Here is a 115,343-nt window from a genome sequence, read left to right on the forward strand (position 1 = left end):
AGCTTTTGTTTAACAATTCGTGTCATAATCCGAATTTTCCGCTTCCATAGTGGGGGATCCAGGAAAATGATCTTGTCCGCCAGCTCATACAGACTTTGATAGGAATCCCGGTCCGTTCCTTCAAATATCCATGTTCCATTAGCGTCAATTTCCCGGATCACCTCCATTTGTTCTTCTGGCGTACGTTTAGATCTGCCTGCAGGAGTCAGGTGATGGACAATAGAGTCCAGTTCATACCAAGGTATATTCAGTTGCTGGGATAAGTTATTGGCTAAAGTAGTCTTACCACTCGCGACAATTCCGATGATAAGAATTTTACTTCCGCCGATTTCGGCTTTGGTAGGAATGGAATTCTTACTGTTCATAGAATCATCCCTATATATCCTATCAATAGCATGCTGATGAGATACTTCATTGATTAGTATGGGCCTCGAATGAAATCAATGACTTTCTCCTGGTAGAAGAGCTGTATCTTGTGTTGCTCCTCTTCTGTAAAAGACTTGGTATCCAGTGCCGTGAGATTATCCTTCACCTGCTGGACATTCTTAAATCCTGGGATAATGGAAGTGATCTCCTTGTGATCTAGAATCCAGCGCAGTGCTGCACTAGCCATTGATGGCCGATCCTCTGCAATCCATTGTAACTGATCTGCAAGCTCCACTCCTTTCTTAAATCCCAGTCCGGCGAAGGTCTCCCCTACATTAAATGCATCTCCGTTCTCATTGAAACGGCGGTGATCATCTGCTTCAAACGTATAATCCGCAGTAAACTTACCTGTCAGCAGACCACTTGCCAGCGGCAGCCTTACGAGAAGTCCCACACCTTCCTCATAAGCTTTAGGAATGAGTTGATCCAACGGCTTCTGGCGGAACATGTTGAATATGATTTGCAGACTCTTAACATTCGGATGCTTTAGGCAGATGAGTCCCTCTTCTACCGATTCCACGCTGACGCCATAATGCCGGATTTTTCCTTGATCCTTGAGACGATCGAGCACTTCAAATACTGCCCCATCCTGCAAAATGTCCGTTGCCGGGCAATGAATTTGAAATAGATCGATAACTTCTCTATTCAGTCTGCGAAGACTATCCTCACAATAAGCAGATACTTGATCATAAGTATAATTATCTGGATCCGCAATATCTCCTTGGCGGCCGAATTTGGTTGCAATATAGATATGGTCTTCTTTGCCTTTGGTTGCCTTGGCTAATAGTTGCTCACTGTGACCATCTCCGTATACATCGGCTGTATCAAAGAAATTCACTCCTTGCTCCATTGCGTATTCCAGAGATCTCAAGGCTTCTGCATCACTGGTCTTTCCCCAAGAACCGCCAATGGCCCATGTTCCAAAGCTCACTTCACTGATCTTCATCCCGGTATTTCCTAATTCCCGATATTTCATAGCTGACAAACCCCTCTCAGAAAGAATTATAATTGGTGTATTCGAATCGGCACCGTTTCATAGAAGAAGTCTAAGCAGAATGATATAGCGCTTACATTCATCAAAAAAGATGTCCTTACAACACCTTAATGTTTTAGAAGATGTCTGTCAATGAGGCACCTCCTTTTCAGCGGAAGATACTCCCGAGAACTCATCCCATTTCTATGAAATTGTGCTCATTCCTTTCTACATTTGAATTGCATAACGGATCACAACTATTCTGTGTTACTAGTTAAACATGTCATCTGTCAGCAATTCAGTTAAACCATTAGGATACAATACCCTTTTTCCATGTTCAAATTCCGATACAGGTATCCACTTTGCTATGGTAATCTTATCTTGCTCGGTGACTTGAAACTGCTCCACCTCATAAAGATTCGGATCAACAAATTGAACGGCGTATACTTGTGTAATTTCATGACCGATATTCCCATCGATCGAGAATATATTTTCTACACATTTCAGATATTGCTTCACTTCGATCTCAACACCGATTTCTTCATAAAACTCTCTAACCAGTGTGTCTTGGGAATATTCCCCTAATTCAATTGTTCCACCGATAGGGCGGTAGTAAGTGCCTGTTCCTTTTGAATGACTTCCCGATTGCTCCTCAACAAGGATTTGCTTATTACGAATTACAATACCAAGAGCATTGGCACGCGGATACAAGGCATTCACCTCTTCGATTTGATTGATTTCCTATGTACTTCATAGCTCCACCCGGTATAGATCCCAAATTTTTTGCCGTACAAGCTCATGAGATGTGTTTGATAATCAATATGGGCTAACGCTTCTATTTTACTAACCTCAAACGTGACCGTCTCATTACCAGCCGAAATTTCTCGAACCGTAAACCCCGTCAGCGAAATTTCTTCTGCAAACCTACTCCCATTATCAAAAGGTATTTCAAAATAATGAGATAATCGGCAGGTGTTATCTTTACTAAGATCTATTTTGGAATCTGCTACTTTCTTGTCATTCACATTCTGTCGAAGCTCTCTCTCTTCCTCTGTTTCCATAATACCTGCCAGTCCTTCATTAAAAAGCTGATCGATGTCGTATCGGTCATAATCCAAGATCCATTTGCGATGCAAGTGATAGAGCTGTAACAAGACATCTTGATTTAGACTACAAACATCACATCCACGATCATCATACATATGAAACAAAATGCCGTTTCTCTTATTAAAGAGATAGATCTGACCATCAGAAGTCGGTTTACGGGCGAAATTCAGCACGATATTCCTCATCCTTAAAATACGGCAATCCAAGTTCATATCGAATACTTGTACCCTGGGCGATCATTTCTTCTACATTCATCATTCTGTTTCTTCACCTTCATTAAAGGAATAACATCGTTTTTTAGGTAAAACGAATACATTATTGTAAAAAAGGTGGATCAGATACCAAATCGGTAGTCCGCTCCACCTTTTTATTAAATTCTAGTTCCAGCTTCTCTTCTCTACTTCCCCGTAGAATGAATAAATCTTTCTAAGGAAGAACGATTTGTAATATTATGGTTGCAAGCTTCCCCATCCATACAAACGTACTGGCCTGTCGATGAGAAATTGTCTGGTGATCCGCCTTTTCTTGTCTTGACATTGAAGAATCCAAGCTCATGCTGCCTGTTACAGAACATACAGTATCCCTTCTTGTTTATCGGTGTGATTGAACCCTCGAGACCGACTAGCTGTCCTTCATACGGATACACGATAAACAAGCGGTTCGTGGCAATGTCAATCCATCTCAAGTAGGTTGTATGCTTGTAATCAATTGTTTTTAGATCCGGCACTTTGAGCTTCTTGACTTTCGGAAACAATTTCTGAATTTGCTTTAATGTTACGTTCGGAAAGGGCACGACATAGGCTTCCAGGCTGTCCAGATAATTTTGCAGCTCATGTGCCGCCTCGTACTTGGACAACTGCTCCAACAGATCACGCTCTTCAACCGTTAACTTGTCAAAAGCCTCGATCGCGTTGTTCACTGTCGTACTTCTGACCGTATCCAGCACCTTCCGATCCGCAATAGTACGCATCGTTTTCAATAGGAAGTTCGCTTGTTTCTTAATTTCATTGTATTGATGATTCTGAATAAATGGTGTTTGCATCTCTTTCAGCCCCTTATATAGTAATGAAAATGTATAAGGTGCAAAGCTGAACGCCGGCAAACGATATGTTAATAAGGGCGATCTAGCAAAGTTTCTGATCGCGCCCTACACAAAGCTCGCCCCATTCAGGCTTTGCGTAAGGCGTTCTAGCGAACGAGCAATCCAGCACTGCTGCCAACATTGCCACGGTATGACCCCCAATTCAAATAGTGTAAGGAAATTATAACTCCTAGGGTGCATGGAAGCAACGAATTTGGTCAAGACAAGAAGTATAGATTGAACTAAGAAACAATAATAAATAGTTGTACTGGACCTCGGCCCAGGCTCATTAACCAGCTAAGGTCTATTCCACTAAAGCGAAGTATCCATTAGAATATAGTCATGACTTTTAGAGGAGCGATCACGAATGAATTATGAGCTTAAACTTAAGAAGGAAGTGAAAGATTGGGAACAACAACTCTTTAAACCACCGGGATGGCTCGAAAAAACATCGAAAACGATCGGCACTCGAATTAATCACATCATTCCCCCGAAGGTGCACACCGTCATAACGACCACCATTAAATCCATTGTTCGTACGGCATTATTTGGCGCAGAGTATACACCGAGACGTTCGGTTCAGCATGGTTTGGATCTAGAGACTGCGGATGAGGAGGCCAAGGAATTGTTTAACCTCTACCAAAAAATCGCGGTTGCTGAAGGCGCTGGAACCGGTGCTGGTGGTATTATGTTTAGTATGGTGGACTTCCCTGCACTAATCGGCATCAAGATGAAGTACTTGTTCGAAACAGCCCATGTGTACGGTTATGACACCAAGCAGTTCTCCGAAAGAATATTTATTCTCAAGCTATTTCAGATGACCTATTCGGGTGCTGAGAACCGTGCCAGACTGCTCGATTCCATTAAGCATTGGCATATCGAGAAGGAGCAATGGATCTCTGATGCTGACTATTCTAAGAACATGGATTGGGACTCCTTTCAGAAGGAGTACCGAGATGCGATTGATTTTCGAAAAATGCTGCAAATGGTACCTGGGATCGGTGCTATCGCAGGGGCCTGGGCGAACTATACGATCCTTGAGGAGCTCCGTGAATTCGCTATGAATGCTTACCGACTGCGCAGATTACATGATGATGCTAAGGATGGGATTATTCCAGACCATGGTCAACCAATATAAGTAGAAACGAAAAACAGCTCGAATCTGTTAACCTACTCCAAGCAGTAGTTAGCAGGATTGAGCTGTTTTGTGTAAAATCTTAGACTCCTGATTATTCACTACGAACCACACGAAAGCCCTGATCAGGTCCGAATCCATTCGCATCGAATTTTCCTCGAAAGGTGATTTCATTATTACTAACGTCGCCGATCCAGCCTCCACCCTTGACCACTCGCAGCATTCCGCTCTTGAAATCCTGGCCTTCATACCAGTCCCAGCACCACTCTCTAACATTTCCTGACATATCATAAATCCCTAGTTCATTTGGCTTTTGTTTACCAATTGGTTTGGGTGTATTCTTATTGCTCTCTATAATAGGCCAGTTCCAGTCTCCGGATAAGTATTTGTCACCGGCATTTCTCCAGTACCATGCGACTTCGTCCGCATTGCTGCTTCCACTGTATGTGTACCCTTTACTTGCCTCTCCTCCGCTTGCAGCATACTCCCATTCGGCTTCAGTTGGCAGCCGGTAACCATCAGCACCTTCATTCACCGTTACTGTCCATTTTACATTATCGTGATCATTTATATTGGCTGTATCTTTGTGTTCTTTATCAATGTCGTAATACGGCGTTAAGCCTTCTTTGATACTCCTCTGATTACAATATTCTACGGCATCATACCAGCTCACCATCTGGACAGGTAACTGATCTCCCGTAAATGCAGACGGATTGCTTCCCATCACTTCCACCCATTCCTGCTGAGTTACCTCATATTTGCCAATGTAGAAGCTTGAAACCGATTCATCTTTATTCTTCAGACTCCCGCCTTCAACAAAAACAAGGTTATCGTTGTCTGACTTCTGCTCGGCGCTATTAGCGGTCTGATCCGGCGTACAACCACTGATCAAGATCATCGCTGCGCTTAAGAGAAATATGAATAGCTTAGTCATGGATCAGATCTCCTTTGATTCGATCGAGAGAATGTGGTTGCGATAGAGAAAAAGATTGACAACAAGCATCTGTATCCAGGCATGTTAGGCCGTTAAAACGAATGCGATTAACGGCCTAACATAGGCCGGGCCTATTCGAATGTTCATTGACATACTAGTATGAATTACAAGCTTAAGACTGGACCTCTATGGATTACCACACCGTTACATTAGAACTACCGCTGCTCTGATATCCCTCTGTTGCTAATACTTGATACGACCAGCTGCTTCCCAGGTTCATTCCTTTGCTCGCCCATGCATTCACATGGTTGCTGAAAGTAATTGCGGAATTGACGCCAGTTGGTCTCTTCGACTGTCTAACACTCCAATATTGGGTAAACGTTTGTGTACCGTCAATTGAAGGTGCATTGTAGCGCATTGTTTGATAAATGTCATATGTGCCCCCATCACTGGTCACCGTACCTTTATGAGTTCCTGTAGGCCGATAAGTACCCCAACTGTCAACCACATAATATTCAATGAGGGAATTTCTCGTCCAACCATACAGTGTTAAATAGCCGTTGCCCGATGGTGCCCATACGCCAGCATTGTAATTGACTGTTCGGTTAGGTGATCCCGTATTCCAGCCTTTACCTACAACAAAGTTGCCTGTGTTCTGCCATGTCACACTGTAATTTCCTCCTGAGCCATTCACAGCATTGACCGTACCTCCGCCATCCGTCCAATTTTGCCAGTAGTCTGTAGCAGCGCTCGAGGTTGCTGCAAATAAACCAAAACTCATGGATGCGGCCAATACGGCCGTTAACAATTTCTTTCTCAGTTTAAACATACTCTTCCTCCTCATAATTTTCATTTTTTACACAAGATCTGTTGTCTTGCAGTAATGTTGTAGAATTATGCTGGTCCTAGGATGATAAATATCTGTAAACTTTTTCCATCCCTCCTTTCCTGAAGATTATAAAATGGAAGCGCATACATAACAACATGTCAAAGTATAGATTAAACTGTAATATGTTTAGTTCAAGAATCAATTTTAACTCATTAAAATCCAATTCCTGTTCCAGAAATGACTCAATTGTTCCGTATTTATTCTTAATATTTGCAAAAACAGCCTCCATGAATTTCTGACGAAGGTCAAGATTGGCAATGACCTCTACGACTTCTACGACTTCTTCTGGAGTTAGAATTAAGGTAAGCTGTTCTTACGTCATCAGATTTATATAGGATTCATTATTAATCACCATCTGTATATACATTCTGTGGCTATTGTAATAGTTAAAAAAACCACTTACCTAATTTAACGTAAAACGAGAAACAGCTCAGACCCGTTCCTCTGCATTGAAGCAGACTTTGAGCTGAGCTGTCCCAGTAATATCTAATATTCTCCTTTTATCACAAAGAAAGATCCCCGAATGGTCCCTGCCAGTTTCGATTTTTGCCTCGCGAACTTAAATTTCCCTTCTAGCTCCTCCGGCACTTCGATCCCTTCAGACAGCTTAAATCCAACCGCACGCTTCTTGGGATCATCTACTGTATACATGACGTTGACCGAAAGACCGTTTTCGTAAAAAACATAAGCAAACTTAATATTCTCCACTTGGAAACGCGAAGTTTCTAAAGGCTTCGCTGCAAACTTAATATCGCGTTCTTCTCTCAATATACGGTTCACATAATCCAGAGTCTCTTGACTCTCGCTAGCAGGGATTACCGTAAACACATGCTTATATTTGTTCATAAAATAACGAGCTTCATTGGCTCGTAAACCGGCGAGCGCTTCAGCTGCAGCTGAAGACTCCAAGCCATTTGCAGACACATTGATATAATCTACAATATAGGTCATCTATTCCACCTCACCATTCTATTTTCTAACGACAGGAATCCACATCTCACCATAATAGACGCCCTCTCGCTCTCCCATCTCCACAGTGGCATTCGGTCCACCGACATAAGCAATATGATTCGCTTCCGGCAGTACTTGACCGAAGGCAATACCTGTGAGCATGTTGCTGAGTTCACCCGGCGTATTTGCTTCTCCTCTGACAATCAAGTATTCTCCTTCAGGAAATTGGATCACTCTGGTTTGTTCTGGCAGCGTTGCCTCTGTCATGACACCTGCATAGTACATCATCTTGTTATTTACTGCTTCGTTTACAGCGAATACATAGTCATTTTCAGCCACCGACTTTAAACGTTCAAATCTGCCATCTTGCTCAATGGTACGCCAGAAATCTGACTTTTCCTTATTAATACCAGCGTAGTCCGTGTAGTCGCTCGTTAGCTCTGTCCCTATCCCTAATACGATGAAGCTTTCTTTTTCCTCGATTACATAATTACTCATGATAAACACCCTTCCCTCTTCATTTCATTTTTCAGTATAATTTAAGTTTTCACTTGATGGGTTTATAATAACCTTAAATCATGTCAAAAAATGATACTGTTTAGAGGTGCCGGATGAAAAAAGTGGAACGAATTAATCTCATCATGCGATATATCAACAACCGTGCCCAATTTACAATTTCTGAAATCATGCGGGAATTTAATATCTCACGTTCAACAGCAATTCGAGACATTAGAGAGATTGAAGCCATGGGTATGCCGCTTGTGGCGGAAGTTGGAAGAGACGGGGGTTATTTTGTTATGAATAACTCTGTGCTTCCTACGATCCGCTTTACCGATAATGAGATCAAAGCTCTATTTATTGCGTTTATGGCAACAAGGAACCAACAACTCCCTTATCTAAAGAGTCGCCACTCTTTAACTGAAAAATTACTGGCTCTCCTCTCCGAGAACCTGCAGGAGGATCTTGTTGTGCTGAATCAAATACTACAATTTGAAGGTACGAATCCTCACAATCCTGACCTGCTTGATCTGTCCGATCTGCCGCATCCTATGTTAGAACAGCTGATTCAAATCCTGCTATTGGATAGTTATTTACTGGTCACCGTTAAGGAAGGGAGGGGAATAAGATCATATCCTATATACCTCTTGCATTTGTATCGTGAAAAAAGCGTGTGGCATATTGAAGCCTTTAATATGGAGGAGGAACAGAGGCAGACTATCCCTGTCGACCAACTGCTCGACGTGATCACCTACCCTGTGAAGAAAAGAGAAAGTAAGAAAAAAATCCTTCAGAGATTAAATAAGCAGGAAGAAGCCTTTAACCTTGTTCTCGAACTGGGTCCTAAGGCGATTGCTCAGTATAAAAAATATCATCCGTTCAAAGTCTCTCTATCCTATACGAATCCTTATCAAACAACGGCCTTGCTTAAGATGTTCGTAAATATAAATCGTGGGGAAGAGCTCACTGAAATAACGAATTGGCTGCTCTTCTTAGGCACGGATATTAAGCTGCGAGAAGTACCATGTGCAATTTCGAACGAGATAAAAGAGAGATTAGGACTATACCATGCATAGGCCATGTCATTAAATTCACTGCTCCAGATTTATACCCAGACTCACTATCCATCCATATGAGTCATGTATTCAAATGCGGTTAGTCCGTATACACTTTTGAAATGTCTGTTCAGATGCGTAAGATCAACGAAGCCGCATGCAGCTACGGCGAGATAAATATCCTTATTGATTTCAATAATATGCTTGGCGCGCTCTACTTTACAGTTCAGAAAATATTGATACGGGGATATTCCCGTATGCGCTTTGAACATGCGAATAAGCTGAAATTTGGAACAACCCAGCTCTTTACAAATATCATCAAGCATAAGTACTTGATCTAAATTCGCACGAATCATTTCTTTTGCTGTTGTGATGAGCTTGGTGTCTTTTTTGGCATTTGCAATTGAATCCACTTGAAATAGACGGTCGGTAAGCGATAGGAACAACTCATTGCTCTGCGCTTCATCCTTCTCGTTTAACACGTTATAAGATAGGTTCAATATTTGCTGTTTCAGCATGCGATCATACATGATCGGTGTTGAAAATCGCACAATGTCTTTTCTTTGAGCAGCTTGTAAGAAAAGACTTGGCTCCACATACAGCATTACATATTCCAGCCCTGAATGATCATGTGCCATTCCGTCATGGGCTTGTTCTGGATTAAAGAACATTACTCCATTTGGATGCGATAATTGCAAGGTTCCGTCCAGGTGATAATGCTGGATTCCTCGTAAGGTTACGCCAATGGCATACTCCTCATGTGCATGTTTCTTATATTTAAACTCCGTCATATTCGCGGATAGTACGGTTAAACCTGCCGATTTTTTATAAATAAATTGTTCCACAGCCTATACCTCCTCACTATCTTATATCCATATCATTAATGCTGCATAGATAAGACCGATCCCCATGACTAGGTTAACGATCTTCTGATGTTTCTGTAGAAATGTTTTGAATATCGCGCCGAAAATAAGCCATGTCATAAATGCCGCAAATCCAATGATCGTAATCACCATGATACTTAATGTCATGGCCGTTCCCGAGTTATAGTAAGGCATAATAAACGTAGGTATTACCGTTAGTGTAAACAGAACTACCTTTGGATTAAGAAATTGCATTATAAATCCAGACCAAAAGGTTGCCAGATGCTTGGAGTCGGACTCCGATGACTTCTTGATACAGATCAGATAGGTAAGATATAGCATATACAGGCTTCCAATGACTTGCATGATAATCATTACTCTAGGAAGCACCGTAATCAGCACTGAATTTAATATAGCAGAAATGAACAGCAATAAGGCAAATCCAAATGTCGCTCCGTATGTATATTGGATCGCTTTTTTAGTACCAAAATGATGTACCGTCGATAAGATGACAATATTCGTTGGCCCCGGAGTAAATGTCGCGATGATGCAATAGAGCAGAAAAGATGTCATATTCATAAGAACCTCTCTTTTAATATGTGGTCCTCAAATCATACATCTCGAGTTACAGGGTCTATAGTACATTATTGCAGAATTTTATGTTGACACATAGTAAATGTTATGTAAACTTTCCGCATTTGCTAAAACAAATTTGCATTTTATGATGTCTTCGTGTAGTGCTTTTTTTCTATGAAAGGGTGTAGATTCGATGTTAGGATGCTAAGGGAGAATGAGCTGAGTACATTAGGCTTTATTATTATGAATTTTTCATATATTGAAATTATAATATATTGATTCCGTTTCAAGCCCTTATATTACAAAAAGAAAGCGGCCATTATGGCCGCTTCAAGCTATTCATTTAATTTATTGTTAGCTGACCAGCTTCAAACCGACTGCAGATCCCAGCACCATGGCAATGAACACCATTCTTAATATATTTCTCGGTTCACCGTAAAAGATCATACCTAGTATGGCACCACCCGATGCCCCTATTCCTGTCCACACGGCATAGGCTGTCCCCATCGGCAGAGTTTTCATATCAAATAGCGTGATAATGCTTTAGGAATGAACGACAGCATGCCTCCAGCCGCCGGAAGACGTTATATTCAGCGCTTCTTGAACCGCAGCAGCTTCACAGACAAATCCGGACACCCATCTCCCATCCTCTAGCTCAATCTTACTAATGCCAAGAGGGGATGGAATGGAAGCGGTAAATGCTCCAAATGAAGCGACGGGCATTTTCCACAGCTCAAGCTGAATTGCCGCACCGTTATGATTTACTCGAACAAGCCCCGGTTTAGGCGGCATTGTATCAAGCTTAAACAGCTGATAATGGGAAGCGGTATGGATCTCTTCAACAAAAACGGCTCGCAGTGCGGTCATTTGCTTCTCAAACGGCATGCCTTTCATATGAAGACCACACACTGCAACAGTTACATGCTCATCATTCTTCTGATACCATTTCGCCGCTTCTACCATCCTCGATTCTTCTTCAGGCAGTGAGAACAATGTGATCCCAAACGGTAAGTTATCAGCCGCATTCCCTGCAGGTATAGCCACTGCACTTAAGTCGAGTAAGTTGCAGTGATTTGTATATAAGCCCATTTGACTATTGGTATGAACAGGATCGACGCGAACCTGCTCACGTGTCCACGTGCCTCCGCATGTAGGAAGAACCAAGACCCCATTAGTCATCATTCCTCGAGTTGTTTCTTTGATTTCGGCTAACCTATGCTGTGCACGGAACAAAGCGGCTGCAGTATAATCTTCCCTGGCTCCAGATCTGAGAATCTGCTCTGTTACAGGGAAGGCAGAGCCTGGTTTTTCTTCAATAAATGACTCAAGATCAGACCATCTCTCTGCTACCAACGGTCCTTCGTAGAGCAGTGCTGCAGCTTCCTGAAATAAGGAAATATCTACTTCCTCTACGAGGAGGCCAGAAGAAGTTATGCTGTGTCTTACTTCTTCCCAAGCTTTCTTATATTCTGCAGCAAAGGGACCGTAGAAGCTAACCTCCCCTTGAGGAAGCAGCCATTTCTCAGGCATTACGGAATTTCCAAGTGGAATGTCTCTTGAATAGGCGTCACCTTGTTTTTTTCCGCGAACCAATTGATCTATCATCCCGGCATCTTCCACGCTGTGCGCAAACACTGTAATGCAATCAATACTACGGCAAGCCGGAATCAAACCTGTTGACGGCCAAGCACCTACAGCTGGCTTATAGCCTACTAATCCATTCAATGCTGCTGGAACTCTACCCGAGCCGGCCGTATCTGTACCGAGCGAAAAAGCACATTGCCCAAGAGCAAGCGCAACAGCCGATCCTGAGCTTGAGCCACCACTAATCAGTTCATCCCGCAGCGCATTATGTGTTTCACCATAGGGACTTCTAGTACCGACCAGGCCTGTCGCAAACTGATCCAGATTGCTCTTGCCGACTGGAATAGCTCCTGCTGCAATCAATCTCGTAACCACTTCACTGTGCTCAGCAGGAATATAGGAATAGTCCGGACACCCGGCCGTCACCGGCCAGCCGGCAACCTCTATATTGTCCTTTATTGCAAAGGGGATTCCCCATAATGGGTGGTCCGCCATATCCATATCCTGTAGATGCCGTATATATGATGATATGCGCTCAATGGATGGTGGCATTATCCAAATATTTTTGTCTTTATCCTCTTCGGCTCTCTGAATAATGGCTTCGATAACATCAAGAGGTGTAAACTGCTGTTTCAAATACCCTGTTCTCAAGGAATCCAATGTCATATTATACGGTACGGCATTGATCGTCATGATGCTGTCGCCTCCTCTTCGATCGGTGTAATCGCAGCAATACAATCGCCGGAGCGTACCTGGTCACCGGAGGTAACATAAATAGATGCGATGATTCCGTCCAATGGAGCCGTCTGCGGAAACTCCATTTTCATACTTTCCTCTATTATAATAGTATCGCCTTTCTTAACCTGCTGCCCTTCTTCCACTAATACCTTCCATACACTGCCCGACATCGAGCTGTTAACTCCGAGACTTCCTTCTGGCAGATCCTCTTCTCCTAATGAGGCATTCACCTCAGGCTCAGCTACATACTCAGCAATACCAAGCTTTTTCCAATAAGCTCTTTCAGCCTGAAAGGCCGATTGCTGCTGATGACGGAATTTACTTGACTCGTTCTCAATGCTCTCCAGCCCGTGTAAATATTCCCCCAATTTAAAGGTTGTCTCCTCAACTTCTACTTTGAATTCGCCTCTCGGAAAATCCTCTCTCATTTGTAGCAGCTCTTCTTCGGATACAGGATAGAAGCGAAGCTGGTCAAAGAAGCGAAGCAACCATGGCTTGCCTTGTTCGAAATTGACTGTTTCCCGGAATTTATTCCACATTTGAACGGTTCGCCCGACAAATTGATATCCTCCAGGGCCTTCCATACCATATACACAGAGGTAAGCTCCCCCAATTCCGACCGCATTTTCCGGGGTCCAGGTTCTGGCCGGATTATATTTTGTTGTGACAAGCCGGTGTCTTGGATCAAGCGGTACGGCAACAGGTGCTCCTAAGTAAACATCGCCAAGTCCCATCACCAGATACGAAGCGTTAAATACAATCTCTGCAACCTCCTCCATGGAACCCAGCCCATTCATTCTGCGAATGAATTCCAGGTTGCTCGGACACCATGGCGCATCCGGTCTTACATTTTGCTGATAACGTTCAATCGCCAGCCTTATTGCTGGATCATCCCAGGATAACGGAAGCTTCACGATCCGGGAAGGTACTTCAATCGACTCTAATTCCGGGAGCTGCAGGTCAATATCCATAATTAGAGCTGCTGCTTCTTTTACCGTCATTATTGAAGCATCCAGATGAACCTGCAAAGAACGAATGCCAGGTGTCATTTCAATATATGGAATATCGCCTCGTTCTTGCAGTGCTTGCATGAGCACATATACCTGGAAGCGGTAGAGAAGATTTAGCTCACGCTCACCATATTCAATCAAGATATTCTCATCTCCGGAGCAACGGACCGTAATCGGAAAGCGTCTATGATCCTCAGCAAATGCCAAAATGGGCATGTATTCTCCTGTGGATTGCTCAGATAGCAACGGCAATACGGGACCTGCCGATAGAGAATGGAGGTACATCTCCTGCTCACTTCTTAACTGCTCCGCTTCTTCTACGGTAATCAGCTGAAACCGCACCTTATCACCTGGACTTAATTGACCGATCTTCCACAGCTCAGCTGATGCCGTTGTAACCGGGCAGACGAATCCACCGAGACTTGGGCCATCCGGTCCGAGTAATATAGGCATATCACCTGTTAGATCAAGCGCACCAACCGCATAAGCATTATCATGAATATTCGATGGATGCAGTCCTGCATCTCCTCCGTCTTCTCTCGCCCACATTGGAGCAGGGCCAATCAACCTTACGCCTGTTCTTGAACTGTTAAAATGAACCTCCCACTCCGTTCCTGTAAGCTGGTCCAAATAAGCAGGCAGCAGATATTCCGCAGTACAATGCGGTCCTGGAATAACGCCAATGGTCCATTCTTTCATATAAATCGGTCTTGAGACTTCAGCAAGCGCCGGCAGCGTTATTCCATCTGTCTGTCTGACTACACGAACCACGGCGCCGGATCTCAGAGCACTCCCCGTATGTCCTCCGAATCCACCGAGTGTAAAAGTAGATGCACTTCCTAGTGTGAGCGGCATATCAAGCCCACCTGCTACTAGCAGATAAGTTCGCATTCCCTTTTTAGCTTCACCAAATTTAAGGATGGCACCTGCAGGTGCTACCGTCGGTGAATACATTTCTACAGGCTTACCATTTAATTGAGCCTCCATATCCGCTCCAGTGATACAGAAGGTAATCTTATCTCTGAACAGATATTCTCCGCCTCGAAGAGTCAATTCGAGACCTGGGGCCTCTTCCCCGTTACCTAAGAGCTTGTTGCCGATCCGAAATGCAAGACGATCCATCGGTCCTGATGGCGGTACACCGATATCCCAATATCCAGTTCTTCCCGGATAATCCTGTACCGTCGTCTGTACGCCGCCGTCCAGCACTTCGATCGCATGTTCTTCAGGCATAAATCCACCGAGCATGCGAGTGTATACTTCGCCTTTTTGGAAGAGCTCGGTTTGGAGGAACGCTTCAATATAAGATTGATTTGTAGTTATTCCATATATACGAAGACGATGTAAAGCCTCTGTCATCTTGGCAATAGCTTCGGATCTTGTATTCGCATGCACGATAATTTTGGCCAGCATCGGATCATATAGCGTTGTGATCTCCACACCTTTTTGAATCCAGGATTCTACACGTACACCTTCCGGCCAGCATATAGCGTCGATCCGACCGTCACTTGGACGAAAATCATGAACGCAATCCTCGGCATATAGACGCACCTGAAGGCTGTGACCCTCGGACTGCGGGAGATCAGTATTCAATAAATTGAACTCATTCGCAGCCTCTCTTAACATCCATTCCACCAGATCTATACCAAGCACTTCTTCTGTAACACCGTGCTCCACTTGAAGACGTGTGTTCACTTCGAGAAAATAAAATTGTTCATTCTCCGGATCGTATAAAAACTCAACCGTACCTGCATTCCGATAACCTGCGGTCTTAGCAAGCCTTCGTGAACTGTCCAGCATCTCCGCTCTCACATGATCAGGCAGCTGTGGTGCCGGTGTTTCTTCGATGATTTTTTGATTTCGTCTCTGTACTGAGCAATCTCTTTCGCCAAGGGCAACGGCTTCGCCGCTTGAACTTCCGAAGATCTGTACCTCCACGTGTCGCGCTCTGGCAATATATTTTTCGAGAAAAACACCGCCGTCATTAAAATTACTTATCGCCAGCCGAGTTACCGAATCAAAGGCTGAACGGAGCACAGACTCGTCCTCGCAGATTCGCATTCCTATGCCTCCACCACCTGCTGTCGATTTCAGCATGACAGGATAACCGATCGCTGCTGCCTCCTGAGCGGCAGCTTCGACTGTCTCAATAAGACCGGTTCCCGGGAGAAGCGGAACACCGGCTTCCTCTGCCATGGCACGGGCTGTATGCTTTAATCCAAAGAGCTCGATATGCTCTGCCGTTGGACCGATAAAGGTAATTCCATGATCAGTGCAGGCTTGTGCAAAAAACGCATTCTCACTTAAGAAGCCATATCCAGGATGAATGGCATCCGCCCCAGCAGCCAATGCTGTATTTAAGATCATTTCGGCATTCACATAGCTTTCCTTAGCCGGTCCGTCCCCGATCAGAACCGCTTCATCCGCATGCTCTACATGAAGACTGTCTCGATCTGCTTTTGTATAAACAGCGACGGACGAAATCCCCATCTTTTTCAATGTGCGAATGATTCTTACCGCAATTGCACCACGATTGGCCACCAATACTTTATTAAACATCGCGTTGTTCCCCTTTCGCTTCCCAGATCAGTACTTTTGCCGGGGTAGGATTGTAGCCGTTACAAGGATTGTTCAGCTGCGGGCAGTTGCTGATCAGCACAGTCACTGGGGCAAGAGCAACCAGCTCAACATATCGCCCTGGACCCGAGATTCCATCCGCAAAAGTCAGCTCACCTTCTGGTGTAACAGGTACGTTCATAAAGAAATTCACGTTAGGAGCTAAATCCTGCTTCGTGTACTCACTGCGCTCAGATAACATCAGCATAAAGGTGTCTCGGCAGTTATGCATGGGAAGCTTGTCGTGCGCGTAACGAACCGTATTACTCTGAGCTGAGCATGCTCCGCCGATCGTATCATGTCTGCCACAAGTATCAGCAATAATAAGGAGCAGCTCCTTACCGGATTCAGCTAATAAGGTGGACCCTGTAGTCAGGTAAATATTGCTCTGATTCGATATGGTGCGTACAGCACTGTAATGATCACTTGGATCCTCGCTCGAATAAAAAAGAGTGTCCACTGCCTGATTGCCTTCCACATCAACAATTCGCAGTACCTGCCCCTGCTTGAGGTCGTATAGCCAGCCCTCACCTGCCGGAATGGTCTGTTCGTATGCTGCATCTTCTGGCTTGAGACTGCTCAGTACCGGATTCATTGTACTCATCATCAGTTAGCTCCCTTCATCAATGCGTAAGCATTCCAAGTATTTTCAAACGCTCGTCTATTCTCATCACAATGTGTAACACATAGATCGTTTTCATTGGCAGGTGCTGTATCAGCAACATCAATTTGAACACTTGCTTCAGGATAATCTGACGAAGGATCTAATGGATTAGGCGTATTCGACAATACCAGCAGCACATCCATTTCCGTTCGAATCGTCACCGCTTTACCTGCCGTGGGTTGAGGGACATATTTCATACTTCCGTCCAGCTCACAGATGACTTTCGAGAAGAAGTTGATGGGAGAGCTCATGTCTCGCGGGGATAAATTATGTCTGTACATTTCCACAATCAAGTTCTCTTCCCCATTTCGCAGTCGCTGGTTACGATCCTCCTGATAACTTGTTACACCATATTTTTCATCCGTCATTTGCTTTGTTGTATAACCAGATAGTGGATCATGCCAACCGACCGAGTCCTCAATAATGGAGGCAAGTACTCTGCCCTGGTCACTCATTAACACATGTCCCTGTGACAATAATGCAGTATGCTGAGCTTTCAGCGTATCTGGCATGTTGTATTTTTCAGATGGATAAGGTGCATGAAACAATAATGTGGACAGATTGGCCCTGTCACTTTGGGCCGTAAATGTAATGGCTTTACCTCTGCCCACATAAGCTGACCATTTGCCGCCTGGCTCTACTGTGATTGAGAATAATGCTGTCATGATTTCATTCCTCCTGTGTCCATATAAAAATAAAAAAGCCCGGGAGAAACATCAAAGAACACTTTGATCGATTCTCCCGGGCTTTTTTCCCGCCGTGTACATCAGAACAGAATATACTGATGCGTTTTCTCTCGGACCAGCCAGCCGGTGTATACGACCCGGAACCCTAGAAAACTTTGGTATGTAATTGTTGATGTCATAAATACTAACTCTATTTATCCGATAATGCAATAAAAAATACCAAAAAACTCAAAACATTCCGAATTCATTTGTATTAAACGACTTCAATCTGTGTATTTTCCACCAAAACAGAACATTAGTTCCTATATAAAACAAAAAAAGTGCTTGATTTTTGAAAAAAGCCCTGCAACAATGTGAGAAGAAATAACATTGATGAAATCACAGAATGAATGAGTTATTAGAGGAGGGATTGTATGTCACAAACCATAACATTAAAAAGAGACCTGTCACTCACTCATGTTGTGACCATGGGACTCGCCTGGATGTCCCCTATGATTTTCTTTACTAGCTTCGGTGTGCTTCATGAAGGTTCAGGCGGAATGCTCCTGGCAGCCTATGTAATTGCATTTGCAGCTATTCTATTCACCGCAGCAAGCTATGGTCAGATGGCAAGAGCATTCCCTGTATCCGGTTCCGCGTATACCTATGTAAGCAAAGCAATGAATCCTTTCATAGGCTTTATTGTCGGCTGAGTCATTTTACTGGATTACCTGTTCTCTTGCATTGTCGCCGTACTTATGTTTGGCATTAATCTTAATGCCCAGTTCACGAATGTACCCTCCTATGCATGGATCATCCTGCTGACGCTTGTCGTTATGACGATCAATATTATCGGTATAAAAACCTCAGCTAACATAAACAAAATTTTTGTATTAATGCAAATTCTATTTATCGCAAGCTTCTGCGCACTTCTTGTTTACAAAGCGGTAAGCGAAGGGTTTACTGCTGGATTGAATCCACTGAACACCACGAAGGGTGTTTCTTTTTCCTCTATTTTGGCCGGTGCCTCTCTTGTCTGTTTTTCCTTCCTTGGATTCGATTCAATTACGACAATGGCGGAAGAAACCAAAGAGCCTAAGAAGACGATTCCTCGTGCCATTATGATCATCGTAATCGCCGCTGGTCTCATGTATTTTGTAACGGCATACTTAATACAGCAGCTATATCCATCCCTTACATTTAGTGATATCGACTCTGCCGGTTTTGAACTTATGCAGGTGATTGGCGGGGGTTTACTCGCATCCATTTTCACATTTGTTATTATCTTCTCCATACTTGCTCAAGGAATGGCCTCTATGACTACGGTCTCTCGTCTTCTCTTAGTCATGGGCAGATCTTCCTTGCTTCCGGCCAAATTCAGCTCCATTCACCCTAAATATCGGACCCCTGTCTTTAACATCGTATTAGTCAGCATCATTTCCTTGTTCGCCATATTTATCAGTCTAGAGACGGCTATTATGTTTGTCAGCTTCGGAGCACTGACCGCCTTCCTGTTCGTGAACTTATCCGTAATATTTCATTACATTATTCGTAATAAGCAGCGAGAACCTAAAGATATCCTGTTCCGACTTGCATTCCCAATTATTGGCGCTGGATTCGTATTCTATCTGATTACGCTGCTTGAGATTTCTTCTCTGCTTCTCGGAATGGGATGGATCGTATTAGGACTCATTATGTATACAATAAACAGAGTGAAATCGGCGAAAGAAGGCGTAGTCTTAGGCGAGATTGAAGAAGCAGTATAGCTCAATATTATTAAGATAGAGATTACACATAAATCCTGAAATATAAAAAAACACACAAAAAAACATCTAAGTTCATGCCGTGAATATCGACATAAATTGAATCAATTTCATAAATCATTATTGATCTATATATACCCTTGATGTAAGCAGCTAAAGGTATTATGAAATTGATTCACTTAGATGTTTTTTCAAAACCATGTAATTTGAATCGGCAGACACCTATGAAGAGGCCTAGCACTTTCTATGGTAAGTGGCCATTTTTTAAGGTGAAATCATCTTTATTGAAGATAAAAACTTGCATATGAACTCCATCTCTAGTGATGCAACCCCGAACAACATCTGGTATTACTGTTTCGTTACATACAAATCCTCATTTAGTGATGGGATGAACGGTGTCCATTCTCCTCCTGAATAGAGAAGCAGCCGATGCATCGCACGTGTACAGGCCGTATAAAACAGCTTTCGCTCACTCTCCTGATGATACAGATCTGCAGATGCATCATAGATTAGGACAGCATCAAATTCCACACCTTTCGCCAAATAGACAGGGATGACAGACACACCTGCTTCAAAGGTAAGGGTGCTCTTCGTTACAAGCTTCACACCTTGACAGCCACTCGCATTAAGCAGCTCATATGCTTCTTTACTCTCGGCTGCTGTCTTGGTAATGATACCGATCGAAGTTAGACCTTCTTCCCTAAGTTCAGCGAGGTGCTCGGCCATACGGATCATCCGGCGCTCGTTATTTTCTATCTTATATAGTTCAGGCTTCTTGCCACTTCGGTTAAAAGGTATGACCTCCTTCGCTTCTGGCAGCAATGCTTTGGTGAATGCTACAATTTCGCTCGTGGAACGATAACTGCGAACCAGATGAAATAAACTCGTGTCTGCTGCACCATATAACCGAATAAGCGGTGAGTCCACACCATAGAGCTCCGTTGCTTGCGTATAGATCGCCTGGCTGAAATCTCCTAGAATGGTCATTCGGGCACGAGGAAACATTTTTTTGAGGTACTCATACTGAAACATTGAATAGTCCTGCCCCTCGTCCACAAATACATGACGTACATCGGTATTTATCCGCACACCTTCGATGAGCTCTTTTAAATACAAGTAAGGTGTAGCATCTTCATAAAATAGTTCAAGCTTCCCAAGCTTATCCTGCGTCTGCTGACAAATTTGCGGCCATAACGATGGAACCTCTGCTTCATCCGTCCTCTGCTTAAACACAGACTCTTCCTCAAATAGACTCGAGTATATCTGGATTAGATCAATGAAGGACAGCCGCTTTACACTTTGTTTTACAGGTGTGAAATGCTTCCTCACAACCATCGCACGCAGCAGCTCTTCCTCGCGATCAGCGTAATCGAAATCCCCTTCATCGGCCCTGCGTCTGTTATTTATTCTCTCTCTGACTTCTTCATACTGCTCAGCAAAGTCAAAGACGGCTCTCTCGTTGTGCAACTCGCTATATACTTCGGCATATAGATCCTTATCAAGATAATCAAGCTCATCTCGTACCCAGGAAGCTGTATGCTCTTTTTTCTCAACTATACGAAGTTCACTCAGCATCCACTCCTTCAACAGAGTAATCCGATTTGCTAGGCGAATAGAAGCATCATAGCTGTAGAATTTCGATTTTATTTGCTCAGCTGTGAATAAATCACGATCACGAAACCGGATCGACTTGAATTGCATACCTTCCTCCATAAGCCAATCAGCATAATTCTGTATAGCGCGCAGAAAGCCCTCGGAAGCTTTGTACTTTATGCCGCTCAACCTTGCCGAGTACTCTTCTTCATTTGATTGTTGTGCTGCCAATACATATTCCATCTGATCAAAAGGGTCCTCTAAACTAAAAGTGTCGCATAGCGAATATTCTAGGTATTCCTGGAAGGTCACTTGCTGCATGTTCTCTTCACCGAGCTCAGGCAGGACAGTTGATACATAGCTGTTAAACATCGGATTCGGTGAGAATAGAACGATTTGATCTGCGGTTAATCTCTCACGGTGCTTATAAAGCAGGTAGGCAGCCCGCTGAAGTGCAGCTGAAGTTTTCCCACTGCCTGCTGCACCTTGTACGATCAGCATTTTACTGTTATCATCTCGGATTATTGCATTTTGCTCCTTCTGTATCGTGGCTATAATACTCCTCATCTGATGGTCCGCACCTTGACCCAGCACCTGCTGCAGCAATTCGTCTCCAATCGTAAGGCTCGTGTCGAACACGTTCTGCAGCTGCCCTCCCTGAATCTGATACTGCCGTTTTAGTGTCATTGCACCTGCAATGTGTCCAACAGGTGTATCATAGCCGGCCTCTCCCGGCTCATGATCGTAATACAAACTTGCTATGGGAGTACGCCAGTCATAAACCAAGAAATTCATTCCCTCCGTATCCACTAAGGAAGAAACGCCGATATAGATCTTTTCCGTGAGGCTCATACCTTTTTCCTCAAAATCAATTCTGCCAAAATAGGGCGAACCCAGCAATCGCTTCATGTTTCTCAATTGCTGCAAACGCAGCTTGTGGCTTCTCTCCCGTTCAGACAATAACACTTCTTGCTGCCTTATGCTGTAAAACGTCTCTTCAAAGTCCTCATGTGTATTTGTGTTGACCGTCACTTCCTCCCAGAAGCGTCTCCGGATACCTGTAACTTGGTCATGTAATCCCGTAACCTCCGGCTCCAATTCTATAATTCTCGCTTCTAGCTCATTTACAACCTTATTTAACCGTTCCTGCTCTTGAGTCCATTCCTTAGCATCCTTCTTCACTTGTAGATTCGCTCCTTCATTCGTAATTTGACAATCTACAAGGCATATGATAAGATTATAGTGTGAGATAAAAAATAGGTTCATTATGCCTTGTGACAAGATTTGAGACATTCGTTTCAATATCGTATCACAATGCTTTTTTGTGTGCAATTCTATTTTTTTATATATGGTCAGACTCGGTGAACCTGCCGGGTCTTTTATTATGTACACCAGCTCGTATAGCACAGTCCCTATAGATAATTTGAAGCCACCCTATAAGGTGGCTTCAAATTTAAATAATTCATCAGATTCAAGCGTAACATCCTCAGCCTTCCACGATATCTGCTCGAAGATCTGCTGCCACTTCCATCATCATAGGTACAACTTCTTCTTGAGAAATGGCCACATACACATCACCCATATAGTGCCGAAATGGAACCCTCATCCCTCCAAGCTCCCACATGAAGAAATCTCCCTTGATAGACATCGTGCTCTCCGGACCTTTGACAGTCAGTACGGCCTCATAAGTAAAATCAGGCTTCCCGGCGAAATATTCCTTGCACTCATCTAATGAAATCGCTTGAGCTTCAGCAGCATCTTGCATTGATCTAGTAATTCGAAATCGTTGATTCATTTATATATCCTCCAGATGTCATTTAATACCCAAAGAAAGCATCCTTCTTAATATTCTGCTTGGTGATCGCATTTGATTGCAAGTAAGAAGACACAGAGTCTACCATCGACTTGGGTCCTGCCGCATAGTATTTGCCGTTATTGTTATACTCACTGATAAATCGGCTGATTTCTTGATCTAAGTGCTCTCTTGAATCCAGATAATTGATCTGGATCCAAGGGAGGTGGCTAGCCATCTCATCAAGCTCGTCTTTAAACAAATAGGAGCCTTGACTGTCCAAATAGAGCAACCGAACAGGTCTCTCCTCTCCATCTTCCACTGTTTCGAGTTGCTTCAGAATCGACCGGATCGGAGTTATCCCAATCCCCCCTGCAATAATTAAAGAAGGGCTCTCCTTATCAAGGTAAAATGCCCCTACAGGACCACTTACCTTGATCTTCATTCCTTGCCTCAGCTCTAACATTGCCTGCTTGTAGTCGCTGGGAGTATCTCCAATACGTGTCGTTATTTTGACAACCTTCTCGGATGGAATGGAGGCAATGCTGAAAGGCTTAGTCGCGTTCTTGACAGCTCTATGCGTAATACTGAACAACCCGTATTGCCCTGCTCTCCATGTTAAATCTTTATCTTTCTCAAATACGAAAGTATACACGCCGTCCGATTCTTTATAGCTCTCCAGAAATGAAAGCTCTCTTTTCTTGAAAATAGAGAACATATCTTTAAAAAAACTCATGTCTCTACCTCCCCCTTACTTCAGGTATTTTCCGGTTATCGACGCTTCTGCATGAAGGATCTGTGCAGGTGTTCCCTCATACACGATTTGACCGCCCTTGCTGCCTCCATCAGGGCCCAGATCAATAATCCAATCCGCTTGGCTGATCACCTCAAGGTTATGTTCAATGACAATTACCGTATTGCCAGCATCTACAAGTCGGTTCATAATCGCAAGCAAGTGTCCGATATCGGACATATGAAGACCCGTTGTCGGCTCGTCCATTACATAGATGCTGCCCTTCTTATGCAGCTCGCTTGCCAGCTTGATACGCTGACATTCCCCGCCAGACAACGTGCTGAGCGGCTGACCCAGTGTTACGTAGTTTAGTCCTACATCGCTCATCGCCTGCAGCTTGCGGACGACTTCCTTAAGCTCAAAGAATTCCAGGGCCTGCTCTACGGTCATCGCCAGTACATCAGCAATCGATTGGCCGTTCAGCTTGTATTCCAGCACCTCTTCCTTGAAGCGCTTGCCTCCACACACATCACACGGCAGCTTCACACTGTCGAGAAATGCAAGGTCTGTATACACCACGCCCAGCCCTTGGCAATTCTCACAGGCTCCTTTGGAGTTAAAACTGAACAAGCCTTGGTTTACTTTGTTTGCGGAAGCAAACGCTTTGCGGACATCATCCATAATACCTGTGTAGGTAGCGGGATTGGAACGTGTTGACACACCAACTGCCGATTGGTCAATGACAATCGCATCTGGATGCTCACTAAGAAATATGTCGTTTATCAGCGTGCTTTTGCCCGAACCCGCAACTCCCGTAACAACAGTCAGAATGCCTGCTGGAATATCTACATTGACGTTCTTCAGATTATGCAAGGATGCATCCTTGATCGAGAGCTGGCCTGATGGACGTCTAGTGTCCTGCTTCAATTGAAGCGGGAGCTTCATATGGTTGCCTGTCAGTGTATTCGATTCCAGCAGACCTTGGTAGCTGCCCTCATATACTATATTGCCGCCACGACTCCCGGCATAAGGACCTACATCCACAATATGGTCCGCGACCTTGATGACATCGGGATCATGTTCAACCACTATCACCGTATTGCCCTTGTCGCGCAGCTTCAACAGCAATTCGTTCAGCCTATGCACGTCACGTGGATGCAGACCCACACTGGGCTCATCGAAGATATAAGTAACATCAACCAAACTTCCACTTAAATGCTTGACCATCTTGACGCGCTGAGACTCGCCACCGGACAAAGTATCTGTCTCACGATCCAGTGTCAAATAGTCAAGTCCAATATCTACAAGATGCTGAAGCCGCTCTGTCAGCGATTTAACGATGGGCGCTGCAATCGGCTCTTCAATATTTTGAATGACCTTCAGGAGTTCGCCTGCTTCCATCGAAGACATCTCCGCAATGTTGAGCCCATTAATACGGCAGCTTAATGTCGCTTGGCTTAGTCTCGCACCGTGACAGCTGGAGCAAGGGCCTTCGGAGATAAAAGGAGCAACTGCTTTTTGTGTTCGTTCGGATTTGGTCTTTACATCTTGCTTGATGTATTTGTTGGTAAACTTCTCAATGACGCCTTCCACTGTCACATTCGTTGCTTTTCCTGCAAAATCCATCTTTACTTTCCGTGCTTTGGAATAGAGCAGATGATCCAGTTCTTCTTCTGAGTAATCACTCAGCTTCTTGTCCGGATCATAGTCTCCTGATTGTATTAGCATATTCCATTCCCAACCGTTTACCGAATAGTCAGGCAGCATAATCGCTCCTTCCGAGAGCGACTTGGACATGTCGATTGCCATCTTCATGTTAACACCCAGCTTCCGCCCCAAGCCGCTGCACTCCGGGCACATCCCTTGCGGATCGTTAAAAGAGAACATATGCGCTGCTCCAACATGTGGCTGTCCAACACGAGAGAACAGAAGGCGCAGGATCGGAGAAATATCGGTAATCGTACCCATCGTGGAATGGGACCCGCCGCCCAGTCGTTTCTGATCCACGATGACGGCCATGCTTAAATTCTCAATTGCGTCTGTATCAGGCTGCGGCACACGGGGGAGAAAATTACGCACGAACATACTGAAATTTTCATTTAGCAAACGTGTGGATTCTGCTGCAATCGTATCAAAGACGATGGATGACTTGCCCGAGCCCGACACGCCGGTGAAAATGGTGATCTTCCGCTTCGGAATACGCAAGGATACATCATTCAGATTATTTTCCCTTGCCCCGGAGAGTACAATGTACTCTTGATTCCATTCCTTCATGCTTACACTCCTTTATTATCATTTGCCTTAGCAAATTATTGTTCCAACATCTGCTCAAGCTTAACGACCCAAGCATTCCAGCCATGTCTTGCCCCTTCAAGTCCATGAATATTCGTGAATCCGGACTGCTCAAGATGTAGGTTTACTTCACCGTTCCCCAAGTCCTTCAGAGACAGAGTTACAATATGCTTCTCTTCTCCGGTAGCCCAAGAATAGGACAAACGGTTCGGTTCTTCTACGACGATGACTTCACCATCAACTATGCCGTCCCACCATTCAGAAGGCTGATGACGGAATTGAAATCGGTGTCCTACGATCGGCTTGAAATCATTATCCGCAATCCATTTCGCAAGCTTATTTGAATCTGTAATTGCTGACCATAGCTTCTCAATCGTTGTTGTGAACAGATAATCCATAGACAGAATTGAACTCATTCTTCTTCCTCCTCTAATAGGTCGCTTAGTCTCATCATGTTTGCACTCCAATACTTGCTGTAGAACGCCACCCAATCTTGTACTTCTTTTAATGGCGAGGGATTGAGTCTATACCTCGTTTCTCTGCCAACCTTGCGGTCATATACCAAGTCAGCCTCTTTCAGAATGGTTAAATGCTTGGACACGGCTGTCCTGCCCATTTCAAAATGCGAAGTCAATTCATGAAGCGGTACCTCTTCTGTATCTGCTAACAGATAAATCAGCTGACGTCTCGTCGGGTCTGCAATCGCGTTAAATACATCCCTTGACGTATCGTTCTCTCTCACAACACCCTCTCCTATGTATTATTACCAAGAAATAGGAAATCTTCGATAATATACGCAAACTTTCAAAAAGGACACCGTTTGGTGACGAAACGATTATAAGACACCCCACAGTGTCGTGTCAATACAGCACACATCGCATCTATTCTTACGAAAAAAGCCGCCCAAAAGGCGACTTCAGATTAAAAACCAATGACTACACAAGCACAGCACAGGATCCTTCATAAGAACTTTTAGAGGCAAACGATCCTCTTGTGCGACATCATTGACGTTGCGATCTTACACGAATTAGGTAATACCCTCTTCGCTGCTCTATATTAGCCCGAACCGTTCATGTTTTAAATATAAGATGATTACCGAACCATATAAAATAAGGACCCCTTGGTTCCGTCATCAGCCAAAAGGAGCGTCTACACTAAGGGCTGCCGCTCCTTGCTATGCAAATGTTCTTAAACCTATCGATTAAAGTACACCCGGTTGATGCTGCTTCGTCCACGTACTCATGGCAGGAATTTTGGAATAATCAACTCGATCGGCGTACTTCCTCGCGATCTCGGTGATTTCAGACAACAATCCTTCATTAAGTGTAATCGGCATCAGTCCCTTGGATAGAAAGAGACCATTCTCAACATGGAGATCATTCTCGGCCGCCTCTTGCCTTGGATTCGAGACGTAAGCAATCTCACTGCCCGTCAGCTGACTCACCAGCTTAGCCAGATCATTGACTCGATGTGTCTCTGTCATTTGATTCATGATGAGTACTCGATCTCCTATTGCGGGAGGATGTTCTACAGCAAGCTGCAGACATTGCACGGTATCTTGAATATGAATGAAAGCTCTCGTTTGGCCACCAGTTCCGTGTACGGTAATCGGATGTCCGATCGCAGCCTGCATAAGGAAACGATTCAGAACGGTACCATAATCTCCGTCATAATCGAAACGATTAATCAGTCTTTCGTCTAATTGCGTCTCTTTGGTATGCGTTCCCCATACGATCCCCTGGTGAAGATCGGTAATCCGAAGCTTGTCATTTTTGTTATAAAAAGCAAACAACAGCTGATCCTGAGATTTGGTCATGTGATAGATGGATCCTGGATTCGTAGGGTACAAAATTTGCTGTTGCACACGTTCTCCCTCTTCAGTTACCACCTCTATATCCAAATACCCTTCAGGTATCGCAATCCCTGCCGTTCCATAACCATAGACACCCATCGTTCCTAAATGAATCAGGTGGATATCTAAGCCGCTCTCTACGATCGCACTTAGAATATTATGCGTTGCATTAATATTGTTGTTAACCGTATACCGCTTCAAACGAGAGGATTTCATAGAATATGGCGCAGATCTCTGCTCTGCAAAATGGATCATTACATCCGGTTTTTCCTCCATGATGACATTTAACAGATCATCATAATCCTCGGCGACATTGAGCAGGTAATGTTGGATGCGCTTGCCTGTTACTTCCTTCCAGGCTTCAAGGCGAACTTCCATTGACTGAATCGGAGTTAGTGAATTGGTCTGGGATTCCTCATCAATTCTTCTTCTGGAGAGGTTATCAATGATAATCACTTCATGTCCCAAGCTGGACAAGTGAAGGCTGGTCGGCCATCCACAGAATCCATCGCCGCCAAAAACGAATATTTTTTTATGTACATGCATACTTGTCATCTCAACCCATCCTTTACGCATTCAATCTGTTCTTATTCTGTGATTTAAACAAAAATCGGAAGAGCGCATCCTTCTTTTGTTCTGTTTCTCGGTATCCCTGCCAATAAAGCTGCATAAGCACCTGTTTGTTGCGTTCAGTTCTCCCCGCGATTAAGGGTTGTTCAGGCTGGATGATGAAAACTTCGTTATCCCTTTCCATGCTTAACAGTCGCTTCGTCGTTTGATTGTAATCGTTATGCCTCTTCTTCAGCTGTTGCTGGAGCTGCGGAAATTGTCTGAACAAACCATAGTACATCCAGCCGTATGGCTCAGGCTTTTTTATATAACCTTTATTTCGAGTTAGAACAACAAGATGACGTTTGTAGCCTCGGTCAATAGAAGGCTGGATCGGAATTGGATCTGCTACTCCACCGTCAATAAGCTGTCTGCCCTGGAATAATACACTCGGGGAGAGCACAGGTAGACTGCTTGAAGCACGAATCAGGGTGAACAGATTTTCCGCTGAATCGTAATGATCATGATACAATGCAGAACCTGTTGCCATATCCGTCGTAGTAATGAGAAACAATGCACCGGACTCAGAAAAGGAGGGAAAATCAAAAGGCGCCAGTTGTGCCGGAAGAATGTTGAATATCAGATCCATATGAAAGAGCTCCTGATGGGTCAACATGCGCTTAATCGATACAAGACTTCGACCATCCAGCAGTTGATTAAAAACCTCGTAAATCTTCCCTCTCTGTTTAGAAATATAGTAACTTCCAATCAGAGCGCTGGATGAGGAAGAAACCACAATCGGAAAGTCGATGCCCCATGCCCTTAAGCAATCCAATACGCCTGCCGTGTATAATCCCCTCATTCCCCCGCCTTCCAGAATAAGTCCGATATCATTTTCTGCTGGATTCAAGCCGTCATCTCCCCTTCTAATTCGAATTCAAGATTTCCTCATTTGACTTAAGCTTCCTCTCTGAAATGGTCTGTTTATAGTACCCAAGCACCTGCTCCGCTGCTTCTGACCATCCCTTGCCTATACTCTCTTGATAAGCAGCTTCAGCCATCTTTTTTCTTACAGCTTCATCTTCGAACCGACAGACAGCGGAGATAAAATCCTGATGATCGTTAGGATCATATAATAATCCAGAGTGCTCATGTCTGATCTGTTCGCTTGTTGGTCCACTTCTTGCAGCAACAACAGGAAGACCGGATGCCATGGCTTCCAAGAGGACAAGTCCAAGCGTCTCTGTCGTGGATGGAAAAACAAAAACATCAGATGAAGCAAAGGCCTGCGCCAGCTCTTGACCATATAGGAAGCCTGTAAAGAGTGTAGGTGTGCCTTTAAAGTGGTCTTCCAGCGCCTTTCGATGCGGTCCATCCCCGATAATGGCGAGAACAAATTGATCAGAAGCGTCAAACAGATCTCTGAGCTTCTCTATTTCCTTCTCTACCGCCAGTCTGCCCACGTAGAGCAGTATTTTTTTACCCTCGTGTCCTTGAGACAACCTCACACGCATAACTGAATCGTAACGCTCGGGACTGAACATTTCGGTATCAACACCGCGTTTCCAGTGCATAACATTTCGAAAATGTCGTGAGGTTAGTTCATCCTTAACAGTAAGAGAAGTACACAAATTGACAGCTGCCCGGTTATGAAGTGATCGAATATAGGACCACAAGAGACCTTTTAGATAGGGGAGCTTGTAATAATCAAGGTACTGTGACAGGTTCGTATGATACGACGCCAATAATGGATAACCATACTTTCTCGAATAATATATTCCTGCAGCTCCAAGTAATGCCGGATTGACGACATGCACGACATCAGGATCATACTCTTTCAGTAGCTTTCCGACTTTAGGGCTCGGCATTGCAAACTTTTTCGTTCTGTATAACGGAAGTGGACGTGCTGGAATTCCATAGATTCTGGCTTCACCAAAACGGGTGATTCCCAAATCCGGAGCAATAATAATCACTTCATGACCTTCGTCAAGGAAATAACGAATTGAAGCCGTTAATCTGGTAACAATCCCGTCAGTCGAAGGCAGAAATGTTTCAGTTATGATTGCAATTTTCATGGTACACTTCCTCCATAGTTGATCCAACTCTAATGATACCTAATTTTTGTTAAGGCTGAATCAATTTCATAAATCCTTGCATTTCTCAGGTATTGAAATAAATGAGGTGAATCATGGTAAAGATATATTTTGGTTCATTATGTATATTATCAAATCATCCCTACATATGGTAAGATCTCTCTAGAATAAATACAAAAAGAGCCGCGTAATACGCAGCTCTTGGTTTGGCATGTCTTGTCAGCGACAATATATAGCTATCTGCTTACAATGGCTTAATCCTATATAATATCTTCTGCTGCCTGCTTCTTGTTCGATGGAGCAAACCAGCCCCATAACGCGATTGCAACCAGCACTGCATAGAATACAAGTGTCCAGCCCGTGCTATGTGGAAAATGATGATCCAGCACTCCGATATCCTCGTGAGCGAGAGTAATTACAGCTAGCTTAACACCGACCCACGCAACGATCGCATATGCTGTCGTTTCCAGTGCCGGGCGATCAACAAGCAGCTTAACAAACCATGTTGCAGCAAACTTAATGAGTACCAGTCCAGCAATTCCGCCGAGCACGACAACGATGAACTGACCACCATCCATTCCCCCGAAATCACCAAGCGGCGAATCTGGAAGTCCGAGTGCGAGAGCAACTGCAGCCAGTATTGAGTCAATCGCAAAGGCAATATCGGCGAGTGCAATTTTACCAACCGTAGCCCAGTAACTTTTTCCCGCAGCGTTTTTCTTGACATCCTCGCGAATTTTCTCGTTTTTCTTCCCGAATTTCGTTTTAATGACATGCTTCAATCCGAGGTATAGAAGATACGCTGCACCAATAGCCTGTATTTGCCAAACGTTTGCAATAAACGAAATCGCAAATAACGCGCCAAATCGAAAAACAAAAGCCAGAATAATTCCATAATTAATTGCTTTCTTCTTCTGTTCTTCCGGCAAGTGCTTTGCAATTACCGCCAGAACAAGGGCATTATCCGCTGATAATAATCCTTCCAGTCCAATAAGAATCAGCAGCGCCCATGCATACTCCAGCCATATTGACTCCAATCGTGTTACCCTCTTTCCATTTAGAATGAATACTTACATAGTTTACCTTATTTCCTTACGACATCAAGCTCCATCTCGTTTCGTTAGTGAAACAAATTTAACAAACATCGTCATATTGAAGCTGTCTAACTTTAAATAAACTCTAAAGAAGTAACCGTACCAGCTCTGTATTTCCATAAGGATGCAAAGTTACAGAAAGATGATGGTGTGAGGAATGATATTCCCGACGCAATGGCACTATAGAGAAGTGGTATACATCTCATTTGCCTAAAGGAGGAATACTGTAATGGCCGACCAGAAGAGAAGGAAAGAAGCAGCCTGGAAGTCACGAAAGCAAGAACAGCACCCTCATGGTAAAGTAAAATCGCTCAAGGAATTATCAAGCGAGTAAGAGATGAGCTTACTACGATAATTGAAGAAGACTGCTGGCGTATAAGGCCGGCAGTCTTTTTTTCTCGGATATATGCTCTCTCATTCATGCACTGCTTAACTTTATTCAACAGCTCCAGATGCAAGGATTCGAAGGTTCACATGACGATATCGACCAGCGAGAGCTGTAATCATCTACCGTTTCGTCAAGCAAACCCTCCTAACGGAGGGTTTATTTTATATCTCTGGACCATTGAACAGACGGTTAACTTATAGGCGATTTTTTATAAATCATCGAGATTTGATTTGCTATATGTTCCGAGCTAAAGTGAATTCCTTCTCTGATCCACCACATTATGACCCCGATAATTGAAGATGTCAGAATCTCGATTGATACTAGATGATCTGGCAAACCCCTCGTGATTTGCGCTTTATTTCTTCTCGTTTCGATCAAATGTTTGAAGAGATTGAATAGTCTGGATTCATAGTTTTTGTGCTCAAACAATACAGCGAACAGCTTCCTATTCTCATATATATAGTCCAAAAATCGTGTTAGGTCCTCTTCGTTATCCAGTATTTCCGACTGTACAAGAGGCTCTAATTTTATCGACAGCTCGTCGAACATTTCATTCGTAACCTTCGTCATCAGATCGTTAATATCTACATAGTGAAGATAAAATGTTGCCCTATTTAGTTCAGCGCGATCAGCAACCTTCTGTACTGTGACCTGTGAGATCGATGGTTCCTCTACCAGAAGAGAAAGAGCGGCCTGTTTAAACATATTTTTGGAACGAATTGCTCGTGGATCTTCCTTTTTTCTTATAGACATTTCTTTCTCCTTTGTCGATTAAATCCTTGTTTGTATGCAGTTTGCCTACTCCTTGTTGTATACACGACGCATTGAAACAAATTGCAAATTGGCAGTTTATTTTCATTATGATACCATCTATTTTATTGATACGGTGTTGACAAAGCAATGCTTGGAAGGAGTACCTTAATGGAACAAGAGAAGCCCAATGTAAAAAAAGGAATACTATTATTTATTTTAATTTTAGGTTGTTTTTTATCAACCTTGAATCAAACCCTGCTCAATGTAGCACTTAATGATCTGATGAATGTGTTCAAAGTGTCGGCTTCAACCATACAATGGCTAGCAACTGGCTTTATGCTGGTCAACGGAGTATTAATTCCCGCCACAGCTTATCTCATGAAGCGTTTCACCACTAGACAATTATTTGTCAGCTCCATGCTGCTGTTGTTGATCGGCAGTGTAATTTGTGCATTATCACCTAATTTCAGTATTTTACTTACAGGAAGAATGATTCAAGCCGCAGGTACAGGGATTATTACTCCCCTTATGATGAGCGTCATCCTTATCGTCTTCCCTATTGAAAAAAGAGGCAGCGTCATGGGCTTGATCGGCTTTGCTATTATATTTGCACCTGCAATCGCCCCTACTCTGGCTGGTTTCATTATTGAATATGTATCTTGGAGATGGCTCTTTATTGGGCTGGTGCCTTTTGCGGCAATTGTCATTTTGCTATCATTAAAATACTTGGCTAACGTTTCTCAAACCGTCAAAGCCAAGCTTGATGTTGTGAGTGTTGTATTGTCTACAATCGGCTTCGGCTTTATATTATATGGATTTAGCACCGCTGGCAGCAAGGGCTGGGATTCCCTCAGTGTGATCCTGTCTTTGATCATCGGACTCTTAATTACATCTCTATTTTGTGCCCGGCAAATTAAATCCAAAGATCCTCTATTGAACCTGGATGTATTTAAGAATAAGATGTTTACGTTCACTTCCGTCATAAACATTCTCATTACGATGCTTATTTATGCGGATTTGATCCTGCTGCCTATGTACCTCCAAAGCGGTAAGGGCTTTACCGCCTTTGAAGCTGGACTATTATTACTACCTGGTGCAGTGATTAATGCTCTTTTATCTCCAGTTACAGGCAAGCTGTATGACCGATTCGGAGCAAAACCTCTGTTTATAACAGGCCTGCTCTTCATCATCCCATCCATGTGGGCCGTGACTGACTTATCCAGTGATACTTCTTATATGTATTTAATGATCCGTACGATTTGTCTGCGCATTGGCCTTAGCTTTATTACGATGCCGCTGAACACTGCTGGTTTGAATGCATTGCCAAGACATTTGGGCACGCATGGCTCCGCAGTTAACAATACGGTTCGGCAAATTGCAGGAGCGATCGGAACAGCTGTTGTAATCACGATCTATACCGCTCAAGCAGCCCGTCATTCTATTGAAGTTCAAAGCCAAAATCCAACGGCTTCCTCCGAGTTCATCGCGACCCTTTCTTCCATATTAGGCTCAAGTGACGCATACTACTTTATGATGGTTATAGGGATAATTGCACTTGTGCTGACGCTATTCATGCCTGGCAAAAGGACGCAGAAACAGGCTGCTGAACAAGCCTTAGAGAAGAAAGAGTCCGTCCAATCCAAATAGTGATTTCTTTCAGAGTTAAAATTAAAGAAGAAGACAGCCGAATCTTGATGCTCGGCTGTCTTCTTCATTTATGAATACCTCAAGGCTTTGATAATTACTAGCCTATACATCTTTCCCTGTCCATAATTTAATACGCTCTTTCAGCCATTCTGTGTATTGCTGCTCCATCTCAACCGCGCCTGCTTTATCAATCTCCGCCAGCATGCTGTCATAGATTTGATCAAATTGATCCGGGCTTGAAACGATTGCTTCTGGAATCCGTTTGCGAATAATGTCTTGGGTTTTCTGGAAAATAACGTTGTAATTCGTATCCGATGGAACCGGCATATTGTATGCAGCTCCCCACTCCTTAACAGGGAAATCCTCTTCAGTCGGGAATAAGCCTTTCCAAGTCTCTACGCCATAAGCTGCAAGTGTTTCCTTCTCGACCTCGTTATAGTTCTTGATAATTTCTTCTGGGAAGTTGGTAGTATAATAATTCCCCGTTGAATCTTTTACTCCATCACCATAACGCGCACTGAAGATGTTGTACAGACCGATTCCGGATTCCTTCGTAAAGTTTGCATTGTCATTGTTCTTCTTCTCCTGAACCTCTGCTGGGATCTTACGAACGCCGTCTTCTACAACATAGTGTTCACCTTCAATCCCCCATTGACGAAGTACCTGCCCTTCGTCAGAGGCAAGCCAGTCTAGGAATTTAATTGCACGAACAGGATCTTCACAGCTCGTTGTGATCCCGATCCCGTATGCATCCAGGCCGATGCTTTGGAAGTCGGCGCGTTTATATGTCTCATCCAGAGATACAGGATAGTGTCCGTAAGTCTGCTCATACTTTCCGGCAGATTTCAAAGCATTCTCTGCGTCGCTGTATCCCCAATCTTGGTCAAGCAAACCAAGTACACGTCCACTTGCTATCTTAGCCTTGTATTGATCATCCTTTTGAATGAAGCTCTCTTTATCGAGCAAGCCTTCATTGTATATTTTGTTCAGCCAGCGGAAAAACTCTTTCTCCTCTGGACGCTTGTAATGTAACATCGCTTCGTACGTTTCAGGATTAATGTAGTATTCGCCATCATCCGGAGCGCCTGTTACACCAAAAGCTGGATTTGTAACCGTTATCATAATTCTCCATCCATCAGCACTAAGTGAGATCGGAATGGTTGGCTGACCATCGGCTGTTGTTGGATGCTTCTCATAGTACTCCCGAATTGCATTCTCAAAATCTTCTAGGGTTTTGATCTCTGGATAACCCAGCTCCTTAACCACTTGATGCTGTATTGAGAATCCGCCTCCTGCATCAAACAATGTCTGTCCAACACCCGTATTTGTTGGCAGCCAGTATATCGATTGATCTTCATTGCTGTATTTAAGACGATTCATCTGATCTCCATAAACCTTCTTCAAATTAGGTGCATGCTCTTCAATAAGATCCGTAAGATCAATCATCGCACCTGCATCAACCAATTTGGACAAATTCCCTTTCGGATAAATGAGATCAGGATAATCACCGCTTGCTGCCATCAGAGGGATCTTCTCATCTCCGCCCCCGCTGGATACATCATATTCGGCATTGATCGTTACACCGGTCTCTTCAATGATCTTCTGACCTATAGCATCCTGCATCTTATTCCAGTTCGGACTTGCATCCGCTCCGAAAAACGTAAATGTGATCGGTTCTGTTGAATTCGATTCCGATGAAGTCCCTTCATTTCCGGTACTTGCTCCATCATTCGTATTTCCACAGGCAGCAGTAAACAACATTGTGCTTGCAAGTAGAAGCATGGCAACCGTTTTTGGCGCTTTGTGTTTCATTTGCTGTAATCCCCCTTAGATAGCTTTTTATATGTATAACAGGTATCCCTGTATATACCGAATTGAACAGCGAGGAAACAAATCATCATCAAAACCTTAATATAAAGCGCTTTAGGAACAGAATAAACTGGATGAATAGAGAATTAGTTGATCTGAAGTGCAGTTTACTTGAAATAATGAGGAAATGTATTGGGAAATAAATTGAGGTAACGTTTTCGAATATAAAATGTAAGTGCTTTCATTGCATTCAGTGTATGAAATATCATTGAATAAGTCAATCCTATTTTTTTATTTTTTGCATTGAAATTTACATATCCTGCATTACGAAGAGTCAGTTGATAGATGACTCCGTGATCATCACAATTCCAGCTTATCAGACACTTTAGAGTGAATAAAAAAGGTATGCTTCCAGGATTCTGGCAGCATACCTTTCTATAAACTACATTTATTAATTAATGCATAGGGCCTTGCTCACTCTGTTGTCCAGTTACCTGAACCCGTTTAATGAAGAAAGAAATGACTAGACCGATGACGGCCAGGATTAATGCGAATACAAAGGCATTTTGTACACCGGTTGTAAATCCAGCGAGTTGATTCTCCGGACTTTCCGGATTGGTCACTCCACTCAAGAAACGCGCCTGACCTGCACTGAGAATACTTACCGCAACAGCTGTACCAATCGCACCAGACACTTGCTGCAGAGTATTCATAATTGCCGTTCCATGCGGATAATACTCCGGCGGAAGCTGGTTCAGACCATTCGTCTGAGCAGGCATCATGACCATAGAAATACCGATCATCATGAATAAATGGAGTGTAATAATCAAGGCCAGTGGAGTCGCAGGTTCAATTCCAGTATACATAAACAGAACTGCAGCCACTACAACTAATCCAACACGAACGAGCCATTTAGGACCAAATTTATCAAACAGACGCCCCATTACTGGTGACAAGAATCCATTCAGCAGGCTGCCCGGCAATAACACTAATCCGGCTGTCAGAGCTGTAACCGCAAGACCTTTCTGCAAATACATCGGCAATATTAGCATGGACGATAACATCATCATCATACAGAAGAAGATAAGAATGAGCCCAATTGTAAACATTGGATACTTGAATGCGCGCAGATCCAGCATCGGCTGCTTCATTCTGAGCTGGCGGATGCTGAAGATGAGCAAAGACAATACGCCGACTAACAGCGTACTTATAACAATGGGGCTGCTCCAACCACTGCCTGTTTCTCCGTGTCCACCCGCACTACTAAACCCGTATACGATACCTCCAAAACCAAGTGTGGATAGGATGATAGATGGTACATCAATTTTCGGTTTCGTTAATTTCGAGATGTTCGGCAGGAACATTAAGCCGCACACAAGCGAAATGATAAAGAATGGCAATGATATCAAGAAGATCCAATGCCAGGTCAGGTTAGCCAGAATCAATCCTGAAATACTTGGACCGATCGCCGGCGCAAACATAATGACCAGCCCGATCAATCCCATCGCAGAACCCCGCTTCTCGATCGGGAAAATAATCAATATCGTGTTAAACATCAACGGCAGCAATAGTGCTGTACCCGCAGCCTGAAGCACCCTTGCAATTAATAGCATTTCAAAGGTTGGTGCAAACGCAGCTACCAAAGTACCTGCAATCGAAAAAATCAGTGAAGTTGTAAACAATTGTCTTGTAGTAAACCATTGCAACAGCAATCCAGACACGGGTACTAGAATACCCAATACAAGCAAATAACCAGTAGTCAGCCACTGAATTGTTGTAGGCCCTACTTGTAGCAGATCCATCAATGGAGTCATTGCTACATTAAGTGCTGTCTCTCCAAATAGACCGATAAATCCACTAAGCAGCATGGCGAACAAAATGGGCAGCACCTTATATTGTTTTTGTTCTTGCCCCTCTTGCACAGTATCAGCTTTCATGGTAACCTCCACGGTTCCATCCTCCTCTTAATCCTTAATATATTTTCTCTCTCTACAAGCTAGGGAAGCCTACTTCGCATTCTTTGCGAGAACCGACAAATAATTTGCAGCCGTCAGCATCGGCTGTTTGTCCTGATTGGTCAGGCTGATAATCAATGCTCCCTCCAGCAAGGAAATGACCAATAACCCCGTTTCTCGTGCTTTCTCCTCACTTATGCCATCCTTAATGAGATTCCTGGCAATCACTTGCTGCCAATCTGCAAATACTCCTTGACAAGCTTCTCTCAGCTGATGACTAATGCAAGAGGTCTCAACGGCTGCCCAGAAGCTGAATGGCAAAAAACCGGTGAATCCAGCTGCTTCAGTCTCATCAGCAAGCTTATGAACGAATAATTGTATGACATCCCCCGTATTGTCATTAGCCGCAAAGCACGCTTCGAATTTCTGCAATATATCCTCATTAGCTTTTTGAATACATTCGTGTGCAAGCTCTTCCTTACCATGCGGGAAATAATGATACAACGAGCCTTTGGGTGTATTACTTTCCTTAATGATCTGATTTAGACCGGTCGCATGATATCCCTGTGAAAAAAACAGTCTGGCTGCTGTATTAACGATGCATTCTTTAGCGTTAGACTTCTCACTCAAGCAGAGTCACATCCTTATGCATTATAACGATTGGTCTATATAATTAAAACCATATCGCTGCATACTGTCAAGCATTATTTTGAGAAATCAGCTTCACATCGTCACAGTCAGAAAAAAATGAATTATTTAATCGCCATGCACCATCATACAAAGCCTATATGTACCTAATACATGATCATAATTAAATCCGTGTTAAATCTATAGTTCAATATAAAATTTTGAGAATTTCGTAGCCTGCTAATGCTTGATTGACCTCCTATTGCGCTTACTGTAATATATAGTAAATATTATGAAAATTATGGCGAGGAGAGGAATAAATGAGTGTACATTTTCCTTACGATGAGCCTCTGGATCTGGACTCTATAGTCAATTTGATTCAATCAAACTATACAATTGAGAACTGGGAAGAGGTTCTATCCTTATCTGATCAGCTTATGCAGCTAGCCAAAGAAGTTCATCAAGAGCTTATCGAGACAGACTCCACGTCACATGTTTATAAAGACCATATCATTTATTACTTTGGATACAGTCATCTTATGAATGGTCTCTCCTATCAGAAGCTGGGTGATTTCACCAAATCAAGAGAGTACATCTCCTTCTATGCCAACCTGGATTGGCTTGATGATTCCACAGAAACGGGCAAATATCTGATCGAACACTTCAAATTCTTCTCTACTGCTAATGAATTACAGCTCGATATTCTGGATGGCAAGCAGGACAGGCTGCCTGAATATGTACAATTCTTAGACGCTAACCCCGATCAAGTACTTCAAGGCTTAATCAATATCCTTCGTTCTGCTAATCAATTTAACTATGACGTCGATTCCATCATTACTCACCTATCAAATTTCGTAGAAGGCTACACGCATTACAACGATAAAGTAAGAGCAGCACATTACTTGTCCTACCAATATCAGCTCGCCCTATACCGTAATATGAAACAGGAACAATCAACCGCAATCGATATTACCCTTCATATTCTGGATGCAGCTGATGAAATGAGGAATGACAAGTATTTCAAAAAAGCAATCTCCTTGTTTGAAATTCTTAGAAAATTTGGTACTGTTTCTCAACTCAAAACGTGTTATGATATACTCAATAAAATTCTTATGAGAGGAGATCTCCCAAATGAAAAAAGGTATTCTAGCCGCTCTGACAGTGTTGGGTCTGTTCATCTTCGTAACTTATCCTGATTTTGTACCCAATTCAATGCAGCTTCTTGACCACGGTTCTGAATTTAGACCTAAATAATCAACAATTCCCTTGCTAACTATGACCTACATATGAATTGGCTATTCACAACACATGGTTCATGTGTTGTGAATAGCCTTTTTTCATTAACATATCAAGATTTAATGTTATTCTCTTCTCTTGCTATAAATAAAAAAGATCACTTGGGATTATTTTCTCACTTCCCAAGTGATCACGTTATTCTAGGGTCTCAGCAAAATTCCGCTTATTTTCCTGGAGTAAATTTAATCTTTAGCGCTTCTGCCATTAACACAGGCAAATCGGTATTCTCATGAAGTCCGGTAAATAGATCCGCACCCGGGCCATATGCATACAACGGTATGTCTACACCCGTATGGTTCAGACTTGACCAGCCAACATTTGCTCGTGCAGAGACAATTTCATTAATCGTAATTGACGGCTGTTCGGAAGACTTAATTAACTGAGCCTCATCATCTGTAAGATCAATTGCAGTGTATTCCTTCACAACCTCTTTTATATTACTGCGAGTGGAATCAAGCTTGGTTACCATATAATCACCGGTAGCCGTTACATTTCGAATCACCTCTAGATCTACATCTCCTTGACCGCTTCCGCCAACGGACATACCTCCTGTGTCATGATCCCCTGCTACAACGACCAACGTATTCTTGTCCTTCTTAGCAAATTCCAGTACAGATTCCAGAGCCTTCTCAAATGCTTCCGAATCCTTCATTGCCCAGGCTGCATCATGATCGTGACCTGCCCAGTCAATTTGGCTTCCTTCGACCATAAGGAAGAACCCATCTTTATCCTTGTTGAGTACCTTCAATGCCGTTTCTGTCATTTCTTTCAGGCTAGGCTGATTCGTCGTTTCACGGTCCAGTTCAGGCGCCAGTCCATCTTCCGCAAATAATCCAATCAGCTTGTTCGATCTTTCAGCACGCTTCAAGTCAGCTTTGCTCGAGATGTACTGATAACCATCCTCTTTTGCTTCATTGATAAGAGAGTCGGGGAAATATTTTTTCCCACCACCCATAATGACATCTACATCATTATCGATAAGCTGTGGAGCAATAGCCGCTTCATCCGCACGGCTGGCTACATGAGAGGCGAATACAGCCGGTGTTGCATGCGTAATGGTAGAAGTTGCAACTAAACCTGAGGACTTGCCTTTTTCCTCCATCGCTTCAAGAATGGTTTTGAGCTCTTTGCCATCAGGTGAAGTGCTGATCATACCGTTGTTTGTTTTAACACCAGTTGCAAAAGCGGTGCCCGCTGCAGCTGAATCCGTAATCTCTGAATTTGCAGAGTATGTACGATGCATCCCAACTAATATAGAATCCAGTGCTGTTTCTTCTCCTTTATACCAACGGTAATTCGTGACATATGAAGCGGAGAAGCCATCTGGAACCATAAAGATGACATTTTCGACTTGTCTATTATTATTTTGATTCCCCTTTGCATCTAAGATGGGCAAGTGACTTCCAGCGGTTATTGTTCCAAGAGCGATTGCAGAAACAGCTGTAATCGTTATAGCCTTTTTTCTAAATGTGTTCATTATTATTCCTCCTTTAATTTTCAATTCTAATAGAGTATAAAACACAAATATTAACCGTATATTTTTTTATCGTTTACTCAATGTAATATTATGATTTCGATACGGAAATCATAGTTATCCAAGTCAGAATGCAGAATATGAAATGGGCAGGCGACGTTCCTGCTGAACTCCATGTCAGACTAAACTTCATTTCTTGCAATTTACAGGTACGGTGAAGAGTCTCCAGCATATACTCGGACATAGTGTGAACACTTATGTCTGGAAGAATACACAAGGTGTACGCACTTACGTTAAATCCAGCTGGATTCCTATAACAGGGGTACAATATATAGATCGTTATGAAGCTGCATAGCTCGCATCTGAAAACCCTGATTATGCAGGAAAAAATCTCTATGATACGTTAGCCGCTGGCAAAACGGAAGAGTATGGTTTGTATGTGCAGCTGATGAATCCTGCTGACAAAGCGGTGCTGCCTTTTGACCCCCTTGACGACACGAAGGTAGGGAATGAACGGCAGTATCCTGTGATACCTGTCAGCAGGATGGTATTAATCCGGAATCCAGATAATTAAATTGGATAAACTTTATTCTCCTATCAGGTGGTTCTATTCTTCGTGTTTTTCGAAGATTTCGGCAAAGATATGCCTGTAAATCCATAGAATACAGTGATTAAGGGACACAGCAAGCAGAACAGAGCAAATGGCGCATATTCAACTACGGAAACACCCAGCACAGAAGTAATAAATACACCACACACACTCCATGGAACAAGGGGATTTACTACCGTTCCCGCATCCTCTAGCACACGTGATAGATGCTTTGGTTCAAGTCCTGCCTTTCTGTAGTAATCTTTAAATGCATTGCCGGTTAATAAGACCGACAAGTACTGCTCTCCAATAATAAAATTGACAGCTATGGCCATTCCAGCGGTAGAGCAAATAAGAATGGAAACACGGTTTAAGAAGCGTTGGACCATAGACAGCAAGGCAGGGATGATTCCAAGTCTAAACAGCAAGCCTCCCATACTTAACGCAAGCAGTATAACAGATACACTGAACATCATGCTCTCTATTCCGCCTCTGGACAGCATTGTATCTACATCCTCCACTCCACTAGCCGATTGGTAACCCGAATATAGCAGATCCAGCATACTCTTAATATCAATCCCATTCCCAGTCCATATAGAGATGACCAGCGCCGATAGCGTACCTGCAAACAAGGCAGCGATAACTGGCACCTTCATAAAGGCAAGAACTGCTAGGATCACAAACGGCAAGAATGAGTATCCATTAACAAGATTCAATTGCATCAGCGTATCTTTTACCAATTCAATTTGGTCTATACTGGTACTCGTATGTTGTGGAGAGAGCACTAAGAATACGATGAATGATATCGTAAATGCAGGAATTGTGGTCCAGGCCATATTTTTAATATGATCAAATAAATCTGCACCCGCTACTGTAGCAGCAAGGTTAGTCGTATCGGACAGTGGCGACATCTTATCTCCAAAGAATGCACCTGAGACAATGGCTCCTGCGGTAATTACCGGTGACATATCCAGTGCAGTACTCGCACCTATGAATCCAACGCCTAGAGTGGCTGCTGTCGTTAGAGAACTGCCAAGACTAATACCAATGATGGCGGTCACAAGGAACACGATTGCATAGAAGAACTTTCCCGATACCAGCTCGACAGATAAATAAACAAAAGTTGGAATGGTCCCGCTCGCCATCCAGCTGCTGATCAGCATGCCAATGAAGAAGAAGATCATCACTGCACCGATTCCCGATTTAGCTCCCTCTGCCATCGCTCCTTCCAGCTCTTTGAAGCTAACCTTCTTTATAGCACCATATATTAGCAGAAGTGCTATTCCGGACATAACTGCGATATGCGGAACCACCTCAACTCCAATAATCAGGTATCCCAGCAATCCCATTAACAGAGCAGTGATGACCATTGCTTCTGCTGAATGAATCTTTAATACCTTATTTTCCTGATCCATATTTACCTCCATATCATAGTCGTCATTTCGATTTGAACTATTTCAATCATTCCCTGTAAGACATCAACAAAAAAAGTCCCTTCGCTTTAGTAACGAAAGGACTCATCAGGCTCCGCTTTTATGGTGCGGGATAATTTAAGATTCCTACTCTCTGTAAGCTCTGCTGTTACCGTCTGGGTGCGAAATATTTCTATTTATTTACGACAATTTTTATTATCAACTTTTCTACTAAAATGCTAAAATGCTTTTAAGCGTTAAATCATGTATGCAGACATCACTTTACACTACTTCGTTCTTTCTGTCAAAGAATACGAGACCATTAAATTAATATCATACAAGTCATACATATATCTGGGGGTTCTATGAGAGAAATAAAGGTTTATCATTACGATGCATTCAGCAATATTCCTGGTATGGGAAATCCAGCCGGGGTGGTACTGGACAGCGATGAGCTAACAGAGGAACAAATGAGGCAGGTGGCTGAGAAGGTAGGCTTTAATGAAACTGCGTTTCCGATGAAATCGGACTTAGCTGATTTGAGGATTCGTTATTTTACACCTGGACATGAAATCAATCTATGTGGTCATGCAACAATGGCAACCATCTATGCGCTTCATTCAAAAGGTCTGCTATTGGCTCTATTCAAGAGCTGGCGAATTCAATTGGAATTGACATTAGTGATATCGATACTGAAACACCTATAGTATATGGCAGCACGGGGACATGGACTTTATTAGTTCCGGTAAGAAACCTTGATGCTTTCAGACGGATGAAGCCTGAGAACACTCTTTTTCCTAACATATTAAAGGAGATGCCTCGTGCTTCTATCCATCCTTTTTGCTTACAGACTTATGATGAAGCTGCACATATCCACGCCAGGCATTTCTCCTCACCGTATTCAGGTACGATCGAGGATCCGGTAACGGGTACGGCTTCTGGCGTGTTGGGAGCTTACTATGCAAAATATATAAATAAAGAATTGACTTCAACGTTCGAGCTTCTCATAGAACAGGGGCAGGAAATCGGAAAGGATGGCCGAGTACAGGTAAAAGTGATCGCAGGTGACACGATCGAAATCACGGGAAATGCTGTTTACGTCAATAAATTCCATGTGTTAATCTAAGCCAGCGGCTGATTCTATCCAGCGCTACCTCCAGCTGTACGAACGAAGATGCATACGAGCACCGAATGAAGCCCTCTCCACCATTACCAAACACATGACCAGGCACTACGGCTACCTTCCCCTCGCGGAGGAGCCTTCCTGCAAACTCCTGAGAACTCATTTCTGTCACCGTAATGTCTGGAAAGGCATAAAATGCACCCTTCGGTTGTCGGCATGACAGACCCAGTTCACTTAAACTCTGAATGAACATTTTTCGTCGCTCATTGTAAGCCTGCTTCATCTCTTCCTTTTCTTCATGTCCGTTCTTAAGACATTCAATTGCCGCAATTTGCCCCATGATAGGTGCACACAGGATGGTATATTGGTGAATCTTGACCATTTCCTGCAAGAGCTGCTTAGGTCCACATAAATAACCTATTCTCCATCCCGTCATAGCGAATGCTTTGGAGAAGCCGCTGACCACAAGCGTCCGATCTCGCATGCCAGGAAGCGATGCAATACTGTCATGCTGACCATCATAAGTGAGCTCCGCATACATTTCGTCCGTAATAACGATGAGATTATGCTGTATTGCCAGACGGACTATCGGCAGCCAGTCTTCTTTTTTCATCACTGCACCTGTCGGATTACTAGGATAATTGACGATCACGGCTTTAGTTCTTGAAGTAATGGCCTGCTGTAGTAATTCTTCGGTCAGCTTAAAGTCGTGCTCGTCGGACAGCTCCAGCTCAATCGGAACTCCGCCGTTTAACCGTACAAGCGGAGAGTATGCTACGTAACCTGGCACAGGTATGACGACCTCATCACCTGGTGTTAAGAGTGCACGAAGAGCCAAATCTATTGCTTCACTACCACCGACGGTTACGAGTATCTCACCAACAGGGTCGTAGCTCATCTTAAAATATTTATTCAAATATCCAGCAATTTCTTCCCGCAGCTCCATGAGTCCTTCATTAGGTGTATACATGGTTCGCCCATCGTTCAGCGCCTTTACACATGCTTCTATTGCTCGCTTAGGTGTAACGAAATCGGGTTCTCCTACGCCTAGAGAGATCACCTCCGGATCAGCTTCGGCTGCGTTAAAAAATTGGCGAATTCCGGACGGCGGCATTGTCTGTACTACAGGTGACAGGAAGCTGTTCTTAAGATACATAACGATTCTTCTCCCTATTGCACAGATTCTCTTTGCTTCTTTCCTCTAAGGAGGCTGTAATTATTCTATCCAGCAGTCCTTCGTACTCTATCCCATCTGCTCTGGCGCTCTGCGGAAACAGACTCGTTTGAGTCATTCCCGGAAGCGTATTTACTTCTAATACATAGACCACACCGTCCTTGAGCATCAGGTCTATCCTTGCATACACACTGCACTTCAGGGACGAATAGCACTTTAAGGCAGCTTCATTCACCTGGTTTTGGAGCTCATCCGTCAGTTGAACGACCTGCTCTTCCGCTTCCCCTGCCTCATATTTGGACACATAGTCAAAAAACTCAGCTTTGGGTTTAATGGATAGGATTGGCAGAAGCTTACCGTCTAATATAGAGCAAGTTAGCTCCTCTCCCTCTATATAACGTTCAATCATAACTTGACGGTCCCATTTCAGTGCTCTACATACCCCTTGCTCAAGAAACTCTGCAGACCGAACAAGTTGAGTTCCTATGCTGGAGCCGCCGCTGTTCGGCTTGACGATGACTGGAAATTCGATCGCTTCGGTGTCTACAGTCGACAGCTCTTCCAAGCTGCTAACGTTGATCCAGTCTGGTGTGTAGACACCTGCTTGCCGAAGCAGCCTCTTGCTCATGTCTTTATCCATACAAATGCTGCTGGATAGCACACCACTTCCTATATATGGAATACCCAAAGTTTCCAGCGTGGCCTGTACGGTTCCATCCTCACCGAAGGTTCCATGAAGAGCGAGCAGAGCGAAGTCGATCCCATTTGTCTTAGTAATCAGATCACGCTTATCCTTAATATCAATGGGAATTGGACTGTATTTGGATTTATTGAGATGAACCATCATTTGCTTGCCTGTTTGTAATGAGACTTCTCTCTCGGAGGATACTCCGCCCATAATGATGCCAACTTTCACAACACTACCTCCTTAAAATAATGCTGCGCTCTGATCAGAGCAGCTTCTCCGCACAATGACCAATCATTTGAATTCCCTTCCGAATATCCGCTTCTGATACTCGTGAGAAACCAAGCCGAAGCGTATTCCGACCACGGCCGTCCGTGTAAAAAATATCACCCGGTGTAAACAAAACCCCCTGTTCTGAACACAACTTCAGCAGCTTCCTTGTATCCAAGCCGGATGCAAATTCAATAAATACATGAAGGCCTCCATCACTTGACAACTGATGCGCAGGGAGCCAATCTTTACAACCTTTGACGACCAGCTCATATTTTCGTTTGTATTCCGACTTCGCCCGCTTTAGATATTTCTCAAAATTGCCATTATAAAGATATTGATATAGCAAGGATTGATCGAGTGTAGACGTATGAATGCTTCGTGCACGCTTTACGCTCTCCAGATAATGAATCAATGCTTTATCGGCCAGCACCCAGCCGACACGCAAGCCGGGAAATAATATCTTAGAGAAGCTCCCTATATAGATCACATTGTTATTTCCACTTCCCGCACTCACGACAAGCGGTGCTATATGCGATCCCGAATAACGCAATTCTTCATTAAATCCGTCCTCGATGATGGGAACCTGATACTCATTAAACAGACGTAAAGCTTCTCTTCTTTTTTGATGGGACATCACTATTCCAGTGGGATTATGATAAGAGGGTATGAGATAAGCCAAATCATAAGCATGAGATGCGAGCTCATGGGAAAGGTCCTTCAGACGGATACCATCCCTCTCCATAGGAACTCCTGTAATCTTGTAACCATGCATTTTAAATGCTTTGATGGCCGTATGATGAGTCGGATTCTCGCACAAAATCCGGCCGCTCCCTTGCTTGAAGCTAGACAGTACCAGGCTGAGCCCCTCCGTAAAGCCACTCGTCACGAGCAGGTCCTTACCGGTTAGGTCTACGCCTTTATTCTCCATATAACTCAGCAGATATTCGATCAGCGGTTGATAGCCTTTGGCGTATCCATAATTTAGAAGCACCTCTCCCTCTAATGACATTCGGTCCATAAAAGCCCTCTTTACATTTTGCAGATCAAACAACTCTTCATCTGGAGCAATACTGGTAAAAGAAATGGCTTGTTTCTGTCCACGAATGCCATGCTTCATTAAATCATGTTCTTCGGCAAGCCTAGCATAGTCATTTAATTTCGTACTCCAATCAATCATAACGCCGTGTGACTGAAATACAGAATCCGAAGGTGCGGCAGAATCAATAACGAAATGACCCTGACCTTTAACGGTATAAATATATCCATCCGCTTCAAGCTCTGAGTAAGCGTTTATTACGGTATTACGGCTAACGTGGAGAAGTACGCATAGTTCACGGGTTGAAGGCAGCTTTTGATCTCCTTGAAGTGCTCCTGTCGTTATAAGCCGTCTCATATAATCTTTGACCTGTATATAGGCCGGTCGGTCATTCGCTAGTATAAAATCCGAATACATTCTCAGCAGCCCCCTCGCCATCATCATCGCATATAATCATTTAGACCACTAGATCCACGAAGTCACGCTTTCAAGGCAGAAGTGGTTCCCCAGATCAGGTTAACAAAAAAATACCTTCCATCGATTTCGTTCCGTCCTCAGGAGTTACCTAACATACGTATTTACTACTCCAGCACATAGTGCTAGCTTTGATATCAGAAGCATAGTTGGAATAGAGGTGAGTTATGCATTTAAATGAGTTAATTCGCAGCAATATATAGAAACCAAATTCAGTAATTATTCGCTGAATAAAAAAAGCCAAGGCAAATGCCTTGACTCTTGTAGTGAACAGTTAAGCAGCTTTCTTCCTAAGAATGTAATAGATTGCGATGACGATGATAAACCATACCGGAGTTACAAACAGAGCGACTCTCGTGTCTTCAGCCAGCCCCAAGATGACAAGTACAAAAGCAAGAAAGGCCAAAATCAAGTAGTTAGAGAATGGATAAAGCGGCAGCTTGAACTTATTGCTACGTGCCAATTCCGGTTTCATTTTACGGTATCTCAAATGACTGATGACGATCATCGCCCAGATGAAGAGAAAACACACTGTCGAAATGCTCGTAATAAGTGTAAATACACCCTCCGGCATCACGTAATTCAGTATAACTGCGATTAATATAACCGCACAAGAGAAATACAGCGCATTAGAAGGCACTCTTCTTCTGTTCAACTTGCTTAGACGTTCAGGCGCATTCTCGTCTTTGGCCAGGGAATACAGCATACGGCTTGTACTAAAAATGGCACTGTTGCAGGCCGAGGCCGCAGATGTCAGCACGACAAAATTAACGACCGCTGCCGCCGCGGTAATACCTACAGCCAGGAACACCTGAACGAAGGGACTCTCATTCGGAATAATCGCATTCCATGGATAGATGCTCATAATTACGAGCAGTGCGCCCACATAGAAGATCAAAGTTCTGATGGGAATATTATTGATGGCTTGCGGAATAACTTTTTCCGGATTCTCCGTCTCACCCGCTGTCAGACCAACAAGCTCAATACCTACAAAAGCAAATACCACCATTTGAAAGGATAATAAAAAGCCGTTCACGCCATTTGGAAACATGCCTCCATGCTCCCACAAATTTGTGAAGCTCGAAGGACCTTGATCCGTGGAGAACCCTCTTACAATCATTACGATCCCGATGACGATCAGAGCAAGAATCGCGATAATCTTAATTAAGGCGAACCAAAATTCCATCTCCCCAAACAGCTTCACGGTTGCCAGATTCATTATTAGCAATATTACAAGTGCTATAAGACCAGGCATCCATTGGGGTATCTCCGGAAACCAGAACTCTGTATATAGTCCGACGGCTGTCAAATCTGCCATTGCGATCGAAATCCAGCAGAACCAATAGGTCCAACCCGTGACAAAAGCGGCCCCATTCCCCATGTATTCTTTAACAAATTCAACGAACGAATGGTAGTTAAGATTACTTAATAACAATTCTCCCAGAGCCCGCATAATGAAAAATAAAATGATACCCGTTAGTATGTATGCCAATAGTATCGAGGGACCTGCTAAATGAATGGATTTGCCGGCGCCCAGAAACAAACCGGTACCGATCGCTCCACCTATGGCGATAAGCTGCACGTGTCTGTTTTTTAACCCTCTTGTCAAATTATCATCCTGTACCATGGGTTAGTTTCATTCACTCTCTTTCTCTGATGTCAATTCGGTTAGACAGCTCCATCTCCCGTTTTTATATCATACTTGCTTCTGCCTTCGATTACATAGGTAAATAGAACGAATATGCTGCTTATATGGTCTTAACTCCCATACCCTGCTTATTATTGCACAATACGTTTAAGCTCATCCTTTCACTCGTTCATGAGAAAATGTAGGCTTGAATGCATAAGCAGCCCTGTGTTATGGAAAACTTCCTAGGTGAGGATTAAGCATAAATCCCAATACAACAGCATTATTTAAAGGAGGTATTAGGTATGGCTAAGCCAGATAATCGCAAGGATAATGTTCAACGTTTGCAAAATGCGGTACAAAACACTATTGAAAATTACCGTGAGGCTGAGGGCTATCTCGAAGAGTTCGGAGATGAAATACCTGCTCAGGAAAAAGCTCAAATTCAAGAGAAAAATGAACGCCGCAAGCATAGTATTTCCGGATTCCGTGAGGAAATTAAGGATGAATCCGATCATCAGTCACAATCCTAATGTGATTTGCACTTTGATCGAGGAGGAGGTTTGCTTCAAATGACAAAACAGGATCCACAAGAACTCCTACAGCAAAAACACAGTCAGGATGAGCAAAAAGAACAGTTCACCAAATTTGCACGCAGCGCATCAGGTCATGCTGAATTAGAAGCAGGGCAGGAATTCAGTCATGACAGAAAGTCGGATGACCAGAACCGCATGAAATCTGTCGAAAATAAAAGAGCCTGATCATTTCAATATCCGATTAACCAAGCCGATCCCATCATGGATCGGCTTATTTATACATCACGCAAGTCTTAGATTAACCAAGGGTTACATTCTCCGTTATATCCCCAACATAACTCATGACTTGAAATTAAATGTTGCAAATTATTCAGCAATATCATATATTAATTGACATATCAATTATTGACTTATCAAATATTGACTAATCAATTAAATAGATAAAAGGAGGGTCGTAATGACTATGCGCAAATATCAACAAACCAATGATTTCAACGAGATCGTTTACGGTCGTCGTTCCATCAAAGTGTATGATCCTGCCGTTAAGATCAGCAAAGAAGAAATGACTGAGATTTTGGAAGAAGCGGTTACAGCTCCCTCCTCAATTAATATGCAGCCTTGGCGTTTTGTGGTCATTGAAAGCGATGAGGCCAAAGCTACACTCGCTCCGCTAGCAAGATTCAATAAGGATAAAGTACTCTCCGCCTCAGCTGTTATTGCAGTGTTTGGGGACATGAATAACTTTGATTATGCGGAAGAAATTTATGGAACTGCTGTAGAGCTTGGTTATATGCCTCACGAGGTTAAAGACATGCAGCTTGGTGCTTTTAAACCTATTTATGAAAATATGTCGGATGAAGTTTTGCGTGATGTCATCTTGCTGGATTCTGGTCTTGTATCTATGCAGCTTATGCTTGTGGCACGAGCCCATGGCTATGATACTAATCCAATCGGTGGATTTGAGAAGGATCAGATTGCAGAAGCTTTTGGTTTGGATAAAAACCGCTATGTACCGGTTATGCTAATTACGATAGGCAAAGCAGCAAGTAAAGGATTCACCTCTTATCGTCTACCTGTAGATACCGTTGCCATGTGGAAATAATTGGTTTCCATGATTTAGAGCATGTAGTTAGTGCTGTCTTGTACTTTATGGGAATTTGCATTATATTAATTGATAGCTCAAATAATGAGTGTGTCATGATTTGGACATGACCATAGAGCGATTGTCCACCTGACAGCACTCGGGAGGTCAATTTATGAAATGTTCATTCTCAGAACAGGAGCAAATTCTGCATCTGCTTAAGAATCTGAATAATCAGATCAGCCCCAAGTTTGAAAGATGTACAGGAATCAGCTCTTCCCGATATGACTTATTATATCAGCTCTATCTTGCAGACGAGGTCAACCAAACTCATCTGCAAAGGGCGATCAATATTGATAGTGCGGCCATTACTCGTCATCTTAAACAACTGGAAGCAGACGGAATGGTAGCAAGAAGGCGAAACCCTTCAGATCACAGAGTAACCTTTGTTCGTCTGACCGAAGACGGTCGGAAACATATCGTTAACTACAAGAAAGAAAAGATGAATTTCGTGAGTCAAATGCTGAGGGATTTCCGTAAGGAAGAAGTCGAGATTCTTAATGATATGCTGCTTCGATTGCAGAACAATATAAGCCAATACTAACTTACATTTAGGAAAAGGAAGGTCATCATCATAATTATCATTCATGCAAACTTATTGATTAAACCGGAGCAGGAAGCTGTATTTCTTGAAGAAGTCAAAGCACTTCTTGCAGCGACGAGAGCTGAAGAAGGAAACATCAGCTATGATCTCATGAAATCAACCGAGCAAGAGCATAAGTACACTATGGTTGAGCTGTGGAAGGATATGGAGGCTGCGGGAATTCACAATACAAGTGCTCACTTCACTTCCTTCACTCAGAAAGCGAAAGAGCTTCTGGCCGCACCGATGGAACTCAAAATATTCAGTGGTGAACCTCTGAAAGCTTAATTTAAATTACAAGACAACCTTGGGATTGTGAAGTATATCCCAGGGTCTTCTCTTATTGATCACTTTGATATTTTAAATGATCCCAAACAGAATGAAACCAATCGTATTGATTGCGAGATTAGCACACATATGTACCATCCAAGAGGCATAGATATTTCCGTTTCTCTCATTGAGCCAGTTGAATAAGACGCCTGCGACAAAGAGGCTGACAATCAGCAATACAAATAATGAAATCGTAAACCAGCTCGTCATCATCGCGATGTGGTAGACTGCAAATGCTCCTGAGCTGAACAAATAGGCAAATCGGCGGCTGGCAAGTTTCTTCAATGTGAGAAATGCAAATCCCCTGAAGAAAAATTCTTCAAGCAATGAATTTACTATGGAAATGTAAATGGCTACTAATACAAAATTGCCCGCGTGAACCCCCATATTATCCTGCAACGCTCCAGTGACTTGGGTAAAATCAAAGTAAGGTCCAATGAGGAAGTAACTACCCAAGATAAATATGAAGACACCTATACCCAGTAATATGGCAAATCGGATACTTTTCTTATCAAATTTGAATAAGGCCCGGAAAGAAACTCCCTTGCTGTAATAGGCATACAATGCCGGTAAGGTGAGAAAAAGTATGATTTTGATAATGGATTTTACGGCGTAATCAGGTTTAAGTACGGCATCGACATAGCCCATGACAGCGCAGCTAAATACAACAATGAGTATGATGCTGATCCAATTTTTTCTTGTGTTTACCATTTAATGTTCTCCCAATAGAATCAATTTCATAATACCTTTAGCTTAGCAGGCATTTCGACAATATTCTCCATGCACGTTGCTAATATAAAAGGAATACAGCGCCATTTTGATAGCATCGAACTATTAATCTATTATGATCCATCCTATATAATTAATGCTTTGAAATAGTATCAATTTCATCAATAGACCATAGTACATACCATCATAACTCGTATCAAGCAATACTAACAACTCTAATCTAGATCGATAAGCGAGGAATCGAAATGAAATTATATCCAGAAATTGATGCTTGAGGAGATGAACTCTGTCTTTACAAAAACGTATGAGGGGATCAAACTGAAACCAGAGGATCGAATAGAAATAGACAGGTCCTATACCTCACTGCCGATACAAACCTATCGTTTTAGTTATCATACGCAACCGTAATAAAGAAAAACGCAGTCCAATCCGGCTGCGTTTTTCCTATTTATAGCTCACCATTTACGTCGTAGTCCTGTGTTTGTATCTGTCTTCCTTCATATCTTCTGGTACAGGGTCCTGTTGAAAATGGACGATAACGATAGAGGTTAATGATAGTGGAATCCCCTTTATATGGAGTAACTCAAGCCATTGAGCAACCCCTTTGTGATAAAAATCTATAATAGTGAAAACCACAAACTATTAAACCTTTTCACCAGCAAAATTTCCTTAATATCCTATTTTTTCTTAATGGAATTGATCAAATCAAAATTCATAGGTAAATTTATCTAGAAGTTATTTCGTATCCGCCGCGGGTCAGGTATAATTTGTCTATTAAATATTGCAAGAAGGTGAACGAAGCATGTCCCATGAATCCATTCTCGTACTGGACGACGAGCTTGAGATCAGTGAACTCATCCGATTATATCTGGAGAGAGAACAGTATAACGTAACTACCGTAAGTACCGGGCAGGCAGCCATTCAAGCCGTTTACGAGCTGCGGCCTGATTTGATTATTCTTGATATTCTGCTTCCCGATATGGACGGTTTGGAAATTTGTCGACAGATTAGAGATCATACTCCTGCGCCCATTCTCTTCTTAAGCTGCAAAGGTGAAGACTGGGATAAGATCAGCGGATTGAGCGTAGGAGCTGATGATTACATGACCAAGCCGTTTAGTCCTGGAGAACTGGTTGCCAGGGTCAAGGCACATCTCCGTCGGGTTCATCGACAGCCTCAGCCTGTACTCACCAGCAATGAAGTCATAAATGATACTCATATTCTGAACTTCGGTGATTTGATAATTAATGAATCGACGCATGAAGTACATATTCGCGGAACAGCCGTGCAGCTGTCTGCTACCGAATTCAATATCCTCCATAAACTAGCTTGCCAGCCGGGACGTGTATTCCCTACTGAACAGCTGTTTGACTTTATATGGGGAGCAGATCACTATGGCGACACCAGAACAGTAATGGTACACATCAGCAATTTACGCAAAAAAATCGAAGCAAATCCATCAATGCCGCAATATATCCAGACCGTGCGCGGAGTGGGTTATAAATTCCTCGCACAGCCGGCTGCTCCTAGTTCTCAAGTAATAAAGGGAAGTTTTACATAGAAAGTACTGCCTTGACCCAGTGAACTCTCTACCCAAATCTCACCGTCATGCAATTGAACAATTTCTTTGGCTATAGCAAGTCCAAGTCCACTTCCTCCATACTTTGAATTTCGGGATTTCGAAGCTCGATAGAACCTTTCAAATACATAAGGTATATCTGCTTCCGAGATCCCTACCCCTGTATCCTTCACCTGTACAATTAAATGATGCCCCTCCTCACTCATGACTGCCGACAAAGTAATCGAACCCTCTTGAGACGTATGATTGATGGCGTTACTGATCAAATTCGTAAACACCTGTCCCATTCGCTCCCGATCCACCAAAATTTGCATGTCTTCCCTATTTGATATATCCATCACAGTAGGATCAAGACTTATAATATATTGGATTCCAGACTGCTCAATATCAAGCTCATACTTCTGTGATAACCACTGTACGAACACCCCTGTATGCATTGGGGTCTTCGTCATGGTTAATTGCTTGGCTTCCATTCGGCTCAGCTGCACCAAATCTTTAAATAATCGTTGTATGCTTAGAACTCTGGAATGAATAACCTTTAAATACTTGCGCTGCTGTTCTTCTTCCGTTACGACACGGTCCAGAATAGCTTCAACATAGCCTTGAATTGAGGTCAGCGGTGTTCCAAGATCATGCGATATGTTAGCGAGCAGCTTCCGCCGGTCATTCTCCATCTGCATCAATTCTTCTGTTCGTTCTTTAACCTTATGCTCCAGTGTCGATATCAATTTTGCATGCTCGATGGATATCGCAGCCTGACCTGCCAGCATATGTACAACCATTCTCCGTTCATCGTTAAATACATGAGAAGTAAACCGATTCTCCAAGTACACAATCGCATTTAAAGTACCCTGATGCAGTATCGGAATGCACAAGATGGAACGTACTTCATTGTTTTGTATATACGGATCTTTGACAAACAATCCTTGCCTTGAAGCATCATCAAGCACTACGTCCTCACTTGTCCTCGCTGTATATTGCACTATGGACAATGGAATTTCCTTGTAGATATGGATCTCCTCGGCCGCTGTATGTCTGGCTGTACCATCTCCAACTCTGCCCCCACCTTCCCCTTCAGCTTCTACATAGAGACCCTCAGCTTGTTTAACAACGAGTACGCCTCTCGTTGCTCCTGATATCTGAATTAGGATCGTCATAATTTTTTCAAGCAGCGTCTGAAGCACGATTTCTTGAGATAGAGCTTGAGATACCCCCATTATGGCTTCCAGATCCAGAAAATCTGTCGATATTGTGGTGGTCGTGTTATACGAGCCTGATTTAAATTCTGGATAAGCATCTCCGATTCTTCTCACTTTGTTCACGACACCCCACTGCTCATATAAATGATAAGCCTCCGCCATGGACATTCTGCCAGCCGTCATCCGGCCTTCAGCTACATAGAAGCTTGCCAGGCGTTCAGCGGCGATTGCGTTAAAATGATGAAACCCGTTAACTCGGGCCCCCTCCACCGCCAATTCAAAATTTCTCTCGGCCTGCTTTAACTTTTTCTCAACACGATACCTTTCCGCTTTGACGAGCAGATAGAGGTGCTGATAGTTCTCAGGTGCTTCTAGCGCCCAGCGATATAATTTGCGTTCACACTGACGCGCTTCCTGAAGCAGCACTTTCCTTCTATCATTGGTTCCATGCTCAATCAGGGAGTATAGGGTTAATGCTGTGTATATTTCATGCTCTACTCTGTGAAACAAACCGAACGAAGCAGCAAGCGCTCCCTTTGATCTTCGTGACATCTCATACGCGGTTTCATAGTCCCCTGATAGGTAGGACAACATCATTTTTTTCATATAAAAGACCTGGATCACGACCTGGTTCTGAATCCCCTCAAGTTCTTTGATCCATGTTTCTTCCTCTATTTCACATTCAGAGAGCATAACGTTCGGTCCGTAGCTGTCTATGAGGCGAATATGTGTCTTCCGGACCAATTCAATCATATGTACCGTCTCTGGATTTCCCGTTTGTCTCAAGAAAGGCAGATGCCTGTCCGCTTCTTCAATCCAACGCTCAGAAGGGAGGCCGAGAAAATCATGAGCAAGTAGTATATAAGTTATTGCATAACCCGCAAAGACCAGATCCCCTGCTTCCATTCCGGCATGATAAGATGTCCATAAGTCGTCAACAGAGTTGCGCAAGTGACGTTTCCAAGGAGAAATAAATACGGCAAAGGTAAAATGTGTCTTGCAACGAAGTCCTGGATGCTTAAACTGGTTGCTAAGCTCTACACCATAACAACCAAGCTCATAGCCACGGCTATATTGTCCGTATCCCGATCCTAACAACAGACCCAATGCGTTATAAGCATTAGACGATTCTGTAAAATTGCCGTGATGGATCGAATACTTGACGATCGTTAGCATCATGTTCAAATATAAAGTCGGATTGACGAAATAAGCAGATGTCGCTGTGTCCATCAGCAGTTTCATCTGACTTCTGTTTTCATCCTGAATCAAGGAAGCGCGTGAGCTTCTCTTTTCTCTGCTTCCTTTCCTAACTCGTTGGAATATAATATCCAAGAGTGACAGATGCAGTGAGCCTTGACCTGGAGCAGAATTTAACTGAAGTCCAAATATATGGTTCAGCCCTTCCATACCCATAGATATCGTTCTTTCGTGTTGTCCGCTCTGCGTATATTGATTAATCATGACGGTGTAGACGTCTGCACGGTTGATTGGATTCTTCGCCAGCTTGAGCATATCTGCAAAGCCTTGTTCCGTTTCTTCAAATCTTCCTTGCAGGGAGTTTGATTCCCATCTTCCGAGAAATAAACTGAATGCCAATTCGTAAGAATGCTTCCAATCATGCTCTTCTAGAAGCTCGATACCGCATGAATACCATTCTGCTGCCGAATCGTATGCACCAGAAGCTTTGGCTTGCTCCGCAGCTAGCTGGAAGATCTGTGCAATGTGCAGCTTCTCCCGCTCGTCCATCAGTAATGGCAAGCCCAGCCGATAATGATGTGCCGATAGAAATAGTCGCTCCTCACCTTCTCCTGTTGTACTGCGCTCAATGAGTCTCGCAGTCTGAAGATGAATTTGCTGCTTCTCCTCCATATGCAAGAGATGATAGAAGAAATTCCGAATTCGATCATGAAGGAAAGTATATTCGTGTGGTCCAGACGGAGCAATTAATCTTAAGTCAACTAACGGATTCAATTGAAGTTGAAGCTGTGCCTTCTCAATTTGCAATAGATTGGCCAGGAGCTCCGAATCAAATCTGTCAGCGATACATGAAGCATATTTCAACGTTTCCTTCTCGCATTCTGCCAATTGATCAATTCGCTGCAAGAGGAAGCCTGACATCTGGTCAGATACTTTCGTCGTTAACAGCTGTTCTTCATTCCACATCCAGGTTCTTGAATCCTCATCCAAGCTCATCAAATTCTGCTCGATAAGACCATATATAAATTGTTTCACATCAAATGGGATACCTCCGGTATATTCCATCACGATCTTCTGGAAGCGATTCGATTGCTGTATTCCTGACCCAAATGTATCTAGCAGCAGTGCTTTCAATATGTCTTCATCCATAGGAGCCAGTGTAATAAGCTCGGTTCTCTCTATAGTTGAACTAAGCTCTCCCACAAACCATCTAAGTAAATGCTCCTTCTCCCAATCCTCCACACGATACGCACCGATCAGCATCAGTGAAGGAGCGTTTGACGCCGTCATCAAAAAGTGCAAGAGCTGCAGCGAGCCAGGGTCCGCCCACTGAAGATCATCCACGAACCATACAATCGGCCTGTGCTCTGTCAAGCATTCCAGCAGTTGAAATACCGCAAAATGCAGACGATTCTTCGCTTCTGCAGCTGATAGTGCCGTAAGGGATTCCGCTGCATCTTGAGGACCAATAATCCACTCTAATTCAGGCAGCATATGAACAAGCACACGAGTGCTCTCCTTAAGCTTCTGGGTAATTCGATCCCTCCATACAGCAAGCTCATCTTCTGTTTCGGACGATAGGGAGCGTAATATTTCACGCAAGCCTTGAAGTACACCACTGTAAGGAACCTGACGCTTTAAGACATCAAATTTACCGGATACAAACAGTCCTCCGCCAAGGGTAACATCCAGCATCAGTTCTTGGACCAAGCTGGACTTGCCTGAACCAGCAAGCCCGCTTACCATCGCACATTCACTACTTCCAAACTGAAGGCGTTCGTATAGTTTTCTAAGTCTGGCTGCCTCGGTATCTCGACCATACAGGCCGCTTGGTATGTAGAAGACGTCTTTCTTATCCTGATCACCAATGACAAATTCAGTTACGTATCCATGCTCCTCCAGTTGTTTGAGGCAGCAGAATAGATCATGCTCCAAGCCTTGTGCACTTTGATATCTGTCCTCTGGGTTCTTGGACAAGCATTTCATAATGATGTCGGACAAGACTGCAGGGATTCGAGCATCCAGATGAGAAGGCGGTATCGGTGTCCGCGCCAAATGACAATACACCCATTCCATCGGCGATTCTGCCTGGAACAGTGGAACACCTGTGAGCATTTCGTAAAAGGTCGCCCCAAGTGAATATAGGTCGGTTCTATAATCCACCATACGGTTCATCCGGCCGGTCTGCTCTGGAGACATATAGGACAGGGTTCCTTCTAATTGTCCATATGCAGTCGATCTTACATACTCGGATCGAAACCGGCTCGCAATACCCAGATCTGTAATCCACACACTGTAGCTCTCCGGCTCCACAATAATGTTTCTTGGTTTAATATCCTTATGAATAATTCGATGTCTATGCAATTGTCCAACGATGGATGCAATGGAGATTGCAATCTCAAGAGTAGCTTCCAGCGTTAGAGAATTTTCTTTTATTAATTGCTGAAGGGATATGCCCCCATTATCCTCAAGTACGAGTGCATATCCACTATAGTAGGGAATCAATTCAATAGATTTGACGATCCCTTTTATAGGAAGACTGCTGATCATGTCGTATTCTTGCTTCAATCTTTGCCATTCTTCTGCAATAGGAGGTTCTGTTCTTGGTACTTTAAGTATGTATTTCTGATCATTCTTGCTGGACCGCGCTCGAAAAACGCTTGCATACTTCCCGTCATTCAATCGTTCGTAACTGGAATATTCGCCAATTCTCATCTTCTTCACCTTTTCACTTATACTTATGGCAGTGGCTTTGAGATCATTATACGTAAAAGCGTTGTCAGTGAGAAGAAGATTACTTCCATTATTCTACAAAAAAATCTGTTTACATTACCCCGAGTTCGGACCACGACATCGAAAAATAATGATTGGACTCTCCCCTGAAAATCATGGCTTGGTTCGTTGGATTCGCCATGATATCGACAATATATCTCGCTCCGAACTTATCCCAACGTTTAATCAGGTTCCCATCGGAATCATACACGACAATGGCCATCCCCATTCGATGATCTGCGTAGCTAAGCGGCCAATAGGTATAGCTATTGGATCTCAATACAGGATAGATATCCTTGAGTTCATAGGTGTCCGGTGAAGACAAACTCAGTGCCTTCAGATCAGCCGGAATTGATGGCAAGGATTGTATTGGCACTTGTTCTATATGAAATGCCCGCTGAGGCTCAGGAGAAGCAGTTGGGATAATATCGTCCTCCGTCCATGAAGCACGAGATTGATCTGCTTGATTCAATTGATGCACAGCATCAGACAGCTGAATCGAGTTTGCCTTAAGGACTGCCGGCTCTGCGAAGTTCCGAATCATGTGCTGCACCGCGGTCTCAGTAACGGCATCACCTCGGTCCTGCATTTGATCTAATTCATACTTAATGTAGGTCATAGAGCGGATGATGATATCTAGTCGATTCAAGGCCAGTAGCTTCATTGCTCGAACCTGATTCAGATGATGAATGCTTCTGCGCAGTTTATTTCCCAGAACCATCTGCTCAACCCCTTTGAGTGCAGTACGAATTCCAGCGGCCGCAAGAGATACGACAGCACTTGCAATTAAAGTGCCTGCAGCCAGACCTACGCTAATCTCCCCACCGAAGACTGAGACCGCAGTCATATCAGCCATTTCAGAATCCAGTATCTCGGATCTGATGAGGAGAGCTGTAACTTCTGGAGCAAGGAATTGGATTGAGGCCATAACTGCAGCAGCGCTCACCAATAGGTTGGATATTCTTAATGTCTCGCAGCTCATCGCTGAATCATGTTTCAGTTCAGGCACCTTGCATATTTCATGAGCCTTAGTCTCAGGATAGATGTCATGATCTGTATATACCAGGGTTAGTTTATCATGGATCTCATGGCTTAATCCTTTGAAAAGCTCATGCTTCTCCTTCATTTGGTGAAGCAAGGATTCAATATCTGTATACAGCTCGATCCATCTAGCTTTGCGTTTGTGGTTGTTAGAGAATAAATTCGGCATATCATCATCCAACTCTTTCATTATTCTGATCGTGCTCCAACTTGGATTGAGCGATACATGATAGATACGTTTCAAGCTTGTGATATTGGGTGATTCCTCGTCCAATTGCGGGATTGTTCAAGGAATTCACTGGATATCCCGATTCAGGATGAACGTATCCCAGCTCGTAACTCGGCAGCTTCGGAACGATATCGGGCACATTATAAATACGAAACGTACGAGGGACTGCCTGTTCATAGGTCTCTGTGAACACCCGATCGCCCACCATAGGTGAACCAAAAGTGTAAACTTCTGTATCTATATCGTAAAAAGCGGCTGCAAAAGCAGTAAGCATGGCTAATGCACCACCAAGACTATGGCCTGCAACAGTCAATTGAGAAGCATTCATTTCCTCAACATATGTAGTGAGCATCTGCTCCTTATTTGTAGCGGTACAGCATACCTTCAAGGAACGATACATCCTTGCGAATCCTTCCTCCACCTTGCCAATTCCTCCCGGTTCAGTATAGGACAGCAGGAAGAAATCGAAAACATCAGCCCATTCCAGCGCCTTGGCTGTCCCGCGAAATACGATCGCTTGTATTGAAGGATCGGTGATCGACTGAGCGATACAACCGATACAACCGATACAACCGATACATTGTTCCGAATGCCATTGAAATTTGGAAGGCTCAAGCGTAATATTCGCAATGATGCGCCAGTTGGATGGAGTAGAAATTTTAGGAAAAGCACTCGCATTTGACGAACCGGCATCTCCTGTATATAAAGCCTTAATCATGTTCCCCCACCGCATTGCCTCATCTCGATTAAGCAAGGGCTTAACCATAATTTACAGCTCCAATATGAGCTTCAATGACTCGTATCGTTTCGCCCATCGTTGAAGAGATCAGCTCTATACGCTCGATCCACTCCCCGGTCATCTCCTGTTCAAGCCTCAGTGCAAATACATGCAGAACGAAAGGTGCTAATAATGCATTTTCTTTAACGGGAATAGGGATATATACCTCACTTGTTACCGTTATCGGAGAACCCGGCTCAACTCTCCAGTCGTATCCGGTTGAACCCGAATCGTCTCTGACAGCAACAAACGTTTCCTCCCCTTTCGCCAATCTGACGATGACTTTTGTCACAGGAATTGATGGGGTATGCATCATAATCTTCCTTTCTATAATGGGGATCATCACTTAGTACTTATGATCTTACAAGAATCGGTTAAAGCTACGTTCAAGCCAATCTAAAGATTAGTTAAAGATCGTTCTTAAACGCTCTTTAACATAAGTTAAACCATCACTTTAAAATGATGTGCATACTTTATCACGTAAAACGGCTAATTCTGAGTATAAAAAAACACCGTCTTTTACAAGACGATGCTTCGAGAATTAAGCAATTATAATTTTCCGTCCCATGGAAGTCCCTTGTGATATCGGTGACGGTCATGTGCATGCCATGGTGCCAAATAATCAACACCAAGAAGATCAAATTCATACATCTCCCATATCTTGCATTGCTTCTGGCTAGAGCCGGCTGCATGAAGAACGGCATTCACCGCTCTTCTCCCTGCCTCATTAGCACCTTCCATCGTAGCGAGATCTGTATTGGTCTTAACATAGTCGGATGCGAGGAATAGATTTGGAATGGAGGTATATGCATTCGGGCGAAGCTCCCAAGTCCCTACTTCATTTATTAAGAGTGGCTCCAGATTAACCGTATGATGTGGATTCTCAAAATGGATATCTGTATCCAAGAACCATGAATGAAGCACTTCATCATGCAAAATGATGCTGTCCACATTTAATCCTCTTTTTAACTGCTCCCATACTTCTTCTTTGATCTCCTCCGGTGTACAATCCATAGCCGGTTTACGAATATGTATTCCTTCCGTTTCCCAATCGGATATATCTACTGATAATACGCCTCTAACTTGTCCATCCCCATAACTGCTCCAATCGAATCCATCCCAGAATTGTGCCTGCGATATTGAGGTTAACGACCATGGAGAATCAAAATACATTACATGGCCTGGGGCCACAGGGACATCTTCCTTCAAATAGAATTGAATTCCGTTCATCCAGTCAATGGACTTCGATAGCACCCGGATGTTCGCTAATTCATGATGAGCCGCTGCCATTTCATTCGTAATAAATTCCGACATAATCTCGACTGGAAATGCAGCTACATAATAATCAGCTGTAATCGTGCTGCTCTCTCCATTCTTGATCACCGAAACTCCAGAGATTTGACCGTTCTCATAATGAAACTCTGTCACTTGCGCCTCAGTTTCGTACAACGCTCCTTTGCTCTGTATATAATGAACCCACGCGTCAATCCAGCGATTATTCGTAGGACCATCCAGTATACGTACAAACGACAAGCCTGGTGTCAGAACATCCAGTGTCATCTGTGCAGCAACTGTACCGACTGTTTTGGTATTCGCCTTGGTGGACTTACAGGCTACCAGCGTCTTCGTAATATTCCCAAACACTTTGCGGAAGGCTGGAGAAAATTGATCTGCTTCAATGAAGTCCCACCAAGGGATATCCTGATATTCATTCTCCCGTCTCTCGTCACAGCTGGTCATCACCTGCCATAGCTTGGATGTATATTGCTCCAGATCGGCTTCCGTTAAGCCAAGACCATTATCAAATAGCAATTTGATTAAATCTCTTAAATCATCAAGTGAGAATTTCATTTCCGTCACGAGTGGAACGAGTGGATGTGTGTCTGTTGAGATGTCAAGACGAGGCACTTCCACCAGATTATCGTACACCATCTTCCCATTTTCATAAGGGATTTTCTTCATTGAGTCTATGACATGTCTATAAAACTTCGGGAACAACCGAAATCCGTGCTCACCCGGAAGATCAGAACGATCCCCTACACCAGAACCGGAATATGGCATGCTGCGAGCTTTCCCCCCTGGGATTGCTTTGAATTCGTACACCTCAACTTCAAACCCCCGATCGACCAGCTCATGCGCTGCTGTTAGACCTGCAACTCCTCCACCTAATACTGCCACTTTCTTGCCCATACTTCCCCTCCCCATGTTATCTGAAGTTTCATTCTTCCTCATCATAGCAAATTTCGACAAAAAAGTGTTTCAAATATTTTGATGGATAGAAGCAGTCTCATCATTCGATCAGTTGTCTAAATCATGAGATGGTTTCATATTTTTCAGTAAGACTCTATTTCATTTAATGGTTATTTTTATCCTCGAGACCCTGCTTATTCTTATCCGGTTCTTTGGTCATCTTCTCGAATACGACCCTGCCTATCAAGATTAGTGCGATAATACCTATCGCAAAAAATACACCTGCATACACTAAACGTTCCTCCCCATTCCCTCATCATCTATGAGGTTGTCTACATTGTATTATAACCTTCTTCCCACTTGAGATGATTGAACACTATGTGAAATCAAACGATATTAAAAAAAGCACTCACGACAACTTTAGATTGTAGTCGTGAGTGCTCGTAATATGTTGAATCTACTTATTGCGGTGTATTATTTCGTCTCCAGAACCTTGTCAGCGGACTCCATCCATTGGAAATGGAAGGTTCCTTCCTTGTCCACACGATTGAACGTATGGGCGCCGAAGTAATCACGCTGTGCTTGCAATAAGTTCGCCGGGAGACGCTCTGTGCGATAGCTGTCATAGTAGGCTAACGCAGAAGCAAAGGCAGGAACCGGAATGCCATATTGAACAGCAATAGAAACCACTTGTCTCCAAGCTTCCTGATAGTTGTTCACAACCCAGCCGAAGTAATCATCCAGCAGCAGATTTTTCAGCTCCGGATTCTTATCGTAAGCTTCCTTGATATTCTCGAGGAAACGGGCACGAATAATGCAGCCTCCTCTAAAGATCATGGCAATACTTCCGAAATTCAGGTTCCAATTGTACTCTTCTGATGCGGATCGAAGCTGTGCAAAACCTTGGGCGTAAGAAGCAATTTTGCTCGCATACAGAGCTTTGCGAACGGCTTCGATAAATTCTTTTGCATCCCCATCATAAGGTTTGGTATCAGGACCTTTTAGAATTTGGCTAGCCTGTACGCGCTCTTCCTTCATCGCAGACAGGAAGCGTGCAAATACAGATTCCGTAACAATGGAGAGTGGAACTCCCAGATCTAGAGAGCTTTGACTCGTCCATTTACCGGTGCCCTTCTGACCTGCCGCATCCAGAATAACATCCACCATCGGCTTGCCCGTATCAGGATCTTGTTTGGAGAAGATATCGGCTGTAATCTCAATCAGATAGCTGTCCAGTTCACCGCGATTCCACTCGGTAAAGATCTCATGCAGCTCATCCGTACCCAGATGAAGAACATCCTTCAAGAGGTGATATGCCTCACCGATCAGCTGCATATCGCCGTATTCGATACCATTGTGAACCATCTTCACATAATGGCCGGAGCCACCTTCTCCAATATAAGTCGAACAAGGATCTCCGTTTACTTTTGCAGAAATTCCGGTAAGGATGGGCTCGACGAGCTCATAAGCATCTTTTTGTCCGCCTGGCATGATGGCTGGCCCTTTAAGTGCCCCTTCTTCACCGCCGGATACACCAGCGCCGATAAACCGCAGCCCTTTGGCAGCAAGCTCTTGATATCTGCGTTCTGTGTCAGGGAAATAGGCGTTTCCGCCGTCAATTAATATATCTCCCTCTTCCAAGTGAGGTACGAGCTGCTCAATAAGCGCATCCGTCGGCTCACCTGCTTTGACCATCATCATGATCTTACGCGGTGTTTCAAGAGATGCAACAAATTCCTCGATACTGTATGTGCCTACAAAATTTTTGCCTTCGGCTTCTGCAAGCAGTTCTTTCGTCTTCTCAGACGACCGATTGTACAGTGCTACAGAGAATCCTTTGCTCTCCATATTCAAGGCCAAATTTTTACCCATGACGGCAAGGCCAGCCACTCCGATTTGTTGTTTGCTCACGAATCTCTTCTCCCCCTGTATACTTGAATTACTTCACGCTTTTTTGCCAATCTGCTGCGAACTTATCAAGACCTTGATCCGTTAATGGATGCTTCGAAATTTGCTCAATGACAGAGAAAGGTACAGTAGCGATATGGGCTCCAGCCATAGCTACACGTGTTACGTGATCCGGATGACGAACAGAAGCTGCGATAATTTGTGTGTCCAAGCTGTGCGTACGGAACAATTCAGCTACTTTGGATACCAATTGAACTCCATCTTCAGAGATATCATCCAGACGGCCAAGGAATGGTGAAACATAAGTTGCACCTGCACGAGCAGCAAGAAGTGCTTGGTTCACCGTGAAAATTAATGTAACGTTGGTTTTAACACCTTTATGAGCAAGATAACGGCATGCTTCAAGACCTGCGAGGGTCATTGGCAGCTTGATCGTTATGTTCTTATCGTTATTGTTGATCTTAATGAGCTCATTCGCTTGTTCGATCATCTCTTCAGCAGACACCGCGTCAGGAGTTACTTCCGCAGATACAGATTCCACATCAGGTACAAGTTGCAGGATTTCCTCGATCCGATCCTCGAATTTCACGCCTTCTTTGGCTACCAAGGATGGATTCGTTGTTACTCCAGATAATACTCCGATTTTATAAGCCTTTTTAATATCCTGTACATTCGCTGTGTCAATAAAGAATTTCATTTGTATAGCCTCCTGTAATGTGTATTGGGATGGATTTGGTAATACTCGATGCGCTTGGGATTAATGAACAATCCCGATTTACAAAATAATCTGCAGCTGAATGAATCTCACATCCTATAATATACTGAAGATTATGAGATTCATTCAGCCTGAACAGAACTTACCCAAAATTTATCCTACAATAACTTGTGCAACGGGAGTAGCTGCTGAAGATTCATCTTCAGCTGTTCTCGCAGTCTCATTTAAGACAAAGGTCTCATCCGGCTCATCAAACCACCAGCGATAACCGTCTTGAGCAAGCATTTCGTTCGCTGCTGCCGGACCATGTGAACCCGCAGGGTACGGATGAAGCGGCACTTCATTCTCCGCAAAAGCCTCCAGTATCGGTTGAACCCACTTCCATGAGAGCTCCACTTCATCCCAGTGGACGAAGAAGGTGGAGTCGCCAATCAAGGCATCGTTGATCAATGTCTCGTAAGCTTCAGGCGCTTCGGTCCGGTCTGGGTACAGATCAATGTTGACTGGCTTGAATCCACCTTGATGTTCATGGTCCTTCGTATTCAGCTGCAGCGTGATTCCTTCATCCGGTCCAATATCAAAGATCAACAGATTTGGCGTAATGGATTGTTGTGTGCTTCCGAGTGATTTAATCGGATCTTTAAATTCGACAACCATGCGTGTGTGCTTGGATTTCAGACGTTTGCCCGTACGGATATAGAACGGAACTCCACGCCAGTAGTAGTTGTCAATGTTCAGCTTGGCTGCGATAAACGTATCGTTCATCGAGTCTTCTGCAATACCCGGCTCAGAAGTATAACCTTGAACTGGCGTACCATGGAGTGTTCCTGCAGCGTATTGACCGCGCACGATGCGTGTGGCTACATCCTGTCTCTGCAGTGGTTCAATGGCTTCAAGCACCTTTTTCTTCTTCAATCTGACATTCTCCGCTGTGGTGCTGTTCTGAGGTACTTGGATGGCCAGCATCATGAGCAGCTGCAGCATATGATTCTGGAACATATCCCGTACAGCGCCGACATGATCATAATAGCCTGCACGTTCTTCTACCCCAACGGTTTCATCAGCTGTAATCTGAACGTTTGCGATGTAACGATTGTTCCACAAGGCCTGAATTACCGGGTTCGCCTGCTGTAATGCTTCAAGACGCTGAACCATCGGCTTGCCAAGATAATGGTCAATTCGATATATTTCCTCTTCTGCGAATGCCTCGCTAAGCTGAGCATTGAGCACCCGAGCCGAAGCCAGATCATGTCCGAAAGGCTTCTCGATCACAAGTCTCTTCCAGCCCGTAACCTCACCAAGCCCGCTGTTCTCAATTTGGGATGAGATCGTTCCGAAGAACTCAGGTCCTACAGAAAGGTAGAACAATCGATTTACAAGGCCTTCATGACCTTGTTCCCATGCTTCAACGCGTCCTTTTAATTGAACAAAGTCCTCTTGTTTATCAATATTTAAAATATTAAAGCCGAATAAGCTTAGAAATGCTTGTAAGGTTTGATCTTCCTTCACTTCAAACCGATAAAAATCATAAAGAGATTGTTTAACATGGGCCTGGAAGGTTGCATCAGATAAGCTCCTTCTCCCAAGTCCAATCAGAGAAAATGCCTCCGGCAGCTTTCCGTTCAGGAACAAATGATAAAGTGCAGGATATATTTTTCGTTTGGCCAAATCGCCTGTAGCTCCAAACAATACAAAAGTTGTAGGATTCACTTCCATTATCTCCTTCCTGCTGAGAATGCACAGTAACCGAATATTTGGTATTGCCTGTGATCATCTCTGGTATCTATTTCTTAAATACACTATAATACAAAGCACAGTTATACATGTAATTAATATATTTCAGAGGAGATATAGACCACATCTATGACAAATAATTATGAACTATACAAAGTTTTCTATTGGGCTGCGAAAACAGGGAGTTTAACCCAGGCAGCAAAAGCGTTGTACCTTACCCAACCCAGTGTAAGCCATGCCATCAAACAGCTTGAAGAGAGCTTTGGTGTGACACTCTTTCACCGTACTTCCAAGGGAGTTAATCTAACACAGGAAGGAACAATTCTATTTTCATATATTGAACAGTCTCAAATTATGATCTCACTTGCTGAGGAAAAAATGGCTGCATTAAAAAACCTGGACAGCGGGGAACTCCGAGTCGGGGGCAGCGATTCGTTATTTAAACACTACCTGCTTCCATTTCTTGAGGACTATCACGCTAAATACCCGAGCGTCAAGCTGCATCTAAACCATGGAACTACACCCGAGGTGATCTCATACCTCAAAGAAGGCCGCATCGACCTTGGTGTCGTCAGAATGCCAATCGTCGATTCTCATATTGAAGTATCCGAAAGCATCCAACTGCAGGATTGTTTCGTCGCTGGAGAGCATTATGCGGAGCTCAAAGGGGTACAGCTGTCTATGGAAGAGCTGATGGAATATCCCGTCATTTTATTCTCCCGCAACAGCCGTGCTCGAATGGCAGTCACTGAGCTGTTTGAACGATATGGATATGAGCTAAAACCTGAAATTGAAGTCGGAAGCGTGGATTTACTCATTGAATTTGCCCGAAGAGGTCTGGGTATTTCATATGTCACACGTGAATTCGTGTCTAAAGAGCTGAGAGAAGGATCCTTATTTGAAATTGAACTAGACATCAAGCTGCCTCCATCCAAGGTAGGCGTCATGATTATGCGTAATATGCCTATATCCAGTGCAGCAACAAGGTTCCTTGAAATGGTGAGGTGAGTCAAGGCGGGTATAAAAAAGTATACTCAGCGTACAGGAGGATCTGATCTGGGGATTGGCATGAAGAACACATTTTCTGAATATTAAAATACCTTTATGAAAAAGTTAATAAGAAGTTCACAATTTATTGAATGAATTATTAAATATTTAACAAACAAACATTTTTACCTTAAAAATTGGTATGCTGTATACAGTTGAACTAAAGAAGATTTAACAGCAAAAATGTAACATTCAGGCTAGACAGTAGATCAAATTTAGTTCAATCTATATAGATATACTAATTTAATCATAGAAGTGAGTGGAATTATGAGTACAATTAATAATAGTTCAGGATCAAGTGCAGCAGCGGATGTTCAATCCCTGCCACAGGTTTTCTTTGCGACCATTAAGACAGGAATCATAAAATCAAATCTCATCGCGATGTTCGCCGGACTAAGTATGGCTCTCTATGTATTCAATGTTTCGTTTATTGACCATTTGGGCGCTATTATCTTGTCGATTATTGGTTCATCGCTCGTTATCGGTTCTGCCGGTACATTTAACAATCTGTATGATCGGGATATCGATGCCATCATGCAGCGAACCAAGGACCGCCCGACAGTAACCGGCAAAGTGGATACAAAGTCAGGTTTAATTCTCGGATTCCTAATGAGTATTCTCGGTATATTACTTCTCTATTTGAGTTCACCACTAGCCGCATTTTTTGGATTTCTCGGCTTATTCCTATATGTCGTGCCTTACACGATGTGGACGAAGCGGACAACCATTTACAATACGGAAGTAGGTAGTTTCTCTGGAGCAGTTCCGCCACTCATTGGCTGGTCTGTCATCTCGAACGAGCTCGGACACTTCGAAATCTGGGCCTTGGTTACAACAATGCTCATATGGCAGATGCCTCATTTTTATGCAATTGCTATCCGTCGTTTAGACGAGTACAAAGCAGCTGAAGTACCAATGCTCCCAGTCGTAAAAGGAATTAAACGAACTTATCTCCAAACCAATTTTTATCTGATCCTGCTCACGGCTTCAAGTGCCCTATTCTGGACATTTAACCCGTACATTGCTGGAATTGCCTTTGCTCTAAGTCTTGCCTGGTTAATCTTCAGCCTGGTAAGCTACCGCAAATCAGACATTACGAGCTGGGCTAAGAAGATGTTCATCTTCTCCTTGAATCATATGACATTATTGTTCCTGATCGTGATTATCTTCTCTCTGATTGCCCAAATGCTAAGATAGTACGAAATATCAGCTAAAATTGCTCCCTTAAATAGCAAAGCCCTAAGTTTTTTCTTTAACATAGAAGAAAATACTTAGGGCTTTTACATTTGGAATTTTATGTATTGTAATAGAAGCAAATTCATTGCTCAAGTGACTCGCATCACAGCTAGCTTAAATCTCTTTTCCTCTATAATTTCCTGAGCAAGTTCATCAGGTCGCTTAATGGTATTTCATCATTAATCCCGAATTTGCGATCCATTCCATAGACTCAGGATGATCGGTATTCATTTTTGGTAGTTTCGACGATAATTCAAGCTTATACTGATCCCGTCTCCGTTTGTCTCACGCCTCCAAAGCTCGTATTACTTCCCGGACCTCAGTTTGTAGTGTATGCAATCCATCCTTTTTCAAATTCTTGTAAACTAGCTTGCATGTTCAACATCCTTTCCTGAATCATCCTATGTCTTAGATATATTCAGTGAAGGTTCGTTAGGCAACTGCCCGTATGCTTGTTATGTTCCTATGACATGTGAGGATATTTACTCTTAAAGGATGTTTAACCAGTCAAGTCATATGAGATTGCATAGAATATAGCATGATCAGCAAGGAGGTGGATTACATGAGCGGATATGAATATGTTGGCGGTGCTTACAACGGAGGTTACGGCAACAGCGTTGCTGCCATTCTTGTATTGTTCATTTTGCTAGTCATCATCGTAAAGGCTTTTAAAGGATATTAATAAGTAAAACGATTCAAAAAATACGCCCATCCGATTGTATATCGGATGGGCTTTGCTATTGAGATATTCGGTTGTGGATGAGTAGATGAAGCAGTTTCGCTACTTCCTGTCATTTTTTGATTACTACTAGTCTCGTGATTATACTTACCGGTATAACGTTCAATATCATTCTCATGTGTATTCCTCTTATACTGATCCATACCCATATTCACATCATTCTTCACCTTAACGATCGCTCCCCAGCCTGAAATGAACAACAGGAGTACCCCCATTAATGCATATGCAATCGTAAAGTATATCTAGCTCGTATTTTATGTGCTCGTGGTAATACGACCCATTTAGTTGAAAGTTCCAATATTACATAATTTAAGTGAAGAGACAAGATTTCATCAAAAAACTGCACCTCTATTGCTGGTTAGGGTACCTAGCAATACGGTGCAGTTCCATTTTTTAAATAGCTGCTAATCAAAAGGAATCGGTACAATCTTATTATAGGTTTTAATATAATGATATCCACCAAGAATCAATGATTCTGGTTGGTCCGTGGTATTAAATGAATAGGTTCGCTCCCACAGGATGTTTCCATTGTTTAAGTCCCATGGACGCTCGGAAGAAATGGACGATACGGGAACCTCAGTACCGCCTGCTTGTACAAATATATTGTCATTTTCCAGAATCGTAAATTGTTTAGTAGCCATCACGATATCATAACCTGTATCCGTTTTGCTCACACTTCGAATCCATAGTTTCTCACTTCCCATTTTAATGGATTGATCGGAAGGTGAGACAAGAGAGATTGTTTCCTGTTGATTATGATAACCGCTGGAATTTTTAAGTATTAGCTCAAGACTTCTGATCTCGTCCGTTGGTAGCGCATCAAATCCAAGTTCAAATTCGCTAAGGCCAGTAGCTGCGTCATATTGTGACTCCATGAAGTCAAAATTCATTTCAATTCCATTTACGTAGAGAAGTGTCGTTCCAAAAAACCAAGGTTGCCGCTCCTGTGCCCATTCTTCATTCATTTTAATATGTCCTTTAATGACGGTAGAGGTTAGTGAAGCTGTAATAGACTCATAATATATTTCTCCCTGATCGACAGCAACTGATTTTGAGATTTTTTCTTTAACCAAGCTCTTCATTGCTTTGCTGGTATCAAATTTAAATGAAATCGGATATGTCTCACGTTCCCCATTTTTTTGGAATTCATAAAAAGTCACGGTTAATGTTCTAGACAAAGGACTAACGGATTCAAAACGTTGTATTCCATGGAGTACGGTTTCGTCCTCACTGTAATCATTACTGCCTTCTTCGGGAGATGAATTGGTCATGAAGCCTTCTATATGGTCTACGCCGAAACGAGATGAATCCCTTCTGATTATTTCTCCTTCTGGAGCCTTAATGGTGTAGTACATAGAGAACGAGTTATCATCGGCGATTACCCTATCCACTGTAATAAGCGTACCATCATCTAGTGTTGTACTCTTATTGACCTCCTGCCCGTATCCCTCTGTGGCAGCTTCTGAGAAGCTGGAGGCATTCAGCCCCATATTGAACAACTCGTTTCCATAATAGGTCAATGCCGGATATTGATAAGTTCCAACGATAAGCACTAACGCTGCTGCGGTGAGCCCAAACCACAGGACGACTTCATTCTTCTTCTTTTTGTTCGGAACACGGTCTAGTGCATTACGAAGTCTGTCCTCCAGCTCTGACGGTGCCTGCATTCTTTCAGAGGTCTGCTTGTGTTCTTGTAATCTCTCCTCGATCGTTCTCATAACGATCACCTCCGATCGTAGATTTCAGTTTAACTAGACCCTGTGAGATTCTTGATTTGATCGTACCAATCGGTGCACCTGTCATGTCCGCAATGGTCTGATAAGGAAGGTCATGTATATAGCGAAGCTCGATCGCTTCACGCTGACGTGGATTTAGCTTGGATAGAAGCTCTTTCATATCTGTCTCAGACTCAAAGTGAAGATAAGGATCAACTTCAGTCAGATTAGCTATGAAAGACTCCTGTTTTCCTTCAATGAGAATAAGTTTATCTTTTTTTCGAAGTGCTGATTTGCAGTGGTTTACAAGTATCGTTTTACTCCAGCTGTAGAATGCCTCCCTCTTCTGCAATTGCTCAAGCTTCTCATAGAGAGTTATGATCATATCTTCCATGGCATCCATTGCATCATGCTTATTTCCCATATACTTATAGGCAAGACGATAATAAGCGTCCTGTTCTGCTAAGATGAGCTGTAGTAAAGCTTCTTTGTTCCCCCTTTGGGCTTGTCTAACAAGACGGCTTATATTCATGGTCTCCCCCCTTTTCTAAATAAGAGATATTAACAGTAAATAAAGTTCATTTTGAAACAAAAAAACAAAAATCAGCCGATCCAGATTCATTTTCTCTTTATATAAAATTCTTGCTCCCATTGCTTTTGAATTTCTTCATCTTTATCCGAATGTTCCCTGTCATTAGGGGTAAACTACGGTCGAGGTGAAAAACATATGAGAAAATGGCTAATCATGCTCCTTATCATTTTATTGATTAATGGAATTTGTATAGCTGAAATTAACGCCACTCCCGATCCACCTGAAGAATCAAACCAAATGGAACAAAACAGCACTATAGAACCGTTTAGACGAGGCGGATTTCGATCACCAAGAGGAACCTATAACCCCGGAATCCGGAATCCCAATCGTACAAATCCATCTAGACAGGATAATAACGTGAATAATCCATCCCAACCAAGAACGACACCTGCAACAAGAACGGGTTTTGGTGGTTTTGGCGGCTTATTCGGCGGTCTGGCTCTAGGCACAATTATAGGATCACTGTTTAATCCGTTTGCCGGATTCTCACTTGGTGCCCCTATACTTTCCCTACTCAGTCTGGCTTTGTGGATCGTCGTAATTATCGCCGTCGTTCGTTTGTTTCGCAGGAAGAAAGAATATTAGGAATGACGGATTGTTGCCTATAAATTCCGCCATCAGCAAATTCATTAAAGAGAAACAATTAATATAACAAATTTGTACAATTAAAAAGGATGACTTCAGATGAAAACCGAAGCCATCCTCTATTATTTGATTAAATATATCCTTTATCCAGTAACTCTTGGCTTTGTTGGATCGCAATTAGGGCTCTGAATCTCACCCAGTGCAGCCAGCTTCGATAGATAATAACATTCTTCTCGATACATATGGTCCGGCATTAACGGATTTATTCGATCCAGCACTTCCCCGCGCAGCTCAAATTCCTCAAGCTCGGCTAGAAAGTGCATGAATACCTTCATTTCAAGGTCTACATCCGCATGAAATTTCGTCAATGCCGGGAAGTCCTTTAAATGGGTACGTAAATATCCAGCCATTTCCACGGATTTGAGATAAAACCCTTTGAAATTTTTCTGAAAAGCATTACTTTTTTTAATGAGCTGCATTTCTGCAAAATCTAAATCGGCAGCGAGACTGGCTGCATGTCCATATGCATCCTGTAACCAAAGCATATCATAATGCAGCGGATGAAATAGAGGAACACCTTGCCCTTCAAGCAATGATTTTAAGATTCGCTGATATTCCTCTAATTCATTCACCATGTGGTTAATGAAGGAGGGCGTCAGAAGTATATCTACTTTGCCTTCAAGCTGACGTTTCAGTAAATTCAGTTTGAAATTTCGAAGTTCTTGAGTGGCACCATTTGCTTCATGCGTTAGATTTGAGATATTTGTCGATGCATTCGAACGTCTCGCCTCATCGAGCAGCACATCAAATCGGTTCATCAATCGTTCAGCGATGGCGATATCAGCTTTTTCTTTAGGTGAGAGTGCAGTAAAAATAAACCGACAATGATCACCAAGAATTTGCAGCCAAAACCGATGCTCATATAAAGCATCCTCCATCCATTTCATCCTCCTCTCACAGCCGTTATTCACCAAATATATGCTGCTTGAGGCTATGTAGAACGCTAGTAGAACTGTAAATTATTTTTAATAGATCGTTAAAACCTCATATCCATATGCACCGTCTGCCAAACAGGGTCATTCTCGTACAATCGTTCACTGAAGCCTTTTGCTGTCCAGAATGGAATGGCCCCTGGTAAGAAAGCATGCGTATGTAAGTATAACGTTTCATAACCAGCTTCCCGGCTAAAGGCCGTCGCAGCTTCAAATAAGGCGGTACCAATGCCTGAACGGCGGCAAGTCGAATCTGTGTAACACTTGACGACTTCGGCGGTTGTTGTTAAGTCATAGACTCCTTCAATCTGTTTCAGCCTTCCGTCGTAAGGACAAATTCCGATTGTACCAAGCACTGAACCATCCTCGGATATAGCAGCAAAAACAGCAGCATTTTTTCTAAGCACATAATACTGCTCGAATTGATCCAAGTCCTGGGGAAGCTGTTCCGTTGACAGCATAGGAAATACTTCCTTCCTTATTTTCATGACAAATGCGATAACTTGATCATAGGGCTCTGCTTCAATCTTTTGTATCGTATAAGCATGCGCTAATCTGATCTTACTCATATATGCTCCTTCTGTTTGCATGTATTATTGCAGAGTTGTTGTATGCTATAAATTACTTACAACTATATATTAAGATAAAATATTTGCAGTAAAAAGTACAACAATTAAGGCAGCTATCTTTTTCCCATAAAAAAAGAAGCCCCTCAAAATTCACACTCTCAAGGACTTCTCTTTTGATTTATTGCAGCTTAGGGAATGGATCTTTAAATTCTCTCCAATTGGAATGAAGCTCTTCCTCAGTTAATAGCGCTGTATCCAGGCTCTTTTCAATTTCCTCACGATCCATATCAATTCCAATGAACACAATCTTCGTAATCCGATCTCCCCACACCTCATCCCAATCAGGAATGTCAGGGATCTTTCCGTTAAAATGAAAATCGATTTCTTCTTGGCTTAGTGAAGCAATCCAAACTCCTGCGGGAGAGAGTTGTTTCGATGTACCCGCATGACTATACGAAATGGCCATATGATTCCGAGTGGCTAACCACATTAAGCCTTTGGATCGAACAATCGAGGATGGATATTTAGAAATCCAGCGAAGCAGCCGTTCTGGATGAAACGGAACCTTTCGCTTGTACACAAACGAGTGAATCCCGTATTCTTCTGTTTCAGGCACATGCTCTTCCTTTAACATCTCCTTAATCCAACCCGCAGACTGGCTAGCTTTATCGAAGTTGAATCGACCTGTATTTAGTATTTCTTTGGGATCAATGCGTCCTTGTACTGAATGAATGAGCTTCGCCTCTGGTTGTAAGGCAGTCAGTGCCTTCTCAAGACGAGTCAACTCCTCTTCAGAAATAAGATCTACCTTATTAAGGATTAGTACGTCGCAGAATTCGACCTGATCCGTTAATAAGTGTACAATTCCACGTTGATCTTCCTCACCGACTGCCTGACCGCGGTCCCTTAAAGATTCCTTAGAATTAAAATCGATCCAGAACTGAGCAGCATCCACCACCGTAACCATGGTATCCAGTCTTGTATACTGAGTTAGATCAATCCCATTCTCCTCATCCACATAGCTGAACGTTTGAGCAACCGGAACAGGTTCTCCAATGCCCGTTGATTCAATAAGTATGTAGTCAAATTTCTGTTCTTTAGCAAGACGTTCTACTTCTACAAGAAGGTCCTCACGCAGCGTGCAGCAGATACAGCCATTGGACATCTCGACTAATTTTTCATCCGTACGAGATAATCCACCTCCATCTCGTATCAGATCAGCATCGATATTGACCTCGCCCAGGTCATTAACGATCACTGCTACTCTAAGACCCTCTCGATTGTTTAACACGTGATTCATAATTGTTGTCTTCCCGGCTCCTAAATAACCGCATAATACGGTAACGGGAATTCTACCATCTTGTGCTGCTGAGGTTTGGAGGTTCATATTATCGCTTCCTTTCCATTCATATAGCGCAGAAATAACTACACAAGGTCTATCTGAGTAAAAATAAGGCTCCTTTACAGGTAAGGAGCCCCATCTTAGCTAACATAAACTTCTTCTGCGGTTTGGTTTACCAGCTTGATTTTTTCACACCTGGGATTTGACCCTTGTGTGCGAGTTCTCGGAATACAATTCGGGATACACCGAATTTACTAATATATCCTCTCGGTCTGCCGCTCACCGCGCAGCGATTATGAAGACGTGTAGGAGAGGAATCCCGAGGCAGCTTCTGCAGGGCTTCATAATCTCCCTTTTCTTTTAACTCCCTGCGTTTATCCGCATACTTTTGCACCATCTGCTGTCTTTTCAGCTCTTTTACTACTTTTGATTTTTTCGCCAACGCAAGTAACCTTCTTTCAACAATATTCTGTGTTTTACAACTACGTATGGTTCATTTCGCAAATTCCGTTATGGAGTTGTTCCTTTTAGCGAGTTTCACGATGTAACGTGTATCTTTTCAATCTAGGACTGTACTTTTTCATTTCCAGTCTTTCAGGGTGGTTCCGTTTATTCTTCGTTGTTGTATAATTCCGATCACCTGTTTCGGTGCAAGCCAAGGTTACGATCACTCTCACTGAATTCACATCCCTTATTTCATTTTGTTATTTTGCCAAAGACCAGATTGGCACTTAAGCTCTGTTTAGATAATGCTTAAGATTACTGCTTATATTTACTTCTTGTGCTGTAATCTCTGTTTAAACTTATCAACACGTCCGCCAATTTCCGCATTCTTTAGTTTTCCTGTGAAGAAAGGATGTGACGCTGAGCTTGAGTCTACACGAATGACGGGATAGGTATTACCATCCTCCCACTCCATTAGCTCCGATGAGGTCTTTGTAGAACCACTGAGAAATTTATAGCCTACACTTGCGTCCAAGAAAATAACGGTTTGATACTTTGGATGTATACCATTTTGCATCATAATCCTGCCTTTCTATGTGTGTATTATTGTTCATTTCATTTATTCGTAATTATTACGATTAATAAAGATTAAATTACACCATAATCTCGCTTCTGTCAACCTTAGCAACAAGAAACGAAACTCGGTATTTCTATTGTTCTAGCTTTAGTGAACCATGGTGTGTGGAAAATAGTCATGAAATGCATTCTTTATTTTGGTATAGTCCATGCTGCACTCTTCAATAATGACTTTGCGTTTGGCTTTAATAATAACCTGCTCCATATCTGCAAAGCTGCAGCCCTTTAACAACTGAGCGGCCTGTTTAATCATAGAAGATTCAATAGGTTCATTCCCCAATAGCTTGGATAGATAGCTTCTGCACTCCGTCTCCTCAGGTAAATCATAATGCATCCGGGTATCAAATCTGCGCCATATGGCATGATCCAGCTCGGCCTGAAGATTCGTTGCGGCCACAAATATGCTGTCGCCATCGAATTCATCCAGACACTGTAACAGTGTATTCACGACACGAGCCATCTCTTTCACTTCGTCGATGGAATCTCTTGCCCTGGCGATCGCGTCCACTTCATCCAAGAACAGGACACAGGAGAGCGACTTCGCATATTCGAATATTTTGCGCAAATTACTGCCTGTCTCCCCTAAATGACTGTGAATAATCGCATCCAAACGAACCATGATGAGTGGAAGATCCAATTGCTCTGCAATGTAAAAAGCGGTAAGTGTCTTCCCCGTGCCCGGCGGACCAAACATCACCATCTTATTCGGCATCGGAACATCAGCAGCTTCAAATTTATCTCGTAATTGTTGAATATGGAGAAACTCATCAACGATCTTAGAGTTAGTTTCATTAAGTACGATATGCTTTACCTTTTTGCGGCATTCTGCAGCAGTGTATACGGAAGCAGCATCAATACCTTTTGATTTAGGCAGCATTTTCGATTTATTTTTCTGTTGACCCATCTTAATTCTCCTGTCTATTGCAAAGCCGATTTATTAGTAAATATTACGATTAACAAAGTATATATTATTCTTTTTCAATGAAGTTGTCAAAGAACTATCCAATATCTCTTAATTACATTTTTGCATTTCGTTCATATAGTGAAAAAACGAGCCAGCCATAGATAGCTCTTATCTTTGGCCGGCTCGTGTATCGTCTGATTAATATTCCATTATTATACATTAATTAATTAAATTTTATAACTCTATTGATTATGACTCTCTAAGTGTAACTTCATTAATAACCAAAGTCGTTATTGAGTTTGCACCAATATTCAGTGTCAGTTGTCCATTTGCTGGTACATGCATATCATCTAACTTCTCCAGATTATGTGCTGGAGAGGTTACATACATTTGAGCCACTGCAGTATCTGGATAGTTAAAATGAGTTAACTCAACCGCCTTGTCCTCAGCTGAACGTTCATTACGAATCACGAGCACGAGCTGTCGGCTCATCTTTTCGTATGTAGCAAGTGTACGACAATCACTCGTCGGTATGATCAGCGAACCCGGACGGATAAATTTACTGAAATGGGCCATACCGTAGTATTGCTTAGTGATGTCATATTGCTCTGACCTACCAAAGTCTGCATGGATGAATCCCCAATTATTATTTGCCCCCTCATCCTCCACCGCCTGCCAATAAATCCATGCTGAAGGCTGCATAATACTCAGATCCAGCATGATACGTTCTGCCAGCTCCTGAACCGAGACCATATCCTCATGATGATGTGGCTCTGTTCCGCCTGTTCCGTATTCAGACATCCATAACCTTTTCCCATGTCCTTTGGCCAGCGTTCTCAATTCCTCCATAGAGCTGCCATGATAGGAATGCGTGTTGATCTGAGCGATCACATTCAATGTATTGTCATCATAGTTATTTAAGCTTTTCACCGTTTCATCAATGCTGTTATCGTCGGCTGCACTGATGTTCGTGCCTATCAGCCCTTTTTGAACTAGAGAGTTCGCTGTTTTTTGAATAATCTCCGCTTGCTTGTCAACTGTAAAGTGACAGCCCTCCTGAATATTTCCTTTTTTCCACCAGTTTGAAGAAGGTTCATTCAGAGGGTTAAGCGTACGGAAAATAATGCCCCATTGATCACGATAATGCAATACCACCTCGGTAAGATAATCGGCAAAAGCGTCATATTGGTCTTCTCTCAAATTGTTTCCACCTTCGACTGCGCCTGTAACTGACCCACTAATCGTCATCCAATATGGCGGGGAATTCGAGAATGCTTCGGTAATGTTAACACCACGCTTCAGCGCACCTTGCAGTACATTAAGCTGACCTGTGTCCGCTTCCCAGTCCCATACTCCAGGCTCAGGTTGAAAACCAGGGACATCACCTCCGGGTCTCAGCTTCTGCATGTTTGGATTCTCTCCACCTCCGATATTATAACGGACGATGTTTAAACCAAGCCCTTGTTCCAGGTCGAAGACGAGATCCAGAACTTCATTTAACTTGGATTGATTCCCCCATTGACCTAATTCATGCGCCCACCAAGCTAATGAAGTTCCCCAGCCCTCAAAATGTTCATATGCGTCCTGCAGCTTCAAACGGACGGCATCACTCGAAGGCGCTATCCATGTATCTGCTTCGTAATTAGATTTGTTCATTAGATCTCCCCTCCAGCAGTATAAATAAAGTCAACTTACAGCAGTTCCCCGTTACTTTATACCACTGCTTCCACCAGTTATATTTGCTTCATATACATAACGCTGACCAAATAGATAGACCAGCACCATAGGCATCGTCAAGAACAACGAGGCGACCATGACTAAATTCCACGGAGGCATCTGTCCACCACCAACGGTAGTGAGCAGCTGCACACCCAGTGCGAGCGGCATTTTCTCAGGATCATTAATATAGATGAGAGGCCCCATGAAATTGCCCCAGTTCCAAGAGAACGAAAAGATAGCGATTGCAGTAAGTATCGGATAGGTTAGCGGCATGATGATTCTAAAGTAGATTCCGGGATGCCCCATGCCATCGATCATGGCTGCTTCATCCAATGATTTTGGTATACTCATGATGAACTGCCGGATAAGGAATACATTGAAGGCTCCAGCAAAAAAGCTCGGAACAATTAAGGGATAAAACGTGTTAATCCAGTCAAGATGTCGGAAAATGATAAACTGCGGTACCATCGTAACTTCACCTGGTATCATCATGGTGCTAAGTAGAACAATGAATAAGAGGCGACTTCCCTTCGCCTTGATGCGGGCAAATCCATACGAAACAACGGATGCAGACAGGACCGAGCCAATAATCGTAAAGAATGTAATGATGATTGAATTTTTTAGATAAGTACCTAAATTGTTATTTGTGAATATCGTTAGGAAATTAGACACCTGGAACTCTCGTGGGATAAATGTAAAGGCAGATTGTACGGTTGTAGACTCGCTGGCAAGGGCAATGGAGATCATGTACATAAATGGTGAGGCCAGGAGCACACCTACGAGTATCAAGAATATGTAGGAGACCGCTTTTTCGGTGGTAGATAGATTAGCCATTATCCTTTCCCTCCTCATAGTGCACCCATAGAGCTGATGAACGGAAGACCAACAGGGTTAATGCCATGATCATGATAAACAGCACCCATGCAATCGCTGAAGCATAGCCCATTTTGTAGAATTGGAATGCATTTTGAAATAAATAAGGAACCACCATCTGACTGGCATTGTCAGGCCCCCCTGATGTAACGATGAATACTTGTGCAAAAGTTTGCAGCGCCCCGATGATACCCGTCACTAGATTAAAAAAGATGACAGGTGTCAGCATTGGAAAGGTAATGTGGAAGAAGGATTGTGCGCTCTTCGCCCCATCGATCGCGGCTGCCTCATACAACTCTTGTGGAATCCCCTTCATTCCTGCAAGGAGCAATACGACTCCGCCCCCAACTCCCCAAAGAGACATCAGTATAAGGGCCGGTTTCACCCAATTCGGATCGAGCAGCCAGGCAGGACCTTGAATACCAAAGATGGATAAGGTCTTATTAATAAGTCCTTCGGTTGGAGCCAGTAAATGGACGAATAACAGGGAGCTTGCTACAACAGGAACGACCGAAGGAAGATAAAATAGAATTCGAAAAAAAGTGATCCCTTTAATTTTTTTGTTCAGATAATAAGAGATCCATAATGAAATGGCCATACCGAGCGGTATTGAAATCAGCGCATAGAAGAAGGTATTCCCCACCGATTTCCAGAATAGAGGATCATCCGTCAGCAATGTCTTGTAATTATCCAGTCCGATAAAAGTTGGTGACTGAAACAGATCCCAATTCGTAAAGCTCATATAGATTGAGAACAGAATCGGGCCTAGAGTCAGACTAATAAATCCGATCAGCCAAGGCGAGATAAAGAGATAGAACCATTTTCCGTCCTTTTGTCTCACGTCAAACCCTCCCTATAACAAGAGATAAGACGAAATCCGCACCCGGATTTCATCTTTCTCCCATCTCTGAACTACAAATATTACCGTATAATCGAACGTCTGTTTACTGATACAGTCTATCCAATCCGCTCTGAATCTGAGTAACCGTATCATCAAGGGTCGCTTTATCATTGAAGTATACGCCCAGCTTATCGTTAATCAGCTTCATCATTTCGTTCCACTGCGGATTAAGCGGTTCTGCATAGATCTCGGAATCACTAAAAGCAGCCATGTTTATCTTCTTGCCACCGTACTCTGCATTAAGGAATGCGTCACTTTCTAGTCCTGCCTTGGTTGCAGGAGCATCCTGGCCAGCATCGATCATAGGCATTTGGGCTTCAATGGTTGTCAGCGCTTCAATGACCTTAAATGCCTCTTCCTTGTGCTTGGAATCATTCGTAATTGTAAATCCGTTAAAGAACGCATTCGTTACACCCCAGACCGGTGATATGTCCCAGTTAATGCCTTCTACTTGTGCCAGTGAACCAATATTCCAGAAACCAGTCGTTTCCATTGCAATTTTTCCTTGTGCAAATAGCGGATCTGCACCGATATTCCCCATATCTGCGATTTCGGTTGGCGTTGGGCTTACCCCATACTTAAAAGTTAGATCATTCATAAATTGCAGTGCATTTCGTACAGGCTCAGTGTTAAAAGTAGGCTTGCCGTTCTCATCGAACAGTGAACCGCCATTCTGGTAGATCAGCTGCATCCATTGCGGCCACCAGCTGCTTGGATAATAGCCCCACTGCACCGTCTTTCCGTTCTCCTTGATGGTAAGTTTTTGAGCAGCATCGAGTAAATCTTGCTGAGTCCAATCCTTTGTCGGGTATTCCACACCAGCCTGATCAAACAAGTCTTTGTTATAAAAGAGCACCATGGCACCTGCACGATCCGGCATGCCATACTGTTTACCTTCATACTTCATTAGCTTCGAAATGTCATCGGAATAGCGTTCCGTCATATTCACATTGTTCGCTGTGATTAAATCATCGAGTGGAATAATCTGATTCTTGCTTGCATACGCTTGATAATTCTCTGCTATCATCATAATATCTGGGGCTGTACCTCCAGCAATCATGGTCTGTACTTTCTGGTCGTAGTCACCTGCGACAACATTCAGTTTCACATTAATTTCGGGATACTTTCCTTTGACAATGGCGAGCCGTTCCTCATAAATTTTCTTCTCATCCTCAGAACCCCATATGGTCATGTTGAGATTAACCTGGCCGTCGGATGCAGCTCCACTATCTCCATTGCTGCAGCCACTTATGATCATGACCATGATCAACAAAAGTAATGGAATGATTCTAAAGCCTCTCTTCATACTGGACGCCCCCTCAATATAATTTGGAGAATTTATGAAACCCATTTCATGAAATGGGTTTCATAACATTGAAACTTAAAACCCATTCCAGCTAATGAAAGGGGTTTCATTTACGGACCCATTATATTCCTCACGACCATTATATGTCAACGCTTTCTTTTCTTGGCTCCTTATATCTTAGCAGGGGCAGGACCAGTGCTCTGCCTTACAATCAGCTCTGGCTGCAAAGTTGTATTCCTTCTCGGTTTCTTCTGAAGAATTAACTCATGTAATATATCAACTGCGAGCTTGCCAAGCTGATAGGTATTCTGGGATACGGTGGTCAGCTCGGGAATAACGGCTGTCGCAAGCGGTGTATCGTCATATCCAACAATGGAGACATCCTTGGGAATAGAAAGGCCATGTTCAATCGTTGCTTTGATTGCACCGATAGCTGTATAGTCGTTTACACACATGACTGCTGTTGGTCGGTTATCCTGTTCTAGCAGCTCGGACATCAACCTTTTACCATCATCAATTGAAAAACTGCCCAGAAGTAAACGATCTTTTGGAATCTCAAGGCCATGTTCCTTCAGCGTCTTCTGAACAGCCTTTACTTTAAGCATGGTCGTAGACATTTTCTGCAAACCTCCGACAAAAGCAATCTCACGATGTCCCAGATCTAATAGATGCTTAACAGCCAGTACAGCTCCTGCAGCTTCGTCTGTATAGACCCGGTGAATTCGGCTCTTGGGTAAATTTCCATTCACCAATACAATCGGCAGTCGCTCCGCGATATCGTTCAATTCCTGAGCCATATCCTCCGGGCAATTCTGCAAGTTAACCCTGCCACCGAGAAAAATGATGCCATCCACCCTTTTCTCGCGAAGAATAGATAAGTATTCACTTTCTCGATCATGATCTCCCCCTGTGTTGCATAGAAAGAAGGTATACCCTAGGCCCCGAGCCTCATTCTCAGCCCCCGAAAACACTTCTGGAAAGAACGGGTTTGTAATATCAGGCAGTATAATTGCTATTGTCCCTGTCTCTTTCTTGATCAAACTTCTAGCGAGCGCATTGGGCTGGAACTGGTGCTTTTCTATGATCGATAACACCTTCTGTCTGGTGCTGGCGCGTACAGGTGCAGTATCATTCAGCACCCTTGAAACTGTAGAAACCGATACATCAGCTTCACGTGCAATATCATATATCGTGATTGGTGTCATATGTATACCCTTCCTTTAACTCTTAATTTCCAAATTATCATATCAAATTAGCAGGAATGATGATATGGGTTTCATTAATGACATTAAACTAATCCCAATCTCCACATAAGCTATTATTAATAATAGCTTTCGTAGATGGGAAACTCCCAATGCTATTACATTATCTTTTACCACTGCATATATTTCCCTAATATAGACATGACGAATTCTGGTTAAATTGTTTGTGACACTTAAAGGCATTACAAAGAGACCACCTACATTTGTCCGTTATATTTTACTTCCCATCTACGTACAAGCGTTCTTATATTTTGACTTTGCTAACGATTGTGTCCCTTCATAAAGTTAATCTGTATTGAATGAGTTGTGTGTCGATTCCTAAATACGCTTCACTACCCATTCTACTAACTTCTTTGAAGCCTATTCTCTCAAGCATTTTTCTGGATCTAATATTTGAGTCGTGTGTTTCTGCGTTAAAGTCTGTAATTCCTAAATTGTTTAACGCGTAGTCTATCATAGATATAGCTGATAAATATCCGATGCCCTTCCCCCACAATCTACTCTCACCGATTGCAATACCTAATTCAGCAGAATTAGCTTTAATACAGGCCAAGTCAGCATATCCAATTAACTCTTCATTAAATTCGATTCCCAATCGAATAAAATCTTCAGCAGCATTATTTACACAACTCAGCCACCATTTATATAATTCTTTAGGGCTTCTATTCTTCTCCCATCCATTTACTGAACAGAAAGAATCGTCCTTACTCCAATTTAGAACTTTGCTATAGTCATCTACAGTTAAACTTCTTAGCTTTATCGATACTGAATTGTTATTTCTGTTCATTTATTTCTCCTAACTTACTCGTCTTCTTGAACTTTTCATATTATCTTCTTCAAATAGAAATAGCCCTAACTTTATTGCTAGGGCCCTGAATTTATGTCTCCTCTAGGTCCTGTACGAAAGAATGCGTACTGGGATAACTCTGTCAATTTCCATAGGCGTTTTAATACTTCACTTGAAAATGGACTTTATATTCCGAGCTCACGTAATCGCCACTTAGTTATTTGCTGCCGAGTTGTTCCGCCAAACCAATTAGAAGTCCTTCGATTCCACGAATATAGCAGAGCCGATACGAGTCCTCATACTGTACCACTTCGCCAACGATCTCAGCACCATACTTACTTAGTCTGGTTACCATTTCGTCAATGTCTTGAACTGTAAACATGACACGTAGATAGCCAAGGGAGTTTACAGGAGCAGTCCGGTGATCTGATATTGCAGGTGGAGTGAGAAATCTCGAAAGTTCGATTCGGCTATGACCATCTGGGGTAACCATCATAGCAATCTCTACGCACTGAGAACCTAGTCCGGTTACGCGGCCAGCCCACTCGCCTTCAACATTGGCTCTCCCTTCAAGGATCAAACCAATCTCCTCGAAGAAAGAGACTGCGTTATCAATAGATTCTACAACGATGCCAACATTGTCCATTCTTAGTAATTTGTTAATTGTCATATATTTATCTCCTCGTGTACAAATTTGCTACTTCATCAATTTCGGTATTGTTCAAATCAAAACTTCAATTATTCTAAAATGATGCTGCTTTGTAAACAATTGTTGACGACAATTCAATATTCATTTCTTCTTTCGCTTAATTACAAAGTTCTTATCCGAGAACGGCCCTTAGCAAGATATTATGTTAGATGATGTCAACGCCTTCTCCGAACTTTCCATCAGAATACTTTAATAATCATCCTGATTTCAAAGGTTCGAGCAACGCTGCGATATTAATAAGACAAATCATTACTTTATTTTTATATTCATTTGATTAAGAATCCTACTAAGCAAACTCTCAATTCCTGATACATAGCTTAACACATAATTGTAATGGTGATATCTCTTGTAACCACTTAATCTAGTCGAGTCTCCTCTAGATATACCATAAACATAGTTTTCTTCTTCAAGAAGCACCTTAGATACTTCCTCACCTATACCTCTCGACGTTCCTGTAATAATGAAATGTTTCATCACTTACAATACATTGGCCATAATTATTATCACCCACAGCCTTTACCGTTCCGTCAGATTTAACACCAACAGTATGACGCCTACCTGCAACTATAATATTGTTCGATGAAATGGAGTTCATGTTTATCTCCATCAAAAACAAGTTCTATTCGAAAATCTTATCGATTTCACCCATTGAATGAAACATGGGATAGGAAAGTAGAACTTTCTGCTCTTGCTTCTTCTTGTTACAGGCTTTCCCCTGATTTCTTATAACGTTCTTGTATCTACGAACCCGAGAGGCTTAAGGAGCCTAGCGACAGGGTCCGACAGACTTAGCCTTGCAGAGTTGTGAGCTGAATCCTCTTCTCTGCTTACTACTTCTTGCGAACCAAGGACGTAGCCCACAACGTAGATACAGTGTTTTATAAGATGTTGACGCCATCTGTGAATAAGCTATTCATCGTAATGCACCATGTGGAAGTACAGCATGCACACCTTTAACTCCATTTACAACTTGAGTAATTCTTAAATCAACCACTGTACTTCCTAATGCAATAGCTTCAACACGATTAAGATTAAAAAGTTTACACATAAGATTTAACATCCCATCCATAGCTTGAACCGTAGCTTCATTTAAATCTTCATGAAATCCAAAACTAACCCAGCCATTAGGGGTATTAGCTATTGGCATTGAAAGATTCATATCTTTACGTACTGTAAAAGTTAGTTCAACAAACTCCATAGGACACTCAATCGCTTGGCAACTGATTTCTCCATCCCCTTGTACAGCATGACCATCCCCAACAAAAAAATAGGCACCGTCTACTGAGATGGGAAGATATAACACACTTCCTTTGGTTAGCTCTTTACAATCTATATTTCCACCACAAAACCGAGGTGGCCAAGTAATATGGACTCCCCCTTGTTCAGGAGGCATCGCATATATACCCATGAAAGGCTTGAGACCCACTGAAAATACTTGATCATTTATTGTTGTTTTTCCAATCATAGTTCTATGATCTAGCTCCCACTGAAGAACAATCTCTTTGTAATCGGTCAATCCCAGTTTTTGATTTTGCCAATTTGGATATTGACCCGCAGCTGTAAAGCCAAAGGGACCTGGAATGATTTCATTTATCCTAACTTCCAATGTCATCCCTTTTTTTGCATCTATTATTTCTATAGGACCACAAAGAGCATGTCCAGAATCAATTTCTTTTCGTCTTTCAAATGGTTTTATTCTCTTCCCTTCATTAGACGGTGTGCCCCAACCAGCATCAAATATTGAATATTGAACGGTATCTCCGGAACTAATTGTTAATATAGGATCAAATTCAGCAGATAAAGAGCCGTATAAATTACTTCGATCTGGATTCACTTTAAATACGGTCATGAAATAACCTCCAATATTATGCTTGCGTCAATTTCTTATAACGTTGTTGTATTTACGACGTCCGACGGAGTCGGATGTGTTCGGCTGCTAAAGCTTCCACGAAATCCCTCTGCCGGACCGAGGGTGTATGCCCGATGCGTGAACACAATGTTATAAGATGCTGGCGTCTTCTTCGAGCAATCTAACCTTTATCTTACCTTTTGATGCCTTTAAAAAATATTCTGTTTTCATGTATAGAGGATGTACTGGATAACTAACATCCAAGAGTGTACCTTTGTAGTTTAATTTATTTACCACTATTGCTTGTGGGTATTTTGTAAGGATGTCTCTTTGACGTTCTATCCCTATATCTAACTTGCCCCAAGCTATAAACACAAAATTATAATTGTCCAATAATTCTCTCGATTTAAACATTAAATGGTTCATTCCGCTTATACTTTTTGCATATCTTTTAGCCTTATCACTATTTTTTTCACGAATATTAAATATATTTTCAATATGAATTGAGTATTTATCTGGAAGTGTAATTCCATCTTGATAGTAAGCCTCCTCGATCATCCGCATAACCTTCTTCATTGTATTATCGGGTACTGTCAGAACCGGCTCGTTAGTTTCATATTCAAAATTTTCGAGCCGTCTATAGAGGGTTTCATTAATTGGTCTTGCGTCTCCTGGGTTCATCATGACCACTAATCCTATTACCTCCCCAGGACCATTAGTAGAATGAAACTCCGTATGGTGTCTGAATATCTTTATCTCGTTCTCTATTTTCTTCGAAACAAAGTGAGCGTAAGTTTGCATAATATTCCTCTCTCTTTGCACCAATTTCTTATAACGATTTTGTATCTACGAACCCGAGAGGCTTAAGGGAGCGCAGGCGACCGGGTCCGACGGACTTAGACTCGCAGGGTTATGAGCTGAATCGACACCTCTGCCATCCTCATCTTGCGAACCAAGGGCAGAGCCCGCAGCGTAGATACGTTGTTATGTGATGGATCGACCTTCTCTGAAATATCTGCGTTTTCATTTATACTCCAGTTTTCCTTTCCAAGTTCAATACGTGACTTGCTTTATCTATTCCTTCTGCTCTTAAGAAACCAATATTTCTATAAAACCTATCAGCAATTGGGTTCTCAGTATATAAAGTTAATATCCTAAAATACTTTCTTGCTTCATCTTCAATAATTCTTAAAAGTTTACTCCCTACTCCTTTGCTTCTGTGTATCGGTGAAACATATAAGTGTCTCACTCGACCAACATCATTGAACTTGAGATAGGGATCAATATTCAAACCACATACCCCTATGACTTCCTTTTCAATTATTGCTACAAATAACGATTCTCCAAACTTATTAAATCTATTATCTCCTTGCATGTATTCATCAAGTAATTTCTGAACAAATTTATATCCCTCAGACATACTCTCATCCAACAACAAATAAAAATTATACTCTTCTAGACAAGTAACTCTTTCAATATGCATCGTAGTGTTCACCTCATTTATTACATGGTTTACACATCTTTCACATAACATTCTTGTATTCACGAACCCGAAAGCTTAAGCTGCAGATCAATCAAGCACAGCGATTAATTCTTGCCGGGTGGCTCAGCCACTTAGCCTTGCAGGGTTGTCCGGCTAATTCCACTTCCTCGCCTCTCAACTTTTGCCGGACCGAGGAGCGAACCTGACAAAACGTGAACATGTTGTTATAGGATGATGGTGTCTTCCCCGAATCAGCTAATAATATATTCCATCCTTCTACTTCTAGTCTTCATTCCTATATTCTTATAAAATCCAATAGCTGATTGGTTAAATTCGGCTACAGTTAAATCTATACTTTGAACTTTAAATTCCCTTCCTTTTTTTATTACGAATTCAAATAGATACTTACCAATACCTTGTCCTCGGTATTTCTCGTTCACTGTTAGTTCATTCACAAATAGGGTTTTTCGATCTTACATGATTAAGCTTCCAGCAATTGTTTCGATCTTTAGTATTGTATAAGCTATTACCTCTCTATTATTTGTTTCCTCTACAACATAAATATAATGATTATCTTTGTTTAGAAGTTCTTGATAATACTTTTCTACAAGTGGTCTATCCGTCTGCATATATAGATCATTTCGAGCATTAGAGTGTAATTCTTGTATTTGTTTTATCAGTCCTAAAAGAGAATCAAAATCTGTTATTTCTGCATTTCGAATAGCCAGCTTCATGAATACCCCCAAAGATACTTATTATGTTCATTACACCAATTTCCTATAACGTTACTGTATCCACGACGTCCCACCGACTTAAGCCACGTTAGGGGCGGCCGCGATGCGGTTAGTCGGTGCGGATGTGTCCGCCTGATTCCACTTCCCTGCCAATTCCCTTCGGGCTGACCGAGGGAGCGTCAGGACCCGAATCTTGGATATAATGTTATCTGACGTAAACCTCTACTGCGAATTAGCTATAATCTTCTTTGTTAAGTTAAACTCATGACGGCATTCGTAGTAATAACTTTTGAGTTTATATCCCCCAGCTTTAAATACAGGCTTATGTTGATACCACACTATAATTAGCGTTCCTTCAAAAAGGATTCTACGAAGGATATAAACTATTCTGTTAAAGAGAACGCTTCTATTTTGAGCAAATTTATGAAGTGTTTCGGATTGAAACTGAACATGTTTCTCCTCATCACTTAAAATCTGATTACATAAATCTATTAATACTTCTGACTTTGTAGATTTTTGCGAGGCTTTATAGTACAACTTAGCAATGATCTCAGCAGTTAATAGAACAATGACTGATTGTTCTAGACTCGCATATCGACGTAATCTTCTAAATACATTGTCCACCCAATGTCTACGAAGGAGTGGGATTCCCTGTACCTTCATAAATCTGCCTAGATCTCTAGCGTGCCTCTGTTATTCTTTAATGAATTCTATAAGTGCTTCATAGTAATCCTGATCTTGTGTCTGGTGTACATATTCTTGCGCACGTTTAATTAGATGTTTACCTTCAGAGTTTTCTCCTAATTGAAACTGTTGAATTGACTTAATGATTATTTCTCTTTCATTAGTTGTTAATTTATAGTTGTCATCCCAATGAATATATTTGAGGTTTTGATTATTTCTTCGATAATATTGCACCCATTTCGAGAAAGTGATATTCATTATTTGCTCCTAAAATGTAATAGGTTTATGTCAGATAACGTTCCCGTATTCATGAACCCGAAAGGCTTAAGGGAGCGTTTAGAGATCGGGTGGCTCTGCCAGTTAGCCTTGCAGGGTTGTCTACCTGAATCCGCTTCTTCGAAAGTGCCGCGGGCAGACCCAGGGAGCGTCAGCGACCGCGGTATGAATACATTGTTATGCGATGTTCATTGACTTCTTTGAATAATTAATCAATTCTTTTAAGTCATAAGACGACGAACCACTTCACCGTCAATTAATTCTTTACTTACTCTTTCAAATCCCAGAGATTCATATAGATTACCTGCAACTGTATTCTCGGGTCTATGTCCAATCATAATTCTTTGGCAGTTCAATGTTTCTTTCATTAATTCTATCAATTCTTTCATCGATTCTTTTCCATGCCCTTTTCCCTGGTATCTTTCATCAATCATCAGTGCTGGAATCCAATAGTTACCCTCATTATCCGGTATCTTACAATACACAATAAAACCTATAATATCCGCACTAAAATAGATCGCCATCGGTTCAAAGTCAGTGACATACTTAGATTCAGCAATCCAGTATACTATTGGGGCTGGGAATACTTTCTTTTGATCTTTTGTTACTTCCAATTGGGTGCAGTTATACCAGTTATTAACCGATACAGGCTTCAAACTAATTGCCATTTTAGATTCCTCCTAGTCAAGTTACACAGAGGAATCACTTAATCGTTCCTCTGTGTTAAATCAAAACACCTCTTAAATCACTGTTGGTTTTACTCTTATTCGTATTATTCATATTACATCACTCCTTTCATGCTATTTGATTATTCATATTTTATTAGACTATTTCAATGAATTTCGTATAACGTTCGTGTATTCACGACGTCCTACCACCTTAAGCCCGAATGGCGGCCGAGATGCGGTTAGGTGGGGGGATGTGTCCGGCCGATTCCGCTTCCTGCTACTGAAAATCCTTCTTAGAGTTCACTTCTAACTTCTTGCCGGACCGAGGGCCGAATGGCCCGAAGCGTGAATATGGTGTTATAAGATGTGGGGGCCATCTCGAATATACTTTCAAATGTTTTTCTTGTTCATTAATTCATCATCAAATATTCTCTTTAATTGACTGCTCTCAATAATATATTTCACTTCTCCTCTTGAAACATAGATATTCTCTTTATCATATTGAATTCTTACTTCTGATCTATCCTTTAATCTAATTGCAATTCCTGATACAATGCTTGGATTTGACGTATCTTTCCAACTTGTTTCTTTTGGAGATAAAGAATTAAATGTTGTAATGATTCTGTGAATCTGGTCTTTACTTAGATCTATATCAATATGTTTAAAAGTCGAGTTAATAAGAACAACTTTACTCATTCTAATACTATCAATATCCTGTTCTTCTATCTTCTGGTGCAAAGATAGTTGTTCCATAAATTTCTCTTCTGAATCGTCTGTTAAAAACGAGTAAAGAACAACAGCAGTAAATATCATGAATACAGCAAGCAAACCTATTATTGCTTTGTTATTGATTGTATTCATCACTTGCCTCCATTTCTTATAACGTTTCTGTATTCACGACGCTCGACTTTGTTGGGTGTGTCCGGTTGATTTCACTTCCTTGCTATAGCCTCTGTCGGACCAAGAGCAAAAGCGACGAAGCTTGAATATGTTGTTATACGAAGCATACTTGAATTAGCCCACACTCTATTCATTCGATAAAAAAGACATCATGAAGTACAAACTAATAAATCATGATGTCACTTATATTCTTGTTTAATTAATCGTCTTGATTGGTGTAAAAAAGTAACCAATTCGATATTGGTTTCTGTAATTCTATAAATAATTCGATAACTCTTATAAATCTTTTCTCTTACTTCGTCTCTATTTAATTCAGGTACTAGTCGTCCCTTATAAGGAAAATCAATTATTGTACTCGTTTCATAAATCAATTCATTAACAAACTCTCTGGCTTGTTCAATTGAATCTTGTTTAATGTACTCATAAATGATTTCAAGATCTTTTAATGACCTTGGTGACCATACTAATTCAGCCATGATTTTATTTTCTCCATTACTTCTGTATGAGATATCCCTCGTCCTGCATCTAATTCATTGATTCCCTCTTCAATTCTTGCTCTGGCATATAGTTTATATAAGATGTCTTCAACTGTTACATTATCAGGAAGATCTTGAATCAATTTAATTACTTCGTCCTTTACACTCACGTTAGATCACCTCTCTAGATCTTAATGTCTTTCCTTATTATAATACACAAATCATTTCGTTGTTAGACGCTTATTGATCTTATGCCCTACTTCATGTTTCGTATAACGTTCTTGTGTTTACGAACCTGAGAGGCTTAAGGCGCAACGCGCCGGGTCGAAGACTTAGCCTCGCAAGGTTATTCGCGTGTACTACTTCCAGCTTTATAACCTCGGGCGAATCAAGGGGGCTTGACCCCCGCAGCGTGAACACTATGTTAGATGATGCCTGCGCCTTCTCGATTAAACCCACCATCTTCTCTGCCTTAATAACTTTGTATTAACGTTCAATTCCCTATCAATCCAACTCTTCATTTGAGTCTTCATAACAAAAAATTCAGATGCGGCATGTGATAATCCAATTAGGGACATTTGTGTTTCCGATATGTAATCTTTCATTAATTGATATTTGTGTCTACCATAATCGTTATCAATATGACAATGGATTTCACCAGTAATGTACGCTTGTGCACCTTTACTTTCTGCAATTCTCATATCTGACACCACATCACCACACCCAGCAATAATGGCTATTCTTGTTATCTCTTCGTGTTCTAATCCTTCAAAATCAACATACGGTATTTCACATAAATTTATTAAGCTTTCAATTATTTTTTTGTATTTGTTATTTGAATATCGCATATCAGCCCAGCATACCCATTCCCATATTCACAAAACTCATCGACAACTATAGCATTCAATGCTTCTGCTAATGCATCACTTGTGCCTACTTTACGATTGTAATCTAATGGAGCATGACAAGTATAAACGGAAAGTCTCTTATTTATTAATTCATCAATTAAGTCTACTGAAATTGGAATAAATCCTCTACCCCAATTTCCTCTTGGATCACCACATTCCATAGGGATTGGATGATGCATAAATAATAGATCACCTTCAGAAGCATCTTTAATAAATTCACTAACTACATCATCCGTTGGAAAAACAGTTAGATATATTGTATTAACCTCTTGGCTTCCTTTAATCATCAGGCCATTAAATCTCTCTGTAAATGCAACTTCAAATTTGCTCTTCCAATTAAAATGTAAGGGGTCATACACCATTGGGATAAATCTACTAAATGCAGGATCTTTATTTAACTTATTAATATCAAATAAAGAATCCAATTCAGTTTTAATTTGATCAAGTAGCATCATAATATTTTTCTCCTTTCAGTTTTGCGCCGGTTTCATCTAACGTTCCCGTATTCACGACGTCCCACCGACTTAAGGGACCCGCCAGGGTCCGGCCGCGATGCGGTTAGTCGGTGCGGATGTGTCCGGCTGTATCCACTTCCCTACAGCTGAAATGCTTCATCGAATCCACATCTAACTTCTGCCGGACCGAGGGCCGAATGGCCCGATGCGTGAATATAATGTTATATGCTGTGGCTGGCTTCTTAGATAATTCCCTCAAATATCTTATTAATAGATTCCCTATCATAATTTAATATCCAGTCGTTGTACTTAATAAAAATATTCTTTAGTACTGAAGTAGAATTGGAAACTACATCACATCCACGATCGTCGTAAATATGAAAAATAATGCCTTTACCAAGATTGATGAAGAAAACATCATGTTTAATTGATGGCTTAGTTCCCAAATCCTTATTACAGATAGCTTTAATTAAATTTAGATAATCTAAATCACTTACTTTACAAGCTATTTGAAATCGATATGTTTTATTGTCCTCGTCGGGAATTTCATCTGGTTCTGCAAAGATATCCGGAATTACATTTAGCTTTAGATTCCATAGAATTTGTCTATTCTTTATGTATCTTCGGTATAGGTTTACCTTTTTAATTTGGTTTTTTAATTTATAAGCGAAATAGGCATTTGTAACGAGTAAGAGATCATCATCTTTTACAAACAATTCTTTAAACAATTCAATTGATCTACTATATACTCGATCCATGTACTGATTTTTATCTACATCGTATAAATGTGGATCGCCAAGCTCAAATCGAATACCTATATCCCAGCTATAAAATAATGGCGGTCTTAGTATCAAACTTGGAAAATGATCTTTCATATACTGATCAACTGACAATTCGATTCACCTCTTTAATTTGCTTTCCAGCCATTGCACATAACGTTTCTGTATTCACGACGCGAGCCGGCCTTAGATAGCTCTTATCTTAGGCCGGCTCGTGTGTCGTCCGAGTTATCTTCCATGATTATACATCGGACGACCAAGGGGTGTAAGCCCCGTAGCGTGAATATTATGTTATGCGATGCCTCGGTCATCTTCGGTTTACTTTCATATTAGTCCTTTTTTAATTGCAATTTATAAATCTTTAATATATATTCTTTATCTTCTGAGTCATCATTATGTCCTTCTATTGGTAACCCATTATGAAATGGGGACCCTAAAAAATCATCAAGTATTTCTCTTGGATTATTCAATATTCGTATTTCACAGCTAAATGGTAATTTCTTGTTTATGTCAGATATCAGATTGAATCTTAATTGACTTGCCATAATATCAAACCATAAATATAAATACATACCTAGATTTGAACTAGAGCTTTCTATTTGATCTTTCCGATTCTGTATAACTTTATTTATAAATTCGTTGAAATCGTCAGTTGTAATTTGATTAATCAATTCAGGAGAAATCGAGATTCTCCACATATTTGTTTCAATTTCTTCTTGAAGATCAGCTTCAGAGGAACCGATATAAATTAAATCGTTTATTATATCTTGAAGATCTTCAAAATACTGTTCCTTATTCATTTGTTTTTCCTTCTTTCATACAATACCGAGGTTTCATATAACGTTGGTGTATTCGCGACGTCCATTCCCCATAGATAGCTCTTATCTTGGGGAATGGATGTATCTGCCCGATTCTTCTTCCTCGAAAACACTCCTGGCAGATCAAGGGACGAATGGCCCGCAGTGTGAATATTTTGTTATATGAAGGATATGCCGTTTCGAACAACTCACAAAATTACTTATTGCCTTCGTTAAAATATGTTATTTCATATCCATCTATTAATCTTCTTAATCCATCTTTATAGTAAGGCATTAATTGTTCAGCCTTCTCTATATCAATCCAAGCTATTTCAGAAATTTCATTAGGTCTAACTATTTCTTCATTTCCACCGATTATCTCACCTTTAAATGTTATAAATATTACATGTTCTCTTTTTTTCGGAAATTTACATTCATTTACTGCCACTATTCCATGAACTTTAATATCTAGTCCAGTTTCTTCTTTAGCTTCCCTTACTGCTGCTTGGTCTAATGATTCTTCTCTTTCAACAGCCCCGCCTGGAAGTGACCATCGGTCACTATAATCATCTACATTCCTTACCATTAATATTTTGGAATTGGTTGGATCAGTAATTAAGGAATAAGCTACATCGACTCTGATCATTATGTTTGACTTCCCTTCTGATTTAGATCTGAATATCTTTCATATAACGTTCTTGTATTCACGACGTCCCACCACCTTAAGCCCGAAGGGCGGCCGCGATGCGGTTAGGTGGTCCGGATGTGTCGGGCCGAATATGCTTCCCCGCTACTGAGATGCCTCTGCGAATAACATCGTACTTCTGCCGGACCGAGGGCAGGATGGACCGAAGCTTGAATATGGTGTTATACGCTGCCCTTGCCCCCTTAAGTGATTATCATATTGTTCTTTATTCATTCTATTAGGAGGTAATTATCAATGTGTTGATCTTTAAATACGGTTTTATTGTTCGTTACTGCATCTATCAATCTTTCTACTGTAAAATTTGAAATCGGTCTTGGTAAATTATCAATATCAAAAAATCCATATTCATCTATTTCTTTATTATCAACTTCTATGCGACCAACATATCCATCTGACTTAAAAGTATAAATGTATCCATTCCGATGAGACATAAAATAGATACCTGATAAATCCATTTCATTGACTTCAATATTGACTTCTTCCTTCAGTTCTCTTCTTTAACCATCCCACACTGATTCACCTTCTTCTACTACTCCGCCTAGTACAGACTATTGTTTCTTTCCATATGTTTGATGAACCAATAGCACTCTATTATGCTCATCAATAATGATAATTCCTGAGGCATCATGGGATCGCTTCATTTTGTACCTCTTTCCTTTTATTTACTATAGCAAGGGTTGCGTATAACGTTGTTGAATTCACGACGTCCCTCCACCTTAAGCCCCAACGGGGCGGCCGAGATGCGGTTAGGTAGAGGGATGTGTCCGGCTGATTCGCTTCCTCATAATGAAATGCCTCTGCGAATCCGCATCTAACTCCGGCCGGACGGAGGGCCGAATGGCCCGAAACGTGAATATGTTGTTATAAGATGTTGGCGCCTTCCTCGTGTAGACCTTAAACGATTTCCTTTATTCTTTGATAATTCTCTTTACTAAGTGAGAACTTAAGTAAATCAGAATTATACCCTACTCTTCTAAAGACATCGATTATGTTGGCAATTCTATCTTCAAGGTTTCTATTCAATTCGTTTCCAATTGAATTTCCAAAGGTAATACTGAAATAGTCGTGCCCTCAAGAATGACTTGCTTGATGTATGGCCAAATAATTGGACCACTCTCCCATATACCTGTTTCTGGGACATATTCAAAATCAGAAGTTGGACATATATTTGCAATTTCCACTTAATATCATTGATAAGTACACGAGCAAAAGTCCAAGTATTATTAAAAGGATCTACAAAATCTATAACAGCCCTTGATTTAGTAGAAAACCAGTCAGCAACATTTGTAATCTCAGACGCTTGCGACTCTGATAAGAAATCTTCAAATATAAATACTACTTTCTCTACATCTCCGGGATTCTGCAAAATTACATCAATATCGTTTGGTTTAATTGAAGTACAACCATTTATTGCTGTTGCAGTCGAACCTCCGATAACATAGGGAATGTCTTTTTGATTTATTCTTCTTGCCACTTCAATAAGTGCATTAATAATGTTCATTGAGATTTGATCCTTTCGCACTTGCACCAATTTCTTATAACGTTCTTGTATTCACGACGTCCTACCACCTTAAGCCCGAAGGGCGGCCGCGATGCGGTTAGGTGGTGGGATGTGTCCGGCTGAAATACTTCCCTGCTGCTGAAATGCCTCTTCGATTCCACTTCTAACTAATGCCGGACCGAGGGCCGAATGGCCCGATGCGTGAATATGGTGTTATCGGATGCATCCGACTTCTCGAACAACTCATAAATAGATCTCATTATTATTATTTTATGGTCCTGAATTGCCCTTTTTCGTCTGACAATGTAGAGATTAATTCTTCGTTTTTTACTTCAATAAGATATTCCCTGTATACATGATCTCTGCCCCCATATCTTTCATACCAATCAACGATCTTTTTATTATGTTCTTTGTCACTTCTTACAAGCCGTTCAATTTCTTCATATTTTTCATAGCTATCATATTCCCAAATAGCAAATATTTCAGTTGTATTCTCTGAATGTTGAGCCATCCATCTTCCTACTAGACGAGCTCCATTCTTCAACTGATTTGGTAAATTGGTTTCAATGAAATGTTTATTAAAGATGTCAACAAAGTCACTGTTGACGATATAAAACTTTCTGCGATAAAACATTGTGTAGCCTCCTGTAATTTAGATGTATTGTTCTTGGACCTTTCGCACTTCGGATGTTTCCGATAACGTTGTTGTGTTCCCGACGCCTTACCGTCCTAAGGCTCCGTAGGAGCCGGGTCCGCTTGCGGACTTGGGCGGTGCAGGTGTGTCTGCTGAATATGCTTCCTCGAAATCCCTCTTGCAGACCAAGGGGCGTTAGCCCCGCAGTGGGAACACGGTGTTAGCTGATGTTATTGCCTTCTTCGACCAACTTACACTAAGGGTTTGATCTGAAATCTCTTTACTGTTACAGGATCTATAAATTCAATATCCCTTATATTTCTCGACTCAAATTCTTCCATGATTCTTAAAAAGATTCGTCCAATTAATATACTGTCCCCTAATGCATCATGTCTTCTAAGATCCTTATCGTAAATCTTATAGTAGTGAATCAAATAGTCTGTCCATATAATGTCCTTTACTTCTGGGTGTAAATAGGAAAATAATGCTTTAGTATCTATGCATGGAGTCGTTATCATTGGTAAATGGTTTCTGACACATTCATTCTTTAGTAAAGGTAAATCAAATTCATATCCTGCATGAGTAACTAAAATACATTCTTTAGTAAATTTCACAAAGTCGTTATATACTTCTTGTAATACTGGCGCGCCTTCTATATCCGTATTATAAATTCCAGTGAATCGTTCAACCGCTTCTGGTATTGGTTTTGGAGATTTAATATATGTATTGAACGTTTTTCTTTCTTGTATAATATTGTTCTCTATTATGACGGCACCAATTTGAGTAATAAATTCTGTCTCATGATTTATTCCTGTTGATTCAAAATCAAACACACAAAACTTCTGTGAATGAATGTTTTTAATTGATAATCCTGAAACAAGATAATCTATATCCGAAATATTCTTAATCTCCATTGATTCCAACCCCCCAATTAAAATCTTGCAGTAATTTCAGCTAACGTTACTGTATCTACGAACCCGAGAGGCTTAAAGGAGCGCTAGCGACTGGGTCCAACGGACTTAGCCTCGCAGGGTTGTCTGCTGAGTGACCTCCTTGAAATGCCTCTTGCAGACCAAGGGCCGAACGGCCTGTAGCGTAGATACTTTGTTATCGGATGTTAATGCCTTCATTGAGATGCCTGAATCATGTAATTAAAGTGTTTCATAGTGTTCTTGAATATAGAATGTTGCTTTGCTTCAATTTCCCTTACTAAATTTCCCGCTGTATTCTTAGCCAGTATGTATTCCTCTTCTGTGATGTGATTACTATTTAAAGCTTCTTCTAGCTCATCCTCATCCTTCATATAAAAGTCACCGTTAGGAAAAACGATAACATCTAGATAAAGATCTTCCCAATATCGAATACCCTCCTCGCTTATACCGTTGCTCTTGGTTATATCGAAATACCATTGAACTATTTCTTTCTTCTTATTAAGCATTGTAGTAACACAATAATTTGCTTCCTCAGGAAAGTGCTGCATCCAATAATAACCTTCATCGACTAAACAGATTTCTTGATCCGCAATTCTTCTTATTAAGGGTTCCGTTACTTCATGGATACTGATTAAGGTAATATGCCCTTTGAAGACTGCCTCATCGAAAAACCTGCTTACAAAATCATTCTTTATTACTCGATGCCAGTCTAATCGATCTGCATGTTTTCTTTTCATTTCACACCTCCTAATTACTTTCATATTTTATTTTCTTTGCATTAATTTCCGATAACGTTCTTGTATCTACGAACCCTCACTGGTTAAGGCGCTATAGCGCCGGGTCCGACGGACTTACCCAGTGCAGGGTTGTCTGCTGAATATCCTTCGTCGAAATTCCTCCTGCATACCAAGGGGCGTAAGCCCCGAAGCGTAGATACGATGTTAGAGGATGTTATTGCCTTCTTCGAATTTACTATTTAATTGATCTATTAAGTTTGTTACTTCTCTTGGTGTTTTAAGTATTATTATTTTCTTTACTTTTTCATATTTTTGTAGTTTTTCGAGTACTCCTGGTCTTTTTTGTTTTCTGAAATTCCATACCCATTTAATGAACTCCCAATCTAATTGCTCAGGACATCCTTCATTTAAATCAGGTCTCGTTCTTCTATGGTATTTAATTCTTCGTTTAATGACTCTAAAAGTAGTTATCCACGGAGGTAAATCGAGGAAAATTATTGTATCTGCTCTCGAAATTCTAATATCTAATGTCCTATTATAGTTCCCATCAATAATCCATTCATCATTTAGAATGAGCTTTCTTTGAAATTCATCCCATTCGTGATTAGGGGTTGCAATCCATCCAGGTTTCCAATAATAGGAATCTAAATGGTACAAAGGTAATCCTAAAACTTCTGAGAGTTTACTTGAAAGTGTAGATTTCCCTGATCCTCCAGATCCAATTATCATAATTCTCTTCATTCGTGTTCTCCTGATTATTAATGGTTTAAAATCACTTCAAATGTTGCAATAATTTCCTCTAACTCTTTTATCTCTGAACTTCGTAAATATCCTCTCGCAACCAATATCTGCGAACCTCAAACAGACAGATTAGCTATTCAACAACACACCACCCAGAGTCTACTCATCAGATACAAGAATGCATGGTGTCTAACTTCCTAATTATACCACGATTACCTAAATCCAATAGCCTATCATTTCCCTTTCTCAAAATGCAGCTTAACATTAACTTCTGATCCAGGATGAAGCTTATTTCAGCCATACGGGAATGAGCGAACAGAAGTAGAACATAATCCAATCTGGCTTCCATACATCGTTCAGAAGTAATGCCACGCTCCGCTCAACAACAGATAATACGTAATTTATTTTGTACAGCCAAAATAACCTTCTCAGTCGGTCATGAAGCATCAGCATGATAAATAAGAGCAAAAACATAAATATGGATAATGGAACTATTAAAGCCATCATAAAACCTAAGAACCCACTGAAAGAAGTGAATTCCCGCTAAAATAAAGATCATACGGATCTATGGAGCTTAGAATGAACAGAACCATAATGACAGTAATTGAGCTTATCAGAACCCATAGCATGAATTTGCTGAATTATCTGTTGCTTCACTTTTGCAGAACTTATCACTTTTTGTGAATTCCTCAGCTGTTTCTCTGTTATTCATTACGCCCCCTCCTCCATCAGATGACGCATAAACCAGCTTGAAAGTTGTTTTACTAACATCCAAATGCCCATCATTCATATAAAAAAGACCACCATACTAGATGGCAGCCTGTCTATCACACAATTGAATGAAATCCTATACTCTTAGCTTAACTGCTAATCGTCTCTGGTACATTAAAATCTCTAACCCACTGCCCAATCCGCTCATTTTTCATCGGCTTTCCATAGTAATATCCTTGCATGACATAACAGCCGAGCTCAGTTAAGAACTCAATATGCTCCTCATTCTCTACGCCCTCCGCGATCACTTCTAGCTGGAGCTTCTCAGCCATCAATATAATGGCATGAACGATGGCGCGCTTACTAGGCGTGTCCAGATCATATGTAAACAACCGATCCAGCTTCAGGGAGTCGAGCGGAAGTCGATCCAGTAAACCTATCGAGGAGTATCCTGTTCCAAAGTCGTCCATGGAAACACGAACGCCTGAATTGCGAATCTTATGCAGCTGCTGAATGATGTCATTGATATTGTGAAAAACCATAGATTCGGTAATTTCAAGCTCCAGCATTTCAGGCTCAAGTCCTGTCTCCTCTAATACCCATGGGATTAACTCGGTTAGATTGTCGGTCTGAAATAATCGAACCGATAAGTTTACGGAGATTGGCTGATGAATCCCTTGTGTCTGCCATTCCTTACACTGGCGGCACGCTTCTAACAGGACCCATTTGGTCATCGGAATCACTAGCCCTGTCTCTTCCGCAATCGGTATAAATTCAGCTGGAGATATCTGACCTAATCGAGGATGCTGCCACCTAATCAGAGCCTCAAATCCGACCAGACTATTCGTTCTCACATTACACTTCGGCTGGTACACCATATAGAACTGCTGCTGCTCAATCGCAAGCAGCAAATCCTTCTCCAGCTCCATCTTCCTTACTTCATTGACACCCAAATCCTCGGTGTAGATACAATACTGGTTCTTACCCAGCCCTTTGGCCTTGTACATGGCGGTATCCGCCGTTTTGAGCAGACTAGACCGCTCTGTATGCTGAATGGATCCAATGCTGATTCCAATACTGCCTGTCACATACAGCTCATTTCCTTCAATACGATGGACCTTCTTAATTTCTTTGATGACCCTCTCCGCATAGGCTTTAGCTTGTTGTAAGCTGCAATTCTTAATAATAAACAAGAACTCGTCTCCACCAATTCGATAAGCCTGCAGATCAACATCAACAAATTGTTGTAAGCGGGAGCCTACCTCCTGAATGAGCAAATCCCCAATATCATGGCCGAGTGTGTCATTGATCGCTTTGAACTGATCCAAATCCAGGAATAGCACCGCCAGCTCTTCATCTCCTGCATAAGTATCAAAGAATCGATTCATCTCATTACGATTAGGCAGCCCAGTAAGGCTATCCTCATAAGCCATTCTCTCAAGCACATGACGGTCAAGAAATAAGGCCCCCCATGACACAAGTAAAATAACGAATGTAGCCACGGTCACTCCGTATAGCAAAAATAAATCCACGGAAGCAGCATGATCATCCATAGTCATATGAACATGTCCTCCATGGCTTAGATAGTCCTCATCGCCAGTAAATGTAGCAGCCTTCATTCCTGTGTAATGCATTCCGCAGACAGCAAAGCCCATCACGATGGAGGATATCCATTTCAGCCAGCTGACAGAAGCTTGATTTCGAAACTTCAAGAACAAGAACAGTGCTGCATAAGAAGCTGCATATGCAATAATCGCAGACAGGATCCAGAGCAAGGGATCATAGCTGATGTCCATCGGCATGATCATCGCTTCCATCCCTACATAATGCATCGTAATTATGCCGCTGCCCATGAAGAATCCGCCAAATGCGATTTTCAACCGGCTGACATTCTTGGGCTTAGTGATGTAAAACGCAACAAAGGATGAAAGGACACTCGCCACCATGGAGAGCACCGTAAGCCATACATCATATTCCACTATCGTATGTACATGAAAAGCCAGCATGCCAACAAAATGCATAGACCATATTCCAGCTCCCATCACAAGGGCTCCGGCAAATAACCAGAAGAGCTGCATTTTACCTTTAGAATTCGATATTTTAGACGTAATACTAAGTGCAGAATAAGACGCAAGAATTGCAATAATAACGGAGAGCACTACTATATAGTAGTTGTAATCCCCATGAATGATCATTTTTTCACTCCTAATGTGCTCTGAAATGTTTCACTCTGAGCTGTTGAATATAGCAGACTCTATATTATATCGACAGAATGAGAGATTCCCTTTAAGCAATTCATTATTTTGATCGGTGACAAGATGAGCAGCATCCAGACCAAACAAATAGCCCTCCTACTTCTCAAAAGAAGTAAAAGGGCTCTATTCTAGTTAAGCAGGGTTCGTACCTTTGGTCTTGGCTGCTGAGGAAGGAGTGCTCTCCTCTTGAACAAGGTCCATCGGATACATCTTTTGGAACAGCAGGGTTTGAAAAATAAGGAAGGTTCCTCCTGCCATCCAATATAGCGGAATCGCTGCAGGTGCGCTGATCGAGAAGAATGCCATCATAATTGGGGATATATAGCCCATTATGGCAAACTGCTTCCGCTGCTCAGCGGGCATGTTCTTCATCGAAATTCGAGTCTGCAGCAAGTAGATCGCAGCTACAATAATCGCCAGAATCACATCTGGCTCTCCGAGTGTAAACCACAAGAATGTATGGCTGCTCATTTCCGGCATAAGCCTTATGGCTGTATATACACCTGTCAGTATAGGCAGCTGAATGAGAATTGGCAGACAGCCGATATTGAGCGGGTTGAATTTGTGCTTTTTGTAGAGCTCAAGCATCTCCTGCTGCATCTTCTGTGCACTTTCCGGATCCTTCTTGTTCTCGTACTTTTTCTTGAGCGCATCCAGCTCGGGCTGCATTCCCTTCATCACACGCCTCATGTTCTGCTGAGACTTCGTCTGTCTGAGCATGAGCGGGAACAGCAGCAAGCGGACAACGATAGTCAATATAATAATCGCAAGTCCGTAGCTTCCCTGAAACCATCCCGCCATATGTGATATCACATAAGAAATGGGAAACACAATGTAATGATTAAAGAAACCAGGCGTCGTGCTCGTAATCTCCGTTACATTCGTGCTGCAACCTGATAACAATAATGCGATGAGCACACTTGCGATGATGCCGTATAACCGTACCTTCCGTCTAGGGAATCCTTTTGATATGTCCATCTATATCCTCCTCGTTGATCGATCTTACGTGTAATCAACGGGGACAGGCATTCATCCGAATCATCATCAGGTGAAATTTTTATTCTACGAATTAATCTGAGTATCGAGCGTACTGCCCGCTTTTTAAAGGTCAGGCTCTGTTGTGGAACGAACTCAGGCCATTCTGCTGTTCGCCGTATTCCAAATTCCTCGAGTCTTCCCATCAGATGAAGCAGTGAGGCGCATGTTACGGCAAATACCAAGCCGGCTGATGCCAAATATGGAATCAAATGTTGCAGATCTTGAAGCTCAAACCATAGCAAAAGGATTCACCTCCTTTGAATATCTACCATTATACGCTTTTTGTACGCAGGATATAAGGGTTAGATTTCGGCAGCAAAAAAAGCATAAAGTCGCAAGCATACGCCTCCATGCTTTTGATTAGCTGCTGTTCAGCTTCTGTATAGTTACGTCGCTCATTTTTGTCCATTCAATCACACATGCATCATCCGCAAATAATGCGGTGTATCCTTCGGTGCTTCATCCTCCCTATTGTCAAGCAAACCCTGCTCTGTCCAACAATTCAGACAAATCTTCTTCTGTAGTACATAATGCAGCATCCTCACAGGTATAACAGTGTTGTAAATACAAACGTGTCAATTGATCGGGCATGATGTCTTTCATTTGTCTCATCTCCTTCTGATCTCTTGAGTACAATGTAACATGAATGCTTCCGTTATATTGTGATTATTTTCACATATATTTTATCAGCAGCATTTATTTTCTTTCTCCCCGTAAACAGAGAAAAAGCCGGCTCGCGCCAGCTCCCATCTCCTTAATTTCACTTATAATGACCTATGCCGGCCGGCCTATACTTGCTCCATTACTTCGCTTGGTTTTGCAGGTCACTCCATACCTTCTTATTACTATACTCCTTGCTCGTACTAATATCTCGGCCAAACCATTCCGGTGCAATGAAGTTCTCTGCTTCCTCCAGGGTTAGGAACTCAACCTCCAGCACTGCCAGATGGATCTGATCATATTCATCGATTTCAATGACTTTGTTATTCCACGTTGCCGTTGTTCTCTTCTTGGTTAGAGGAATGGTGCCATGAGCCTTCATAATCTGTTTGTACAGCCCTTCCGAGATATTATATTCGACTTCCTCTCTCGCCAAGCCCCACCCTTTCTTGAAGGTATGCGTATACTCGACTTCATTCGTGCTCAGGTCGGTTATTTTCCGCGCTCTCAGCTCCTGATCCCCGTCTAAGGCCAAATACGTTTGTTCTATAAACTGCTCCTTCATAATCACGATATCTCCAGCTTGTATTAAGGCAATTGGATAGGCTGTGAGCATAAATTTGCGTTCGATCTCTACTCCCATTGTGATATAGCTCCTCTGTCTTCTAATCTATTTGCAACTGAAACAATTTCATAAATTAATTCAACTATTATACACTACCTTCCCATTCGTCAAAAAATTGCTCCAAGTACTGCTCCATGAAGGCATGTCTTTGTTCTGCCAGCTTCCGTCCCTCCTTGGTATTCATTAAATCCTTCAATTTCAGAAGCTTCTCATAGAAATGATTAATCGCGGTGCTTTCTTCATTCCGATATTGGTCCTTCGACATGACCTCTCTTGGCTTCACTTCTGGATCATAGATAAGATGTCCTTTTGCGCCAGCATACACAAACGCCCTGGCAATCGATATAGCCCCGACCGCGTCCAGCCTGTCCGCATCCTGCACAACCTTTCCTTCGATGGTGCGCATCGGCGGGTTATGACCACCGTTATAGGACATGGTGGAGATAATCTCCAGGATATGCTCCTGATCCGCAGTCCCTACCGTATGATCCTGCAGCCATTTCTCGACCTTGGCCATTCCCGCTTCTTTGGATGGATTCAGCTTCTCATCGGCGATGTCATGCAGATACGCAGCAAGCATACAGACGAACATGTCTGCCTGCTCCGCGGCAGCTATTTTTTCTGCTGACCGCACGACCCGGTGGATATGCCACCAGTCGTGACCTGTGGTCTCCTGCCCCAATTCATGCTTCACATATGTCTCAGCAGCTTTTAATATGTTCTGTTCAATTTCTGACAAATTCATCATCGGATGATATCCCCGCGATCTATATGGTGTAAGAGAAAGAACCGGCCTTACTCCTGCTCAAAATATTCTTTAAGTGCTTGGTGGGCACGATATTCGGCTAGATTAAAGGACCACCAAGCTTGTTCCCTCTCATTCAGTCTATTATAGTCTGCTCGAAGATCAATTTGAATCTCGGGATTTTCACGGCTGAATTCAATAAGCACAGGAACAGCATCCATAGAGAGTGAACTAAGAAAATAAGTATCCATCTTCTGATGGATGTGGTACCGCTCGATATTTTTCTCGGCGATATAAGTGTCCATCCCTGCATAGTTAATCGCAACATATGACGCTAGTCCGAAGACAATATAGCACTTGGCCAAGGGAATCCGCTCAAAATGTATTCGAAGTCCAGCGATGACCATCAGTACAGCAAGAAGCAGCATGAATGCATGCACCAAGAACCTGAGATAAGTGAAACCATAAGCTTCTTCATACATTGTCAGTCTGGAGAAGGCCGAATACAAAATAATGATTGAACAAATCACAAGAATGTAGAGCATCCCTTTTTGGAACAAGCGTAGCCTGGATGACCCCCTATTCTCGGTGTACAGAAGGATCGTCATGAGAATTCCGAAATTAAGCAGCGCGACCAGCATCAGCTCAGCAAAGCCCCTTCTTGCATAATCGGCGTAAGTCATCCCTTCTGGCAGCGCACCTTCAAAGGCCCCAAACAAATAAGTGAACTGCAGGATAACGAATACCAGATAAACGACATTCACCATGGTCAGAACTGTTGATGCAATAATCGGATCGATTCGCAGGCGCAGGGTATCTGAATTGCTCTCATGGATTTTATCCTTAATGACCGTTGTTCCGGTATCCCATTCGAATTCACCTTTCGAGATATCGTCCTCTTGAGCAGTACTTGTGTTCGTCTCTTTCCAATAAGCGATCTCCGGATCCATCTTTCTTGCGGACACAGGCTGAACAAAGCCATACACATAACCAAAGAAGAACAAAGTGAACAGGAAGATCCACATGAATCGAAAAAAGCCTTCACTATATGTAACCTCATCAAGCCACCTCGGAATACCGAACATTAGTCGCTCAAACATACCGTCAGCAGAAGATAGCAACGAGATGACAATAATGACGAGCGGTGCGGAAATGGCTAGACCGAACAATATTTTACGACTAACAGCTCTTGATCCTTCATTAACCCGCTTCGAGTAAGATGATGTAATGCTGGTAAAAGCGGTTGGGAAATGTCGAAGGTTCCTTGGGATCAAATGCAACAGCATATCTTTCATAATCCCCGCCTTCCACCAGGCCCGTGGCTTGTAACCCAGCAGCAGCGTCACATGATAGGCAATCAGGGTTGGTATGATGAGGATATTAAGCACATAAAATATCGGATTGTCAAACAATAAGTAGGTTATCGACAGCATGAAAATAACAGCAAACATAAAAATAGCAAATGGTGATAGTCCGTGCAGCCGATCCCCTGCAAATCCCAATATAAATCCATAGAACAGGAGGATAAATATAGGAATGGATAGTCCTGGCGCATGGGCGTAGAACAAATACTGGTGGATGATCGCCAGGATCACAGCACCGAGGAGTGTGTATAAGCTGCGAGCTGGTGATGTTATGACAGGTAAAATCAACTTCATTTGAACGTCCCCCAAAACTTTAGGTTTATAATCCTAATTTTAGGTGATAAAATATGAAAATAAATAGAAAATATAAATGTATATATTTCGTATTTTAATAAGGGGTTGAATGATGAGTGAAGCTTCATTCCCAATTTTTACGGCTGCATGGTTACTATGGAAGCGAGGCAAGCGTACAGATTACACTCGATGAGATGGCAGACACGCTGGAGTGCACACACCGCAATGCCCTGAATATTATTCGCAAAATGGAGGCAGAAGGCTGGATTGAGTGGCATTCACAGCGGGGACGCGGTAAGCGCTCTAAGCTTATTTTCCTGGTGGATCCAGAGGAAATTGCAGCCATCTCCATGATCAAGGCGATTGACCGCCACGAGATTAAGAAAGTCATGGATGATATTAAGGCGTATACGGATTCTGCGAAATTACCTGGACGGCTGCAGGGCTGGATGATGCAGTATTTTGGACACCACACCCAAATGAATGAGGATAAAGAGGAAATTGATATTCTCCGTCTGCCTTTGCGTCAGCAAATTCATACAATTGACCCGCTAGCGATGAATCTGCTGGCAGAGTCTTTTGTCGCAAGTCACGTCTATGATGGGCTTCTGACACGGAACGAGACGGGTGAGGTCATCCCTCATCTTGCTCATGATTATGATGTCAGTGAGGATCGAATGACATGGGTATTCTATTTGCGTAAGGATGTATACTTTCATCATGGAAAAACACTGACTGCTGACGATATCGTGTACACCTTTGAACGATTAAGACAGCATAGAGAGCCTCTCTTATATAATTTTATCGTTAAGTCCATCGCATCGATCACTGCACTCAGCAGCACATGTGTTCGGTTTACGCTGACATCTCCGAACGAGCATTTTGTGCCTTTCTTATGTACAAGCAGAGCCGTGATCGTTCCCTCCGGCCTGGACGAAGCAGCAGAACATGACGAAGTTAGATTTAGCGGAACAGGCCCCTTCAAGGTTACCGAGCTCAATTCAAGTATGTGTATCCTTGTCGCGTTCTCTTCCTATTTTATCTCTCGTCCGCATTTGGATATTGTGGAGATTATCCAGATTCCCTGGTCACTGCCTGAACAGAATACGGAGGCACAGGACGGAGCTGACCCGCTCTTTCACGTGCTGCTTGGCAACAACCATGTTCAACAGAACCCGGGCAAGTTTAATTCACATACCTTGGTACGCAAGCTGCTTACCTGCAATACGAGAAAAGACGGACCGCTAAGAGATCCAGATGTACGTAAACATGTATTTCAGTGTATAGCGTATGAGGATCAGATGTTATCCGCCCAAAATCCAGGGACTTCGAAGCCAGCTGCCGTTGATGGAACCTATCTTGTACTTATCACCATTCCCCAATATCGGCCGGACGCCATGGATATTGCCGAGCGGCTGGAGCAGTTTGGTTACAGCGTAAGAGTAAAGGTGTTTATGCCCGAGGATTTCAAAGGCTCTATTCGGATGGAGTCGGATCTGATTCTGTTCTCACTCCTTATGGACAGAGACGAGCCTCTCCGTCGTCATGACTTGTACTTAACCTTGTCATCCCATGTAGAGTCTTCTGTTGAAAAAAGCATATTACATGGCCTTGACCAGATATTATTAATACAGGACGCCGATAAGAGATTACGGATGCTGCAGCAGATGGAGCAACAATTGATCGAACAGGATCATCTGTACGTCATGTACGATCGTCCCTTTCAGACCTCATTCCTGCCCTCCGTCCGAGGGATTAAGCCCGGTTCTCAGGGATGGGTGGATTTGAGATACCTCTGGTTTCCACCTGCAGCGCAGCAGAATAAGTAGGCTTAAATTAAATTCAGCAGCATTTCAAGTGATAATGGATACTTCCCCTGCTTGAAATGCTGCTGTTTTATCTTCGTTACAAAAATAGTCGGAATAATGGCAAGCAGTAAAAAATAGGTCCAATCCGAAAGGTTATATTCAATCAAAGAATAACGATTAATCATGTTATAGATGAGCATTACCGTACCACCAATAAAAAAGACAATAATACTGTAAGCATTTGCATCTACTTTGTTGCTCACTTTTTGGCCTGCGAGTAAGTATGCAGACACGAAAATGGTGCCGATTAACGATAAGCCGTCTCCTATTAAGGCTTCTGATGAAACATTGATGTCTCCCCATGCGATTAAGACGGAACCAAAGAGAGCAATGATCAGGCAACAAACCGTCAGTAGACGAACACGTTCCTTGAACAAAATATAGCTTAAATGCGATTAGACTCTGCTTAAGTGATCAATTCCTTCTGCCAAACAATCTCCGATACTCCGTTGGTGTGACACCTTCATGCTCCAGAAACTTGCGGTTGAAATAGCTGCTGCTCGGGTAACCCGCTTCCTCTGCAATGTCACCAATGGTACGCTCTTCCTGCACCAATAGTGCCTGCTTCGCATACTGGAGTCTGCATTGGGTCACGAAATCCATCGGCGTCATATTGATCGCTTTGCGAAACAATTTGCAGAAATAATGGACACTCACCCCGGCTTTGCCTGCCCACAATTCTAACTCAAATGGCTTAACCGCCTCCTGCTGAAGCTCAGGGAGTAAATCCATAATGCGCTGGATGGACCCTCCGGATCTGCTGCCATTGCCTGTACGCGGTACAGCCTGATGTACAAACTCCGTAACGACAGCATAGGTAAGCGTAGACAGCACCGTAGGATTCAGCATCTTGTTATTCTCCGCTTCGGTCAATAGCTCGAGATGCACTTTTTCCCATTCCGCCCCATTTCGTAAGGTCCATATTCGATGATGCTGAAATCCCCGATCCAGCATATATTCCGTCATATTGCTTCCATAGAAGTGAACCCACCGAATGTCCCAAGGCTCCTGCTCATTACTGAAATATCTTTGCTCCTGCAGCGGAAAGTACAAGAAGGCATCGCCCGCCCCGAGCTCCTGCAGAAAACCATCGATCTCGATGTAGCCTTTACCGGAAGCAATATAGTGAATATTAAAATTGTTTAATGCTCCCTTCTGTCTCGTCACCGTATGTTTGGGCATATCGCTGTACATCCCTACCGATTCTGGGTAACAAAAAAAACGGGGATTCTGAGTTGTCACCAGGTGACTTTGCCGCTGCATCGCCTTCTCCTCCATTGTAGAACAATATTGTGTTATTCCAACACAAAATCGTATTATTTTAATTTCATTCCAAATTCAATACAATGACAATATCATCATAATATTTCGTCAGGAGGAATAAAAGCACATGAGTAAAAAACTTCGATGGGGCATTCTCAGCACTGCCAATATAGGAAGAAAATCCGTCATTCCCGGACTACAATACTCGCAGTTTAATGAAGTAACCGCAATTGCCAGCCGGAATCAAGCGAAGGCAGAAGAAGCAGCCAAGGAACTGAATATTAAGAATGCATATGGCAGTTATGAAGAGCTGCTTGCTTCAGACGACATCGATGCTGTCTATATTCCATTGCCGAACCATCTGCATATGGAATGGACCATCAAAGCTGCCGAAGCAGGTAAGCACGTGCTGTGTGAGAAACCTATCGCTCTGACGGCTGAGGAAGCTGAGCGAATGGTTATTGCTTGTGAGCAAGCAGGCGTTCATTTGGCTGAGGCATTCATGTACCGCCATCATCCCAGATATCAAATGATCAAAGATGTAATCGCTTCCGGCGAAATTGGAACGGTACGTGGTATTCATGCAAATTTCACATTCAATAGCGGGGACAGCACGAACAACATCCGCTTTAACAAGGAGATGGGCGGCGGGTCCATATATGATGTCGGCTGCTATCCAATCAGTGTTGCCCGCTTCTTGACAGGGCTGGAGCCGGAGGCCGTAACAGCACAGTCGTTCTTCTCACCGAAGCATGGGGATGTCGATATGATGACCTCTGGATTCCTTGAATTTCCGAATGACGTCTCACTGATCTTCGATTGCGGCATGTGGGCTACCTTCCGTAATCGGCTTGAAGTGCTTGGAACCGATGGAACCATTGAAGTCCCTTCTGCCTTCGTATGCAGTCATGACAGTGAAGCTGGATTTATCGTTAATGGCAAGCTGGGTAAACGTGAAATCGAGGTGCCGGTCATTAATCAATACTCGGCTATGGTCGATCATTTTGCGGATGTCGTGTTTGAACGCAGTACACCTGTATTCACACCATCGGATGCCGTCCGCAATATGAGAGTCGTTGAGTCCGCTCTTGTCTCTGCAACGAAGCGAGAAAGAATCACGCTTTAATTTAGTCAAGCTAAGACACATGAAACAGAATAATTCTGCACTTTACTCTCAAGGAGGAAACGGTTATGGAATATATATCTATTCAAGGATCAAAAAAATCAATTTCTCGTTTGATTAAAGGTTCCGATTATTTCACGCACGAAAATTATGATCAGGTCGTGACCAATATCGAAGCATTCTTGGCAATCGGCGGCAACACGATCGATACTGCACATATTTATACCGGGGGCCAGAGTGAAGAGGTTATCGGACGCTACCTGCAAGAGTCAGGCAATCGGGACAAGATCGCCATCTTTACCAAAGGGGCTCATCATGACAGACAAGGCCCACGCGTGAACAAACAGGCTATTGACCATGATCTGGCTGTCAGCTTGGAACGGCTGCAGACCGATCATATTGAACTGTATGGTCTTCATCGGGATGATCCGTCGATCCCAGTCGAGCATATCATCGATGCGCTGAATGAGCATATTGCTGCCGGCCGGATTGGAGCAGCAGGTGCATCCAACTGGACCTGGCAGCGCCTGACAGAAGCGAATGCATATGCCGAGAGCAATGGACTCGCCGGCTTTACATTCAGCAGTCCGAATTTAAGTCTTGCCAAGGCGAATGAACCCTTCTGGCCGGGATGTGTATCCGTGGATCAAGAAACCAGCAAGTGGCATGAACAAACCCAGCTCCCGCTGCTATCCTGGTCGTCACAGGCACGCGGTTTCTTCACAGGCAAATTCACGCCTGATATCAAGGATGATGCTGATCTTGTACGTGTGTTCTATAATGATCAGAACTGGGAGCGACTGAACAGAGCGAAGCAGCTTGCAGTAGATAAAGGGGTAACCGTTATTCAGATCGCACTGGCTTATGTGCTAAACCAGAATTATCCGACCTGTGCCTTGATCGGAGCCCGCAATCCAGAGGAATTGGCATCCTGCGACGAAGGGGCTAATATTCAGCTGACACAACAAGAAATAGAGTGGCTGGACTTGACGAGTGAAGGGGTCCAGTATTAACAAGAAATTGGAATCGCAATCAGAAGGCTGACCAGGCTCTATAATCAGTCCATTGAGAGCGATCGGGAGCACCGAAAAGACCTGCTTCGTAAATTGTTTGGCAGCGTTGGTGACAACATTTATGTGGAATCCACTTTCCGCTGCGATTATGGATACAATATTCCTGTCGGAGACGGCTTCTATGCCAACTTTGACTGCGTGATTCTTGATGTGTGCGAGGTCAGAATCGGGACGAAT

At 42.4% G+C, this 115,343-nt stretch carries 105 protein-coding genes, 7 pseudogenes and 1 riboswitch (2 of these 113 cut by a window edge); of the genes and pseudogenes, 22 read left to right on the top strand and 90 right to left on the bottom strand.

Annotated elements, in window-relative coordinates; all coding sequences use genetic code 11:
• The 5 genes from BM415_RS08555 to BM415_RS08575 form a co-directional block, all read right to left on the bottom strand.
• A protein-coding gene (locus tag BM415_RS08555) for a P-loop NTPase family protein (RefSeq protein WP_091156821.1) crosses the window boundary here: on the bottom strand, positions 1–365 show its 5' portion. The gene continues 148 nt to the left of window position 1, outside the view; 365 of the gene's 513 nt are visible here — the first part of the coding sequence; it begins with the start codon at positions 363–365; the stop codon falls past the left edge of the window.
• A gap of 53 nt (positions 366–418) precedes the next feature.
• Positions 419–1,402, bottom strand: a complete 984-nt coding sequence (locus tag BM415_RS08560) for an aldo/keto reductase (protein ID WP_091156824.1) — start codon at positions 1,400–1,402, stop codon at positions 419–421.
• A 267-nt stretch (positions 1,403–1,669) separates the two neighbouring features.
• Positions 1,670–2,110 carry an NUDIX hydrolase gene (locus tag BM415_RS08565; RefSeq protein ID WP_091156826.1) on the bottom strand — a complete coding sequence of 147 codons (441 nt, stop codon included), beginning with the start codon at positions 2,108–2,110 and terminating at the stop codon, positions 1,670–1,672.
• Between the two features lie 5 nt (positions 2,111–2,115).
• Positions 2,116–2,679 carry a DUF3885 domain-containing protein gene (locus BM415_RS08570; RefSeq protein WP_170862407.1) on the bottom strand — a complete coding sequence of 188 codons (564 nt, stop codon included), beginning with the start codon at positions 2,677–2,679 and terminating at the stop codon, positions 2,116–2,118.
• A gap of 224 nt (positions 2,680–2,903) precedes the next feature.
• Positions 2,904–3,548 carry a FusB/FusC family EF-G-binding protein gene (locus tag BM415_RS08575; RefSeq protein ID WP_091156830.1) on the bottom strand — a complete coding sequence of 215 codons (645 nt, stop codon included), beginning with the start codon at positions 3,546–3,548 and terminating at the stop codon, positions 2,904–2,906.
• A 406-nt stretch (positions 3,549–3,954) separates the two neighbouring features.
• Here BM415_RS08575 and BM415_RS08580 point away from each other — a divergent pair, with 406 nt between their 5' ends.
• Entirely contained in the window at positions 3,955–4,725 is a 771-nt protein-coding gene (locus BM415_RS08580) for an EcsC family protein (RefSeq protein ID WP_091156833.1), read from the top strand.
• A gap of 91 nt (positions 4,726–4,816) precedes the next feature.
• On the opposite strand, the gene BM415_RS08585 is transcribed toward BM415_RS08580, so the two are convergent.
• The 4 genes from BM415_RS08585 to BM415_RS08605 form a co-directional block, all read right to left on the bottom strand.
• A complete protein-coding gene (locus BM415_RS08585) occupies positions 4,817–5,656 on the bottom strand; it encodes a formylglycine-generating enzyme family protein (RefSeq protein WP_091156836.1) in 840 nt (279 codons plus the stop codon).
• A gap of 193 nt (positions 5,657–5,849) precedes the next feature.
• Positions 5,850–6,485 carry a glycoside hydrolase family 11 protein gene (locus BM415_RS08590; RefSeq protein WP_091156837.1) on the bottom strand — a complete coding sequence of 212 codons (636 nt, stop codon included), beginning with the start codon at positions 6,483–6,485 and terminating at the stop codon, positions 5,850–5,852.
• Between the two features lie 546 nt (positions 6,486–7,031).
• Complete coding sequence (locus BM415_RS08600) at positions 7,032–7,496, bottom strand: phage tail protein (protein ID WP_091156842.1); 465 nt, start codon at positions 7,494–7,496, stop codon at positions 7,032–7,034.
• Between the two features lie 18 nt (positions 7,497–7,514).
• Positions 7,515–7,994: a GyrI-like domain-containing protein gene (locus BM415_RS08605; RefSeq protein ID WP_091156844.1), complete on the bottom strand. Its 480-nt coding sequence runs from the start codon at positions 7,992–7,994 to the stop codon at positions 7,515–7,517.
• Between the two features lie 113 nt (positions 7,995–8,107).
• Here BM415_RS08605 and BM415_RS08610 point away from each other — a divergent pair, with 113 nt between their 5' ends.
• The gene (locus BM415_RS08610; protein ID WP_091156846.1) at positions 8,108–9,070 is read left to right on the top strand and encodes a helix-turn-helix transcriptional regulator; all 963 of its coding nucleotides are present in this window, start codon (positions 8,108–8,110) and stop codon (positions 9,068–9,070) included.
• Between the two features lie 44 nt (positions 9,071–9,114).
• Here BM415_RS08610 and BM415_RS08615 read toward each other — a convergent pair whose 3' ends face one another.
• From BM415_RS08615 to BM415_RS08645, 7 genes and pseudogenes are all read right to left on the bottom strand, one after another.
• Positions 9,115–9,894, bottom strand: coding sequence for an AraC family transcriptional regulator (locus tag BM415_RS08615; RefSeq protein ID WP_091156848.1), 780 nt, complete (start codon positions 9,892–9,894; stop codon positions 9,115–9,117).
• Positions 9,895–9,915: 21 nt separating this feature from the next.
• Positions 9,916–10,491, bottom strand: coding sequence for a LysE family translocator (locus BM415_RS08620; protein ID WP_091156850.1), 576 nt, complete (start codon positions 10,489–10,491; stop codon positions 9,916–9,918).
• A 351-nt stretch (positions 10,492–10,842) separates the two neighbouring features.
• Positions 10,843–11,010: pseudogene (locus BM415_RS08625) on the bottom strand (SMR family transporter); the annotation flags it as partial.
• A gap of 21 nt (positions 11,011–11,031) precedes the next feature.
• Positions 11,032–12,765: an allophanate hydrolase gene (atzF, locus tag BM415_RS08630; RefSeq protein WP_091156852.1), complete on the bottom strand. Its 1,734-nt coding sequence runs from the start codon at positions 12,763–12,765 to the stop codon at positions 11,032–11,034.
• Complete coding sequence (gene uca, locus BM415_RS08635; RefSeq protein WP_091156854.1) at positions 12,762–16,379, bottom strand: urea carboxylase; 3,618 nt, start codon at positions 16,377–16,379, stop codon at positions 12,762–12,764. Before uca ends, atzF begins: the two co-directional genes overlap by 4 nt.
• Positions 16,372–17,040, bottom strand: a complete 669-nt coding sequence (locus BM415_RS08640) for an urea amidolyase associated protein UAAP2 (protein WP_091156857.1) — start codon at positions 17,038–17,040, stop codon at positions 16,372–16,374. The genes uca and BM415_RS08640 overlap by 8 nt, the downstream gene beginning before the upstream one ends.
• A 2-nt stretch (positions 17,041–17,042) precedes the next feature.
• Positions 17,043–17,765: an urea amidolyase associated protein UAAP1 gene (locus tag BM415_RS08645; RefSeq protein ID WP_091156858.1), complete on the bottom strand. Its 723-nt coding sequence runs from the start codon at positions 17,763–17,765 to the stop codon at positions 17,043–17,045.
• 71 nt (positions 17,766–17,836) lie between these two features.
• A riboswitch (guanidine-I (ykkC/yxkD leader) is annotated at positions 17,837–17,946 on the bottom strand.
• A 307-nt stretch (positions 17,947–18,253) separates the two neighbouring features.
• On the opposite strand from BM415_RS08645, the pseudogene BM415_RS08650 reads away from it, so the two are divergent.
• Positions 18,254–19,531 (top strand): annotated as a pseudogene (locus tag BM415_RS08650) (APC family permease).
• A gap of 345 nt (positions 19,532–19,876) precedes the next feature.
• Here BM415_RS08650 and helD read toward each other — a convergent pair.
• The 10 genes from helD to BM415_RS08700 all read right to left on the bottom strand — a co-directional run bounded on the left by helD (position 19,877) and on the right by BM415_RS08700 (position 31,469).
• Complete coding sequence (gene helD, locus BM415_RS08655; protein ID WP_244533190.1) at positions 19,877–22,303, bottom strand: RNA polymerase recycling motor HelD; 2,427 nt, start codon at positions 22,301–22,303, stop codon at positions 19,877–19,879.
• Positions 22,304–22,607: 304 nt separating this feature from the next.
• A complete protein-coding gene (locus BM415_RS08660) occupies positions 22,608–22,916 on the bottom strand; it encodes a hypothetical protein (protein WP_091156863.1) in 309 nt (102 codons plus the stop codon).
• 22 nt (positions 22,917–22,938) lie between these two features.
• Positions 22,939–23,649 carry an FAD-dependent oxidoreductase gene (locus BM415_RS08665; RefSeq protein ID WP_091156865.1) on the bottom strand — a complete coding sequence of 237 codons (711 nt, stop codon included), beginning with the start codon at positions 23,647–23,649 and terminating at the stop codon, positions 22,939–22,941.
• A 15-nt stretch (positions 23,650–23,664) separates the two neighbouring features.
• Positions 23,665–25,920: an ATP-binding cassette domain-containing protein gene (locus tag BM415_RS08670; protein ID WP_091156868.1), complete on the bottom strand. Its 2,256-nt coding sequence runs from the start codon at positions 25,918–25,920 to the stop codon at positions 23,665–23,667.
• Between the two features lie 35 nt (positions 25,921–25,955).
• On the bottom strand, positions 25,956–26,354 hold the full coding sequence (locus BM415_RS08675; RefSeq protein ID WP_091156870.1) for an SRPBCC family protein: 399 nt from the start codon (positions 26,352–26,354) through the stop codon (positions 25,956–25,958).
• A complete protein-coding gene (locus BM415_RS08680) occupies positions 26,351–26,680 on the bottom strand; it encodes an ArsR/SmtB family transcription factor (protein WP_091156872.1) in 330 nt (109 codons plus the stop codon). The genes BM415_RS08675 and BM415_RS08680 overlap by 4 nt, the downstream gene beginning before the upstream one ends.
• Positions 26,681–27,139: 459 nt before the next feature.
• The gene (locus BM415_RS08685; RefSeq protein WP_244533191.1) at positions 27,140–28,345 is read right to left on the bottom strand and encodes an NAD-dependent epimerase/dehydratase family protein; all 1,206 of its coding nucleotides are present in this window, start codon (positions 28,343–28,345) and stop codon (positions 27,140–27,142) included.
• A gap of 13 nt (positions 28,346–28,358) precedes the next feature.
• Positions 28,359–29,249, bottom strand: a complete 891-nt coding sequence (locus tag BM415_RS08690; RefSeq protein WP_244533192.1) for a patatin-like phospholipase family protein — start codon at positions 29,247–29,249, stop codon at positions 28,359–28,361.
• A 16-nt stretch (positions 29,250–29,265) separates the two neighbouring features.
• Entirely contained in the window at positions 29,266–30,414 is a 1,149-nt protein-coding gene (locus tag BM415_RS08695) for a glycosyltransferase family 4 protein (protein ID WP_091156874.1), read from the bottom strand.
• A 278-nt stretch (positions 30,415–30,692) separates the two neighbouring features.
• Positions 30,693–31,469 (bottom strand): TerC family protein, encoded by a 777-nt coding sequence (locus BM415_RS08700; protein WP_091156876.1) that lies wholly within the window; start codon positions 31,467–31,469, stop codon positions 30,693–30,695.
• 286 nt (positions 31,470–31,755) lie between these two features.
• Between BM415_RS08700 and BM415_RS25495 the strand changes: the two genes are divergently transcribed.
• The gene (locus BM415_RS25495) at positions 31,756–31,860 is read left to right on the top strand and encodes a DUF6254 family protein (protein WP_244533193.1); all 105 of its coding nucleotides are present in this window, start codon (positions 31,756–31,758) and stop codon (positions 31,858–31,860) included.
• A 243-nt stretch (positions 31,861–32,103) separates the two neighbouring features.
• Here the strand turns inward: BM415_RS25495 and BM415_RS08705 are convergent, their stop codons facing one another.
• On the bottom strand, positions 32,104–32,667 hold the full coding sequence (locus BM415_RS08705; RefSeq protein ID WP_091156879.1) for a TetR/AcrR family transcriptional regulator: 564 nt from the start codon (positions 32,665–32,667) through the stop codon (positions 32,104–32,106).
• Between the two features lie 168 nt (positions 32,668–32,835).
• Here BM415_RS08705 and BM415_RS08710 point away from each other — a divergent pair, with 168 nt between their 5' ends.
• On the top strand, positions 32,836–34,314 hold the full coding sequence (locus BM415_RS08710; protein WP_091156880.1) for a DHA2 family efflux MFS transporter permease subunit: 1,479 nt from the start codon (positions 32,836–32,838) through the stop codon (positions 34,312–34,314).
• A 102-nt stretch (positions 34,315–34,416) separates the two neighbouring features.
• Here the strand turns inward: BM415_RS08710 and BM415_RS08715 are convergent, their stop codons facing one another.
• The 3 genes from BM415_RS08715 to BM415_RS08725 form a co-directional block, all read right to left on the bottom strand.
• A complete protein-coding gene (locus BM415_RS08715) occupies positions 34,417–36,126 on the bottom strand; it encodes an ABC transporter substrate-binding protein (RefSeq protein WP_091156883.1) in 1,710 nt (569 codons plus the stop codon).
• 452 nt (positions 36,127–36,578) lie between these two features.
• Positions 36,579–38,060: an MDR family MFS transporter gene (locus tag BM415_RS08720; RefSeq protein WP_091159146.1), complete on the bottom strand. Its 1,482-nt coding sequence runs from the start codon at positions 38,058–38,060 to the stop codon at positions 36,579–36,581.
• Positions 38,061–38,129: 69 nt separating this feature from the next.
• Entirely contained in the window at positions 38,130–38,708 is a 579-nt protein-coding gene (locus BM415_RS08725; protein ID WP_091156884.1) for a TetR/AcrR family transcriptional regulator, read from the bottom strand.
• Between the two features lie 317 nt (positions 38,709–39,025).
• On the opposite strand from BM415_RS08725, the gene BM415_RS08730 reads away from it, so the two are divergent.
• On the top strand, positions 39,026–39,901 hold the full coding sequence (locus BM415_RS08730) for a hypothetical protein (protein WP_091156886.1): 876 nt from the start codon (positions 39,026–39,028) through the stop codon (positions 39,899–39,901).
• A gap of 263 nt (positions 39,902–40,164) precedes the next feature.
• Here BM415_RS08730 and BM415_RS08735 read toward each other — a convergent pair whose 3' ends face one another.
• On the bottom strand, positions 40,165–41,478 hold the full coding sequence (locus BM415_RS08735) for an alkaline phosphatase (protein ID WP_091156888.1): 1,314 nt from the start codon (positions 41,476–41,478) through the stop codon (positions 40,165–40,167).
• A 205-nt stretch (positions 41,479–41,683) separates the two neighbouring features.
• On the opposite strand from BM415_RS08735, the pseudogene BM415_RS08740 reads away from it, so the two are divergent.
• Positions 41,684–42,046 (top strand): annotated as a pseudogene (locus tag BM415_RS08740) (catalase); the annotation flags it as partial.
• Positions 42,047–42,072: 26 nt separating this feature from the next.
• On the opposite strand, the gene nhaC reads toward BM415_RS08740, so the two are convergent.
• Positions 42,073–43,479 (bottom strand): Na+/H+ antiporter NhaC, encoded by a 1,407-nt coding sequence (gene nhaC, locus BM415_RS08745; protein WP_091156890.1) that lies wholly within the window; start codon positions 43,477–43,479, stop codon positions 42,073–42,075.
• A 362-nt stretch (positions 43,480–43,841) separates the two neighbouring features.
• Here nhaC and BM415_RS08750 point away from each other — a divergent pair.
• Positions 43,842–44,602 (top strand): annotated as a pseudogene (locus BM415_RS08750) (PhzF family phenazine biosynthesis protein).
• Here BM415_RS08750 and BM415_RS08755 read toward each other — a convergent pair.
• The 4 genes from BM415_RS08755 to BM415_RS08770 all read right to left on the bottom strand — a co-directional run bounded on the left by BM415_RS08755 (position 44,577) and on the right by BM415_RS08770 (position 49,868).
• The gene (locus BM415_RS08755) at positions 44,577–45,755 is read right to left on the bottom strand and encodes an aminotransferase class I/II-fold pyridoxal phosphate-dependent enzyme (RefSeq protein ID WP_091156892.1); all 1,179 of its coding nucleotides are present in this window, start codon (positions 45,753–45,755) and stop codon (positions 44,577–44,579) included. The pseudogene BM415_RS08750 and the gene BM415_RS08755 sit on opposite strands and share 26 nt — an antisense overlap.
• A complete protein-coding gene (locus tag BM415_RS08760; protein ID WP_091156894.1) occupies positions 45,745–46,689 on the bottom strand; it encodes a D-alanine--D-alanine ligase in 945 nt (314 codons plus the stop codon). The genes BM415_RS08755 and BM415_RS08760 overlap by 11 nt, the downstream gene beginning before the upstream one ends.
• 34 nt (positions 46,690–46,723) lie before the next feature.
• On the bottom strand, positions 46,724–48,184 hold the full coding sequence (locus BM415_RS08765; RefSeq protein WP_091156896.1) for a MocR-like pyridoxine biosynthesis transcription factor PdxR: 1,461 nt from the start codon (positions 48,182–48,184) through the stop codon (positions 46,724–46,726).
• A gap of 331 nt (positions 48,185–48,515) precedes the next feature.
• Complete coding sequence (locus tag BM415_RS08770; RefSeq protein ID WP_091156899.1) at positions 48,516–49,868, bottom strand: amino acid permease; 1,353 nt, start codon at positions 49,866–49,868, stop codon at positions 48,516–48,518.
• Positions 49,869–50,173: 305 nt separating this feature from the next.
• Here BM415_RS08770 and tlp point away from each other — a divergent pair, with 305 nt between their 5' ends.
• From tlp to BM415_RS08795, 5 genes are all read left to right on the top strand, one after another.
• Complete coding sequence (gene tlp, locus BM415_RS08775; RefSeq protein ID WP_091156902.1) at positions 50,174–50,401, top strand: small acid-soluble spore protein Tlp; 228 nt, start codon at positions 50,174–50,176, stop codon at positions 50,399–50,401.
• 39 nt (positions 50,402–50,440) lie between these two features.
• Positions 50,441–50,629: a hypothetical protein gene (locus tag BM415_RS08780; RefSeq protein ID WP_091156904.1), complete on the top strand. Its 189-nt coding sequence runs from the start codon at positions 50,441–50,443 to the stop codon at positions 50,627–50,629.
• 238 nt (positions 50,630–50,867) lie between these two features.
• On the top strand, positions 50,868–51,506 hold the full coding sequence (locus BM415_RS08785) for a nitroreductase family protein (protein ID WP_091156907.1): 639 nt from the start codon (positions 50,868–50,870) through the stop codon (positions 51,504–51,506).
• A 154-nt stretch (positions 51,507–51,660) separates the two neighbouring features.
• Complete coding sequence (locus tag BM415_RS08790; RefSeq protein ID WP_091156908.1) at positions 51,661–52,089, top strand: MarR family winged helix-turn-helix transcriptional regulator; 429 nt, start codon at positions 51,661–51,663, stop codon at positions 52,087–52,089.
• Positions 52,090–52,119: 30 nt separating this feature from the next.
• Positions 52,120–52,416: a putative quinol monooxygenase gene (locus tag BM415_RS08795; protein ID WP_091156911.1), complete on the top strand. Its 297-nt coding sequence runs from the start codon at positions 52,120–52,122 to the stop codon at positions 52,414–52,416.
• A 72-nt stretch (positions 52,417–52,488) separates the two neighbouring features.
• On the opposite strand, the gene BM415_RS08800 is transcribed toward BM415_RS08795, so the two are convergent.
• Positions 52,489–53,169, bottom strand: coding sequence for a CPBP family intramembrane glutamic endopeptidase (locus tag BM415_RS08800; RefSeq protein ID WP_091156913.1), 681 nt, complete (start codon positions 53,167–53,169; stop codon positions 52,489–52,491).
• Positions 53,170–53,989: 820 nt separating this feature from the next.
• On the opposite strand from BM415_RS08800, the gene BM415_RS08805 reads away from it, so the two are divergent.
• Complete coding sequence (locus tag BM415_RS08805) at positions 53,990–54,748, top strand: response regulator transcription factor (protein WP_091156916.1); 759 nt, start codon at positions 53,990–53,992, stop codon at positions 54,746–54,748.
• On the opposite strand, the gene BM415_RS08810 is transcribed toward BM415_RS08805, so the two are convergent.
• The 9 genes from BM415_RS08810 to zwf form a co-directional block, all read right to left on the bottom strand.
• Complete coding sequence (locus tag BM415_RS08810; protein ID WP_091156917.1) at positions 54,721–59,877, bottom strand: protein kinase domain-containing protein; 5,157 nt, start codon at positions 59,875–59,877, stop codon at positions 54,721–54,723. The two genes, BM415_RS08805 and BM415_RS08810, sit on opposite strands and share 28 nt — an antisense overlap.
• Before the next feature lie 109 nt (positions 59,878–59,986).
• Positions 59,987–61,165 carry a hypothetical protein gene (locus tag BM415_RS08815; RefSeq protein WP_091156920.1) on the bottom strand — a complete coding sequence of 393 codons (1,179 nt, stop codon included), beginning with the start codon at positions 61,163–61,165 and terminating at the stop codon, positions 59,987–59,989.
• Positions 61,149–61,922, bottom strand: coding sequence for a lipase family protein (locus tag BM415_RS08820; RefSeq protein ID WP_170862408.1), 774 nt, complete (start codon positions 61,920–61,922; stop codon positions 61,149–61,151). The genes BM415_RS08815 and BM415_RS08820 overlap by 17 nt, the downstream gene beginning before the upstream one ends.
• A 40-nt stretch (positions 61,923–61,962) precedes the next feature.
• On the bottom strand, positions 61,963–62,298 hold the full coding sequence (locus BM415_RS08825; RefSeq protein WP_139236972.1) for a hypothetical protein: 336 nt from the start codon (positions 62,296–62,298) through the stop codon (positions 61,963–61,965).
• A 233-nt stretch (positions 62,299–62,531) separates the two neighbouring features.
• Positions 62,532–64,172 carry a hydroxysqualene dehydroxylase gene (locus tag BM415_RS08830; protein WP_091156927.1) on the bottom strand — a complete coding sequence of 547 codons (1,641 nt, stop codon included), beginning with the start codon at positions 64,170–64,172 and terminating at the stop codon, positions 62,532–62,534.
• A gap of 163 nt (positions 64,173–64,335) precedes the next feature.
• Positions 64,336–64,464: a hypothetical protein gene (locus BM415_RS25785; protein ID WP_280142851.1), complete on the bottom strand. Its 129-nt coding sequence runs from the start codon at positions 64,462–64,464 to the stop codon at positions 64,336–64,338.
• 182 nt (positions 64,465–64,646) lie between these two features.
• A complete protein-coding gene (gene gndA, locus BM415_RS08835; RefSeq protein ID WP_091156929.1) occupies positions 64,647–66,083 on the bottom strand; it encodes an NADP-dependent phosphogluconate dehydrogenase in 1,437 nt (478 codons plus the stop codon).
• A 28-nt stretch (positions 66,084–66,111) separates the two neighbouring features.
• Positions 66,112–66,777, bottom strand: a complete 666-nt coding sequence (gene fsa / locus BM415_RS08840) for a fructose-6-phosphate aldolase (protein WP_091156931.1) — start codon at positions 66,775–66,777, stop codon at positions 66,112–66,114.
• 171 nt (positions 66,778–66,948) lie between these two features.
• Positions 66,949–68,505 carry a glucose-6-phosphate dehydrogenase gene (zwf, locus tag BM415_RS08845; RefSeq protein WP_091159147.1) on the bottom strand — a complete coding sequence of 519 codons (1,557 nt, stop codon included), beginning with the start codon at positions 68,503–68,505 and terminating at the stop codon, positions 66,949–66,951.
• A gap of 153 nt (positions 68,506–68,658) precedes the next feature.
• On the opposite strand from zwf, the gene BM415_RS08850 reads away from it, so the two are divergent.
• From BM415_RS08850 to BM415_RS08860, 3 genes are all read left to right on the top strand, one after another.
• Positions 68,659–69,537: a LysR family transcriptional regulator gene (locus BM415_RS08850; RefSeq protein WP_091156934.1), complete on the top strand. Its 879-nt coding sequence runs from the start codon at positions 68,659–68,661 to the stop codon at positions 69,535–69,537.
• Between the two features lie 306 nt (positions 69,538–69,843).
• Positions 69,844–70,773, top strand: coding sequence for a heme o synthase (gene cyoE / locus BM415_RS08855; RefSeq protein WP_091156937.1), 930 nt, complete (start codon positions 69,844–69,846; stop codon positions 70,771–70,773).
• 601 nt (positions 70,774–71,374) lie between these two features.
• The gene (locus tag BM415_RS08860) at positions 71,375–71,494 is read left to right on the top strand and encodes a YjcZ family sporulation protein (RefSeq protein WP_139236973.1); all 120 of its coding nucleotides are present in this window, start codon (positions 71,375–71,377) and stop codon (positions 71,492–71,494) included.
• A 461-nt stretch (positions 71,495–71,955) separates the two neighbouring features.
• Here BM415_RS08860 and BM415_RS08870 read toward each other — a convergent pair whose 3' ends face one another.
• Positions 71,956–73,269 (bottom strand): DUF4179 domain-containing protein, encoded by a 1,314-nt coding sequence (locus BM415_RS08870; protein ID WP_091156944.1) that lies wholly within the window; start codon positions 73,267–73,269, stop codon positions 71,956–71,958.
• Positions 73,223–73,798, bottom strand: a complete 576-nt coding sequence (locus BM415_RS08875; RefSeq protein ID WP_091156947.1) for an RNA polymerase sigma factor — start codon at positions 73,796–73,798, stop codon at positions 73,223–73,225. Before BM415_RS08875 ends, BM415_RS08870 begins: the two co-directional genes overlap by 47 nt.
• A 195-nt stretch (positions 73,799–73,993) precedes the next feature.
• Here BM415_RS08875 and BM415_RS08880 point away from each other — a divergent pair, with 195 nt between their 5' ends.
• Positions 73,994–74,443 (top strand): hypothetical protein, encoded by a 450-nt coding sequence (locus tag BM415_RS08880; RefSeq protein WP_091156948.1) that lies wholly within the window; start codon positions 73,994–73,996, stop codon positions 74,441–74,443.
• Between the two features lie 143 nt (positions 74,444–74,586).
• Here the strand turns inward: BM415_RS08880 and BM415_RS08885 are convergent, their stop codons facing one another.
• From BM415_RS08885 to BM415_RS09085, 40 genes and pseudogenes are all read right to left on the bottom strand, one after another.
• The gene (locus BM415_RS08885; RefSeq protein ID WP_091156951.1) at positions 74,587–75,381 is read right to left on the bottom strand and encodes a DUF2935 domain-containing protein; all 795 of its coding nucleotides are present in this window, start codon (positions 75,379–75,381) and stop codon (positions 74,587–74,589) included.
• Positions 75,382–75,479: 98 nt separating this feature from the next.
• Positions 75,480–76,004: a GNAT family N-acetyltransferase gene (locus BM415_RS08890; RefSeq protein WP_091156952.1), complete on the bottom strand. Its 525-nt coding sequence runs from the start codon at positions 76,002–76,004 to the stop codon at positions 75,480–75,482.
• 178 nt (positions 76,005–76,182) lie between these two features.
• Positions 76,183–77,391 (bottom strand): GTP-binding protein, encoded by a 1,209-nt coding sequence (locus BM415_RS08895; protein WP_091156955.1) that lies wholly within the window; start codon positions 77,389–77,391, stop codon positions 76,183–76,185.
• Positions 77,392–77,518: 127 nt separating this feature from the next.
• Positions 77,519–77,788, bottom strand: coding sequence for a 30S ribosomal protein S14 (gene rpsN, locus BM415_RS08900; RefSeq protein ID WP_076313792.1), 270 nt, complete (start codon positions 77,786–77,788; stop codon positions 77,519–77,521).
• A gap of 85 nt (positions 77,789–77,873) precedes the next feature.
• The gene (gene rpmG / locus BM415_RS08905; RefSeq protein WP_076313791.1) at positions 77,874–78,023 is read right to left on the bottom strand and encodes a 50S ribosomal protein L33; all 150 of its coding nucleotides are present in this window, start codon (positions 78,021–78,023) and stop codon (positions 77,874–77,876) included.
• 95 nt (positions 78,024–78,118) lie between these two features.
• Complete coding sequence (locus tag BM415_RS08910; protein ID WP_091159149.1) at positions 78,119–78,367, bottom strand: type B 50S ribosomal protein L31; 249 nt, start codon at positions 78,365–78,367, stop codon at positions 78,119–78,121.
• A gap of 147 nt (positions 78,368–78,514) precedes the next feature.
• On the bottom strand, positions 78,515–79,330 hold the full coding sequence (locus BM415_RS08915) for an AAA family ATPase (protein WP_091156956.1): 816 nt from the start codon (positions 79,328–79,330) through the stop codon (positions 78,515–78,517).
• A 249-nt stretch (positions 79,331–79,579) separates the two neighbouring features.
• The gene (locus BM415_RS08920) at positions 79,580–80,986 is read right to left on the bottom strand and encodes a glycoside hydrolase family 30 protein (RefSeq protein WP_091156959.1); all 1,407 of its coding nucleotides are present in this window, start codon (positions 80,984–80,986) and stop codon (positions 79,580–79,582) included.
• A gap of 51 nt (positions 80,987–81,037) precedes the next feature.
• Entirely contained in the window at positions 81,038–81,883 is an 846-nt protein-coding gene (locus tag BM415_RS08925; protein ID WP_091156960.1) for a carbohydrate ABC transporter permease, read from the bottom strand.
• Positions 81,876–82,763: a carbohydrate ABC transporter permease gene (locus BM415_RS08930; RefSeq protein ID WP_091156963.1), complete on the bottom strand. Its 888-nt coding sequence runs from the start codon at positions 82,761–82,763 to the stop codon at positions 81,876–81,878. The genes BM415_RS08925 and BM415_RS08930 overlap by 8 nt, the downstream gene beginning before the upstream one ends.
• 103 nt (positions 82,764–82,866) lie before the next feature.
• The gene (locus tag BM415_RS08935; RefSeq protein ID WP_091156965.1) at positions 82,867–84,129 is read right to left on the bottom strand and encodes an ABC transporter substrate-binding protein; all 1,263 of its coding nucleotides are present in this window, start codon (positions 84,127–84,129) and stop codon (positions 82,867–82,869) included.
• A gap of 170 nt (positions 84,130–84,299) precedes the next feature.
• Complete coding sequence (locus BM415_RS08940; protein ID WP_091156967.1) at positions 84,300–85,334, bottom strand: LacI family DNA-binding transcriptional regulator; 1,035 nt, start codon at positions 85,332–85,334, stop codon at positions 84,300–84,302.
• 334 nt (positions 85,335–85,668) lie between these two features.
• Positions 85,669–86,178 (bottom strand): GNAT family N-acetyltransferase, encoded by a 510-nt coding sequence (locus BM415_RS08945; protein ID WP_091156969.1) that lies wholly within the window; start codon positions 86,176–86,178, stop codon positions 85,669–85,671.
• Positions 86,179–86,395: 217 nt separating this feature from the next.
• The gene (locus BM415_RS08950) at positions 86,396–86,848 is read right to left on the bottom strand and encodes a VOC family protein (RefSeq protein WP_091156971.1); all 453 of its coding nucleotides are present in this window, start codon (positions 86,846–86,848) and stop codon (positions 86,396–86,398) included.
• A gap of 514 nt (positions 86,849–87,362) precedes the next feature.
• Positions 87,363–87,494, bottom strand: a pseudogene (locus BM415_RS08955) (RCC1 domain-containing protein); the annotation flags it as partial.
• Positions 87,495–87,800: 306 nt separating this feature from the next.
• Positions 87,801–88,736 carry an acetamidase/formamidase family protein gene (locus tag BM415_RS08960; protein ID WP_091156977.1) on the bottom strand — a complete coding sequence of 312 codons (936 nt, stop codon included), beginning with the start codon at positions 88,734–88,736 and terminating at the stop codon, positions 87,801–87,803.
• A gap of 150 nt (positions 88,737–88,886) precedes the next feature.
• A complete protein-coding gene (locus tag BM415_RS08965) occupies positions 88,887–89,537 on the bottom strand; it encodes a hypothetical protein (RefSeq protein ID WP_091156979.1) in 651 nt (216 codons plus the stop codon).
• Between the two features lie 226 nt (positions 89,538–89,763).
• Entirely contained in the window at positions 89,764–90,219 is a 456-nt protein-coding gene (locus BM415_RS08970; RefSeq protein ID WP_170862409.1) for a GNAT family N-acetyltransferase, read from the bottom strand.
• A 473-nt stretch (positions 90,220–90,692) separates the two neighbouring features.
• Positions 90,693–90,953 (bottom strand): hypothetical protein, encoded by a 261-nt coding sequence (locus BM415_RS08980; RefSeq protein ID WP_091156986.1) that lies wholly within the window; start codon positions 90,951–90,953, stop codon positions 90,693–90,695.
• Positions 90,954–91,646: 693 nt separating this feature from the next.
• Positions 91,647–91,895, bottom strand: a complete 249-nt coding sequence (locus tag BM415_RS08990) for a hypothetical protein (RefSeq protein WP_091156991.1) — start codon at positions 91,893–91,895, stop codon at positions 91,647–91,649.
• A gap of 239 nt (positions 91,896–92,134) precedes the next feature.
• Complete coding sequence (locus BM415_RS08995; protein ID WP_091156993.1) at positions 92,135–92,581, bottom strand: GNAT family N-acetyltransferase; 447 nt, start codon at positions 92,579–92,581, stop codon at positions 92,135–92,137.
• A 390-nt stretch (positions 92,582–92,971) separates the two neighbouring features.
• Positions 92,972–93,442, bottom strand: a complete 471-nt coding sequence (locus BM415_RS09000; protein WP_091156996.1) for a hypothetical protein — start codon at positions 93,440–93,442, stop codon at positions 92,972–92,974.
• A 218-nt stretch (positions 93,443–93,660) separates the two neighbouring features.
• Positions 93,661–93,957, bottom strand: coding sequence for a type II toxin-antitoxin system RelE/ParE family toxin (locus BM415_RS09005; protein WP_091156998.1), 297 nt, complete (start codon positions 93,955–93,957; stop codon positions 93,661–93,663).
• Positions 93,945–94,127: a hypothetical protein gene (locus BM415_RS09010; protein ID WP_091157000.1), complete on the bottom strand. Its 183-nt coding sequence runs from the start codon at positions 94,125–94,127 to the stop codon at positions 93,945–93,947. Before BM415_RS09010 ends, BM415_RS09005 begins: the two co-directional genes overlap by 13 nt.
• A gap of 279 nt (positions 94,128–94,406) precedes the next feature.
• Positions 94,407–95,320, bottom strand: a pseudogene (locus tag BM415_RS09015) (Nif3-like dinuclear metal center hexameric protein).
• A 242-nt stretch (positions 95,321–95,562) separates the two neighbouring features.
• On the bottom strand, positions 95,563–96,213 hold the full coding sequence (locus tag BM415_RS09020; protein WP_091157004.1) for a DUF3885 domain-containing protein: 651 nt from the start codon (positions 96,211–96,213) through the stop codon (positions 95,563–95,565).
• A gap of 215 nt (positions 96,214–96,428) precedes the next feature.
• A complete protein-coding gene (locus BM415_RS09025) occupies positions 96,429–96,899 on the bottom strand; it encodes a hypothetical protein (protein ID WP_091157007.1) in 471 nt (156 codons plus the stop codon).
• A gap of 214 nt (positions 96,900–97,113) precedes the next feature.
• On the bottom strand, positions 97,114–97,542 hold the full coding sequence (locus tag BM415_RS09030; protein WP_091157009.1) for an NUDIX hydrolase: 429 nt from the start codon (positions 97,540–97,542) through the stop codon (positions 97,114–97,116).
• A 269-nt stretch (positions 97,543–97,811) separates the two neighbouring features.
• The gene (locus BM415_RS09035) at positions 97,812–98,090 is read right to left on the bottom strand and encodes an NUDIX hydrolase (protein WP_348272324.1); all 279 of its coding nucleotides are present in this window, start codon (positions 98,088–98,090) and stop codon (positions 97,812–97,814) included.
• 527 nt (positions 98,091–98,617) lie between these two features.
• Positions 98,618–99,103: a hypothetical protein gene (locus tag BM415_RS09040; RefSeq protein WP_091157014.1), complete on the bottom strand. Its 486-nt coding sequence runs from the start codon at positions 99,101–99,103 to the stop codon at positions 98,618–98,620.
• 265 nt (positions 99,104–99,368) lie between these two features.
• Positions 99,369–99,737 (bottom strand): NIPSNAP family protein, encoded by a 369-nt coding sequence (locus tag BM415_RS09045; protein WP_091157017.1) that lies wholly within the window; start codon positions 99,735–99,737, stop codon positions 99,369–99,371.
• A 251-nt stretch (positions 99,738–99,988) separates the two neighbouring features.
• Positions 99,989–100,651 (bottom strand): 3'-5' exonuclease, encoded by a 663-nt coding sequence (locus tag BM415_RS09050; RefSeq protein ID WP_091157018.1) that lies wholly within the window; start codon positions 100,649–100,651, stop codon positions 99,989–99,991.
• A gap of 212 nt (positions 100,652–100,863) precedes the next feature.
• Positions 100,864–101,406, bottom strand: coding sequence for a ribonuclease FAU-1 family protein (locus tag BM415_RS09055; protein WP_091157021.1), 543 nt, complete (start codon positions 101,404–101,406; stop codon positions 100,864–100,866).
• 204 nt (positions 101,407–101,610) lie between these two features.
• Positions 101,611–102,147 (bottom strand): DNA topology modulation protein, encoded by a 537-nt coding sequence (locus BM415_RS09060; protein WP_091157022.1) that lies wholly within the window; start codon positions 102,145–102,147, stop codon positions 101,611–101,613.
• Between the two features lie 860 nt (positions 102,148–103,007).
• Positions 103,008–105,053 (bottom strand): bifunctional diguanylate cyclase/phosphodiesterase, encoded by a 2,046-nt coding sequence (locus BM415_RS09065; RefSeq protein ID WP_244533194.1) that lies wholly within the window; start codon positions 105,051–105,053, stop codon positions 103,008–103,010.
• 192 nt (positions 105,054–105,245) lie between these two features.
• Positions 105,246–106,091, bottom strand: a complete 846-nt coding sequence (yidC, locus tag BM415_RS09070; protein ID WP_091157025.1) for a membrane protein insertase YidC — start codon at positions 106,089–106,091, stop codon at positions 105,246–105,248.
• A 534-nt stretch (positions 106,092–106,625) separates the two neighbouring features.
• The gene (locus BM415_RS25790) at positions 106,626–106,754 is read right to left on the bottom strand and encodes a hypothetical protein (RefSeq protein WP_280142852.1); all 129 of its coding nucleotides are present in this window, start codon (positions 106,752–106,754) and stop codon (positions 106,626–106,628) included.
• Positions 106,755–106,953: 199 nt separating this feature from the next.
• A complete protein-coding gene (locus BM415_RS09075) occupies positions 106,954–107,454 on the bottom strand; it encodes a CYTH domain-containing protein (protein ID WP_091157027.1) in 501 nt (166 codons plus the stop codon).
• A 67-nt stretch (positions 107,455–107,521) separates the two neighbouring features.
• On the bottom strand, positions 107,522–108,184 hold the full coding sequence (locus BM415_RS09080; RefSeq protein ID WP_348272311.1) for an HD domain-containing protein: 663 nt from the start codon (positions 108,182–108,184) through the stop codon (positions 107,522–107,524).
• 47 nt (positions 108,185–108,231) lie between these two features.
• A complete protein-coding gene (locus tag BM415_RS09085; RefSeq protein WP_091157029.1) occupies positions 108,232–109,839 on the bottom strand; it encodes a DUF4153 domain-containing protein in 1,608 nt (535 codons plus the stop codon).
• Between the two features lie 116 nt (positions 109,840–109,955).
• Between BM415_RS09085 and BM415_RS09090 the strand changes: the two genes are divergently transcribed.
• The gene (locus BM415_RS09090) at positions 109,956–111,668 is read left to right on the top strand and encodes an ABC transporter substrate-binding protein (RefSeq protein WP_091157031.1); all 1,713 of its coding nucleotides are present in this window, start codon (positions 109,956–109,958) and stop codon (positions 111,666–111,668) included.
• A gap of 2 nt (positions 111,669–111,670) precedes the next feature.
• Here the strand turns inward: BM415_RS09090 and BM415_RS25500 are convergent, their stop codons facing one another.
• Positions 111,671–112,084: an EamA family transporter gene (locus tag BM415_RS25500; RefSeq protein ID WP_280142853.1), complete on the bottom strand. Its 414-nt coding sequence runs from the start codon at positions 112,082–112,084 to the stop codon at positions 111,671–111,673.
• Positions 112,085–112,121: 37 nt separating this feature from the next.
• Positions 112,122–112,970, bottom strand: a complete 849-nt coding sequence (locus BM415_RS09100) for a helix-turn-helix transcriptional regulator (protein ID WP_091157033.1) — start codon at positions 112,968–112,970, stop codon at positions 112,122–112,124.
• A 127-nt stretch (positions 112,971–113,097) separates the two neighbouring features.
• On the opposite strand from BM415_RS09100, the gene BM415_RS09105 reads away from it, so the two are divergent.
• The 3 genes and pseudogenes from BM415_RS09105 to BM415_RS09115 all read left to right on the top strand — a co-directional run.
• Positions 113,098–114,096 (top strand): Gfo/Idh/MocA family protein, encoded by a 999-nt coding sequence (locus tag BM415_RS09105; protein WP_091157036.1) that lies wholly within the window; start codon positions 113,098–113,100, stop codon positions 114,094–114,096.
• Positions 114,097–114,161: 65 nt separating this feature from the next.
• Entirely contained in the window at positions 114,162–115,106 is a 945-nt protein-coding gene (locus BM415_RS09110; RefSeq protein ID WP_091157038.1) for an aldo/keto reductase, read from the top strand.
• A gap of 21 nt (positions 115,107–115,127) precedes the next feature.
• Positions 115,128–115,343: pseudogene (locus tag BM415_RS09115) on the top strand (DapH/DapD/GlmU-related protein); its annotated part runs 193 nt beyond the window's last position; the annotation flags it as partial.

The sequence above is a fragment of the Paenibacillus sp. 453mf genome (assembly GCF_900116105.1).
Lineage (GTDB): Bacteria > Bacillota > Bacilli > Paenibacillales > Paenibacillaceae > Paenibacillus > Paenibacillus provencensis.

Excerpts from the sequence above, each read along its gene's own strand:
- BM415_RS09005 (WP_091156998.1), bottom strand. The coding sequence starts at position 93,957 with ATGGCTGAATTAGTATGGTCACCAAGGTCATTAAAAGATCTTGAAATC.
- BM415_RS08590 (WP_091156837.1), bottom strand. The coding sequence starts at position 6,485 with ATGTTTAAACTGAGAAAGAAATTGTTAACGGCCGTATTGGCCGCATCC.
- BM415_RS08915 (WP_091156956.1), bottom strand. The coding sequence starts at position 79,330 with ATGGGTCAACAGAAAAATAAATCGAAAATGCTGCCTAAATCAAAAGGT.
- BM415_RS09060 (WP_091157022.1), bottom strand. The coding sequence starts at position 102,147 with ATGAAGAGAATTATGATAATTGGATCTGGAGGATCAGGGAAATCTACA.
- BM415_RS08765 (WP_091156896.1), bottom strand. The coding sequence starts at position 48,184 with ATGTATTCGGATTTTATACTAGCGAATGACCGACCGGCCTATATACAG.
- BM415_RS08925 (WP_091156960.1), bottom strand. The coding sequence starts at position 81,883 with ATGGCTAATCTATCTACCACCGAAAAAGCGGTCTCCTACATATTCTTG.
- BM415_RS08935 (WP_091156965.1), bottom strand. The coding sequence starts at position 84,129 with ATGAAGAGAGGCTTTAGAATCATTCCATTACTTTTGTTGATCATGGTC.
- BM415_RS08800 (WP_091156913.1), bottom strand. The coding sequence starts at position 53,169 with ATGGTAAACACAAGAAAAAATTGGATCAGCATCATACTCATTGTTGTA.
- BM415_RS08705 (WP_091156879.1), bottom strand. The coding sequence starts at position 32,667 with ATGTCTATAAGAAAAAAGGAAGATCCACGAGCAATTCGTTCCAAAAAT.
- BM415_RS08980 (WP_091156986.1), bottom strand. The coding sequence starts at position 90,953 with ATGAAGCTGGCTATTCGAAATGCAGAAATAACAGATTTTGATTCTCTT.
- cyoE (WP_091156937.1), top strand. The coding sequence starts at position 69,844 with ATGAGTACAATTAATAATAGTTCAGGATCAAGTGCAGCAGCGGATGTT.
- BM415_RS08645 (WP_091156858.1), bottom strand. The coding sequence starts at position 17,765 with ATGACAGCATTATTCTCAATCACAGTAGAGCCAGGCGGCAAATGGTCA.
- BM415_RS08880 (WP_091156948.1), top strand. The coding sequence starts at position 73,994 with ATGAGAAAATGGCTAATCATGCTCCTTATCATTTTATTGATTAATGGA.
- BM415_RS09065 (WP_244533194.1), bottom strand. The coding sequence starts at position 105,053 with ATGATCATTCATGGGGATTACAACTACTATATAGTAGTGCTCTCCGTT.
- BM415_RS08995 (WP_091156993.1), bottom strand. The coding sequence starts at position 92,581 with ATGGCAATTAGTTTGAAGCCTGTATCGGTTAATAACTGGTATAACTGC.
- BM415_RS09105 (WP_091157036.1), top strand. The coding sequence starts at position 113,098 with ATGAGTAAAAAACTTCGATGGGGCATTCTCAGCACTGCCAATATAGGA.
- BM415_RS09045 (WP_091157017.1), bottom strand. The coding sequence starts at position 99,737 with ATGTTTTATCGCAGAAAGTTTTATATCGTCAACAGTGACTTTGTTGAC.
- BM415_RS08600 (WP_091156842.1), bottom strand. The coding sequence starts at position 7,496 with ATGACCTATATTGTAGATTATATCAATGTGTCTGCAAATGGCTTGGAG.
- BM415_RS08920 (WP_091156959.1), bottom strand. The coding sequence starts at position 80,986 with ATGAACAAATCTAATTACGAAGCAGATACATGGATAGCGCCTTCGAGT.
- BM415_RS08805 (WP_091156916.1), top strand. The coding sequence starts at position 53,990 with ATGTCCCATGAATCCATTCTCGTACTGGACGACGAGCTTGAGATCAGT.
- BM415_RS09000 (WP_091156996.1), bottom strand. The coding sequence starts at position 93,442 with ATGAATACAATCAATAACAAAGCAATAATAGGTTTGCTTGCTGTATTC.
- BM415_RS08875 (WP_091156947.1), bottom strand. The coding sequence starts at position 73,798 with ATGAATATAAGCCGTCTTGTTAGACAAGCCCAAAGGGGGAACAAAGAA.
- BM415_RS08620 (WP_091156850.1), bottom strand. The coding sequence starts at position 10,491 with ATGAATATGACATCTTTTCTGCTCTATTGCATCATCGCGACATTTACT.
- BM415_RS25495 (WP_244533193.1), top strand. The coding sequence starts at position 31,756 with ATGGCCGACCAGAAGAGAAGGAAAGAAGCAGCCTGGAAGTCACGAAAG.
- nhaC (WP_091156890.1), bottom strand. The coding sequence starts at position 43,479 with ATGGATCAGGAAAATAAGGTATTAAAGATTCATTCAGCAGAAGCAATG.
- fsa (WP_091156931.1), bottom strand. The coding sequence starts at position 66,777 with ATGAAATTCTTTATTGACACAGCGAATGTACAGGATATTAAAAAGGCT.
- BM415_RS09100 (WP_091157033.1), bottom strand. The coding sequence starts at position 112,970 with ATGCAGCGGCAAAGTCACCTGGTGACAACTCAGAATCCCCGTTTTTTT.
- uca (WP_091156854.1), bottom strand. The coding sequence starts at position 16,379 with ATGTTTAATAAAGTATTGGTGGCCAATCGTGGTGCAATTGCGGTAAGA.
- atzF (WP_091156852.1), bottom strand. The coding sequence starts at position 12,765 with ATGACGATCAATGCCGTACCGTATAATATGACATTGGATTCCTTGAGA.
- BM415_RS08685 (WP_244533191.1), bottom strand. The coding sequence starts at position 28,345 with ATGACAAGTATGCATGTACATAAAAAAATATTCGTTTTTGGCGGCGAT.
- BM415_RS08940 (WP_091156967.1), bottom strand. The coding sequence starts at position 85,334 with ATGACACCAATCACGATATATGATATTGCACGTGAAGCTGATGTATCG.
- BM415_RS09075 (WP_091157027.1), bottom strand. The coding sequence starts at position 107,454 with ATGGGAGTAGAGATCGAACGCAAATTTATGCTCACAGCCTATCCAATT.
- BM415_RS08720 (WP_091159146.1), bottom strand. The coding sequence starts at position 38,060 with ATGAAAGCTGATACTGTGCAAGAGGGGCAAGAACAAAAACAATATAAG.
- BM415_RS08640 (WP_091156857.1), bottom strand. The coding sequence starts at position 17,040 with ATGAGTACAATGAATCCGGTACTGAGCAGTCTCAAGCCAGAAGATGCA.
- BM415_RS08960 (WP_091156977.1), bottom strand. The coding sequence starts at position 88,736 with ATGACCGTATTTAAAGTGAATCCAGATCGAAGTAATTTATACGGCTCT.
- BM415_RS08815 (WP_091156920.1), bottom strand. The coding sequence starts at position 61,165 with ATGAAAGAGTTGGATGATGATATGCCGAATTTATTCTCTAACAACCAC.
- BM415_RS08735 (WP_091156888.1), bottom strand. The coding sequence starts at position 41,478 with ATGAACACATTTAGAAAAAAGGCTATAACGATTACAGCTGTTTCTGCA.
- BM415_RS08890 (WP_091156952.1), bottom strand. The coding sequence starts at position 76,004 with ATGAGTAAGATCAGATTAGCGCATGCTTATACGATACAAAAGATTGAA.
- BM415_RS09080 (WP_348272311.1), bottom strand. The coding sequence starts at position 108,184 with ATGATGAATTTGTCAGAAATTGAACAGAACATATTAAAAGCTGCTGAG.
- BM415_RS08670 (WP_091156868.1), bottom strand. The coding sequence starts at position 25,920 with ATGAAGGAATGGAATCAAGAGTACATTGTACTCTCCGGGGCAAGGGAA.
- BM415_RS08785 (WP_091156907.1), top strand. The coding sequence starts at position 50,868 with ATGCGCAAATATCAACAAACCAATGATTTCAACGAGATCGTTTACGGT.
- BM415_RS08945 (WP_091156969.1), bottom strand. The coding sequence starts at position 86,178 with ATGAACAGAAATAACAATTCAGTATCGATAAAGCTAAGAAGTTTAACT.
- BM415_RS08580 (WP_091156833.1), top strand. The coding sequence starts at position 3,955 with ATGAATTATGAGCTTAAACTTAAGAAGGAAGTGAAAGATTGGGAACAA.
- BM415_RS08850 (WP_091156934.1), top strand. The coding sequence starts at position 68,659 with ATGACAAATAATTATGAACTATACAAAGTTTTCTATTGGGCTGCGAAA.
- BM415_RS08895 (WP_091156955.1), bottom strand. The coding sequence starts at position 77,391 with ATGAACCTCCAAACCTCAGCAGCACAAGATGGTAGAATTCCCGTTACC.
- BM415_RS08810 (WP_091156917.1), bottom strand. The coding sequence starts at position 59,877 with ATGAGAATTGGCGAATATTCCAGTTACGAACGATTGAATGACGGGAAG.
- BM415_RS08755 (WP_091156892.1), bottom strand. The coding sequence starts at position 45,755 with ATGTATCTTAAGAACAGCTTCCTGTCACCTGTAGTACAGACAATGCCG.
- BM415_RS08770 (WP_091156899.1), bottom strand. The coding sequence starts at position 49,868 with ATGGTACAGGATGATAATTTGACAAGAGGGTTAAAAAACAGACACGTG.
- BM415_RS09085 (WP_091157029.1), bottom strand. The coding sequence starts at position 109,839 with ATGAAGTTGATTTTACCTGTCATAACATCACCAGCTCGCAGCTTATAC.
- BM415_RS08780 (WP_091156904.1), top strand. The coding sequence starts at position 50,441 with ATGACAAAACAGGATCCACAAGAACTCCTACAGCAAAAACACAGTCAG.
- BM415_RS08825 (WP_139236972.1), bottom strand. The coding sequence starts at position 62,298 with ATGATGCATACCCCATCAATTCCTGTGACAAAAGTCATCGTCAGATTG.
- BM415_RS08605 (WP_091156844.1), bottom strand. The coding sequence starts at position 7,994 with ATGAGTAATTATGTAATCGAGGAAAAAGAAAGCTTCATCGTATTAGGG.
- BM415_RS08990 (WP_091156991.1), bottom strand. The coding sequence starts at position 91,895 with ATGAATATCACTTTCTCGAAATGGGTGCAATATTATCGAAGAAATAAT.
- BM415_RS08870 (WP_091156944.1), bottom strand. The coding sequence starts at position 73,269 with ATGAGAACGATCGAGGAGAGATTACAAGAACACAAGCAGACCTCTGAA.
- BM415_RS08860 (WP_139236973.1), top strand. The coding sequence starts at position 71,375 with ATGAGCGGATATGAATATGTTGGCGGTGCTTACAACGGAGGTTACGGC.
- BM415_RS09030 (WP_091157009.1), bottom strand. The coding sequence starts at position 97,542 with ATGATCAGAGTCGATGTAGCTTATTCCTTAATTACTGATCCAACCAAT.
- BM415_RS08950 (WP_091156971.1), bottom strand. The coding sequence starts at position 86,848 with ATGACAATTAACAAATTACTAAGAATGGACAATGTTGGCATCGTTGTA.
- BM415_RS08660 (WP_091156863.1), bottom strand. The coding sequence starts at position 22,916 with ATGAATCAACGATTTCGAATTACTAGATCAATGCAAGATGCTGCTGAA.
- BM415_RS08675 (WP_091156870.1), bottom strand. The coding sequence starts at position 26,354 with ATGAGTTCAATTCTGTCTATGGATTATCTGTTCACAACAACGATTGAG.
- BM415_RS09025 (WP_091157007.1), bottom strand. The coding sequence starts at position 96,899 with ATGAATAAGGAACAGTATTTTGAAGATCTTCAAGATATAATAAACGAT.
- BM415_RS09050 (WP_091157018.1), bottom strand. The coding sequence starts at position 100,651 with ATGGAGATTAAGAATATTTCGGATATAGATTATCTTGTTTCAGGATTA.
- BM415_RS08970 (WP_170862409.1), bottom strand. The coding sequence starts at position 90,219 with ATGCATATTGAAAGAGTTACTTGTCTAGAAGAGTATAATTTTTATTTG.
- BM415_RS08560 (WP_091156824.1), bottom strand. The coding sequence starts at position 1,402 with ATGAAATATCGGGAATTAGGAAATACCGGGATGAAGATCAGTGAAGTG.
- BM415_RS08610 (WP_091156846.1), top strand. The coding sequence starts at position 8,108 with ATGAAAAAAGTGGAACGAATTAATCTCATCATGCGATATATCAACAAC.
- BM415_RS08910 (WP_091159149.1), bottom strand. The coding sequence starts at position 78,367 with ATGCAAAATGGTATACATCCAAAGTATCAAACCGTTATTTTCTTGGAC.
- BM415_RS08710 (WP_091156880.1), top strand. The coding sequence starts at position 32,836 with ATGGAACAAGAGAAGCCCAATGTAAAAAAAGGAATACTATTATTTATT.
- tlp (WP_091156902.1), top strand. The coding sequence starts at position 50,174 with ATGGCTAAGCCAGATAATCGCAAGGATAATGTTCAACGTTTGCAAAAT.
- BM415_RS25790 (WP_280142852.1), bottom strand. The coding sequence starts at position 106,754 with ATGAAAGACATCATGCCCGATCAATTGACACGTTTGTATTTACAACAC.
- BM415_RS08665 (WP_091156865.1), bottom strand. The coding sequence starts at position 23,649 with ATGAGTTTTTTTAAAGATATGTTCTCTATTTTCAAGAAAAGAGAGCTT.
- BM415_RS08585 (WP_091156836.1), bottom strand. The coding sequence starts at position 5,656 with ATGACTAAGCTATTCATATTTCTCTTAAGCGCAGCGATGATCTTGATC.
- BM415_RS08965 (WP_091156979.1), bottom strand. The coding sequence starts at position 89,537 with ATGCAAACTTACGCTCACTTTGTTTCGAAGAAAATAGAGAACGAGATA.
- yidC (WP_091157025.1), bottom strand. The coding sequence starts at position 106,091 with ATGGACATATCAAAAGGATTCCCTAGACGGAAGGTACGGTTATACGGC.
- BM415_RS08715 (WP_091156883.1), bottom strand. The coding sequence starts at position 36,126 with ATGAAACACAAAGCGCCAAAAACGGTTGCCATGCTTCTACTTGCAAGC.
- BM415_RS08830 (WP_091156927.1), bottom strand. The coding sequence starts at position 64,172 with ATGGGCAAGAAAGTGGCAGTATTAGGTGGAGGAGTTGCAGGTCTAACA.
- BM415_RS08885 (WP_091156951.1), bottom strand. The coding sequence starts at position 75,381 with ATGGAGGATGCTTTATATGAGCATCGGTTTTGGCTGCAAATTCTTGGT.
- BM415_RS09055 (WP_091157021.1), bottom strand. The coding sequence starts at position 101,406 with ATGAAAAGAAAACATGCAGATCGATTAGACTGGCATCGAGTAATAAAG.
- BM415_RS09110 (WP_091157038.1), top strand. The coding sequence starts at position 114,162 with ATGGAATATATATCTATTCAAGGATCAAAAAAATCAATTTCTCGTTTG.
- BM415_RS08575 (WP_091156830.1), bottom strand. The coding sequence starts at position 3,548 with ATGCAAACACCATTTATTCAGAATCATCAATACAATGAAATTAAGAAA.
- BM415_RS08730 (WP_091156886.1), top strand. The coding sequence starts at position 39,026 with ATGAGTGTACATTTTCCTTACGATGAGCCTCTGGATCTGGACTCTATA.
- BM415_RS09040 (WP_091157014.1), bottom strand. The coding sequence starts at position 99,103 with ATGAACATTATTAATGCACTTATTGAAGTGGCAAGAAGAATAAATCAA.
- BM415_RS08820 (WP_170862408.1), bottom strand. The coding sequence starts at position 61,922 with ATGATTAAGGCTTTATATACAGGAGATGCCGGTTCGTCAAATGCGAGT.
- BM415_RS08695 (WP_091156874.1), bottom strand. The coding sequence starts at position 30,414 with ATGAAAATTGCAATCATAACTGAAACATTTCTGCCTTCGACTGACGGG.
- BM415_RS08790 (WP_091156908.1), top strand. The coding sequence starts at position 51,661 with ATGAAATGTTCATTCTCAGAACAGGAGCAAATTCTGCATCTGCTTAAG.